This is a genomic window from Marinicella rhabdoformis (genome assembly GCF_009671245.1).
GTDB classification, from domain to species: Bacteria; Pseudomonadota; Gammaproteobacteria; order Xanthomonadales; family Marinicellaceae; genus Marinicella; species Marinicella rhabdoformis.
The window spans coordinates 1-115,343 of sequence record NZ_VTFS01000008.1; the positions used below are offsets into that span (position 1 = coordinate 1).

The window sequence follows — 115,343 nt, forward strand, 5'->3', positions numbered from 1 at the left end:
GGTTTCAATAATGATTCAATGGTGCCCTCTGGTAGTTTAGCAAAAGCTTCATCAGTGGGAGCAAATACTGTAAAAGGACCATCACCCTTTAATGTATCAACTAAGTCTGCTGCTTTTACTGCCGCGACCAAAGTATTAAATGAACCGGCTGCTACTGCAGTATCAACGATGTCTTTTTGTTTGGCTTTGCCGTAACCACCTGCCATTGCATTGGCGCCTAATAAAGTAATGAAAAGCACTGTAGATAATTTATAAATTTTGTAAATAGTGTTCATGATTTGTCTCGTTTTAAAAGTTAATATTAATTTGAAGTCATACGTCCTTGTTCTCGGATCGTGCTGCATATATTAATCAGTGGGATGTCGTTCCAATGTGAGCAAGTGAAGAAAATGTGTTCACACAATTTTCACAGTGCAGAATTAAGCTAAATACTTTGAATACAGAGAACAATAATGATTTTACAAATATTAATGGTGGCAAGTATGGTCAGTGCAAAGAATACAGATGCATATTCAAATAGTTATGAGTTTAAGAACTTAAATGAACAGTATTATGGTGTGGTCAATGACAGTGTGATGGGAGGTCGGTCCGTCAGTCAGTTACGGGTTGGACAAGATGCGGCTGTGTTTAATGGTGTAGTTTCTTTAAAAAATAATGGCGGTTTTGCTTCGGTTCGAATGATCTGGCCATTCAGTGACAAAGTATCTGGGCAGTTCATCAAACTTAAAGTTTTGGGTGATGGAAAGGTCTATCAGTTAAGACTCAGAACTGATCGAGGTTTTGATGGGGCAGCTTATGCTCAATCATTCAAAACAGTTGCAGGAAAAACACAAACATTTACCTTCTCTGTAAGTGAATTTGTTCCAACTTATCGCGGCAGGGTATTGAGAAATATGCCTGAATTGAACCTTCGAAACGTCACGCAATTTGGTATCATGATGACGGATAAACAGGTGGGTGACTTTGAACTGTCATTGCATAAAATTAAAATAGTTGCTGAAATCTAACCCAGCATTGTGTGGCAAATAAAAATAAGTCCCTGTGTTAAGGCCCTATAGCTGTATATTCTAAAGAAATCCCTTGCCATATTTGGGTTGGCGCATAAGATAAACACTTTTGCGATTTTAACCGGATTGTCATGAGTGATTTTGTTGCTGATTTGATCAAAAAAGTGAAGCCTTCTGCCACCATTGCTGTGAGTATGAAAGCGGCTGAATTAAAACGAGCAGGTAAGGATGTGATAGGTTTGGGGGCAGGGGAACCTGATTTTGACACACCTGAGCATATTAAAGCTGCAGCCATAAAAGCAATTGAAGCAGGTCAAACAAAATACACAGCCGTGGATGGTACGCCTGAATTAAAACAAGCCATCATCGGCAAGCTATCTCGTGAAAACAAAGTCGAATACAAAGCCAATGAAATTTTGGTTTCTTGCGGTGCCAAGCACAGCATTTTTAATTTGCTCAGTGCGGTATTGAATGTCGGTGATGAAGTGATCATTCCTACACCTTATTGGGTTTCTTACCCAGACATGACTTTATTGGCTGGTGGTGAGTCAGTGATTGTTGAAACCACAGCAGCAGCTGATTTCAAATTAACAGCAGAACAGTTGTCTGCTGCCATTACCCCAAAAACAAAATTGGTGATGTTAAATTCACCGAGTAACCCAACAGGACGTGCTTACTCCAAAGCAGAACTACAAGCCTTGGGTGATGTACTGGTAGCCAACCCACATGTCATGGTTGCAACGGATGACATCTACGAACACATTTACTGGGGTGACGAACCGTTGGTAAATTTGGTGGCCTTGTGTCCAGAATTAAGGTCGCGTTGTGTCATCATCAACGGTGTCTCTAAAGCGTATGCCATGACGGGTTGGAGAATTGGCTATGCGGCAGGACCTGCTGATATCATCACAGCAATGCGCAAAGTACAGTCACAAAGCACATCTAACCCTTGTTCTATATCGCAAGCAGCAGCAACAGCGGCTTATGATGGGCCACAAGACTGTTTGGACGTGATGAAAGCGGCTTTCAAAGAACGTCACGATTATTTAATTGAAGCATTGAATGGTTTACCTGGCATCTCATGTCAGCCAGGAAATGGTGCTTTTTATGCCTTTCCAGATGTGAGCGAGGCGGTGACAAAGATTGAAGGCGTCAATGATGATGTCGAACTGGCAACCTGGTTATTAGAAGAGGCTGGTGTGGCTGTGGTGCCGGGTACGCCTTTTGGTGCCCCGGGTTATGTGCGTTTGTCATTCGCAACTTCAATCGACGTATTAAAACAAGCCATAAATAAAATGGAATTGGCTTTAACACAGGCCATCAGGTAAAGGTATGCAATATAAAATAGTTGTTCATTATGCTGAGTTGGCATTAAAAGGCAAAAACAGAAACGAATTTGTTAAGCGTTTGCGCAAGAACATGCGCAAGAAACTGGCCTCTATTGGTCATGACTGGGAAGTGAAATCAATTCATGACCGCATATTTGTTGAAGTCGGTGAAGTGGAAGAAGCAGTCTCTCAACATGCATTAACAGAACTGGCGCGCGTGCCGGGCATTGCTTGGATGAGTTTGGTGCACTGGTTTGATGAACAAAAGTACCGTTTTTTACGCACTTCAACACCCGAATTACAGCCGATTCACGATTTAATCACCAAACTGGCCAATCAGCATCATGTTGAAGGCCATTCTTTTGCTGTTCGCGTGAAACGGAGTGATAAAAATTTCTGCATGTCTTCACAAGATTTTGAGCGTGCTTTGGCTACTACCATTTTCAAGACCAGTCCGTGGAAAACAGTTAACTTAAAACATGCAGATCAATTCTTTTTTGTCGATGTCAGTTCAAGAGGCACTGCAGTTCATTTGAATAAAGTAAGGGGAACAGGTGGCTTGCCGGTTTCTTCTACTGGTAGGGTGTTGACCTTGTTGTCGGGTGGTTTTGACTCTCCTGTTGCTGCATGGTTGATGGCTAACCGAGGTTGTAATGTAGACTTTATTCACTTTTCTGCATCTCATCACAACATCAATGATGTTGAGGAATATAAAATCGCACGCATCGTTAAACAGTTAAGTGAAGTGACCGGTCGATCTCGTGTATTTATTGTGCCTTATACGCATTTTGATATGGCTTTATTGGAGCAAGACTTAGACTATGATTTGATTTTGTTTCGACGTTTTATGGCCAGGGTTTCTGAGCGAATCATGGACAAAATTGAAGCCGGTGCTTTGGTTACTGGCGATAATTTAGGACAGGTGGCCTCACAAACATTGGAAAATATCAACTCGATGAACCGTGCGATTGATGCACCTATCTTGCGTCCATTGTTAACTTATAACAAAGAAGAGATTATTGCCAAATCGACCGAGCTTGATTTGTTTGATTTGTGTCGAGAACCTTACAAAGACTGCTGTGCATTGATCAGTAAAAGCCCAAGAACCAAGTCAAAACATGTGATATTGGACAAAATGGAGCGTGAACATTTGTCAAACTATGAAGAATTAATTCAAGATACTTTGGATGAAACGACCACTTTGGTATATAACTTTGGTCAACTGGTCTTCAAGAAAGATGCTGGAGACGAAGACAGTTACATTTAATCCCTTAAATTAATGAAAGAGACAGTCCAAATAAGAACCATAGAGCCACAAGATAATGACGCTGTTAAGACATTGGTATTAGATGTCCTGGCAGAGCATGGTCTGGTGGGTGAAGGCTACGCAGGTGTAGATCCTGAAATGGATGACATGTATGGCAATTATCAACCTGAAAACTGTAATTTCTTTGTTGTAGAGCTGGATGGTCAAGTGTGTGGTGCTGGAGGGTATGCACCTTTGGCGGGAGATGCAGACCAAGCAGAACTGAGAAAAATGTATTTCAAATCCGAACTTCGTGGTTTGGGTCTCGGACATGAATTGATTGAAAAATGCATAACAGAGGCGAAAAGTAGTGGCTATAAAGGTATGTATTTAGAAACCACGCCTGCCATGAAAGTAGCACAAGCTTTATACCAAAAACATGGTTTTGAATTCATTACTGAACGCATGGGTGATACAGGGCATGGAGGTTGTGGTGTGTTCATGTATCGGAGCTTTGTTTGAAGCAGGCTTTACTCAGCTGTTTATATTTATTCTTGTTGGCTTGTTCGGGTCATCAACCCGCCAGTCACTTAAAAACCTTTTCAATCCATACTCAAATTTCACATTTACCATATCCTGTCAGTAACCACGCTGTGGCACAAACGGCATACCAAGGTGAAGTTCAATTCTTTTTTTTCAACGGTTTAACCAATGACAAAACACATGCCGATGTGACCAACAAAGCATGGGTATGGCGTGAAAAACAATGGCAAGCATTGACCGTGCCTAACAGCCAGCCAGCCGTTCTGGCATCAGTGGCTGCCTCTGTAAACAATCAAGTCTATTTATTTGGTGGCTATACCGTTGCCGCTGATGGCAGTGAAAAGTCTTCACCTTTGGTTTGGCGAATAGATGGCGATACCCTTGAGTGGCGGGCCATGCCTGAAATGCCAACGCCTGTTGATGACAGTGTGGCTTTGGTCTTTCAGAATCGCTATATCTATTTAGTCAGTGGTTGGCATGACGTCGACAATGTCGATTTGGTGCAGGTTTTTGATACCCTAGAAAATACGTGGCAGCAAGCCACACCATTTCCTATACCGGCTGTTTTTGGACATGCCGCTGCCATTGTAGGTAACCAAATGTTAGTTTGCGACGGCGTTAAAGTCATTTGGGAAAGTGAATCAAAGAAAAGGTTTGAGGCTTCACCCGTTTGTGCATTAGGAGCCATTGATGAGAATGACATCACTCAAATCAACTGGCAAGACATAAATCACTATTCAGGCGTTGCACATTACCGCATGGCAGCCGCCAGCGACAATCACTTCGCGGTTTTTGTTGGCGGCAGTGACAACCCCTATAATTACAACGGAATTGGTTATGATGGCGTGCCATCGCAAGCTTCATCTGGTATCAGGGTTTTTGATTTTAATACGAAAACCTGGCAAAGCAATGACAATCAACTATCACCCAATATGGATCATCGTGGTTTATTAAAAGCCCATGATGAATTCATTATTTTAGGAGGCATGAAAACAGACCAAGAGCTGTCGCCTCACATCATCAAATTTAATATAAAAAGCCTTAATTGAAAAGGGCAAAAAAAGACGGGAACTATGAAAATATTAAACAGAACCAAACAGGCCATTTTGGCCACAACCTTGATCAGTTCATTAGCCATGGCTGAACACAGAAATAACGATGAGCCTGTGCTTCATGGTGATGGACCTTGGCCGATGTTGCTATCCTACGATGACAAAGCCGATGTTTTAGCCATTAAAGAGCAGCATGATTTTTGGAAAATTGATGAAAAAAACAAAACGGTGTTGATGCTTGTAAAAAACTTTAATGAACATGAAGCATTGACAAAAGCAGGCTTTAATTTAACTGTTCATCAAAAATTAGAAAAACATTTTGCGCAGATTGAAGGCAGAAGTTGGGATGAAAACATCAAAGCCATTACCAATTTTGCTTGTTATCGGACTGTTGAAGAAACTTATGCTGACATGACAGACATGGAAAGCAATCACCCCAATATTGTTGAACTGGTTAATATTGGTCCTACATGGCATAAAACCCAAGCAAACAGTGATTTTGCTGGACATGACTTGCAAATAGTTAAAATCACCAACAAAATAAATGGCATTAACAATAAGCCTATTCTTTATGCAATGGGGTCGATTCATGCGCGTGAATATCCGCCGGCTGAGCTCGTGACACGATTTGCGGATTTTCTATTGGCTCAATATGGAACGGATGCAGACGTCACATGGTTAGTTGATCATCACGAGATTCATTTATTGTTACAGGGTAATCCCGACGGCAGAATCATTGCTGAGAATGAGCTCCAATACCATCAGAGAAAAAATTACAATGAAAACCATTGCTATCAAGGTTCTCATCAAGGTGTGGACATGAATCGGAATTTCAATTTTTTATGGAATCAAGGTACAGGTTCGAGTGGCCAACAATGTGGTGAAAGTTTTCGAGGTTTAACTGCTTTAAGTGAACCTGAAACTTTAGCCATTGATAATTACATCAAGCAACTGTTTTCTGATGACAGGCCTAATGACATAACAACACCAGCTCCTGATAACAAAATGGGAGTCTATTTAGATATCCACAATGTAGCAGGGTTAACTTTATTCCCATGGGGCTATTCTGATTTTGCCAATCCAGCACCCAATCATGATCAACTCATGACATTGGCTCGTCGCATGTCATATTTTACAGGTTACCGACCTGAACAGTCTAATGACTCATTGGGAGGTGCTGACGGGGCATCAGATGACAATGCTTACGGTACTTTAGGTGTGGCGGCTTATACCATTGAATTGGATGATCATGGAGATGGTTTTTTCTACACAGGTTGCGATACTTTTAATGAAACCATTTGGCCTGATAATCTGCCCGCATTAATTTATGCGGCCAAAGCATCTCGCCAACCATATATAGATTCGTCTGGCCCAACGATTGAGAACTTGCCAACTATACCTGTAGAAGGAGCTTCTGGTCAAAACTTAACTGTTCAGGGTTTGGCCACTGATTTGAATTTTTATCAAAATAACGGCACAGAAAGCACACAAAACATCACTGCGGTACAAGCTTATATTGGCACACCTCCTTGGGAAAATGGTGCGACTGCTGTGGCTATGGCTGCGCAAGACGGGTCATTTAACAGCAAGAGTGAGAACTTTACCGGACAAATTCCATTAACAGGTGTGCCCTCTGGTAAACAATTGGTATGGATAACGGCCACAGATGCTTCAGGTACTACGGGTGTGCCGTCAGCCTTTTTTGTTGATGTGGTGAATTCAGGCGATTTAGGTACTCTGAGTGGGACCGTAACAGAACTTGGGTCGAATGATCCTATTGAGTTGGCACAGGTCGCTTATGATGGTATACAAACTTCGACCAATGCCAATGGTTTTTATGAAATTCAAGCCACTTTCAGAACCGCAGATTTGATGGTTTCAAAAGCAGGCTACGAAGCCATGACCTTTAATGGTGTCTCTGTTGTGGCACAGCAAACAACGACTCAAAATGTGCAATTAATGCCGAAATGTGGTGACATTTCGAATGACCTGAATGCCTATAGCAGTTTCAATGATGCTGCTGCTGAGGGTTGGACAGCTGCTGCTGCTCAAGGAACAAATGATTGGCGGATTGAGGGTAATGACGGCGTCAGTAACAGTCCTGCTTTTGTTGCTACTGATGTGGGAGTAACCACTGATAAGTATTTGATTTCTCCAGAGGTCGCATTGGATCAAAATGCCACTTTGAGCTTTATGCACAAACATGATTTTGAAAGTAATAATGTAGACTATGATGGTGGTGTATTAGAGATAAGTATAGATTATGGAGAGAATTGGTCAGATTTGGGCAACCATATGACTCAAAATGGTTACAACGGTACACTGAGTTCAGGTGGCAGCAACCCATTGGCTGGTCGAGCAGCTTTTGTTGATAATCTGGGCAGTTTTCAAGAAGTGGTGGTTGATTTGTCTGGTTTTAATGGTCAAACAGTGCAGTTCCGCTGGCGCTTAGGTGAAGATGTGAATACAGGTGCAGGTGATTGGGTGATTGATGACATTGAATTGCAGGGATATCAATCTTGTGTTGTCGATACTGACTTGATTTTTGAAGATGGATTTGAAGCACCTTAAACTTCTGTTTTTATTGTTGTCTATTTCAGCCTCAAGTTTTGTGCTTGGGGCTGATGTGCTTGGTATGCCAGAAATCGAAGATTTCAAAGTCTATCCAATTGAACCCAGGAGTGGTTTTGAACCTTCTGGCTTAACCATAAAAGACGGCCAATTGTTCACGGTATCAGATAAAAGTAACAAAATTTACCGCATAGAAATTAAAGGAGATGTGGCCATGATGACGCCGTACCTTTCATTTGATGCCATAAAGCTTGGTGCCTTAGTCTTTGATTTAGAAGGATTGACAGTTGTAGATGATGATTTTTTCGTTGTCAGTGAAGCGCATCATCGGTTAGTTAGGGTGCAACCTGACGGTCAAATTTCTTGGGTGCCAGATGGTCCAAGCTTTTTTCCTGAGGCTCATAAGACGGGTTTGTTTCAAGTGTTTAATGCCTCTTTAGAGGCTGTGACTTATATGGGAGCTGGACGTTTTCTGATGGCAGCTGAACGACAACCCAGAGGATTGATAGAAGTACAATTAGATCAAAAGCTGTCACAAGTGGTTTGGCAAAAGAACCATGTTTTAAATACAACAGATCACGCGTTAAGCAAGGACAGGATTCCTGATTTAACTGGATTGTTTCACTTTAAAGGTGAGGTTTATGCCCTCCACCGCAATGCAGAATTAATTCATCAATGGGTAAAAGATGAAAGTGGGAATTATACAGAATCCAAACAATGGTCTTATGAGCACATTGTCAATGCCCCAGACAATCAGTACCAAAACACACAATTTGGTCATGCTGAAGGGCTGGCTGTAGATGATGAATATTTTTACATTGTGCTTGATAACAACAGAGGCCCAAAAGCCAAGCTAAAAAATGATGCTCGGCCATTGTTGATTGTTATCAAGAGAAATGATTAATTAACCTCAATGTCGATGTCAGCATCAAGTGGTGCTGTTGCTTTGATCTGAAACCTTTGTGAAACCACTGTATTGTCGGTGAGTATAAAAGGCTTTGGGATTTGCGTAGTGGGACGTTCAGGAATATCAAATTGAGGGTTCGACAATAAGTCAAACTGGTGACTGATGACTTGCCAATCAAACACATCACCATCTGCTAAAGTGACGTGCATGTTTAATTCTTTTTGACCATCCATATGGTATTCAATTAACCGACTGCCTTGGCGTATTTTGACTGGTGTGCCATTGATGGTGTAGCGTCCATTGATGCTCATTTGTTTTATGGTGATGTCAGTGTTGCTGTAGATTTGAACCAAGCTGCTGTGTTCATGGCCTTGATAAATGATGTTTTGTTTGCTGGGATTGTTATTTAATTTATCATTAATCACCGATATTTTTGCATGTTTAAGTGATACCGGATCGTTCGCAGCTTGAAGCTTCCTTGCCGCCTGTTTATGCGTGTCGATAAACCAGTCTGTGGTTTCTTTGTCTGAGGTTTGAGTAAAGTGGTCTTGATTCCAAGCATTGTCATTTCGATCAAAACTATAAAACCAGCCTTGTTCTTCATCAACATCATACAAGTATGACAAACTTGTGGGTAATGGTTTGTCTTCAGAAATGGAGTCATTGCTGTTGATCCAAAGGAATAAAGTAATAGGTAAAAACAATAAAAACCAGCTGTACTTTTTGTTGTGGTTAGCGAATATCGGGGCAAACATGCTTAAACAAGAGGTTAGCAGCAGTGCAGCAATCCACGTGCTTTTCAAACCAAGAGCAACAGGTAACAGGGTCAACAACAGGGCCAATATTAACAATCCCACAGTGGCAAACAATACAGCAAAACTGACGCCTGTTTTTTCATTTACTTGGATCACTAGCATCATTGTAAATGAACATATGACTGGCAGTAACAAGTAACTGGCGCCAGGCAGCTTGAGGCTTAATAAGCTGAATGCAATCAACCAAACAACAGCGGCAGGTAATCCACTTTCTGATTTTAAAACTTTATGCCTGTTACCATAAATAATAAAAGGTGCAACCAGAGCAGCTAAAAGTATGGCAAGTACATAACCATACCCCAAATAGGGGTAGCCTTGTAAAATGTCACTGTGCTCAGGGTTGAGCCACTGATACAGTATGTATATCATGCCGTACGATAAACCAGCACTTAATAAACAGCTGAGCAGCCAAGAGGTACTGGCAGTTTTGATTTCTGATCCTATAAGGAGTCCTGATTTTTTGCCAAGAATGACAACCAAGAATAACATGAACCAAGCCAAAATAATCAGCCCCCAGCCCATAGCAGCAGGCCAATTAACTAACCCTAAAACGGGTAAGGTGAAGTAAACATTGTCATTGTTACTGTAAGTTTCGCTTAGGTTGGTATTGGCGACAACAGGAAGCAAGGCTGAGAGCTGTAAGCCTTGGTGCATCAACGAATTATAAGACAAGTGTCTGACATCATCATTGATGGTGTGGTAATTAAAATGGTTGTCAATAAAGGCAAAATTCAACCCATTGATGCCTTTTTCTTCTTTAAAAACGGTCAGGTCCGTGTCATTTGGGAGCATTTTATAGACTTCATAAATCAACGAGGAAGTGACCGGGAATTCAACATCGGCTTCATCATATGCATTAATTAAAGCCGTAGTACCAGATGCGCTTTCTGGCCACATGATAGCTGGGCCTGAACTGCCTCGGGCTTCAAAGTTTAAAATCAAACCAATAGAATCGATTAAATGGTGTTGTTGAGCAAAGGCATGGGCACCCAATAATCCTAACTCTTCACCGTCTGAAAACATCACAATGATGTCATTTTCTCGTTCTGGATTGTTTTTTAAAAAGTGCCTCATTGATTCTAAAATAACTGCCACACCACTGCCGGCATCAGCAGCCCCTTTTGAATAGACTTTGGCAGAATCATAATGAGACAATAACATCAGTTTTTTACGTTCTTTGTCAGCTGAGTTTTTGCCAGGAAATAGCGCAATGATGTTATTCACTGGTGCAGCTTTTCTGATTTTTGCATTATATGCTTGGGTTTTTTGCAGCGTCACTTGCCCGCCCAATTGACTCAACTGTTCAGATAAATAACGCCGGTTAGCTACGTTGCTTTGGCTACCCGTTGGGTGAGGTTTGTCTGATATTTTATTTAAATGATTTAATGCGTTTTCAAGCCAAAATCCTTGATACATGAGGTCCTTGGGTGTTTGGGATGGATAACTGGATTGGTAAGTGCCGAAAATTAAGACGGCAAACAACAATATAAAAACAATATTTCTGATCATAATTAATCATTTATCAAAGTAACTAAAACTTTAACATAAGCAGGCTCTGATTGACATATCGTCAGGTCTGTTATCAAGTTGTATTTGGTTATGATAGAATATTTATTCATCCATTTTTTCGTGAATTATGGACGGGCAGTTATTGATTGGTGTGGTACAACCGCATGCCTTTGCGGTGATGATTTTAACAGTGGTGGCACTGTTCATGTTTGCGCGCGAGCAAATTCCATTGCAAACTTCCAGTTTATTTGTGTTGGTTGCGCTGATTGCTGTCTTTCACCTTTTCCCATTCATACAAGAAGATGGGAGCCTATTAGAAGCAAAAATATTTTTCCAAGGCTTTGCCAATGAAGCTTTAATCGCTGTTTGTGCCCTTATGGTGGCAGGACAGGCAATGGTACGCACAGGTGCGATGGAACCTATTGGTCGGTTTCTGGCCAGAATTTGGAAGGTTTATCCATCAATTTCATTGTTGTTAACATTGGTAATTGGAGCCACATTGAGCGCCTTTGTCAACAACACACCCATTGTGGTTTTATTGTTACCGGTATTGATTAATGTTTCTGCGCGAACTGGAACGTCTTCTACAGGTACGCTCTTGCCTATGGGACTGGCCACCATTTTAGGCGGTATGGCCACAACCATTGGCACTTCAACAAATTTACTGGTCATCAGTGTGGCTGAGGAAATGGGGATGCCAACTTTTGGCATGTTTGACTTTGCATTGCCCGTTGTGATGGTTGGCATTGTCGCGGTTATATATTTGTGGTTGATTGCGCCTCACATGATTCCACCCAGGGAAGCTGTGTTGAAAAATATTTCAGTCAGGGCTTACGCTGCTGAGTTACTTGTAAAAGAAGGTGGTTTTGCAGCGGGTAAGCATTTAGCAGAATTAAGGCAACAAGTTCATGGTCAACTGAAAGTGCAGCGCATCATCAGGGGAGAGGCCTCCATTACTGCTTTACCCGATGTTGAGCTGAAGGCAGGCGATAAACTGTTCGTCTCTGATACGCCTTTTGCTTTGAGGGAGTTTGAAACGGCCTTGGATTTGGATTTGGTATCTAGTGAAGAGTCGAATATTCAAGGCCCTTCAGAATTGATGGTTGAATTGGTAATTACACCACAATCTGCTCTGGAGCGTATGCGCTTGGGGGATGTTCGTTTGAGCAGTAAGTATGGATTGAAATTATTAGCGGTTAATTCTCATGGAGAGGAGCGTTTGGCTCAAAGTAAAGGGTTGAGTGACCTGGTACTGGTGGCCGGTGATGTGTTGTTGGTTGAAGGCAGTATTCAGTCGATTAATTTGTTGAAAAGCAGTCGTGATGTTTTGGTCTTGGATGGTCGTGAAGAACTGCCTTATACAAAAAAAGCACCTTTGGCTTTGATGATAATGGTAGGGATTGTAGGGGTAGCAGCCATGGATTTGATACCTATATATTTGAGTTCGGTTATAGGTTGTTTTTTGTTATTGATCACCAACTGTTTGAAATGGAGGGATGTAACACAAGCACTCAGTATGCAGGTGGTGTTAATCATTGTGGCGTCATTGGCGCTTGGTACTGCATTGATGGCAACTGGAGCGGCTGACTTTTTAGCGGATCGGTTTGTTTTGATTACTCATGGCGCCTCTCCCGCTGTGATTTTGGGGAGTTTAATGTTTGTTATGGGAGTTTTTACGAACGTCATTTCAAACAATGCAGCTGCAGTCATAGGAACGCCCATCGCCATCAGCTTGGCCCAGAGGCTGGGTATGCCAGTAGAGCCGTTTATATTGGCTGTTTTGTTTGGTTCAAATTTAAGTTTTGCTACACCCATAGCCTATAAAACCAATTTATTGGTGATGAATGCCGGTGGCTATCAATTCAAAGATTTTATGAAAGTGGGAATTCCGTTGTTTGTGATTATTTGGATCATGTTAACCATTATTTTGTCGTGGGTTTATCAATTGTGGTGAGAATATTCGGACAAGCAATTTTTATAAAATTTTGTTAGACTAACCGCTACGTCAACCTACAAAATTATATGGAAGGACAATTGTTGGCCAACGCGGCCCAACCACATACCATCGGTGTGATGCTATTAACTTTGGTAGCACTGTTTCTATTTGCCCGTGACAGCATACCTTTACAAACTTCAAGTTTGTTTGTTTTGTGTGCCTTGATTCTGGGGTTTCATATCTTTCCATACACCCAAAGTGATGGCACGGTTTTTCCTATTAAAACATTCTTTCTTGGCTTTGGAAATGAAGCATTGATTGCTGTTTGCGCCTTGATGGTGGCAGGACAAGCTTTGGTTAGAACGGGTGCGATGGAGCCGATTGGTAGATTTTTGGCGAAGATTTGGAAAGTCAGCCCTTCAGGTTCATTACTCTTGACTTTAATAACGGGTGCCGTATTGAGTGCCTTTGTTAATAACACGCCTATTGTGGTGCTTTTATTACCTGTTTTAATCAGTGTGTCCTTGCGAACAGGTCAGCCAACCTCAGGATTGTTGCTGCCTATGGGATTGGCAACTTTATTGGGAGGTATGGCAACCACGATTGGTACATCTACCAACTTATTGGTGGTTAAAGTGGCTGAGGACTTAGGCGTGCCTGAGATAGGTATGTTTGACTTTTTCTTGCCTGTGGCGATCACAGCGTCAGTGGCTATTTTATATTTGTGGTTGATAGTGCCCAAAATTTTACCTGACAGGCAACCACCATTGGGTGATACTTCGCCGCGGGTATTCTCTGCAGAAATAAGAATCAATAAAGGCGGTTTTGCAGACCAAAAAACATTGGCAGATGTACGTGCAAAATTTGATGGAAAAATCAACATTCAAAGGATTGTTAGAGGAGAGGGTTTGTCAATTGCGACCTTGCCTGATGTGATTTTAAAGGCAGGTGACCGTTTGGTTGTGTCGGATACGGCTGATGAATTACGTGAATATGAGATTGAGTTAGGTGGTGCTTTATATTCAGGTGAAAAAGAAGTCGATGAATTACATCCTTTATCTGCAGGTGATCAGTCTATAGCTGAACTGGTTGTCACTTCTGGTTCTTTGTTGGATCGTGTGCGGGTGGGTGATGCCCGCTTGAACAGTAAATACAATTTAACCCTTTTGGCTGTCCATTCTCACGGTAAAGAAACCACAGCCAATACCAAAGGGATCGATGATTTGATTTTTAGACCCGGTGATGTGTTGCTGGTTCAGGGTACGGTAAAGGCCATTCAAGAAGTAAAGAAGGCTGGTTCTTTGTTGGTTTTGGACGGGGGTGAAGAATTACCCCATACCAAAAAAGCACCACTGGCTTTGGCTGTGATGGCAGGGGTTGTGGGTTTAGCTGCCTTTCGTATCATGCCGATTTCAATCAGTGCAGTTTTGGGTTGTTTTGTTTTGATCGCCACAGGCTGTTTGCGTTGGCGTGATGCCACACATGCCTTGAGTGCACAGGTGATTTTTATTATTGTCGCATCTTTGGCATTGGGTTCGGCTTTGATGGCTACTGGAGGGGCCGATTTCTTGGCCAATGTGTTCGTGGTTTCTACCCAAGGGTTGTCGCCAGGTGTGGTATTAGGTATTTTAATATTTTCAATGGGCATCATGACCAATGTGGTTTCAAATAATGCGGCTGCAGTGATTGGTACCCCGATTGCTGTCAGTATCGCGCAACGATTGGGTATGCCAGTAGAGCCCTTTGTTTTGGGTGTGTTGTTTGGTGCCAACCTCAGTTATGCGACTCCTATGGCATATCAAACAAATTTATTGGTGATGAATGCCGGTGGGTATAAGTTCATAGATTTTGTAAAAGTAGGTGTGCCGTTGATGATCATTACCTGGGCCATGTTAACGGGTATGTTAACCTGGGTGTATCATTTATACTGATATCAATGTGCAAATTTAGGATTAAGAATGGGTGAACAAAACATTTCTAGAGGGGGCAGTGACGAGTCTAAAAGAGCCTTTACACGAGCCGTCCTGAATGACCTGAGGGCATTAGAGCTGATGATGTCTGAAGGGTTGATAGAGCGTGGTGCCAGACGCATTGGCGCTGAACAAGAAATGTTTATTACAGACAATAATTATGGCCCCAATTGCACGGCATTAAAGTTGTTAGAAGACATTAAGGATGAGCGGTTCACCAATGAAATCGCTCTGTTTAATATAGAAGCCAATCTGACGCCAAGACGATTCGAAGGCAAATGCTTGCGTCAAATGGAAGAAGAAATAAAGGAAGTCATTTCAATCGCAAAAAAACATGCTGCTGATCATGATTCAAAAATCATACTGGCAGGAATTTTGCCAACCTTGCGTCAAATGGATCTGACCATGGATAATGTCACACCTGTTGATCGCTATTTTGAATTGAATGATAGACTGAAAGAGATTCGCGGTTCAGATTTTCGTATGGACATCAGGGGTATAGATGAACTTTCAGTGACGCATGATAACTTTATGCTTGAAGCCATGAATACCAGCTTTCAAGTACACTTTCAGGTCAGTGGTGAAGAGTTTGTTGATATGTATAATTTGTCACAGGCCGTGACAGCACCGATAATGGCTGTGGCAGTTAATTCTGGATTGATTCACCACAACAGACTATGGCATGAATCAAGAATAGCCGTATTTCAGACCTCAATTGATACCAGATCAACAACCCACCAAAAGCGTGGAACCTATCCACGTGTTCACTTTGGTGATTCATGGATCGACAGCATTGTTGATGTATTTCGTGATGACATTTCCCGGTTTTCAGTGATGCTGACTTCTGAGTTTGAAAATGACCCTGTTGAAATGGTGCGCCAAGGTGTGATTCCTAAGCTGAAGGCATTGATGTTACACAATGGTACTGTTTATCGTTGGAATAGACCCTGCTATGGTGTGAAAGACAATATTCCGCATTTGCGCATAGAAAACAGGGTGCTTCCATCGGGTCCGTCTGTAATAGATGAAGTGGCCAATGCTGCATTCTATTTTGGTTTAATGAGTGGGTTGAGTAGAAAGTCTTATGATGTTCGAGATCACATGCGTTTTTCTTCGGCCAGAAGTAATTTTCTTCAAGCCTGTCGAACCGGCTTGGAAAGTCATTTTGAATGGTTTGATGGTATTGCGCGACCAGCGTCAGAACTAATACTTACTGAATTGTTACCAGAAGCTGCAAATGGGTTAAAGGCATCAGGTATTGATGACGATGACATAGAGCGGTATTTGGGTACCATAGAGCAGCGAGTAGGGGCGAAGCAAACGGGTGCCAGTTGGGCGATTAAGTCTATTACTGAAATGGACAGCAATGTGCATGTAGATGAACAAGTGAGGTCTGTGGTGGCTGAGATGCATAAACAGCAAGAAAACGATACACCCATTGCTCAATGGCCTTTGGCGAAGACAGCAAAACACATAGATTGGCGTGCGTCTTTTGCAAAACTGGGACAGTTTATGACGACCAAATTATTGACGGTTCGCCCAGATGATTCTATGGATTTGGCAGCCAGTATAATGGATTGGAAGCACGTCAGACATGTACCAGTAGAAAATGATAAAGGCGAATTGGTGGGACTGGTATCACATCGTTCTATACTTAAAAAAGTGGTGGAAGGTAAACATAAAGATTCAACCGCTGTGCATGAAATCATGAATTCTAACCCCATCTTTGCCAAGCCTAAAACGGACACAGTTGAAGCCATTCGAATCATGCGAGAGAAAAAAGTGAGTTGCTTACCAATCGTAGATGAGGGAAAGTTGGTGGGTGTAGTGACAGAATATGATTTAGTAAAAATTGCCAGTCATTTGCTTGAAGATGTTTTGACTGATTTTACTACAGATAAATAAGAAATGATTGTTATTGTCATTAAGCTAACATAACTACTGTAAGCGCATCTTGATGATATTATTTTTTTAAAAGCATTAAAAAAAGCGCCCCCGTATGTGACGCTTTTAATAAATTTAAGACATAAGATGTTACTGTATAGAATCCTTCCATTCTTCTATTTCCTTTTCGGCTTGATCCTTGGCGTAACCATATTTTTCTTGTAGTTTTCCTGACAATTCGGTTTTTTTGCCTGAAATTTGATCAAGTTCATCCTCAGTCAACTTACCCCATTTCTGTTGTACTTGACCTTTTACTTGGTCCCATTTACCTTCAATAATATCCCAATTCATAATGTCTCCTGTTAGGTTATATAAAGTAAAAAACAAAATTGTTTTCTACGCTCTAAAATATAAGTTTCTGTTATTAAAGAAATAGTTGTAGAAATATGTCCTTAATAAAGCAAAATATATTTAACTTGTGGTCTATTATAAGAGTGTCGGGTAAAAGTGACGTGAAATAAATGTTAAGTATATTTAACATTTGATAACCCGGTCTTGATACGAGAAAGTATTTACATCAGAGTTGATAGCTGCTGTTTAACTGATTGGAAGGGGTGTTTTTCCAATGCGCCAAAATTGGGTAAGCGACGTACTTTGAGTCTCGTGAAGATGGGTGTGTGGATACCGCAGAGGAATTTTGTGGCATTGTGGAGAGAGTTGTGTTGTCCCATGGTTTTCTTTAAATCATGTATTAAAGATTCGCAATCTAAAGTTGCTAAGTTGCTTAGCTGTGTGTCGCTTTGAAAACTTGCAGGACCCCTGGTGCATACAGAGCAATGACCACATTGTTCAGGAGTGTTTTTATCACCAAAATATTCTGCCATTTGTTTGCTGATGCAGTGGTCTGATTCGAACAGGGAAATCATGTTGTGAATTCGTTTGATTTCTGTTGATTCTTTGTTCAAAAACAACTGGTGCATTTTTTGGCTTAGTGAAGGGAGGTTGATGTCATCATCAGTTACATCAAATCTCTCTACTGCCAGTTTGGCTTGTAATTCTAAGTGGCCTTGCTCATCTAACCATTCTAATGCGGTTAAGATTCGACTGCGTTCAACTTTTTTTCCATTGGATGTGTAATTGTCCAGCATGGCTTGGATGTCAACATAGGTCCAGGTCTTTTTAACCACACAGTTATCGAACAAGGATTGGATGAATTGCTTTCTTTCTCCTTGGAATAGGTTGATGATGCTTTTGGTGTTTGAGATGCTTTTAAATGCATATTCTTCGAAATAAGTGAATTTGGGTTGGATGATGCCTTCGAGTTCTAAATAGACCAATAAGGTTTTCAGGGGCAGGGGGCGGATATTTAACTCATTGGACAAACTGGTTAATTTGGTTTCCCAATAGTTGCCTCGACAGCCGGCAATTTGCTCAATCAGTTGTTGAATCGCTTCAAGTTCTGGTGTGTCTCCATAAACAAAGTTTTCTTGCACCTGAAGGCTGTCATTGTTAGCCAATATTTCACACAAGGCTGGTGCGCCATCACGGCCTGACCGTCCAATTTCTTGGGCATAGTTCTCTATTGATTTCGGTAAGTCATAATGTATCACGCACCTGATATTGCTTTTGTCAATCCCCATGCCGAAAGCAATGGTGGCGACGATGCAATTCACTTCACCGTTCATGAATTGGTTTTGAATCATTTCGCGTTCTTCGGCTTTCATGCCGGCATGGTAATGCTGCGCATTGATTTGGTTTTGGTTTAAATATTCAGCCACGGTTTCAGCAGTTTTTTGTAAAGTGACATAAATAATGGTTGGTGCTGTTGGATTGCTTTGAATGCGTTGTTGTAGGCATTCAAGCCTTTGATGACCCGATGTTGGGCTCATTTTCAGGTGTAAATTGCTTCTGTAAAATCCTGTGATAACAACATTTTGTGGTGCAATATTAAACTTTTCTTGCATGTCTTTAATCACCTGAGGTGTGGCAGTGGCCGTCAGCAATAAACACTGCGGTATGTTGAAGGCTTTTTGGTATTGCGGTAGTTTCAAATAATCGGGCCTGAAGTTATGTCCCCACTCAGAGATGCAGTGGGCTTCATCGACCACCATCAAGCTGATGTGCATTTGTTGTAGTTGTGCGCGAAAACGTTCGTTTTTGAACCGTTCCACTGAAATCATCAGAATCTTTAATTCGCCACTTTTGGCTTGTTGTAAAACTTGGTTGTATTCGGCGCGCTCTAATGAAGAGTCCAAACGTGCGGCTTTGATGTCATGTGACAATAAGAAATCGAGTTGGTCTTTCATTAATGACAACAAAGGAGATATCACTAAAGTCAAATGAGGTAAATGCAGGGCGGGCAATTGATAGCACAATGACTTGCCTGAGCCAGTAGGGAAAATGGCACTGGCAGAACAGCCGTTGAGTATTTTTTCTATGACCTCTTGCTGGCCTGCTTTGAAAGTGTCAAAGCCGAATTGTTGTTTAAGTAAATCTGTCAGTGGTTGCTGCATTTCCATTGTTGCTTCCTGTTTGTGTGTTGTGACTATTGTGCCAATTAACTGAACATAATTCAGCCCATATTTTCTGAAGCTTGTCTATTTTGTCGACAATTTATTTGATTCTGAGCAAGGAAAAATAAAGATGGCTTTGTTAAAATAATAGGTTAATTGATATAAAAAGGAGAATGCATGCATCAAGGTTCATGCCTTTGTGGTGCCGTAGAATTTACCATCAAAGGAGATTTAGGGGCAGGCTCGGCATGTCATTGTCACCAGTGCAGGCAATGGACCGGGCATTTCTTAGCCGATACAGAAGTGCAGTTTAAAGACCTGACAATCAAAGGTGAAAAGCACCTCAAGTGGTTTGACTCGTCAAATAAGGTGAGGCGTGGTTTTTGTGGTCAATGTGGCTCAAATTTATTTTTCGATCCTGTAGACAAAGACAAACACAGCTGGATTGGCGTTTCATTAGGGGCCATCACTACACCTACCAACGTCAAAATAGCGATGCATATTTTTGTATCTGAAAAAGGTGACTATTACGAAATCAATGATGGTGCGCCTCAGCATCAGAATTGAGTTTGATAGGCATTTCCAAAAGTAAGCGCATTAGGTGCGACAAGTTCAGTGGGCTTTTGGATACTGCATTCACTGTTATGAGTAGTTTGTCGTCATTGCGGCGAAGGCCGTAATCCAGAATTTAACTGTGATACATATTATTTAACAGATGCTTTTAATTGATGAATGCTATATTTGTGCTTTCTTTCAATATAGTTTTAGAACGCTTTGCGTTGTTTTTTCTTCATAAACTGGATACCGGCCTTCGCCGGTATGACGGGTTTTGATGGAAGTATTACGGGCTTGGTTTATATGTAGGCTGTGCTAATTGATGCGAAGCCCAGGAATTTGATATCCTGGGCTTCGTATGGTTAATTGGCAGTAAAACTTGGTTTAGTTGTTACTGATATTTTATAATCAACCACACTTAGAAGAGCCACAACTCTTACAAGTGAGGCAGCCTTCTTGGTAGATGAGTTCTGTAGATTGACAATTTTCACAAGTGCCTTTGGCGACTTTGGTGCCGTCAGCGATGTAGCGTTTTAATGCCCGTGTGACACCATTCTTCCATGTGTTAATAGACTCAGAATCCAACTGTAATGTATTGACCAATTCAACCACTTTTTCAATCGGCATACCATGTCTCAAAGTACTTGAAATCAATTTGGCATAGTTCCAAAACTCAGGATTGAATTTGTGAGACAAGCCTTCAACAGTGGTTTTATAACCACGTTTGTTGGTGAACTGGAAATCATAGCGCGAACTGCCATCTGGCATATGGCCTTTAATGATCAGGCCTTTTTCAATCGTTCGTGGCAAAAAGATGCCGTCTTCGTCGTCTGCCAAACCGGTAAAGATTTCATAAGGTTGGCCATCAATGGTACCAACAAAGGCAATCCACTTCTCTTTGTTGTTATGAAAACGGACCACTTCTGCTTCTAATATTTCTGGTCGTTTGGTTGGGAAAGGGACCAATTCCTCCGCTTTTTCTTCATTGGAAATCAAAACGCCAGAGCGTGAGCCGTCACGATAAACAGTAACGCCTTTACAGCCAACCTTCCAAGCTTCTAAATACAGCTTGTGAACCAGTTTTTCATCTACATCTTCTGGTAAATTGATGGTCACACTGATGCTGTGATCGACCCATTTTTGTACGGCGCCTTGCATCCTCACTTTACTTAACCAGTCGACGTCATTTGACGTGGCTTTATAATAAGGTGATTGTTTAACCAGCTTTTTAATCTCAGTATCGCTGTAGTTAACTGACGTGTCATGGCCATTGGCTTCCATCCATTGTTTAAAGCGGTGGTGGAAAACTGTGTACTCTTCCCATGAGTCACCGACTTCATCAACAAAGTCAATGCGCACGTTCTTGTCGTTCGGGTTCACTTTGCGGCGGCGTTTATAAACAGGCATGAACACCGGCTCAATGCCCGAGGAAGTTTGGGTCATCAGGCTGGTGGTCCCAGTAGGGGCAATCGTCAGCAATGCGATGTTGCGCCTGCCGTACTTGACCATGTCTTGATACAATGACTCATCAGCGGCTTTTAATCTTTGGATGAACGGGTTGTCTTTTTCGCGTTCGCTGTTGTACATGGCGAATGGGCCACGCTCTTTGGCCATGAATACCGAAGCACGGTAAGTTTCGATGGCAATCATTTTGTGAATTTCTTCAGAAAAGGCATTGCCTTCTTTGCTGCCGTAACGGATGTTCAAGGCGGCCAACATGTCACCTTCTGCCGTAATGCCTATGCCTGTACGGCGACCTTCTTCGGCTTTGGTTTTGATGTTCAGCCACAATTTTTTCTCTATGCGTTTGACCTCTTCGCTTTCAGGGTCTGCATCAATTTTTGCAATGATGGCATCAATTTTTTCTAACTCTAAGTCAATGATGTCATCCATCAACCGTTGTGCTTTACCCACATGGTCAATGAATAGCTCTTGGTTGAATTTCGCATGTTCAGTGAAAGGTTGATCAACGTATGAGAACAGGTTGATGGCCAATAGGCGGCACGAGTCATACGGGCACAAAGGAATTTCACCACAGGGGTTGGTTGAAACGGTTTCATAACCCAGGTCAGCATAACAGTCAGGCACAGATTCACGTGTGATGGTGTCCCAAAACAAGATGCCAGGTTCAGCTGATTGCCAAGCGTTGTGGACGATTTTATCCCACAATTTTGTGGCATCAATTTTGTTAGTGAATTGCGGCTGTTCACTGAAAACCGGGTATTTTTGTGTGTATTGTTTTTTGTCTTTTACTGCTTGCATGAATTCATCATCAATGCGGACAGAAACATTGGCACCGGTCACTTTGCCTTGTTCTAACTTGGCATCAATGAAATCCTCGGCATCAGGGTGGTTGATTGAAACAGAAAGCATCAAAGCACCGCGGCGGCCATCTTGAGCCACTTCGCGGGTAGAGTTTGAATAGCGTTCCATAAAAGGAACAATGCCTGTTGAAGTCAATGCGGAATTTTTAACCGCTGAACCGCGTGGCCTGATGTGTGATAAATCATGGCCCACGCCACCACGGCGTTTCATTAATTGTACCTGTTCTTGGTCAATTTTCATGATGCCACCGTAAGAATCAGAGCCGCCGTCATTACCAATCACAAAACAATTTGATAATGAGGCGATTTGGTGTGGGTTGCCAATACCCGTCATTGGTCCACCTTGAGGTACCAAGTATTTGAAGTTCTCAATCAATCCAACGATTTCTGACTCGCTCATCGGGTTGGGGTATTTTTGTTCAACACGTGCAATTTCAGATGCCAGTCTTTTGTGCATGTCATCTGGTGTCTGTTCGTATACAATGCCGTCCGAATCTTTCAAAGCGTATTTGTTGACCCATACCCGTGCGGCTAAGTCGTCACCCTTAAAGTAAGTTAACGCGGCTTCATAGGCTTCATCTTGAGTGAATGATGTGATGTTTTGTGATAAATTTGATGCTTGCATTTTTTATTCTTCAAAAATATATGTATTGAAAAGAGAAGATTTGTGTTGATTAAGCAATATTTGTTTGCACCTAAAATATAATTAATTATCCGGATAATTTAAAAAAATTTCCCGATACGAATGATTCTTATTTATATAGAATGGTTAAATAAAATCAATAATATCTTTGTATATCAATAACATAAGTGCTTTTTTGAGCTTTTGTGCTTTAATCTCATGCGGGTAAATATAGCATGATTATGTGATTACAAATAGCAATATTGTGGAAATTTGACACAAAATATTTAGTGAACAAATGTTCATAAATTCAATAAATAAAACGCGGTGTTGTAAATGCTTGTTTTAATGGAGGATTTTTTTAAAAAATCATGTCATTTGTTTTTACACAGTTGAAAACAGAGCTCAAACATTTCGTGAAAATCTTTTTTGAAAAATGTGTCATTGAAATTACAAAATAACCATTCAGATTTTTATTGGCCGAATAGTTAATTCTACCTACAGTCTGTTCATTTGATATTTGCTGTAAATTTAGTTCAAAATTAAACCAGATTTTGACTCATGTTCGAGTAACCATGCTTTGCGTTCGAGACCGCTGGCATAACCGGTCAGCGTTCCATTGCTACCAATGATGCGGTGGCAGGGTACTATAATCGTGTGTGGGTTTTTGCCATTGGCCGCGCCGACTGCGCGAATGGCTTTGGGGTTGTTGATGGCTTGGGCTATATTAAGGTATGAAGCCACGGTGCCAAATTTAACATCAAGCAAAGCGGTCCAAACTTGTTTCTGAAAGTCCGTACCATGTTGTTCCAGCGGCAAATCGAATTCAGTCCGTTCAGATGCGAAGTATTCTTTTAATTGTTGTTTGCAACTTTCAGTCAAAGCATTGCTTTTGATTTCATTACTTTCTTTATCTCTGAAGTGGGCACTGACGATGCCTGTGTCAGAAGCGTTGACTTCCATCAGCCCCAAGGGCGTGGTTAAATAATCTGTGAACATCACAATTGACTCCAAAGTTGAAAGGTGAGGTAGCTGCGCCAAGGTTTGGCTTGGTCGGGTGATAATTGATTTTTTTCGTTGGCCATGGCTTTTTGCACACCCAGATCGCCACCCAAGAAAATGTCCGGATCGCTGAGGCCGCGCATTTTGGCATAATCGACCGTCCAAGGGCCTATGCCTTTAAGTGCCAGCCAGTCATTTGGGTCGTCATTATTTTCTTCAGACATGACAAAGTGAGCCAAGTTTTTCAATGTTTGTTTCCTTGAGCCGGGCATTTTGAAAAAGTCCAGTGAGCTGTTAGCGATGGCTTTTGCTGTTGGAAATAATTTGTGTCCATTTTGCGATTCACCCAATTGATCAACCAGGGTGGTGACTAAATTCATTGCTGCTGTGACTGAAATTTGTTGACCTAAAATGGCACGAATGCCTGCTTCGAACAAGCTCCAAGTGCCGGGCAGCCTGAGTCCAGAATGTATCGTCAGCTGTGAGGCAAAATGTGTTGAAAGGTGGTTTTCTACAGCCAGGATGTCCACATCCAAATCCAACACGCGGCGGATGTTGTTGACTACATTTTTTAATTGCGACAAATCATCAATTTCGATATCAACATTAAAACGGTTTTTGTCAGCGATGTGGTGTGCTGTGAACTGGCCTTGTGCTTGATTGAATTCAAAGGTTCTGCCATAGCTGTTGGCATCAATCCATTCCAAACCCGCAATCACGCGATGTGATAAAAACTGTTGCATGCTTTGCCAATCATAGGGTGGACGATAGGCCAGTTTTAACTGCAAATTGTCAGTTTCGGCTTTTTGGTTTTTTCGGATTTGTGTCGGGTTGAGGTGCAATTGTTTTAACAGGCAATCATTAAAACGCCGCACGCTGTTGAAACCACTTGCCAAAGCGACCTCGGTGACAGGTAATTGGGTTTGGTGTAATAGCTGCTTGGCAAACAGGCATTGTTGATACAAAGCATATTTTTTCGGTGACACGCCCACATGTTGATTGAACACTTGGCGTAAATAGCGGTCGCTGATACCCAAATCATCTGCCAATTTAGCCAAAGATCCCGATTCCAAAGCACCTTGGTGAATCAAGCGCATGGCCCGTTCTACAGTCGCACCGACACCATTCCAAGCAGGCGAATGCGGTGCACTGTCAGGCCGACAACGCAAACAAGGCCTGAAACCCGCTTTAGCTGCCGCGATGGCTGTGGGGTAGTAATCGACATTGCTTTCTTTCGGAGGTGTGGCAGGGCAAATACATCGACAAAATATGCCCGTTGTTTTGACACCAGTGAAAAACTGGCCATCAAAACGCGCATCACGTGACAATCGGGCTAGTTGGCATGTTTTGGTGTCGAGCATACAGGTGATTCAGAATTAAAAACACCATTCTACCGCCTGTCAAAAGATAAGCCAGCCACTTTCGGAAGTTAATGTGAAATGTTTTTTAAATGGTATTGAGAATGCGCTGTTCTTTTAACTATTAGTCGTTTGAAGAATTAATAAACTGCTACAATACTTTTTTATCAAATTTAATCATTAATCATGACCAAAAAGACAGCATTAGATGAATCTCAAATCTCACAGCTCACTTATGTTGAATTACTTGAACACCTCAGGCTATCTCGAGTCAGGTCAGATGAGTACTTGGGTTTGGTTAAATTACTCCAAAAAGAACTGGCATTGAGGGAGCCCACTGTCAACTATCAATGCCCTCATTGTGGCCATGACAAATATGATGAAAGGCAAATGCGAAGTTCTGGAGGACGTTTAAGTTCAATATTTGAAGTTCAAACTAACAAATACCGGGTGATAGTGTGCCAACGTTGTCAGTTTTCTCAAATGTTTTACGGCAGTGTTTCGAACAGTCAACAAGTACTAGATTTTTTGATTGGTAGTTAAAGGGTATTTATTTTGGCCAGTCACTTCAAACAACTCGTAGAAAAACAGCTCATAACTGATGCACCGTCTTTTCTGAAAAACACCACCCAATATGAAGTGATCATGGGGTCGATGGCTTATGGTGTGAGTAATGACAGTTCAGATATGGATGTTTATGGTTTTGCGATTCCGCCCAAGCACGAAGTTTTTCCGCATGTCAGGGGTGAAGTGCCAGGGTTTGATCCTTATGACTTGGGCTTTCAGCAGTATCAAAAACACCACATCAATGACCCACAAGCCATGGGTGGATCGGGTAGGGTATATGATGTGACAATTTATTCAATCACTCGGTATTTCAGGTTATTGGCCGATAACAATCCGAACATCATTGACTCACTGTTTGTGCCTAGACATTGTGTATTACATGCGACGCCTGTTGCTGAAATGATTCGTGAGCAGCGCACTTTGTTCCTTCACAAAGGCTGTTGGAGCAAGTTCAAAGGCTATGCTTATGGACAGATTCATAAAATCAGAACCAAAAACCCGATTGGTAAACGCAAAGAAGTGGTAGAGAAATATGGTTATGACATCAAGTTTGCTTACCATGTCGTGAGGTTGTTAGGCGAAGTAGAGCAGTTGATGATCACTCAAGATTTGGATTTGACACGAGATGCTGAACGATTAAAGGCGATAAGGCGCGGTGATTGGTCAATTGAGCAATTAGAATCATTCTTCAGGTCAAAGGAACGTGAGTTAGAAGCTGTTTACCTTCAAAGGTGTAAATTGCCTGACAAGCCAAATGAAAAGGCGATACGTGAATTGTTGATGAATTGTTTAGAGCAGCATTATGGCACAATTAGCGACGTGGTTAATCAACAGGATAAAGCCACTTTGGCTATTAATAAAATACAAAAAATAATCGAGGATTTTGGCTCAAATGGAAAATGAAATAAAAATAAAAGACAGTGTGTTGGCAGAATTGAAGGCGATTGAAGCGGCACATGATGTGATTGTGATTCATGCGATTGAGAGTGGCAGCAGGAGTTGGGGTTTTCCCTCACCAGACAGTGATTATGACGTGCGGTTTATTTATGTTCACAAAAAGGACTGGTACTTACAAGTTCATCCAGAGCGTGACGTGATCGAGGTGCCCATCAGCGATGAGCTCGATATTGCTGGCTGGGATTTGAAAAAAGCGATGCAATTGGCGGCCAAAGGGAATGTGGTGGTTCATGAGTGGCTAAACACACCTATAGTTTATCAATCTCATGAAAATCTGTATGAAAAAATGATGAAAGTGATGGATTTAAGTTTTAAACCACAGGCGGCTTATTACCATTACAGATCTATGGCCAAGAGTGCATGGAAAGACATCAAAGGCCAAAATGAAGTGAAGTTAAAACGCTTCTTCTATTTTATGCGATCCTTGCTCAGTGCGAGATGGATATTACAAAAAAATACCATGCCATCAGTTGAGTTTGGTTATTTGATAGCCCACACCGGTTTTTCAGCAGACATGGCAGACAAGGTTAAAGATTTGGTCACCATCAAATCTGGATTGAATGAATCTGAGTGTACCGTCATTGATGCCGATTTATTGGCCTATGTTGAGACTTTGTTTGTTGCCTTGGAAGATAACTTTCCCCAAGGGGCCAAGCAAGTTGAAATCGATTGGAATCATGAGTTTAGACTATTTTTAAAATGCGGTTGATAACAAAAATTGAAAGCCTCAAGGCTCATTCAGCTGATACAATTACATATTTCAAATCATCATAGATATTATGTATTGTCAGATAAAATCTTGGATTGTCGCCCTCAGTTTGATTGTATCTACCAGTGCTTTTTCGCAGCCAGATGAAGAAATTGATACATCATCGCCTCATGACCTATTTTGGAATGGGTTTAGTGAAGGTTGTATTGGCAGGAACATAATTTCTGATGTGTTTTGGTTTGAATTTAATACTGAAATGTCATTAAACAGTTTTACACTTGGTTATATGCCTGACACTAATAATGGGCCTGCATTTCTGGCAAGGTTAGATACAGGAACCAGTAATAAGGGCTTTTTTAGTAGTAATGACAATCCACCCTCGGTATTTTTAGCTTATTCAATGGGTGTTTTCAGCTGTATTGTTAAAACTGACTTTAAAAAATGTCCAAAAGCACAAAAGGCTTATGATTTAATCTCAAATACTAAGATTTCATTGAAAGAAAATTTTAAAAATAAATTTGGTATTAAGGCCAGTCATTATACTAGATATAATTTGCAAGTCATGGATGGTGCTGCTCATTTTAATCAATGGGAGTTAACCTCTGGCAAGAGTGATATGGAGAAATCAATAATAGAAGCGCACAAATTACTATTTGAATGCGCGGAACCCGCTGCTAAGCAGTTATTTGAAAAGTTAGGTAAGGAATACAAGAAAGAGGTAATTTATAAAAGTCATTGAGGTTTAAGTGAAGTGGTTTAGGTTTCAAATTTGAGGTCGTAGCGACACGTTTAGGCTCACGGCCTACGGCGTTCCAATATTGCTTCTTGTGCTTCGCCAAACCGCATCATTTCCATTTCCTGGCCTCAGGATGACGGCTTGAGAGTTTTGTCATCTATGTTAAGTCCAAAATTATCGTTATACCGATTGGAGCCAGAGGCGAACAGACCCTGTCAAGGATGGCGGCGTTAGAGTCGAGTCGGGAACAGAGACCGAGGTATCTGGTTTCAATACTTATGTTTTTGGCATTAGAAAGCCAACTTTAAAAAACAATCTCCTTAATCCGTTCGATTTCATCGCGCAGGTCGGCGGCTTTTTCGAATTCCAGGTCGGCGGCGTGTTGTTTCATTTGTTTTTCTAGTTTGGTCAGTAACTTGCTGAGGTCTTTGGCTTTTTCTAGGTTGTATTTTGAGCTGCCTTCGGCGATTTTGACGATTTGTGTTTGGTCATCGCGTTCGTGGCTTTGTTGTAAGTCGTGAATTTTGGCTATGGTTGACGCGGGTGTGATGCCGTGTTTTTCGTTGTGTTTGATTTGCAGTTCGCGGCGACGCTCGGTTTCTTCGATGGCGGTTTTCATCGCGGGTGTGATTTTGTCACCATAAAGAATCGCCTTGCCGTTGAGGTTTCGACTGGCGCGGCCGATGGTTTGTATCAATGAGCTTTCTGAGCGCAGGAAGCCTGGTTTGTCGGCATCGAGTATCGCCACCAATGAAACTTCTGGCATGTCCAAGCCTTCTCGTAATAAGTTGATACCAACCAAAACGTCGAACACGCCTTTGCGCAAATCGCGGATGATTTCGACTCGTTCTACGGTTTCAATTTCTGAGTGTAAGTAACGTACACGTATGCCTTTGTCGGCCAAGTAATCGGTCAAGTCTTCGCTCATGCGTTTGGTCAGTGTGGTGACCAATACACGTTCTTGTTTGACCAGGCGTTTGTTAATTTCTGACATCAAGTCATCGACTTGCGTTGCCACTGGCCTGACTTCTAAAATCGGGTCGAGTAGGCCGGTTGGGCGCACAATTTGTTCGGCTACTTGGGCTTGGTTGGCTGCTTCGTATTTACTCGGAGTGGCGGAAACAAACACCATGCGTGGTGTGCGTTGTTCCCATTCTTCAAACTTTAATGGTCGGTTGTCCAATGCGCAGGGCAGGCGGAAGCCGAAGCGCACCAGATTTTCTTTGCGCGAGCGGTCGCCTTTGTACATGGCGCCAATCTGTGGCACCGTGACGTGCGATTCATCAATGATTAGCAACGCATCACTGGGCAAATAATCAAACAAACACGGTGGTGGTGAACCCACGGGCAAGCCAGTCAAATGGCGGGAATAATTCTCAATCCCTTGGCAATAACCCAGTTCGCGCATCATCTCTAAATCATAAGTGGTGCGTTGCTCCAATCTTTGTGCTTCGACCAAGCGGTTGTCATCGTAAAGCACTTTCAAGCGGTCTTTCAGTTCTTCCTTGATGTGTCCTATGGCATTCAATATGCGTTCGCGCGGTGTGGCGTAATGTGATGTTGGGAAAATGTTGATGTTCTGTTCACGGCTGATGATTTTGCCGGTCAAGGGGTCAAAAAAACTCAACTGTTCAATTTCATCATCGAATAGTTCGACGCGCACCGCGGCTTTGTTTGAATCAGCAGGGAATACATCAATCACTTCGCCTCGGACACGAAAGCTACCGCGCTCTAAAATGATGTCATTGCGGTCATATTGCAGCTCGGCCAAGCGGCGCAACAAGGTTCTTTGATCAATTTGATCACCGACATTGAGGTTGATCAGCATTTGTAAGTACGATTGTGGATCGCCCAAGCCATAAATCGCCGAAACGGTGGCGACAATGATGACGTCATCACGTTCCATCAGGGCTTTGGTGGCTGACAATCGCATTTGTTCGATGTATTCGTTGATCGAGGCGTCTTTTTCTATGAACAAATCGCTGGCAGGAATATAGGCTTCAGGTTGGTAGTAGTCGTAATAGGAAACAAAATACTCGACGGCGTTGTTTGGAAAAAATTCTTTGAATTCGGCATACAATTGCGCCGCCAAGGTTTTGTTGTGCGCCATGATCATGGTGGTTTTTTGCACCTTGTTGATCACGTGCGCCATGGTGAATGTTTTACCTGAACCGGTCACACCGAGCAGTGTTTGTGCTTTCAGTCCATCCTCAAAACCCTGGCTCAACTTTTTTATGGCTTGTGGTTGATCACCCGCTGGCTCAAAAGGGCTGTCGATGACGAAGGGTTTTTCTTTTTTTGTTATCTGAAGGTTAATCGTTTCCATGGTTGGGTATGATATATTATCTGCTTATTTGACGCATCCTTGAATAGGCCAAAATGTTGACTGAAATGGACCCACTGAAATGAAATTCTTAGACACAACCATTATTACGTTTTCTGAAACCCAAGTTTTGACATTGGGGCAGTTGCTTTTGGGCATTGTGTTATTGATATTGGCTTGGTTTGGTAGTGTCTTATTGTCCCGTTTATTGGCCAACCGAATTTTGACCAAAACACGACTCAAACAAGACAATGTGGCCATCATCCAGAAGATCTTGTTTTTTGCGTTTTTGATTTTCATCACCATGATGGTGCTGACCTATTTGAACATTCCATTGGCGGCTTTTGCCTTTGTTTCAGGTGCAGTGGCCATTGGTGTGGGTTTTGGTGCCAGAAACATCATTGAAAACTTCCTCAGTGGCTGGATTCTGATGTCAGAAAGGCCCATCCGCATTGGGGATGTGGTTGATATGGATGGAAACTTGGGCAGTATCATCGGCATTGGTCACCGTTCAACCATGATCAGGCGCAATGACGGTGCCAATATTGTGGTGCCCAACAGTCAAATTTTAGAGTCTAAGTTAATCAATTGGACATTGGTTGATCCCAACATCAGGACCAGTGTCAGGGTGGGCGTTGCTTACGGTACTGACCTCACTTTAGTTAAACAGTTGTTGGTAGAAGCGACCCAATCAATCAATGAAATCATAGAAGACCCAAAGCCATTGATTGTTTTTGAAGATTTTGGCGACAGTGCTTTGGTCTTCGACGTGTTTTATTGGGTTTCTATGTTGTGCGGTAAAGAAATGCGTCAAATACGCAGTGATTTGCGTTTCGCAATCAACCAAGCATTCAATGACCATGGCGTGGTGATTTCATTCCCGCAAAGGGATGTGCATTTACACATGGTCAATGATTCGGCCAGTTTAGATAATAATAACAAGGACATGGAGTTAAAATGACAGAAAAAACATCAACAATGACGTCGGTACAATTAACAGGTGATGGTGCAGCAATAGCTTGCGAGCATGATTTGACTTTAGCTCATTCATGGCACCACATCAATTACACCCAGCCGAAAGCCAAAAAGTGGCTGAAAACTCAGCCAGACATTTCACCCATGGCTTTTGAGCATTTGATTGCCACCGATACCCGTCCTAAAGCGATTGTTGATGGCGATGAAGTGATTTTAAGTTTACGTGGTATGAACTTTAATAAAGGCGCATCGCCTGAGGAAATGATTTCTATTCGGGTGTGGATAAAAGACGATTGCATGGTGACCAGTTGTAACCGAAGCAGTCGTTCTATTTCATATTTGAAGGAAGCTTTAAAAGACGGAAAAGGCGCAAAAAACACCAATGAATTGCTGCTTAACCTGATTGATCAATTGGCTGACTTTGCCGATCAATTTATTGATGATTTAGAAGATTTATTGGATTTTGAGGAAGACAATATCAGCGTCAATGATTTTGAAAGGTTCCACCCAAAAATGAATAAGTTAAGAAGGCAGATTGCTTTTGTGAAACGGTATTTATCACCACAACGTGAAGCGCTGGACAGGTTGTACAGGAATAAATCCGTTGCATTTACTGAGTCGTTTTATGAACAACTGTATTTGCAAATTGATAAGTTTATTTTTATCTTGGAAAATTTAGATTTAGTAAAAGAGCGTGCACTGTCGTTACAAGAGCAATATTTGGCTTTTATAGGGCACCAACAAAACAGCCGCTTATATGTTTTGGCCATCATTTCAGCCATCTTTTTACCTTTGACTTTCCTTTCAGGTTTGTTGGGTATGAATGTGGGCGGGTTGCCTGGTGTTGAAGCGCCTTATGCATTCTGGGCTGTTTCTGGCGCCTGTTTGATTTTAACTGTGCTGTTGTTGGTGTGGTTCAAACGAAAAAAATGGTTTTAATTCAGAATGATTAAAAATTAAGGCACTGTTTAGAGATGTTGTTGTCAAAGGGATTCAAATTGAACAAAGGGATAAAGCAAAATTAACATGAAAAGCGCACTGACATTAGGGACGGTTTTGTTGTGGTCATTGCTTTTTCCTGCCTTGTGCTGGGGCTGGGAAATCACAGGCGTGCCAAAAGAGATTCAGTCGAACATGGATAACGTCTTGATTGCAGAGCCTGAAGACTGTGCTGTAAATATAGAGAAATCATCTTTGTTCAGTGATTCCTTACTTGAACGACTTCATCAAGCGATTAAACCTTATGGCTACTTTGGTGCTGAAATCAATGTGTTAAATGCTGAAAACGCGACCACATGTAAAGACCTATTGATAGCAGTTGAGCTGAATCAAGCGACCCACATCAATGAATTGTCGATCGAGCTTGTTGGCCCAGGTAAAGATGATGTTTTGTTGAAAGAAATAGTCAGTAACGCGCCTTTGAAGCAGGGCAAAAAGCTGAAGACGTTTAAGTATGAGCAATTTAAAGCACAGTTGTTAAGTCAGTCTCATGCATTGGGTTATTTGGATGGACACTTCAAAAGTAACCACATACAAATAGATTCAGATCACCACAAAGCAAACATCAAGTTGGTATTTGTGACGGGCCCTTTGTATCACTTTTCTTCATTGCAATTTGAGCAAACTGAATTCTTTATGGATGAAACTTTTCTCAATCGAATGCTACAAATCAAGACAGGTGATAGGGTGTTGAATGAATCCATTGCCAAGCAAGTGAGTTTGTTGAACGACAGCCTGTACTTCAGTCAAGTCACAGCAAAGAAGGTCAATAAATCTACAGAACAGGCCACCGTTGATTTAATGATAGCGGTGTCTCCAGCCAAGCGAATCAAATACAGTGTGGGCTTGGGTTTCGCCACAGATACGGGGGCCAGGACGACACTGGAGTATCAAAACGATCGTGTGGGTTCGAAAGCCTATCAGTTCAAATCTCAGGCCAAAATTGCAGAAACCAATCAAGATTTGAGTATGCGGTTTAAAATACCTAGCAGAGGAAGACCGCTCAAGAAATGGTATGCCATTGATGCCGGTTATTTGTTTGAGGATATTGAGGACAAAGAGCAATCAACGCAAAAGTTAAGTGTCAGTCAAAGCCGCATTTATACTGAACAATGGCAAAATACCAACTTCATTGATGTGACGTATGGCAAATTTGGCTTCAAAGGAGAGGAAAAGGAATCTGCATTGTTGGTGGTGCCTGGTGTTTCATGGACTTGGCGACAAGCTGATGATTGGGTCAATGCACGCAATGGCTTAAGTGTACAAATGACGTTGCAAGGCGCTTCTGACAGTGTTTTGTCTGATGTGTCTTTTGTTCAAGCTGATATCAAAAGCAAATGGATTCATCCTTTGGGAGACAACAACAGGATGATTTATCGTGGCCAAGTGGGCGCCACATCAATCGATGATTTATCACAACTGCCATTCAGCTACCGTTTCTACGCAGGCGGAGACAGAAGTATTCGTGGTTTTGATTATGAGAGTTTGTCGCCAATGGGCGTTGAAAATGACTTGATAGGTGGTAAACATGTGGTGGCATTGAGTGCTGAATTTGAACACAAATGGAATGCATCTTGGGGGTGGGCGGTTTTTACTGATGCCGGAAATGCTTTTACTGATGAACTGAACTGGGAACAAAGTGTTGGGTTTGGTGTTCGCTGGTTTTCACCCTTGGGGCCTGTTCGTTTGGATTTAGCGCATCCGTTAAATAACGAAGCGGCTTCAAACGTGAAAGTTCATTTCACCATAGGGCCAGATTTTTGATGAACATATTGCCAAGTAAATTGTTTTTCAAAAGAACTGCATGGTTTTTGTTGCTGTTGGTGGTGCTGTTTGTTGTTGCTTATCAAGGCATCCTGAGAACAGATACTGGCAGTCGCTGGGCATTGGGGTTTGTGACAGGGCAATGGTTGCCTGAATTGAGTTACCAAGATATGACCGGTAATTTGAGTCAGGGTATCACGCTGAAAAAAGTTCGCTATGAAGACAGCAGTGCATCGGTCACAGTGGCTGAATTAAAAACGGGTGAATTGTCACTTTCTTATTGGCAGCCAGCCTTGGTGTTATCACAACTGAAAGTCAAAGACACTTCACTTCGCATCAAAGAAACAACAGCCGTTGAAAGCACCAAGCCAATGCAGTGGCAGGGTTTTGCATTACCGTTCGATGTGGATGTGAATGGTATCAATGTGTCAGGATTTACCCTAGACCAAGAAGCGCCTTTTCATGTGGCGTCATTATCCACCGCACTCAAAGTACGTGATGATGTTTGGACTATTAATAAATTAAATATAGCGGCTGAAGGATTAAAGTTTCTGGCGGATGCAAAGATTCAATCCAATGAACAGTTAAATATGACGCTCAGTGGTGACTTGTCGTGGCAGACAGAAAACATCGAATGGCAAGCAAATTTAGGTATCAATGGTGATAAAAATCAACTGCTAGGAAACTTAACTCAATACTACAAAGATGATGTATTAGATGGGCATTTGCAAAGTCAATTCAAGCTGGAAGACCTTTTTGGGGCTTTGAAATTCGAAGTCATTACGGTTTCGGAAAATTTAAAATTGACTGCGGCTGAAGATCAGTTGTTACTCAACTTGTCAGAGTTGATGGTCAAAGGCAACGTTGATGCCTACCAAATTTCAGGTCAAGCCGAAATTCAATCTGAGCAATTCAATCAAGTAAGTACCACATGGCAAGCCGAAGGTGATTTGAATGGTTTGAATATTGAAAGTTTAAACCTCGGAGGTGATGCCGGTGACATGTCATTAAAGGGTACAGTGGATTGGGCGGATGGCTTTGCTTTGGTCAGTAAGGTGCAATCGGTGGGTTTGAATCCTGCTTGGATAAACAAAGATTGGCCAGGGCAATTGGATGCGTATGCTTCGGTCAACCTGAAGTGGCATGATGCCAATGAATGGGACGTTAAAGTTCCTCAACTTGAAATCAATGGCCAATTAAAAAATGCACCTTTGTCATTGATAATGGCTGGACATTCTGGAGTCAGTGGCACCCAAACACAACAATCGGAAGGGTCTGTCCAAGGCAGTTGGGGTAACAATGCGTTCAATCTGATTGGCCGTCACGAAGGTGTAAATTCAAAATGGCAACTTAATTCAGATTTGAATTTGAAGCAAATGACGTTGATAGAACCGAAGTTAGCTGGTGAGCTTACAGGGACAGTGGTTTTAGACGGTGTAGGGCAAACAGCACACATCGAGGCACGATTAAAGGGAAAAAGTTTAACTTATGATCAACATCAAGTTGAAACCTTTGGGATTGATGTGGCCGCTGATTTAGGTGCAACATCAGATGGGAAGCTGTCAGTTAATACGAACATGCAAGATGTGTTGATAGCGGGTGAAACAATCAATAGCCTGACAGTCAATGTTGATGGTTTGGTCAAAGACCATCAAATGGCTGTAAAAATTGAAGCCAGTGATGTGCGTTCTGAGGCGTTAATCACAGGGAATTATGACCATACAAATAAGCAATACACCGGCACATTAAACCAGCATGAAGTTTCATTGAATGACTTTGATGTTCAGTGGGGTTTAGTTAATGTGGTTGCGTTTGAATTGAGCCCAGTGGGTTGGCATTTGGATCAATCTTGCTGGCAACAGCAAACCACAGTTGACGTGGCTGATACAAGTGAGTTGTGTGTTGATGTCAAATCTTCAAAAAACGGTCAAATAGCAGGTCAGTTGGCGCTGTCACAAGTGGATTTGAGCAAGTGGTCATTTTTGTTGCCACAAGGTTTTTCAGGATCAGGGCAGCTAGAAGGTGACATGTCTTTTGAGCTTATGGGAAGTGATGTCAATGTTGATGCGCAGTTAGAAATGACGGCAGGGTCTTTGCTTGTTGAATCTTTGAATGGAGCGACTTTAGATGGCAAAACTCAAAAGTTAAAGTTCAGCAAAGGGGTTTTATCTGCGCAACAAATCAACGACCAATCAAAGGTTCAGTTTGATTTGGCTTTAGACGACGGCTCATTTTTAAATTTAAATGCGCTGTTGAAAGTCAACCAAGCTGACAGTGCAACCACTCAATTGAAGCCGATGCAGCGGATATATTTAGAAGGTGATTTCGATGGTTATTTGGCAGACAACGACATGATATCTGGTTTTTTTGATGAGATTAAGCAAGTAGAAGGTCAGTTGAATGTGTCTGGTCAAGTCAAAGGTCCTTTGAACCAACCACAAGTTTTTGCGCAAATTTCACTTGAAGAGGGTGATATCGATTTAAAATCTGTTGATGTGCCTTTGAGTCAGGTTAAAGCAGAAATACAAAGCATATCTAAATCAAATTTTCATTACTTGGTTTCAGCTCAAGCAGGTAATGGACAATTAACTGTAGCAGGTGATTTATTGTTTATTGAAAACCAACCTTGGCAATTGACATCTGAGGTCAGAGGTAAGAACTTTCTTGTTGCAGAAGGAGAACAAATTAACCTCTCTATATCGCCCCAACTCAACATAAAATATGCTGACGCACTGACAGAAGTGTCGGGCGAACTTCGCATACCTCAAGCCAGTATCAACGTTCAAGAAATGCCAGTCACAGTGACCACATTGTCCAGTGATGTTGTCTATGTTGGTGATCAAAGTGGCCAACAAGACGGGGGTGGTTCAAATTTATTAATCGATATAAAGGCCATAATTGAAGAAAAAGTGAAGCTCGAAGTACTGGGCTTGACCGCAGATTTGTCGGGGGCGCTGCAATTAAAAAATGGTGAACAAAAACAAGACATCAAAGCATTCGGTCAATTAAATATCACAGATGGTGTTTACGAAATTTATGGTCAAAAATTGAACATAACACAAGGTTTGTTGATATTTGATGGGCCTATTGATAATCCGATTTTACAAGTCAGAGCAGAAAGAAAGGCACAAGATGAACAAATTGTGGGCATTAAACTCAGTGGTGATGTGAATAATTACAAGACCACACTTTTTGCCAATCCACCATTAAATGATGCTGAAACCTTGTCTTATATTGTTACAGGTAAGGGCCTCAATAATTTAGAAGGTTCGGGCGATTCAGATAAAATAGCTGAAGCCGTATTGATGATGGGTTTAAGGCAAAACAGCGAATTAATCAGCGGTTTAAAAAATGGACTGGGTATCGATGTGTTGAGTGTGACCAACCAATCAGAAACTGGTGCCACAGTGGAAGCAGGCAAAAACTTGGGTGATAAAGTGTTTGTGGGTTACAACCAAGGCATCTTTAAACACATAGGCTATTGGTTGTTGCGTTATCAAATCAATGACAAACTCAGTCTGGAGACCAAGCAAGGCGAAGAACAATCAGTCGATTTGGTTTATCGGCGCGAAAAGAAATAGATAAGTAATCTGTGATGCATTTGAAGCAGGCAAACTTGAGAAATATCACATTTTATTGAATTTTGTCTATTTTCAAACTTCGTTTGAACCCGCTTCGCTATGGATTACCCGGTCAAGCCGGGTAATGACGGTGTTTATTATTGGAAAAACTCCCAAAAGCACCACGGGTATAAGTAAGAAATAGATACGCAAGAAATAAACGCGAAAGGCATGGCTTATTAAAAAAAATGAGTCTTGTGTTTTTACTCAAGGCAGATACCGCTAAAATAGCGCCCAATTGATTCAATGACCAACATGAAAGACTTAAACAATCAGGCAAGACACATCGTAAATATAGCTGGCATTCCTGTCGGTGGTGAACATGTCGTGGTGCAATCCATGACGAATACCGATACCGCTGATGCCAAAGGTACGGCACAACAGATTTATCAATTGCATGAAGCCGGTTCACAAATGGTTCGTATCACGGTCAACAACGAAGAATCGGCTGCTGCTGTGCCAGAGATTATTGACCGGCTTCGTGCCGCACGTTGTGACGTACCGGTGATTGGAGATTTTCACTACAACGGTCATCGTTTGTTACAAGACTATCCAGAATGTGCTGAAAAATTGGCCAAATACCGCATCAATCCGGGTAATGTGGGCTTCGGTCGCAAGCGTGACAGCCAGTTTGAAGAAATCATACAAGTGGCCAAAGACCTGAATAAGCCGGTCAGAATAGGTGGTAACTGGGGCAGTTTAGATCAAAAACTGATGGCCAAAATGATGGACGAAAACGCCAAAAGTACCAATCCTTTGTCATCAGGTGCTTTGATAGAAAAAGCCTTGATTGATTCAGTGCTACAAAGTGCAACACAAGCGGAAAGCTTTGGCCTGCCAGCTGATCGCATCATCGTTTCATGTAAAGTCAGCAGCGTTCAATCATTGATTCGAATCTATCAAAACCTTTACCAACAATGCCGCTATGCGTTGCATTTGGGATTAACCGAAGCAGGCATGGGCAACAAAGGCATTGTGGCTTCAACCGCTGCTTTGAGTGTGCTGTTACAACAAGGCATAGGCGACACTATCCGTGTTTCCTTAACACCAGAACCGAACCAAGCCCGCACCGAAGAAGTGAAAATTGCCCAACAAATCTTGCAGAGTCTGGAACTGCAATCATTCAAACCTGAAGTCACCGCTTGTCCCGGTTGTGGTCGAACAACAAGTGTCTTCTTCCAAGAACTGGCCCAACAAGTCACCAACCACATGGACAACAAAATGCCCGGCTGGCGTGTCACACACCCCGGAGTGAAAGACATGAATGTTGCCGTCATGGGTTGTATAGTTAATGGCCCCGGTGAATCAAAACATGCCGACATCGGTATCTCATTGCCCGGTACAGGCGAAGCACCTTCGGCCCCCATCTTCATCAAAGGCCAAAAAGCCCAAACCCTGAAAGGGGAAAAAATCGCCGAACAGTTTTTACAGATTTTGGATGATTTTGTTGAAGAAGAATATGCTGTTAAATGATAAAGCTTCAAGGGATTGTTAAAGAATGGAATGATGACAAGGGTTTCGGGTTCATTAAATCGGAATCAGGTGATGGTGATTTGTTTTTTCATATATCATCGTTTAAGTCAAAGGGCAGGCCAGAAATCAATCAGCAGGTCAAATTCAATCATGGGAAAGACGGTCAAGGCAGAGCGAGGGCTGTTGATGTCAGGTTGGTCGATGAGGAAGTTCCATTGGGTTCTGCGATGAAAGCTTTTTTGATCAGCCTTGTGTTTTTGGTTGTAATTTATATTCTGGGTGTTTTCAACTATTTGCCGATGCTGTTATGTTGGGTTTATGTACTGGTGAGTTTCGTTACGTTTTTCTTTTATGGTTGGGATAAATTGGCGGCAAAAAAATCATGGCAAAGGACACCTGAATTCACTTTACATTGGCTCTCTTTGTTGTGTGGTTGGCCTGGTGCGATGTATGCGCAGCAGTTGTTCAGGCACAAATCCTACAAACCTTCTTTTCGCCGAGGATTTTATATAACGGTGTTTGTAAACTTGATTGGTTTGGTTTATTTGCTATCTCCTTATGGCCAATGGCTGGTTGATCAATTGAAGCACGTCAATGTTTTGGATCATTTTTAGTGAATATTGGATTAAAAGTTGGCATGTTTTTTATGGTGTTGAGTTACAGCGTTTGTGCGTTGGCAGAATCCAGTGAGTGTTACGGCACAACTTCTAATGGCAGGATCGAAAATGCTGTGCCATTGCCCGAGAAAGGTGGGAATTTCATTTCATATACTACTGATTTGGAATTAAGCGGTCGTACTTTTGTTCATGATGCGGTGAAGGAGATTGTGGTTCAATCTTATAAAACACTGGATGAGTCCCACCCTGAAAAAGTCTTTAAATATGCCGAAACTGGATCGAAAAATGGCGGTCTATTTTGGCCACATAAAACGCACCAAAATGGTTTGTCTGTTGACTTTATGGTGCCGGTACTTAATAAGAAAGGTCAGTCGGTTCATTTGAAAACCGATGCTGCAAATCGTTTCGGTTATGACATTGAATTCGATGAGGCGGGTGTTTGGGGCAATCTACAAATAGATTTCGAAGCTTTGGCGGCGCATTTGGTGGCTTTAGACCAACAAACGAAAAACCAAGGGTATGGTTTATGGCGTGTGATTTTTGACCCTGAATTACAGCCTTTGTTACTCAAAACCAAGCAGGGTGACTACATTCGTGAAAATATAAAATTATCTAGCAAACGATCGTGGGTCAGGCATGATGAACATTATCATGTGGATTTTGATATACCATGCAAGCCTTTAGCAAAATAAAAAAAGGGCTTCTGATTCAGAAGCCCTTTGTATTTTAGATCGTTATTTGTCGAATTAATTGTGTTCAATCAAAGACTCACAAAATTCAACTGTGCTTCCTGATAATCTGATTAAAGGAATGCTGCCAGTGAGACCACTGTCAGATAGTTCATAGTCAACCGTTGCTGTGCGACAGCCATCAAACTTAATGTTCAAAGAACCGGCTTCACTGTTTTCAACCATAACATCTTGATTAAAAATGCCGCCTTCGCTCAAGGCCAGTGTCAAAGAAGCTTCTGTGCCATCATAAGTGCCTTGGGCAGTTAACCATCGGTGGTTAGGTGAACCTACAACTGCCATTTCATTACCGTCTGCAAAGGTGGTGTCATAAGTAAACCAGGCAACAAATATGGTTTCTAACTCAGGAAAGACTTCTATAAAAAAGCCTTGGCCAGGTGTTTCATAGTTATACCAAGCGCCATTTAATCCTGGGTTTAAAGTAGTGAAGTCAGGCTCAGTAGGTAAGACGGTGCTTTCGCCGTTACCGTACGTGGCATAGAAACCCAAATCTTGGTTGGTGATGTCACCCGTTGCAAATACTGTGATGATGTCACCGTCATTTAAAAACACGGGTGCCAAGTCAATCAATCGCGTGCTGCCATCGGGTGTAGAAACATTCAAATCATACATACCAGTAGGCAACTCTAAATAACCAGAATTTTGTCCAAACTCAACAGAAGACAAGCCAGCAACTATGAAGCCATCATCTGTGCGAATAGAAACTGCGGTATCCGCTAAATCCATGGCAAAGGGCGCGCTGTGAACGATGCGTACTTTAGCAAAGCCGGCAGATGGCATGCTGTTGTCATCCATTAATGGTAAAAGGCTTAAAGGTTGGTTGCTTCCATCACCAATAGCGACCACGGTGTAATCTGTTTCAGAGGCTAAATCTACTGTTGCCATGATGGCGGGATCATCAGCGCCTGGAGGAGCGAAAACTTCTAACATGGTGCTGCCTGGTGCCATGCCATTATCAGTTAAAGTCAGGTAACCAGAAGACTGTAAAAATTCAACGCCATTCAACACTTCTGAACTATTGACATCAACTGAAACGGCTGTGTCAGCCTTATTCATAGCAAAAGGTGCCAAATGGGCCACATTGACTCGTGTTGGTGCCGTTGTTTCTAGAGCCAATGAGGCTGAAGTGCCGTCACCAAATACGGCATAGGCACCAACGGGTTGATTCACACCATCACCTGTAGCAAATACGTTCACCACTGCACCGGCTGGTAAATCAATCGGCGCGATGTCAATCAATCTTGTCGATCCATCTGCTGTTGATACATTGAGGTCATAATTGCCCGCTGGAATTTCAAAAAAGCCAGAATCTTGGCCAAACAAAACGCTGTTTAAGCCATTCACTACTGTGCCATCGTCTAACCTGATAGAAGCTGCTGTGGCATTGATGTCTGATGCAAACGGTGCCGCGTGAATCACACGAATCATGACATTGCCATCAGCTGGCATGGATTGACTGTCTTCTAAGGCCAGCAAAGACAAAGGTTGATTAACACCGTCGCCAATGGCCGTCACTGAATAGAAAGTGTCAGCAGCTAGGTCAACAGTTGCTGTGATTGCAGGGCTGTCAGCACCCAGTGGGGCAAAAACATCCAGTTTGGTTGCTCCCGGCGCCATACCAGCTGATGCCAGTTCCAGATAACCTGAAGACTGTAGGAAAGTCACACCATTAAGTACTTCTGTATCGTTGACATTGATTGATACAGCGGTCCCGTCTATGCTGTCTGCAAAAGGTGCTAAATGATTGACATTAACTTGTGTCGCCAATGCCAGAGAATTAAGGCTTAACAAGCCAGCCATTCCGATAAATTTGTTCATTACTCAATTCCTTGTTTCAAGAGCTGTTTATTTTATTTATGGCATGTGAGTGGCTTGTGAAGGAGTGTATAGAATACTTTCACAAGAATTTCACACTTAAATAATTTAAAAAGCTTGGTATGTTCTGGCTATAATCTGACAGTTGCTTTTTAGTCGTGCTGGAATGGCACCATATAATTGAGTCAAACTAAAATGTTTTTAATTAATTAGGGGATGTTGTGAGGGTAATTTTAGGGTTGGTCGTTGGTTATGTGGTTTTTTTCTATATGGATTTTGGTTATGTTAGACAAGAAAAGTGTAGTAACCTGGAAGAGTTTGCGACTAAGAAGGCAGATTTGATTTATGATTTGGCAATGCACCAAACCAAAGGCAATGAGGTGGACAAGGTTCGGTTGGAACGCATGTATAAAAGTGACAGAAGGATCAGTTATGCTATGTCACCGTATGCGCAAGCATCTGATTACCAAAGTGCCTGTGATGCCATAGATGAAATCAACAAACAAATAACGCAGTAGTTCCAATCTAACCATATCAATTTGATGGAATAATGACCATAGCCCTATAACAGAGTGGTCTGCTTTCTGTTAAAATTTTTGCCCTTTATAAAGTGGGCACAAAGATGAAACTGAACTTATCACCTATTGCAATGGCTGCAGCCATCGCATTATTGACGGCATGTGGGTCAGGCGTTAAACCTGATACAGCGTCAAATACAACTCCAGAAATCACATTAGACATACCCTATCAGTCTTTTGCTTTGGACAATGGCTTAGAAGTGATACTTCATGAAGACCATTCTGATCCGATTGTGGCGATTGCTACGATTGTCCATGTCGGTTCGGCACGTGAAAAAGCAGGGCGTACAGGTTTTGCTCATTTCTTTGAGCACATGTCTTTCAATAATTCTGAAAATGTACCCATGGGTGCCAACAGAAAAATGATTCCAGAATTAGGTGGTACAAGAAACGGTGGTACTTGGTCAGATGGCACCATGTATTATGAGGTGGTGCCGAAAGATGCTTTTGAAAAATTGATGTGGATCGATTCTGATCGTTTTGGTTACATGATCAATACGGTAAAAGAAGCGACTTTAGAGCGTGAAAAGCAGGTTGTAAAAAACGAGAAGCGTCAACGTGTGGACAACCGCGCATACGGACACACCTCACATGTGATTAAAAAGGCTTTGTACCCAACATCTCACCCTTATAACTGGACGGTGATTGGTGATTTAGAAGATTTGCAAAACGCGACATTAGATGATGTGCGTGAATTTTATGACACATACTACACACCTGCCAATGCCACTTTGGTGATTGCCGGTGATATCGATGTTGCTGAAACAAAAGCTTCGGTTGAGCGTTGGTTTGGAGAAATTAAAAAAGGTGAGGGTGTTGCTGACTTAGAACCTATGGGTGTTTCTTTGAGCAAATCCAAGTCCTTTTACCACGAAGACAATTTTGCCAAGTTACCTGAGTTGCGTTTAACTTTTCCTACTGTTGAGGAATACCACCCTGACAGTTATGCCTTGGATGCTTTGGGCGAAGTCCTGTCCAGTGGCAAACAAGCGCCGATGTTTACCACCATTGTTGAAGACAAAAAATTGTCATCGTCAATCGCTGCCTATAACCGTTCTGAAGAATTAACGGGTACATTCACTTTGCGAGTGCGTGCCAATGCCGGTGTCGATTTGGATGATGCCATGGCCGCTTTGGATGAATCGCTGGCAAAATTTGAAACAGAAGGCGTCAGAGAGACCACCTTAACGAAAATCAAAGTACGCCAGGAAACTGGGTTTTACAGTCAAGTATCCAGTATTTTGAACAAGGCATTTCAGTTAGGGATTTACAACGAATTTGCTGGCGACCCTGAGTATTACAAACAAGACATAGCCAACATCAAAGCAGTGACCAAGGAAGATGTGATGCGTGTTTATAACCAATACATCAAAAACCAGCCAGCCATCATCACCAGCTTCGTGCCTAAGGGCCAAGCTGAACTGGCACTAGAGAATGCAACAGTTGCCGATGTGGTTGAAGAGCAAATTGTTCAAGGCAAAGAAAAGCAATTCACCGAAGACTTAAATGCTGAATTTGCCAAAACACCAAGCAAACACGATCGATCAGAGCCGCCATTGAGTGAATTGCCAGTGATGAAATCTCCAGTGATTTGGCGAGATTCATTGTCTAATGGCATGCAATTGGCGGGCATCGAGCAGAATGAACTGCCCTTGGTGAACTTTACTTTGCGTATTCCGGGCGGTCAATTGTTGGACCAAGCGGGTAAAGGCGGTACGGCCAATTTAGTCGCTGCGATGTTGTCAGAAGGCACGGCGAATAAGACGCCAGCTGAGTTAGAAGATGCCATTGGCTTATTGGGTTCTGGCATCAATGTATCGACTTCAAAAACTGCCATCACAATTTCAGGTACGACATTGCGCAGAAACTTCGAAGCGACAGTGGATTTAGTCACAGAGATGTTAACCCAGCCGCGATTTGATGCCGCAGATTTTGAGCGTGTGAAGACTCGCACTTTAGAAAGCATCAAGGCCTCATACGGTAACCCCAATGCAGTGGCTCAAAAAGTGTTCATGAAAAAGTTGTATGGTGATGCGCATGTGGCAGGGCGCCCCACGGTAGGAACTTTGGATTCGGTTGAAAGTATCACTTTAGGTGATGTTAAAACTTGGTTTAAGAACAATGTGACTGCTCAAAACAGCCAGTTCAATTTTGCAGGTGATGTCAATGCAATGGCGGCCAAAATGGCGCTCAAGTCATTGAATGATTCATTAAGCAGTCACAAGGTGGTGCTGCCTGTCATGCCCAAAACCAGTAACCCTGAAAAACCGCACGTGTATTTTATCGACATTCCAGATGCCAAACAGTCTGCTTTGTTCGTGGGTAAAAATATTCCAGATGGTAAGCATAAAGACATCAATGCCATAGAGATTGTAAACAACCGTTTAGGTTCAGGTTCGAGCGCACGCTTGACTCAAATGCTCAGAATCACAAAAGGCTATACCTATGGGGCTTACTCTTATATCAGTGCCGGTGATTATGATGGTGCATTTATTGCCGCCACGCAGGTGCGCAGTAACGTGACTCTAGAGTCACTACAAATATTACAAGATTTGATTGGTAATTATGCGGAGACTTTTGCAGCGACGGATTTGGCAACAACACAAAACCTGTTGAAGAAGGGTAATACACGTCGCTTTGAAACTTTGAATCAATTATTGTCAACAGTTAATGATGTGACACGTTTTGATAAAAGCGCACAGTTTTTAGAGCAAGAACAACAGGAGCTGGCTGGTATGACTTTGGATCAAGCGCATACTTTAATTGACAAGTACATCAATGAACAGCAAATGATTTATGTGATTGCTGGTGATGCCAAGACTCAGTTGTCTCGAATTAAAGACTTGGGTTATGGTGAGCCTATCGTTTTAGATAAGGATGGACAACTTATTGAATAACACACTGATGTGTCGTGTTAAAAAAACCCTCCCAGTGAGGGTTTTTTATGTGATCAATGGAAGATTAAAAAACATCAAAATTAATTTATGTGATTTAATTTTTAGTAAAAAAATATTAATAGAATAGGGTGACAAAAATGTCAGTCTCAATCTGGTAGGGCATTTTGAAACCATATTTAAATGTAAATTAATATAAATTTAGTTGGAAGTAGTCTAAAAAAAGTTCATTTTTTTCTGCATGTGTAATAGATTGTATTAGCGTTTGTAGTTTGCTACCCTAGGTCAAATATTATGATTGGCTTTTATTGTCTAATTCTGGAGAAGAGATGAAGTTTCAAAAATCTGTGTTAACAACTGCCATTTCCATGGCAATCACATTTTCAGCAGGTGCAAAAGAAATACCTGATCAATTAATCATTAAGTACAAAGAAAGTGTTAATGCAGACACTGCCAGGTCTGCAAATCATTTAAATAATTTGAGTTATGTGGCAGGAACATCTTTATCTCATCGTCGTTTTATGTATGACGATTCGCAAGTGGTGATTTTAGAGAAAAACTTCAATGATTCTGAAGTTAAAGAATTTATCGAAAGAATCAGTCAAGATCCAACTGTATTATATGTTGAAGAAGACAAACTAATGCAACCCACTTTCACACCTAACGATCCACTTTATAATGGTAACCAGTGGCATTATTATGAGGCTATTGGAGGTATCAACGCCGAAGCGGCTTGGGATATTACCCGTGGTGCTGGTGTTAATATTGCGGTCCTTGATACCGGTATTACCAACCATTCAGATTTGAACGGAAATATTGTTGGTGGTTATGACATGATATCAAATACTTTCGTTGCCAATGACGGTGGTGGTAGAGATGCTGACCCATCAGATCCTGGTGACTGGGTCACAGCCAACGAATGTGGTAATAATCCGGCACAAGATTCTTCTTGGCATGGTACGCATGTGGCAGGAACCATCGGCGCGTTGACTGATAATGGTGTGGGTGTGGCAGGTGTTTCTCACCTATCAAATGTTATTCCTGTGCGTGTATTAGGTAAGTGTGGTGGTTTAACTTCAGATATTGCTGATGCCATCGTTTGGGCTTCCGGTGGTGCAGTGGGTGGTGTACCTGCCAATCCCAATCCAGCACAAGTAATTAATATGAGTTTAGGGGGGTCTGGTGCTTGTAGCAATGCATCACAAAATGCGATTAATGCCGCAGTAAACAATGGAACTGTAGTGGTTGTGGCATCAGGGAACGATAATGATAATGTGCAAGATTACAACCCAGGAAACTGTAATAATGTGATTTCAGTGGCGGCCAATGACAGAAATGGGGATCGAGCTTATTATTCTAACTTTGGTAATTTAATCGATATTACCGCGCCTGGGGGAGATGTCAATGTGGCGCAAGGTGGTGTTGGCTCAACACTCAATGATGGTGCGCAAGGCCCTGGAGCTGAAACGTATGTTTTTTATCAGGGAACTTCTATGGCAGCCCCACATGTTGCTGGTGTTGCTGGTTTGATGTACAGTGTTAACCCTAATTTAACTCCTGCACAAGTCGAATCGGCTATAAAAAATACAGCAAGGGCATTTCCTAATGGCTCTGACTGTAATGTCAATGACTGTGGTGAAGGTATTGTTGATGCAGAGGCTGCTGTCATAGCAGTTAATCAAGGTAACAATCCAGTGCTATCAACTGGAAATGACACGATTTCAGTTTGTGCCAGTCAAGGAAATACGGCTTTTGCCTTAACATTAACAGACTTTGGTAACAGCACTGACATGTCTGTTTCAGGTTGTCCAGCTGGAGCCAGTTGCAATTATTCTGTGAATCCCGTTAATAGCCCAACAAACAGCACCAATTTAAATATTTCAGGTTTGGCTGGTGTTACACCTAATTCATATGGATTAACTGCAACAGGAACCGATTCAGTGGATGGAAACATCACAGATGATTTGAATTTGACCTTGAGTGTATTGGCAGTCGCTGGATCTCCTGGTTTGACACAGCCAAGCAATGCGGCAACTGATGTTTCAACTCTACCTACGTTCAATTGGTCGGCAGGCAGCCAAGCCAGCAGTTATCAAATAGAAATTTCTACCGATGTAGGGTTCAGTAATATTGTGGAATCTACCACTGGTATCAATGGAACGTCGTACACAGCCAATAACAGCTTGAATAGCAACACAACTTATTTTTGGAGAGTCACTGCTGAAAATGCTTGTGGAACAGGTGATTCCACTGTATTTTCATTCACAACTGGAAATGAAGTGTGTCAGATATATACATCTTCTAATGTACCATTGCCTATTCCGGCAACAGGAACTTCTGGGCCAATGTCTGATGTGATACAAGTTAATGATACTGGTTTAATTACTGATGTTAATGTTGTTAATTTAATTGGAACACATTCTTGGATTGAAGATTTGACATTTGATATCCAGTCACCTGCTGCTACTCAAGTTGAACTTGTGTCACAAGTTTGTGGCTCAAACGATGATTTTGATGTTAACTTTGATGACAATGGCGGTGCTACATTGCCATGTCCTTATACTGACGGTGGTACATATCAACCTTCGGGATCTTTGAGTACATTGGTTGGTGAAGATTTGAATGGTAATTGGACCTTAAACATCAATGATGCAGCGGGTGGAGACAATGGTGATTTGACAAGTTGGGGATTAGAAATTTGTTACACTCCAGCAGTTACGAATACTCCACCAGTTGCGGTTGATGACATTGTAAGCACAGATGAGGATGTAATGGTGTCAGTTAATGTGTTGACTGGTGATTCAGATGCTGATGTAGGTGACACTCTATCAGTGACTTCTTGTGGTACTGCCACAAGTGGTTCAGTTTCACAAAACGTCAATGCTTGTGAATACACGCCGAACCTTAATTTCAATGGTTCTGACAGCTTTGTATATACAATAACTGACGGCACAGACACAGATACGGCGACTGTAAACATCACAGTTGATGCGGTTAATGATGCACCAACGGCTGACGCACAAACTGTGAATACAACCGAAGACAATGCAGTAGGCATCACTTTAACAGGTAGTGATCCAGACAGTGATCCATTGACCTATTCGGTAAGCGCACCAAGCAACGGCAGCTTAAGCGGTACAGCACCTAACTTAACTTACACGCCTGATGCTGATTTCAATGGCGGTGACAGTTTTACTTTCACAGTCAATGACGGTACAGTTGATTCAGCAGCCGCTACAGTGACCATTAATGTCAGCGCAGTTAATGATGCTCCAACGGCAAATGCACAGTCAGTTTCCACCGATGAAGACGTAGCCGTGGGCATCACCTTAACAGGTAGTGATCCAGACAGTGATCCATTGACCTATTCGGTAAGCGCACCAAGCAACGGCAGCTTAAGCGGTACAGCACCTAACTTAACTTACACGCCAGATGCCAACTTCAATGGTAATGACAGTTTCACGTTCACTGTCAATGATGGCACGGCAAATTCTGGTGCGGCGACTGTAAGCATCACAGTTGATTCGGTTAATGACGTGCCAACAGCGAATTCACAAAGTACTTCTACTACAGAAGACAATGCAGTAGGCATCACTTTAACAGGTAGTGATCCAGACAGTGATCCATTGACCTATTCGGTAAGCGCACCAAGCAACGGCAGCTTAAGCGGTACAGCACCTAACTTAACTTACACGCCTGATGCTGATTTCAATGGCGGTGACAGTTTTACTTTCACAGTCAATGACGGTACAGTTGATTCAGCAGCCGCTACAGTGACCATTAATGTCAGCGCAGTTAATGATGCTCCAACGGCAAATGCACAGCCAGTTTCCACCGATGAAGACGTAGCCGTGGGCATCACCTTAACGGGCAGTGATCCAGACAGTGATCCACTGACCTATTCGGTAAGCGCACCAAGCAACGGCAGCTTAAGTGGTACAGCACCTAACTTAACTTACACACCAGATGCCAACTTCAATGGCGGTGACAGCTTCACTTTCACAGTCAATGACGGTACTGTTGATTCAAGTGCGGCCACTGTGAGCATCACCGTTGATTCAGTTAATGACGCGCCAACAGCGAACTCACAAAGTACTTCTACTACGGAAGACAATGCAGTAGGTATCACTTTAACGGGCAGTGATCCAGACAGTGATCCATTGACCTATTCGGTAAGCGCACCAAGCAACGGCAGCTTAAGTGGTACAGCCCCTAACTTAACTTACACACCAGATGCTGATTTCAATGGCGGTGACAGTTTCACTTTCACTGTCAATGACGGTACAGTTGATTCTGTAGCCGCTACAGTGACCATTAATGTCAGCGCAGTTAATGATGCACCAACGGCAAATGCACAAACTGTGAACACAACCGAAGACAATGCAGTAGGCATCACTTTAACAGGCAGTGATCCAGACAGTGATCCATTGACCTATTCGGTTGGCAGTCCAGCGAACGGCAGTTTAAGCGGAACTGCGCCTAACTTAACTTACACGCCTGATGCTGATTTCAATGGCGGTGACAGTTTCACTTTTACTGTTAATGATGGCGCGACAAATTCAAGTGCGGCGACTGTAAGCATCACAGTTGATTCGGTAAATGACCAGCCCAGCATGACAACCAGTGAGCAAGTTTATGCTTCATCGTCTGCTTTTGGCAATCAACTCACAGCTCCAATCGCATGTTATTTTGATATGGGGCCTGATGATGAAGATGTTTCACAAAATGTTAGAGATATGTTGGTAACAGTTCCACCTAATAATATCATCAGCAATATTGATGTGGATGATGCAGGTCAATTGATCTACAGCATCATCGGTAACCCTGGTGTGGTTGAAGTGGAGGTTGCCATGCAAGATGATGGTGGTGATTCAGATGGTGGTATAGACACAACTGTTCAGCATACTTTTTATATCAATGTTCAAGATTATATTTTCCGAGATGACTTTGATAAGCAGGCTTGTGATTTGTAAGTTAGTTTTTTAATTTTAAGCAATGAAAGCCCGGCACATGTCGGGCTTTTTATTTGTCTGTGTATGTCTTAAGATGTGAATATTACTAAGAGGAAGGGTTTATGACACGTTTATGTTTGATTTTGATTTTATTGTCTTCACATGCTTGGGGCGATGAGTCTCAGGGTTGTAGAGGAGGGGCTGGTAATACAAAAGTGATTGTTACATCAAGTGCTGACAGTGGGCAAGGCACATTACGGGAAGCTGTGAACCAGGGTTTTTGTGGAGAAGCAGTAATCAGTTTTCAAAATGCCATGACCATTACGCTTGAATCAACTATCAATATCACTCAAGCAGTTGAAATAAATGGCGATGGGCTTGAAGTCATCATTGCAGGAAATGGGCATCAAATATTTAATGTGGTAAACAGTAATGACGCTTTGAACATAAGTCAATTGAAGTTGATTGGTGGCGCAGTGTCAGATGAAGGTGCTGCAATTAAAAACCTAGGCAGATTAACTGTTTCGCAATGCGAGTTTTTAGATAACCAAGGTGCGCTTGATTCAGTGATTCATAACCAACACATTGCGGAGATTACAGATTCTGTTTTTGCACACCATTCTGTAGATCTTGGTGTCATAGTTAATACATCCAATGGGCAAGTAACAGCTGAAAACGTCACTTTTTACAATAATGGACGCACTCAGTCAATAGCCTCCGCGATCCATAACGATGGTCTATTTCAAGGGTCGCATTTGACCATATCTCAGCACTTCGGTGGCGCAGCCATTTTAAACATGGGTGTATTAACTTTACAAAATAGTTTGGTTTCTGGGTTAGGGACAAATACTTTGGCATGCGACAATGACAAAGGCAATGTCACAATTGATCATTCATTGATTGAATCAGGCAACTGTGGTGGTGATGTGTTTGGTAATCCGGGCTTGTTGCCTTTGGCATATAACGGTGGTGTGACTCAGACTGTTGGCCTGTCATATGACAGTGCGGCGATTGATTCAGCTAATGATTCTACTTGTGCCAATGATGATCAAAGAGGCGTAGACAGACCGCAATATGGTCATTGCGATGTGGGTGCGTTTGAATTTGATAGTGCGCCTGTTTTATATGTAGATGCATCAGCGACTTCCAATATAGAAGGTGTTTGTGACGTAGGTGCATGTTGGCAAGAAGCTTATCAACACCTCAATGATGCACTGGCTGTCAGTGGTAATCATGACATTTGGGTGGCCCAAGGCGTTTATTATCCAGATTTAGGCAGTGGTGTGACAAATGATGATCCTGATGCCAGTTTTTTGCTCAATTCAGGTCATCAAGTTTTTGGCGGTTTTTCGGGAAATGAAACATTATTGGAGCAGAGGAATCCCGACATTTATTTAACTGTGCTCAGTGGAGATATCGATCAAAATGACGTCGACTCTGATGCCGATGGTGTGATTCAGTCGCCAAGTGATGTCATGGGTAATAACAGTTACAACATCATGGAACTGGAATCTGATGGTGGGAAGATAGATGGCGTGACATTCACTGCAGGTCATTCACGTTTGCCTGTAGGGAGTGTTCAAACTGATAATCGAGGCAATGGTCTGCCGCAAGAAAATGGTGGTGCCATATATGCAAACTATCAATCAGTAACACTTGATAATGTTAATTTTATTGGTAACCAATCTGAACGAATTGGTGGTGCAATCTTTGACTGTGATGGTTGCGAAATCAATAACAGTTTGTTTATAAATAACCATGCGATTGATGTTGGTGGTGCAATAACTTGCTTTGACTGTGTGATAACTGATTCAAGATTTGAAAATAATGTTTCAGACAGTCAAGGTGGTGGTATGAGGGGTTATGGTGAGTTGATTGATAATATTTTTTCTGAGAATTTGTCAGGTTCCAATGGCGGCGCATTGATGGCTACTGGTGGAGATGTTTACATTAATCGAAACGTATTTATAAACAATTCCAGTGATTCAAGTGGTGGTGCCATGAGGTCACATGCCAATACAGAGATAAGAAACAGTGCCTTTGTAGGAAATCAGGCTGTAGGTGATGGTGGTGCTGTATGGCTTACAGGAAACGGGAATTCAAGTGAATTGATTGGTAGCACATTTTCAGGGAATGGCTCAATATCAGGTGGAGCAATTACAATTTCTTCCCATGATTTAGATATAAAAAATACAGTGATTTGGAATAACCAAGACCAATCAATAGCAGGAAGTTCTTCTCATTCAATTTTAAATGATAATCAAGGCAGTGATTTGTATATCATCCACTCAGACATTGAAAACTCAGGTGCTCAGGTTCAATGGGATCCATTGCTGGGTACTGATGGTGGCAATAACAGGGACCTCGATCCAAAATTCATTCAGGCATACGACTGGCAAAATCAAATGGTAGCAGTGGACTTAAGCTTACCTGCTGATTCCCCATTAATTGATCGTGGTGGCAGTGGTTTATTGCAAGGGCCTAAAGATCAGTTTGATTTATTGGGTAAGGTAAGAGAAGTGGGTGACCAAGTTGATATGGGGGCATATGAATCTAATGATTTAATATTTAGAGACGGATTTGATTAAAATATTTAGAAAATAATTTTTTTAAGGCGCTTTATGCGTCTTTTTTTTTGCTCAAGGTTTAATTAACCGTTTACATACGCTCATGCTAATGATTATAATTCGCATTAAGATTAAAGGGTGTTAAATGACAAAGCAATCAAAAAAAAGAAGCAGTTGGAAAAAGCTATTACACACATGGCACTGGGTAAGCTCGGCTGTGTCTTTGATTTGTTTGTTACTTTTTTCATTGACAGGAATCACGCTCAATCACGCTGACTGGTTTGAATCGAAAACAACAGTTGAAACTGGCGATTTAAATTTGCCAAAGGCTGTTGTGCAAACGATAAAATCAAATTTCTCCGACGGTGAAGTTAAAGCTTTACCGCACACCCTCATACAATGGTTGGAAAATCAAAAGCCAAATGAATTCAACTACTCCAAAGGTTCTTTTGAGTGGGATGAATATGAAGTTTATTTTAAGCAACCCATGCCTGGCGGTGATAAATGGTTTGTTGTTGATATTGAAGGTGCTGTCCTCAGCTATTCTGTCAGTCACAGGGGAGCTATAGCCTGGCTCAATGATTTACACAAAGGTCGTCATACTGGCTTGGTTTGGAAATGGTTTATCAATGTGTTCGCTGTTGCCATTTTTATATTTTCGCTTACCGGTTTGTGGTTGTTACAAATTCATTCCAAAAGAAGACCCAGCACATGGTATATCACCGCATCAGGACTGTTAATTCCTGCGTTGTTGGTTTATTTTATTTAAAGAAGGATTATTACGTATGAAAAAATTATGTTTCTTATTAATGTTGTCGTTGGCATTCAATGCTTCTGCAAAATCAGCATTTGAGTTGGCGATAGAGATTCCAGTTTTTGACGTTTCAGAGTATCACGCACCCTATGTGGCTACTTGGATTGAAACCGAAAACAGAGAAACCGTTTTGGCCACCAGTTTGTGGTATGACGATCAAACCAAGTGGCTCAAAGACATAAGACAGTGGTGGCGTAAAACAGGACGCAGACAACAAGCGCCTTACGACGGTGTCACAGGAGCCACAAGACGACCAGGGATGCACACCTTGCGTTTTAAGAACGACGAAATCAATGACAAATTAACACCAGGTCGCTATGTCCTTTTAATTGAAGCCGCTAGAGAAGTAGGTGGTCGAGAAGTATTGAAGCTTCCCTTTGAATGGCCGTCACAACAAGCTTTCAGTGTCAGTGCCCAAGGTCAGTCTGAAATGGGCAAAGTTACCTTAACCATCAATCCGGAGAAATAATAATGAAAAAGATCATCTTAGCCAGTTTGTTAATTGGCGGCATTTCACAACAAGTTCAGGCGCATAAACGGTGGGTGTTACCATCAATTTTTAATGTATCTGAACCCCAGTGGGTGGCAGTGGATGCCACTGTGTCAAACAACATATTTTATCCAGACAGACCTTGGTCATTAGACAATATAAGGGTAAATACGCCTGAAGGTAAAGCAGGTGTTATTGAAAATAAATACACAGGCCACCGAAGAAGCACTTTTGATGTTCACTTAGGTCAGCCAGGTACTTATGAAATCATTTCGCAAGGTACGGGCTACTTTGCCAGTTACGATAAAGTGAATCCTAAGAAAGGTGAGCGTCCACAAGAAAGAAAACGTGGACAAAATTTAGCTGAGCTAAAAACTCAGTTGCCTGAAAATGCAAAAAATTTAACTATAAGTCAATCAGATTCCAAAATGGTGTCATATGTTACTGTGGGAGCCCCTAGTTTTGGCGTGTTCAAGTTAACGAACAAAGGCATAGAGATGCAGCCTGAAACTCACCCAAATGACTTGTACCAAGGAGAGCAGGCTTCATTTGTTTTTTTGGTCGATGGTCAGGCAATTGAAGGGCTTGAAGTGTTGATGGTCTGGGAAGGCACGCGCTATCGCAATTCTGAAAACGAAACCACTTTCAAAACAGATGTTCAAGGCAAGGTTAAGTTACCTTTGTCTCAATCAGGTCGCTTTTTATTGGAAATTTCACACAAAGAAGACGTCAATTTCGATAATGGTATTTCAGTTAAATATGCCAGTTATTTGGCTACTTTTGAAGTTTTGCCTCAATAATTTATTATTTTCATTTTCAGCCTTATAGGGCTTTGTTCTTTAGACCCGCAGCTTATTTTTGTTGCGGGTTTTTTTATTTTAAATAATTTTATATTCAGTGTTGTGAATAGGAATCATTCTCATTATAATTCGCAATAACTTAAACAAAGAGCAGGTAGATGGAAATAAATTTAAAAGTAGTTGCGCTCTCAAGCCTTGTTGTTGGCGGCGTGGCAATTGCAGAAGATGACGTTGCGGATATGGATGCCATGGTGGTGACCGCCGCTGGGTATGAACAAAAACTGGTGGATGCGCCTGCCAGTGTGACCGTTGTCAGCAGAGAAGAATTACAAGCGACACCATTTGGTAGCTTAGCAGATGCCCTGCGAAACATTGAAGGCATCGATGTGGGCAGCGGCCAAGACAAAAATGGCAACATCAGCATCACCATGCGTGGTTTGCCTTCACAGTACACTTTGATATTGATTGATGGGCGGAGACAAAGTGATGTGGGTAATATTGGCCCGAATAACTTTGGCAATGCCCAATTTATGTACATGCCACCGCTGGAAGCCATTGAACGGATTGAAGTGGTGCGTGGACCCATGTCTACTTTGTATGGTGCTGATGCCATGGGTGGCGTGATTAATATCATCACCCGCAAAAACTTAGATGAATTGTTGGGTAGTGTAACCTTAAGTTCGAATATTCAGTTGGATGATCAGTATGGCAATGACAACAAAGTGGATTTTTTCTTAACCGGGCCAACTGGCGTTGAAAACTTGAGTTTTTCAGTCCGTGGCGGTTATTTTGATCGCGAAAACAGTGCACCTACATACAGTGAAAATTTGCTGTTACCTGACGGATCTATTTGGACAGACGAAGGCAGTTTTGGTGACAGGAAAGTGGTGGCAGCTGAAAATGTCAACACAGGGTTTAGTTTGAACTATCAAGTCAATGAACAACACAGTCTGGCTTTTGAATATGACGTGGCTAAACAAAGGTATGACAACACCAGGGGCCAAACTGGTACTTTAGACAGTCCAGTGAGTTTGTGGCGTTTACGAGGTGGGGTGGTTAACCCGCGAGTCGGTTATGCCCGTTATCAGAAGTTCGACAGAGAACAAATGGTTTTAGCACATGTGGCTACTCTAGATAAAGGGACATGGACTACAAACTTAACCAGAAGCACCAGTGAGAATCACGGCAGGTCATTGCCATTGACCGTTGAAGAAAGGTTGCATGTACAGTCAATTTGGGATCAGGCTGTGATAGACCAAGGCATGGCTTTACCAGAACTTACAGATGAAATTTATCAACTGTTAGAACAAACATTTCTTCCACGTGAAAAGCGGCCTTTAAAAATTGATAACTTTATTTTAAACAGCAGCTATGAATCGAGTTTTAAAAACCATTATTACATTCTGGGCATGCAATACTTTAATGCAGATATGGAAGATGGTGCTTTTGGATTTTACGGTGATGGATACCAAGCCGGAACCACTCAAAAACACAGACAATGGGCTGTTTTTGCTGAAGACAGCATAGATTTATCTTCCAGCACAACAGCTACCATTGGTCTCAGGTATGATGACCACAATGTTTTTGGTGGACAAGTCAGTCCACGTGTCTATTTGAACTACAATCCAGGTAATAACTGGGTATTCAAAGGCGGGATCAGTACTGGTTATAAAACACCGCAGCCTGAACAATTGTTCTCTGGGATTGTTGGTTTTGGAGGACAAGGTACCATCCCATTTGTGGGTACACCAGATTTACAGCCAGAAACCAGCATTAATTATGAAATGGCTGCCTATTTTGATGGTGATGGCAGGTTCAAAGGCAATGCGACTTTGTTCTTTAATGACTTCAAAGACAAAATTATCACCCAAGATAATTTGCCCAATTGTGAACTGGTGAGCACAGTTGATGACTGTGTGGATGTGGGGCCAGGCTGGGCCGAGTTGGGCATGACCAGTTTCAGGCAAGCGGCCAATGTCGATAAATCACAAACCTTTGGAATAGAGTTGGCAGCACGATTTGACTTCACTGACAACTGGTACCTCAATGGTAATTATACCTATACAGACAGTGAAGTGCTCAGCGGTAGAGATGAAGGATTGCCATTGGTGAATACACCTGAGCATATGATTAATGCCACTTTAAATTGGACCATGTCAGATCGGAGTCGTTTGTCTTTGGTTTCTGAAATCAGGAGTAAACGTTTTCGGGGAACTGCTGACGTTCAAGGACCTCAAGGGCCGGTTACAGAAGAATTGTTTTATAAATCTTATGAATTGTGGCATTTGGCTTATGGTTATAATTACAGTGACGGTTTATCTTTCAATGCACGAATAAATAACCTGTTAGATGATGACTTATCCAGCAGAAGTTGTTTGTTAATTGATACGCAAGATGACTATGATTGTGTCAGTGATTACAACACCTCCCAAAAAGCACGCAGTGTATGGCTGTCCGTCAGTTATCAGTTTTAAATTGACTGTGTATAGAAAAAGCCAATCTGTTACAGGTTGGCTTTTTTTATGCCAATGAATTGCAGGTAGGTTGTGTGACTTGGGTTTGGTATTGTAATGGCCATGCAGTATAATGCTTGCTTTGAAATTTGACCTCGGGACACGCATGAAAGATTCACGCATGACAGATTCATGGGATGGGTTGGAAACCCTGATTTACACAAAGACAGCCACTACTGCCACCGTGTCGTTCAATCGACCTGATAAACTCAATGCATTCAATGATCAAATGCATGATGAGTTGTTTGTGGTTTTGAATGACATTGTCAACACCAAAGATTTACGCTGTGTCTTACTGACGGGCGAGGGCAGGGGCTTTTGTGCAGGACAAGATTTAGGCACAAGAGAGCCGGGTGAATCTTTTGATTTGGGTGACAAATTAGAAAATGGTTACAATAAAAATTTGCGCATTCTGAAAACCATCCAAGCACCGATAGTTTGTGCTGTTAATGGTGTGGCCGCAGGAGCCGGTGCTAACATTGCTTTGAATTGTGATGTTGTTGTGGCGAAACAATCGGCCAAGTTTATACAAGCTTTTTCTTCCATTGGTTTGATTCCAGATTGTAACGGCACATGGATTTTGCCTAAATTGGTCGGTTTGGCACGGGCCAAAGCCATCACCATGTTGGGCACTCCTGTGAAAGCGGATCAAGCAGAAGCATGGGGGATGATTTACCAAAGTATAGCCGATGAAAACTTTGATGCCGAAGTGGCCACATTGGTCGCTACTTTAGAACAACGTCCAACACGCGCTTTGTCGTTCATAAAAAACATTATGGATGAATCATACGGTAATGATTATGGTGTGCACTTGGATAGAGAGCGCGATGTGCAACGCGTTTGTGGCTTGAGCCATGACTTTGGTGAAGGTGTATCTGCTTTTATGGAAAAGCGCAAACCTGAATTCAAAGGCCACTAATGCAAGCTCAAGCTATAGACCAGATTAATAAAGTCGCTGTTATTGGTGCAGGCACCATGGGCATTGGCATTTGTGAAGTGGCTGCGGTGCATGAACAAGACGTTTTGTTGTTTGATGTCAACCAAACGGCGGCTGAAAAAGCAATCGAGAACATGTCGGCTCGCATGGACAAGCGGGTGGCCAGAGGTAAGATAACAGCAGAATTCAAAGCCGAAGTGATGGGTCGAATCAGTGTTGCCAGCGAATTGGCTGACTTGGCTGAATCTGACCTTGTTGTTGAAGCCATCATTGAAAATTTGAAAATAAAACAAGATTTATTTCAGCAGCTTGAAGCTGTTTGTTCAATTGAATGCTTGTTGGCTTCCAATACGTCATCCATTTCTATCACGGCCATAGCTGCGGGTATGAAAACGCCTGAACGTTTGTTTGGTCTGCACTTTTTTAATCCTGCACCTGTGATGAAATTGGTCGAAGTGATTTCTGGCTTATTGACAGATAAAACGCATTTACAAACGGGCAAAGCGCTGTGTGAGTTTTGGGGCAAAATTCCAGTCATCGCCAGTTCATCACCTGGTTTTATTGTCAATCGAGTGGCACGATCATTTTATGGCGAGCCACTGAAAATGTTCCAAGAGCAATTGGCCAGTGTTGAAGTCATGGATGCTGTGATGACACAAGCGGCTGGTTTTCGTATGGGTCCATTCACTTTAATGGATTTGATTGGTATCGACATCAATTACAGTGTCAGCCAAACGGTTTACCAAGCCATGTACAACGACCCCAGATTCAGGCCGTCATTGATCCAGTCAGAAATGGTCAATGCGGGGACTTTAGGCCGAAAGTCGGGTCGCGGTTTTTATGATTATGCCGAAGATGCCGAGTCTACAGCGGTCATGTTTGAACCCAAAGAACAAGCCCCTGATGTGTTGGTACTACCTGAAGAACTGGGTGTTTTGTCCACATTATTTGTGGATGTAGGTAAGTTGAACAGCGAGTTACTTTCAGGTGATGTCTTACAAGTAGATAGTTGTGAAATTCAAGTGACTGAAGGCATGCAAGCCTCACAAGTGGCAGAATATAATCAAGCCAGTTCTGATGCCAAGGACGGTAAAGGAATGTCAGTGGCATTGATCGATTTGTCGTTTGATTATGCCAAAGCCACGGTAATCAATTTAAGTTTCAGTGACAACTGTCCAGAAGTGACTAAAAGAAAAGTCATTGGCTTGTTTCAAGCCTTGGGCAAAGATGTGTTGGTCACAGATGACCAGCCGGGTATGATTGCCATGCGGACCATCGCGATGCTGATCAATGAAGCTGCTGATGCCGTTTTCAATGGTGTCTGTTCAGCCGAGGATGTTGATTTGGCGATGCGTTATGGGGTGAATTATCCTAAAGGTTTGTTGGCTTTTGCAGAAATCATGGGGTGGCAATTTATCGACAATGCTTTGACTTATTTACAAATGTGGTTCGGCGATGACCGATACCGTGTATCACCCTACATACAAAACAAAGCGCAGCAAGAAAGAAGAGAAGTATTATGAGAGAGGTATTTATTTGTGATGGTGTGAGAACGCCGATTGGTCGATACGGTGGTTCTTTGTCAACCATCAGACCGGATGACATGTTGGCCCATGTGATCAGCAGTTTGTTACACAGAAATGCAGGACTGCAGCATGATGACATTGATGACGTGATAGCCGGATGTGCTAATCAATCAGGTGAAGACAACAGAAATATTGCCAAAATGTCTGCTTTGTTAGCAGGATTGCCGACCAATGTCGCTGGCATGACCATTAACCGCTTGTGTGCATCAGGCTTAGATGCCGTGGCAACAGCGGCACGAACGATTGCGTTCGGTGATGCTGAATTGATCATTGCTGGAGGTGTAGAGTCTATGTCTCGTGCGCCTTTTGTTATGCCTAAGGCAACGTCAGGATTTTCGCGCAATGCAGAAATTTTTGATACCACCATGGGGTGGCGATTTATTAACAAAAAGCTACAAAAACGATACGGTACAGAGTCTATGCCTGAAACGGGTGAAAATGTGGCTGAGAAATTCAAAGTATCTCGTGAAGATCAAGATTTATTTGCTTACCGTTCTCAAGTGAAAACAGCCCAGGCACAAGCCGAAGGTGTTTTTGCTGAAGAAATTGTGCCGGTTAACATCCCGCAGCGTAAAAAAGATGATCTGGTTTTTGATCAAGATGAGCATCCAAGGGCTGGGACCCAGCTAGAAAAATTAGCACAATTACCGACACCGTTCAGAACAGACGGAACAGTCACTGCAGGCAATGCCTCAGGCATCAATGACGGCGCATGTGCCTTGATTGTCGCTTCAAAAGAAGCAGTAGAAAAACACGGCTTAACACCATTGGCCAAGTTTGTCGGTGCCAATGTGGCAGGCGTTGATCCTGATGTGATGGGGATTGGTCCTGTACCCGCGACACAACAATTATTAGAACGTTACAAAGTGTCGGTTGATGATTTGGATGTGATTGAATTGAATGAAGCTTTTGCTTCACAAGCGTTGGCTGTGACTCGCATGTTAGGCATAGCTGATGATGATCCGCGGGTTAACCCAAATGGTGGTGCCATTTCGTTAGGGCATCCGCTGGGCATGTCTGGTGCACGTTTGGTTTTGACTTCTATCAAACAATTACAGCGCCAGAATGGTAAAATGGCTTTGTGCACCATGTGTATCGGCGTGGGGCAGGGCATGGCACTATTACTGGAGAGGGTATAATGTATTCACAAGGTTTAACTGATGCCGAAGGCGTCGAAGAATCACAAGAGTTGTTGGACGAGTTTCAGCGTAAAATTGATGCGGAACAAAAAATAGAACCGCGTGACTGGATGCCAGCCGCGTATCGAAAAACATTGATTCGTCAAATGTCTCAACACGCACACTCTGAATTGGTGGGTCAATTACCTGAAGGCAATTGGATCACACGCGCACCGACATTGAACCGAAAAATGATTTTGCTGGCCAAAGTGCAGGATGAGGCCGGACATGGTTTGTATATCTATTCAGCCACAGAAACTTTGGGTGTTGATCGTGATCAATTGACCGAAGAGCTTTTGACTGGAAAAGCCAAGTATTCAAGTATTTTTAATTACCCAACGCCATGCTGGGCAGACATGGGTGCGATTGGTTGGTTGGTCGATGGTGCAGCCATCATGAATCAAGTGCCATTGTGTCGCGCTTCATACGGTCCGTATGCACGTTCCATGGTGCGCATCTGTAAGGAAGAAAGTTTCCACCAACGCCAAGGTTATGAAATCATGACGGTTTTGGCGCGTGGTACAAAAGAACAAAAAGCGATGGCCCAAAGGGCATTGAATCGTGTTTGGTGGCCTTCTTTGATGATGTTCGGCCCAAGCGACAAAGATTCAACCCATTCTGCACAATCGATGAAGTGGAAAATCAAACGATTTTCAAATGATGATTTGCGCCAAAAATTCATCGACGCCACGGTGCCACAAGCTGAGCATTTGGGTTTGACTATTCCCGATCCTGATTTGAAATGGAATGAGGAAAAGCAATGTTACGATCACGGTGAAATCAATTTCAAAGAATTATTTGATGTCATCAAAGGCAATGGCCCTTGTAACAGAGAGCGTATGGCCGCTCGCATCAAAGCCGAACAAGAAGGGGCTTGGGTTCGTGATGCCGCAGAAGTTTACCAAGCAAAAATTGAAGCACAAAATACTGACGAGGAAGCAGCCTGATGTCTACCAAATTATATGAAGTTTTTATTCGCGCCAAAGCCGGTCTAAACCACCGTCATGTGGGCTCTTTACATGCCTCTGATGAAAAAATGGCGTTGTTGAATGCCCGTGATGTTTACACGCGCCGCAAAGAAGGCGTCAGTATTTGGGTGGTTGAGGCTAAAAACATTGCATCCTCAAATCCAGAGCAAGAACATGAATGGTTTGATCCAGCGGAAGATAAAGTTTATCGTCATCCAACCTTTTATCCTTTGGACAAAGAAGTGGAAAACATGTGATGGACGGCAAAAACATAAACAATCATTTATACAGTTACTTGATCCGTTTGGCGGACACCTCTTTGACCATGGGTCAACGTTTGGCTGAGTGGTGTGGTCATGGCCCTTATTTAGAGGAAGACGTGGCCTTGACCAATGTGTCACTGGATACCATTGGTCATGCCAATTTGTTTTATCAATTGGCAGCTGATGTGAAAGGCGATGGCAAAACAGTTGATGACCTCGCGTTTTTGCGTGATGTACATGAATACAGAAACCCGATTCTGACCGAATTACCAAGGGGTGACTTCGGCTACACAATGATGAAACAGTATTTTATCGATGTATTCAATTTGTTGTTGTACAAAGAATTGGCTCACAGCACTTACCAACCATTGGCGGATGTGGCTAAAAAAGCTTTAATCGAAGTGCAATACCATCATGAGCGCAGCCATGAATGGTTGTTGCGATTGAGTTTAAGCACCGAGGAGGCCAAAGCTAAGATGCAGTCGGCATTGGATCAACTGTGGTTCTATACGCCAGAATTGTTTGAAATAAATGAAGCAATAGATGAATTAATTCAGCAAAACGTTGCCGCCGACCTGGCCGAAGTGAAAAGTATCTGGCAAATGATGGTTGAATCACATTTGTCACAATGTGAGTTAAAACTGCCTGAATCTGGTTGGGTTGCCACCGGTGGTCTTGAAGGTGAGCATTCAGAACATTTGGGTTATATGTTGGCGGAAATGCAGTTTTTACAACGTGCATACCCTGGATGTGAATGGTAATGTCTGCCATAGATGACGCTGAAGCAGCTGATAATGGCCGCGTTTCTGTGAGAGAAATTGAAGCTTGGTTAGAGGCGGTTAAGGATCCTGAAATTCCAGTCATCAGTATCAAGGCACTTGGCATTTATCAAGATGTTGTATGGCAGGGTGATTCTTTGCATGTCAATATCATACCCACATATTCAGGTTGTCCGGCGATGCATGCGATCAAACAAGACATTGTGACCTTGTTAAAACAAAAAGGCATCGATGATGTACAAGTGCACGTCAATAATTCACCGATCTGGAGTACCGATATGATCAGTGAAGCAGGGCGTGAACAAATGCGCGCCTTTGGTATTGCGCCACCCAAAACAGCGACACAACAGGACATTGCTTGCCCTTTGTGTCAATCAAAAAACACCCTGCTCATCAGTCAGTTCGGCTCAACTTCATGTAAAGCGTTGTACCGATGTAAAGACTGTTTAGAGCCTTTCGATTATTTTAAATGTTATGCACCAATTTCATGATTTAACCATTACAGCGATTCAACAAGAACCCAATGCGGTTGTTTGGACCTTAGAAATACCAGAAAAGCTGTTTGATCAGTTTGAATATTTGCCGGGACAACACCTGACATTTAAATACATGCATGAGGGAGAGGAATTAAGGCGCAGTTATTCAATTTGCTCTTCATCGTTAAATCCTGCTGAAATGAAGGTGTTGATCAAGGGTGTGGATGGTGGTCGTTTTTCTCAAGCGGCACAATCTGTGTTCAATGTAGGTGATACGGTATCTGTGATGCCACCATCTGGACATTTTGCCATTTCACCTGAAGAAGAAAAGACTTATGTGGCTTTTGCTGCTGGTTCTGGAATCACGCCTGTGATGGGTATGGTTCATGCCGTGCTGGAACAAACGGAATCATCTCAATTTGTTTTGTTTTATGGCAATTCAACTTCTGGAGATATTTTGTTACAACAAGAAATATCCCACTTGAAAGACCATTACCAAGAACGTTTTAGCGTCCATTATTTCTTGTCGCGTCAAAAAGTAGATGTGCCGTTCAATCATGGTCGCCTTGACCAAGGTAAAGTGGCCTATATCAAAGATCACTTTTTGAACCAATTAACTGTTGATGGTTATTATGTTTGTGGCCCCGGTGAAATGATAGATTCAGTTTGCCGCTCACTGGAATTGCTGGGTGTGCCTCAAGAGCAAATCCACAACGAGCGATTCTTATCTGATGGGCAAGAAATATCAGCTTCTGAGAAAATCATCAAAGAAGATGCCGGTATCACCGTGACTGTTGATGGTGCCAATCACCAATTCGACATCAAAGCTGGTGAATCTGCTACCTTATTAGAGTCGGCAGAACAGGCTGGCGTGGACTTGCCTTATTCCTGTAAAGCGGGCGTTTGTGCCACCTGTCGATGTAAGTTGATTGAAGGTGAAGTTGAAATGATCAACAACTATTCTTTAGAAGAATGGGAAACCAAAGACGGCTATATATTGAGCTGTCAATCAGTAGCCCGTTCCAGTAAAATCCACATCTCTTTCGACGAGTGATCGTATAATAAACCAAGCGAGCCATAAAACGAGCCAATAAGTGAGAATGTAACATGTCTAAAATATCTAACTATTCAGAAATCGGAAAGCTGAACACGGTCATCATTCATGAGCCGGGCCCAGAAATGGAAAACATGACGCCAGAAACAGCGGAAGAGGTCTTATATGATGACATTTTGACATTGGATTTGGCGCTCAAAGAGCACAGGCAGTTGTCTGGTGTTTTGAATAAAGTGGCTGACAATGTGCTTGAGTTTTCAGGACTGTTAACTGATGTCCTGAAAGATGAGAGGGTTAAATTAGACGTACTCCAAGACGTTTGCGGCTTGTATGGGCACAATGAATTGGTAGATGACTTGATGTCATTACCCGCTGATGTTTTGTCACGTCAGTTTTTTGAAGGTACTTTGTTAGACAAAAATACTTTAGAGCGTTACCTGAGCCCTTCACGTCATGCCATTCCACCATTACCCAATGCGTTTTTTACACGTGACGCGGTGATGTGTGTGTATGACAAAGCGGTGATTGGGTCTATGGCGCATCGCGTTAGGTTAACTGAAGCGTTGTTGCTCAAAGCCATGTTCAACAACCATGAAAAACTGTCTGGACAAGGATTTCATTTTGATGGTACAAAGAGAAAATCTGAAGAAGTGACCATCGAAGGTGGTGATTTGTTGGTGATACGCGATGATTTATTGGTGATTGGTTTTTCTGAAAGAACTTCTGCCAGAGCGATTGACCGTATTGTGACTACGATGTCTCAAGACATGGAGAAACTCGACGTGGTCGTGGTTGATTTGCCTAAAATCCGTGCAACCATTCACTTGGACATGATATTCACCATGTTGGATACCGACACGGTGATGAATTTTGCCCCATTGATTACTGGTGCGGGTAAATGTAAAGCATTTCACATGCATTGCAGCAAAGGAAAAATCACAAAAATTGATGAATACTCAGGTTTGCCTAAAGCCTTGCGCCAATTTGGTTTGGATTTAAATTACGTCAGTTGCGGCGGCGACAATGCCTTCGCACAAGAAAGAGAGCAGTGGACCAGTGGTGCCAATTTCTTTACTTTTGCGCCCGGTCACATCATCGGCTATAAGCACAACCACAACACCATGGAAGCACTGAACCAAGCCGGCTTCGAAATCATCGATGCCAAAGACATCATCGCCGGCAATGTGATGCCACAAGCCGGCAAAAAAGCCGCCGTAGCCATGGACGGTTCTGAATTGTCACGCGGTGGCGGCGGTTGTCGTTGTATGACCATGCCGATTCACCGAGAAGCGGTTAATTGGTGATTTACAGAAATAAATAAAACGTATTTTATAGTGACTGAAGCTCCAGAAGAGTTGGCTTTTTTAGAAAAAGGCTTTTTCCCATTTAACATAGAGTTAAATGATGGTGGAATAATATCTTATAAGAAGCCTTATTCAAGTGGCCGACAGTTAAATATAATAATAGAAGTATCAGGAATGCAATCAAATGTGACTGTTGAAATTAAAGATGGTCAGTCTATTTTGGCTTCTATTTCAAACGATGAAGTTGATTCTATTGCTTTTCAAACCTGGGGTGATGAGCAGGTGATTAGAATTTATTTAAGTGATTCTAACCAGGATTTTCTTGTGTACCATAATCCTGAACCAAGGATCTTTTTTGGTGAGTTGCCTTGATTATCATTGTTGAAATAATTAAAAAATGAATGAAAAGATAAAAGTAGAGTTAGAGCTCACTATGGACGAACCAAACTCAATTGATTTTAATGATACATTCGAAGGGTTGAATGACAATGAATGGTATAAATTTGAAGTTAATGGTTATGGGGGGGGTAAAACTTCAAGCAAATAAAGAAGGTTTCGAGCATTTGGCACGATATTTTTTGAAACTTGCTCGTACAGGAAAAAATGACCAATTTCACTCTCATCATTCATTGGAGTACGGAAATGAAAGCTTTGGTGAGCCAGAGTTGACGGTAATATTGCAATCTGTAGAACCTAAAGACTGATGTTTAGAAAGCTTCCTAAAACATGGTTTTGTTACGAGTATTGATTTTTTTGATCATAAGCTTGCAAACGTTTTATCAATATACCAAAACAACAAATCACCTATCCAACAACCGCAATTTCTAAGCTGAGTTTAACAAGTAAAGCTGTTATAATGGCATGCTTTTTTAATTGACTGAATTGATGGCTGAAAATCAAACAGATAAATGGTTAGTCACAGGTGGTGCGGGCTTTATTGGTGGTAACTTCGTTTTGCGCCAAGTATTGAAAAACAAGCGTGCGGTTGTGAATTTAGACAAACTCAGTTATGCCGGCAATTTAGACACTTTGGCTGAGGTGATGGATCATCCAAACCATAAATTTGTCCAAGGCGACATTGGCGATGCTGATTTGGTTAAAAAACTACTCAATGATGAACAACCGGATGTGGTGGTTCATTTTGCCGCTGAATCGCATGTCGATCGTTCGATAGAAGGGCCGGGTGAATTCATTCAAACCAATATCGTCGGTACTTTTCAGTTATTACAGCAGGTCTTGGCCTACTATCAGTCTTTGACTGGTGAGAAGAAAGCGCAGTTTCGTTTTCTTCATGTTTCTACCGATGAAGTGTATGGTTCTTTGGGTGAGACGGGTTTGTTCACTGAAACCACCGCTTATCAGCCTAATTCTCCTTATTCTGCTTCAAAAGCAGCATCTGATCATTTGGTTCGTGCTTACCACCACACCTATGGATTGCCTGTACTAACCACCAATTGTTCGAATAACTACGGCCCGTTTCAATTTCCAGAAAAGTTAATTCCCTTGATGATAGATAAAGCTTTGAATGGCGAGGCTTTGCCCATTTATGGTGACGGTAAAAATGTCCGTGATTGGTTGTATGTTGAAGACCATTGTCGCGCCATTGAAACCGTGATTGCCAAAGGACGATTGGGTGAAGTGTATAATGTGGGTGGTAATGAAGAGCGCCAAAACATTGAAATCGTTGATATTTTGTGTGACTTGTTGGATCAGTTAAAGCCACTTGATATTGACAGGAAGTCACTGAAAACTTTTGTCAAAGACCGACCGGGTCATGACCAACGTTATGCCATTGATGCCTCAAAATTAGCCAATGAACTGGGCTGGACGCCACAAGAAACTTTTGAAACCGGTATCAATAAAACCATTCAGTGGTATCTTAACAACCAAGCTTGGTGTGATCGTGTTAAAGACGGCAGTTACCAGGGACAAAGACTGGGTCAGTCTTCATAAAAATGGAAACAATCATGAAACAAAGAAAAGGCATTATTTTGGCAGGTGGTTCAGGTACTCGCTTGTATCCTTTGACACATTCAGTGAGTAAACAGTTATTGCCTGTTTACGACAAACCGATGATTTATTACCCATTAAGTACTTTGATGGAAGCCGGTATTCGTGATGTGTTGATTATCAACACACCGCATGAACAGGCTTTGTTTCAACAGTTGTTAGGTGACGGTTCTCAATGGGGTATGAATTTACAGTATGCGGTTCAGCCTGACCCAGGTGGTTTGGCGCAAGCTTATTTGATCGGCGAATCATTTGTTGATGGCCATGATTCATGTTTGATTCTGGGAGACAATATTTTTCACGGCGCGGGCATGCGCCATTTAATGGCCAATGCCAGTGACCGCACTGAAGGTGCAACAGTCTTTGGCTACCGAGTCCATGATCCAGAGCGCTATGGTGTGGCGGCATTTGATGAAGCAGGTAATGTGATTGATTTAGAAGAAAAACCTGAAAATCCACGTTCCAATTATGCCGTTACGGGCTTGTATTTTTACGATGGCCAAGCTGTGGATATTGCCAAGTCATTGAAACCTTCGCATCGCGGTGAATTGGAAATCACCGATTTGAATAAAGTCTATTTAGAACAGCAGGCTTTGAAAGTGGAATTAATGGGCCGGGGTTATGCTTGGCTAGATACAGGAACGCACGATTCATTGGCTGAAGCGACTAATTTTATTTCGACGATTGAAAAGCGTCAGGGCATGAAAATCGCCTGTCCTGAGGAGATTGCTTATAACCACCGTTGGATTGATGCCGAACAGGTGTTGAAGTTGGCACAACCCATTCTTAAAAATGGTTATGGCCAGTATCTGGCTTCACTGGTACAGGGCAGTTAATGAAAGTCACAGAATCTAAACTTCAAGGTGTAAAAACCATAGAGCCTCAAGTATTTGGTGACGCTCGAGGTTACTTTATGGAGTCTTGGCAGCAAGACCGATATAAAGAAGCAGGAATTAAAGAAACTTTTATTCAGAGTAATGTGTCAAAGTCGTCTCGTGGTGTTTTGCGTGGGCTGCATTTTCAAAACCCAAACCCACAAGGCAAGTTGGTTTATGTACTGTCAGGTGAGGTGTATGATGTGGCAGTAGATATCCGCGTTGGTTCACCTACATTTGGACAACATGAGGGCATAGTTTTGAGTGAAAACAATCACAAGCAATTTTATGTGCCTGAAGGCTTTGCTCATGGTTTTTGTGTGCTGTCTGAAACAGCCACATTTGCTTACATGTGTACTAATTACTACGACCCAAGTGCTGAAGCTTCATTGTTATGGAATGATGATGACTTGGCTATTGACTGGCCAATTGATTCACCCAGTTTGTCAGATAAAGATAACAAGGCCCTGAAATTAAAAGATTTTAATAGAAGTAAATTGCCAATTTATAAATGAAGATATTACTCACAGGTGCGGATGGACAAGTAGGCTATGAATTGTGGCGAGCATTGCAATTCAACCGTGAAGTGATTCCTACGACTTCAGACGGTCGAGACGTGGATGGTATGACCACCATCAAGCTGGATTTAAGTGATTCTGCTGATTTAGAAAAGAAATTAGAAAACATCAATGCCGACGTAATTTGTAATGCGGCGGCTTACACACAAGTCGATCAAGCAGAAACTGATAAAGAATTGGCTTTTACCGTTAATTCAGTTGCCGCTGAAATTATGGCCAAATATGCCAAAGCAGAACGCGCATTAATGGTCCATTATTCAACAGATTATGTGTTTTCAGGAGAAGGAAAGATTCCCTGGAGAGAAGCTGATAACACCGGTCCGAAAGGTGTATATGGTGAAAGTAAATTAGCAGGTGAGCAAGCAATTATTGCTTCAGGTTGTGAGCACATGATGTTCAGAACAGCTTGGGTATTCGCAGAAAGAAAACAAAATTTTTTACAAACCATGTTGCGATTAGCCAAAACGAAAGACGAACTGTCTGTCGTTAATGACCAAACCGGATGTCCTACTTGGGCTAATACCATTGCTTTGGGAACCATGTTAGCTTTGAATCAACCCGAAACAGGCATATATCATTTAACCAGTAATGGCTCTACCACTTGGGCAGGGTTTGCCCGTAGGATTTTTTCACATGCGCAACGGTTAGGGCTTTTAGAAAATAAACCAGAAGTAAAGGGTATCACTACCGAAGAATACCCAACAGCGGCCACTCGGCCCAAAAATTCAGTATTGGATTGTCAAAAATTTGAAGGGACATTTAACGTGAAATTACCCCATTGGCAAACCGCTTTACAACTATGTATGCAAAGGATGAAACCATGAAAATTATTCCAGTGATTCTATCAGGTGGTGCAGGCACCCGCTTGTGGCCTGTTTCTAGAAAAGCTTACCCAAAACCATTTATGCAATTGGCCGATGGTAATACTTTGGCGGGCTTGACATTTGATCGCGCACTGGACATAGCCAGTGATGGCGCGGTTATGACGGTCACTTCTCGAGATTATTACTTTTTATGTAAAGATATTTATAAAAAGCACAAAGGTTGTGATTTAGATAAACAAACATTTTTACTCGAACCCATGGGGCGTAACACAGCACCAGCCATCGCTTTGGCTGCTTTGCAAGTCAAGAAACAATATGGTGGTGATGCGATTATGGTTGTTATGCCTTCAGATCATTTGATCAAAGACAAAGCAGCTTTTAAGCAAGCAGTACACCAAGCTGCAGAACTGGCTTCGCAAGGTTATTTGACGACTTTTGGCATTTTTCCAACCCAGCCAGAAACGGGATATGGTTACATCAAAGCAGGTGAGGGGATTGCAAACAGTAGCGCCGCAGTAGTAGAAAAATTTGTTGAAAAACCCAGTTTGACAGTAGCCAAAAGTTACCTGGCTTCGGGTGAGTACAGCTGGAATTCAGGGATGTTTTGTTTTACCGCTGATGCATTGATTGCGGCCATGGATAACACAGCCCAAGAAGTGATGGAAAAATCACAAGATTGTTTTAATAAAACGGACACTACAGGTCAACAAATTGAATTTGATGCACAATTGTTTGGCGGATTGCCTGATATTTCAATCGATTATGCAGTTATGGAGCATGCAGACAAGCGAGCTGTGGTCGATTCTCGATTTGATTGGAATGACATTGGTTCTTGGAATGCGATGTCTACATTGTCTGAAAGTGACGAACACGGCAACAGGGTAGAAGGCAAAGCAATTACCATTGATTCAAACAATTGTTACATACGTTCTGGTGATCGTTTGGTGGCGACAGTGGGTGTGGATGACTTGATGGTTGTGGACACACAGGATGCCGTTTTGATTGCACACAAAGACAAGTCACAAGGCGTGAAAGATGTGGTGCAGTTTTTAAAATCTAAAGGACACGAAGCAGCGGTATTTCATAAAACGGTACATCGACCTTGGGGTAGTTTTACCATTTTAGAAGATGAAGACGATTGTAAAGTTAAGCGCTTGGTGGTTAAACCAGGACAGGTATTGTCATTACAATTACATCACCGCAGAAGCGAACACTGGACAGTGGTTTCAGGTACGGCTAAAGTCAGGGTAGGGGATGACGAATTTTTATTGGAAGAAAATAAATCGGTTTATATTCCTGTTGAAACCTTGCATCGCTTAGAGAATCCAACCGATACTGACATTGCTTTGATTGAAGTGCAATGCGGTGATTACTTTGGTGAAGATGACATCGAACGTTTTGAAGATATTTACGGACGAATGGATGATAAACAAAACGCAAGATAATTCAGAGTCACTAGACACTAAACGCTTGGCATCTATGTTAACGGTGGCAAAGCGGGCGGCTAAGGCGGCAGAACAGGTGATTAAAAAATATTACTTGGCTGAAGAACAAGGCTTGGAAATCAAATCGGATGCCACACCAGTGACGCTTGCAGATAAGGAGTGTGAGCGGGTGATACGTTCAGTCATAGAGCAGTCATTTCCAGAGCATGGTATTTTTGGAGAAGAATTGGGCCGCAGTGACAATGAAGATTCAGACTTTTTGTGGTTGATAGACCCGATAGATGGTACCAAAAGTTTTGTTAGGGGTTATGGCTTCTTTTCAACTCAAATAGCATTGATGTATCAAGGTGAGTTGGTTTTAGGTGTGTCTAATGCACCTATATATGGAGAAATGGCCTGGGCATATCAAGGAGGCGGGGCTTTTTTGAACAACAAACCCATCAAAGTAAACAATAGTTTCGAAGCCCATTCAGCTTGTATATCATCTGGTAATATACACACCTTAGTTAAAGATAAATGGCAACAGTTTGGTCAACTTTTGTTAAAATTCGGCAAAACACGTGGTTATGGTGACTTTTGCCATTATCATTTATTGGCATCAGGGAAAATAGATTTGGTTGTGGAATCGGATGTCAATATTTTAGACATAGCGGCTTTGACAGTGATTGTCAGGGAGGCAGGGGGTGTCATGACAGATATTAATGGGCATGACATCAATTTGGACACAAGGAACATTCTGGCCGGTGGCCAAAAAGCATACGCATTAGGACTAGAAACTTTACATGAATGAATTATTAAGAAGTGTTGAGGGCATTGCTGTAACTGCAGGAAATGCCATCATGGAAATATATAAATCAGGTGATTTTGGTGTGGATCATAAATCTGATGACTCCCCTTTAACCAAAGCAGATTTGGCCGCACATGAAGTGATTGTGGCTGGGTTGAAAACACTTACGCCAGATGTACCGGTGCTGTCAGAGGAATCTGCTGAAATTCCATTTGATGAAAGAAAAGCTTGGAAAAAGTACTGGTTGGTCGACCCATTGGATGGGACCAAAGAGTTTATCAAGCAAAACGGTGAATTTACGGTTAATATTGCATTGATTGAAAATGGTAAGTCGGTCCTGTCAGTGGTGTATGTCCCAGTGCAAGAAATCAGTTACTCTGCAGCAGTGGGTGTGGGTGTGTTTAAACGTGTGGACGGTAAAAAGCATTCTATTTCTGTGATGAAAAATTCACGTTTTAAGCCCACGATCGTTGGCAGCCGTTCTCATGTCAGTGATGAAATGAAGGCTTATCTTGATCGTGTTGGTCAACATGAAATCGTCAGCATGGGCAGCTCTTTGAAATTTTGTTTGGTGGCAGAAGGAAAAGCTGATTTGTACCCAAGACTGGGTTTGACTTCAGAGTGGGACACCGCAGCTGCTCAATGCATTGTTGAGCAAGCAGGTGGTCATGTGGTTACTTTAGATGGTGAGCCTTTGCTTTATAACACCAAAGATTCTTTATTAAACCCACATTTTATGGTGTACGGAGACACCAGTAAAAAGTGGGCTGAAATTTAATCCATTTCATACAATAATTATTATTGGCGTGACTTCAAGTTTTTGATGTCGCGCCTTTGTTTTTTGGTGGGGCGAGAATCTGGTTTGGGTGTGGATTGATATTCCATACGGCTGATGGCGATTGAAGCCTCACGTTCTTTGATGCTTTCCTCAGTTTCTTGATATAAAGTCACAGCAATTTTAGCGCCAACACGCTTCTCTGCAAGCCCTAACACCTTAACCTCCCAGGTAAAATCGAGCTTTTTTATGGTCAGCATGTCATCAACAGCCACATTTCTTGAAGGCTTGCATTTTTGCCCGTTGATGCGAACCTTGCCTTGTTCAACATGTTTTTTAGCGATTGAACGCGTTTTGTAAAATCGAGCGGCCCACAACCACTTGTCTATTCTAATCATTTTTGCTTAGATTCATCACAAACGATTTTTAATAGTATATGATAATACTTTTTAAATAAAGTGGTTTAATAGTATGAAAAAAATTGTTTTTTTAATGTTAATTTTAAATTGTGGGTTGGTTTTTTCTGAGTCTCCAAATATTGAAAGAAAAGTTTGGAAAGAAGTAGAAAAAACATCAAAAGTTGTAATTAAAAATATGATTGGAGATGTTCGAGTAAGAAGCACAAAAATAGAAGATGAATTTGAAATTATCGCTGTAGAGCAGCACAACGAAAAAGAAGGAGTGTTGGTTGTAGAAACCGACACAAAAGATGGTGTGTTTTATATCAGTGTGGCCAGAAAAAACAAAGAAAAAAAAGAAGTGGCTCTAAGAATGGATGATCAAGCGAGGATTGACTTAACAGTATTTGTTCCTAAGGGCAATGACATTGATGTTGAAACATTTGATGGTCTCATAGAGGCTAAAGGATTAATAGACCCATTAACTGCTACAACACAAGAAGGAAATATTAAGATGTTGAAAAATAAAAACAGTTTAAATGTTTTCAGTTATTCAGGTGATGTTGAAGCTAACGTCTTTCCCAACTCAACTAAAAATGACCAGTCTTTTAAAACAGGGACTGGCCAGGTATCTGTTATTGTTGGAGATAAGCAGAATCTCGACTTCACGATCACAACATCTGGTCGAATAACCACTGATTTTGGATTAACTATCAATAAAGATTTTACAAAAGAACCAAATAAAGTGGCATATGGGAAAGTAAACGAAGGAGGCTCTAAAATTGAAATGGAAAGTATCAGAGGAAATGTTACATTTTTGAGTTATCAAGAAAAAGCGCAATAATAAATTGCAGTTCTAAGAATTTTATTTAGAATGAATAGTTAGATATTAACAAAAGTTAATATCTCTTTTACTTTTAATGAAGATATCCATAAAAAAATATAACTTTAATTACAAACTAAAAAGTAAAAACATCTTTAAAACTATTAAAAAGAGGAAAAATAATGAAAATATGTAAACCCTTGGTGTTAGCAACCAGTTTGATGGTTGCTGCAACACCAATGGCTGGTGCAGCAGAAACCAAAGAGGCCAAAACATGGTCAGAATCAGTCAACGTTAAAACGATAGGCGGCCCTGTTACACCAGTTAAAATTAATGTAGATTTGAGGGATTTGCCAGCACCTGAAAGGTGGTATAAAGGTAAGCCAATCAAGGAAGTACCTAGAAGGTATTACCCTGCTTATAAACCCGCAGAAGGTCAAGAGCGTTTTTACAGCCAAGATCCTTTGGTCGATATGCAGTCAAATGCAGCGACTCAGAACCATCGTGCTTTTGGAACACCAGTTATTAACCAGGATGGTTTGGATTTTTCTTCAGTCAATCCGCCGGATCCTGTATTAGATGTTGGTAAAACATACGCCATTCAATCAATCAATGGCAGTGGCGGTACTGAAGTTTCAGTATTGCTTAAGTCGGATGGTACAGAGGTGGCAAACTTTATCATGGACAGTTTGGCACCTAACGGTGACCCTTGTGCTGGAGGTGATGGTGATCCTATCATTTTGTACGATCAAGTAGCTGAAAGGTGGTTTTTACAAGAGTTTGACACAGGCACCAATGCCTTATGTTTTTATATTTCTCAAACTGATGACCCGGTATCTGGCGGTTGGAACTTTTACTCGTTCCAAGATGTGGCATTCCCAGACTACCCTCATTTCGGTATTTGGCCAGATGCTTATTATGGAACAGCCAACCAAAACTCATCGGTTTATGCTTTTGACCGTGTGAATATGCTTGCTGGTAACACGGCAAGGGCAGCTTTGGTTTATAACTTGTCTAGCTTAGACGGTTATGGTTTCCAATTGGCTACACCTGCTGACTGGGATGGTTTAGAACTGCCACCAGCTGGTGCACCAGGGATTATCATGAGACACATTGATGATGAGGCACACTCTAACCAAGAGTGTGACGCACAAGGTGATCCTGATACAGATTGTCTACAAATGTATGAGTTTACAGTAGATTTTGATACCCCAGCTAATGCCAGTTTGACTTTAGCTGATACCATCAATATCACTGACTTTAACTCATACTTATTGGATTACACGACTTTTGCTACAGTGCCACAACCTGGTAGTGGCAGCAGATTAGATGCCATACGTGAAGTGATTTTGAACAGATTACAGTACAGAAATTTTGGCACCCATGAAGTGTTGGTTGGATTAATTCCAACCAATATTGACCCTGCAACAAGTGGAAGCACTGTTCAAGCTGGGTTGCGTTGGTTTGAATTAAGAAGAACCGGTGGCTTAAATGGTAGTTGGACTGTATTCCAAGAAGGTACATATGCGGACTCATCAGCAGTCACTGAAAATCGTTTAGTAGGGTCTATTTCTATGGATTTGTCAGGTAATATGGCGATGGCATACACCAAAACTGATACAGATTCAAATAATCCATTGTCAGCATCTATCGCCTATACAGGTCGATTGAGTTCAGATCCATTGAATGTTATGACTCAAAATGAAGTCATTCTTAATCCTGGCTCTGGTGCTAATACATCTGGACGCTGGGGAGATTATGCGGCCATGGGTGTTGACCCTATTGATGAATGTACATTCTGGTTTACTGGAGAGTATCAAGTGGGCACTCAGTGGGCAACAAGAATTGGTGCCTTTGCTTTTGAGCAATGTGGTTGTGAGTTGACTTTAGATGTTTTAGTTGCTGATGCAAATGCTGTGTCCGACAATACCATTCAGGTTTCTTGGAATGACTCATCTGAAGCGACAATTTCTGAATATCGTGTTTTCAGATCGACCACACCAGGTGGGTCTTATGAATTAATTGCAACTGTTAATGATACCAGTCCAGGTAATGGAAGTGGTGCGGCTTATACATATGATGACACTACAGTTTCAGGTGGAACAACTTATTATTATATCGTCAGATCATCTGATGGTGGATCTTGTAGTTCTGATCCTTCAAATGAAGTGAGCGCTACAGCTACGGGTGTTTGTACTTTAGAACCACAGTTTTCAGGTGTTTCATCAGCGACAAATGCTTCAGAGATGATGTGTCAAATAGATGTGGCTTGGAATGCTGCAACCTCTCAATGCCAAAATGGTTCAATAGAATATGATGTATTTAGAAGTGACACATCAGGCTTTACACCTGGTCCTGGTAATTTAATCGCCACAGGTCTTACTGGCACTTCATTGAGCGATAACAGTATGGATTTGATGGACCGTACCAATGCATACTATATTGTAAGGGCATTGGATGTCAGTAATGGCATGTCTGAAAATAATACCACTGAAGCTATGGGAAGCCCGACTGGTCCTGTTCAAGCTGGAAATAACATTGATGACAATGTTGACTCTTATGCGGATATAGCAGCAGCAATCGCTGCTGGATGGTCTACAGCAGCTATCGCAGGATCAGATGACTGGAGTGTGGTTTCAGGTGATGACAACACAACTGGATCAGCTTCATCATTTGTTTCTACTGATATAGGATCGGTTTCAGATAAGTACTTAGCTACTGAAGAGTTTGTTCCAGCAAACGATACATCATTAAGTTTTTATCATAAGTATGAGTTTGAATCTGGCTTTGATGGTGCGGTTCTAGAAATTACGGTTGATGGAGGTGCGAACTGGAGTGACTTGTCTTCACAGTTTACTCAAGGATCATATGATCAAGCATTGAGTACCTCTTGGGGGCATCCATTTGGAGGAAGACAAGCTTGGACTGGCGACCAAACAACATTTACCCAAGTGACAGTAGATTTGTCATCATTCGCGGGTAACTCTGTTAAAGTTAGGTGGAGATTAGGAACCGATGTATCTATTGGTGCTGGTGATTGGTTGATAGATGATATCAGTGTTAACAACATTGGTGTCGCAGGTGTTTGTGGCATTGATGATGATCTGATATTCATGAATGGTTTTGAGCAAGTGGCTCCATAAACCCATATTGATTAAGTTTGACCTAGGCCAGTAAGTGAAAGCTTACTGGCCTTTTTATTAATTCTTAAACAAGCCCAGGTTTTGTTATAGTCTATAAACTTTTTTCAATCGACAATGAAATCAAATGTTTTTGGTTCAATACATTCAGGAAAACAGCAAATAAACCTCAATGATTTGTGCGTCATAGTGTGTAAAGTTATAAGTCCTTTTTAGGTGGAATGATCAAATTCCCTACCAACAATCCGATAGAAATTGCCACTGCAATCAAAACAGCTTCAAATGCGGCCTGGACGCCAGTAATTGTGTCATTGGTGTAAAGTGCTGACAATGAATTAAAGCCCATTGAGCCAGGCACCAATAGAATAATGCCAGGTATGTGCATCAAAGAGGCGGGATTGTTACTGAGTCTTGCATAAATATTACCCATCATAGACACCATCATCACAGCAACTAAAGACTTGAATGGTTGCTCAACCCATAAGCCAACCAATTGTGAACCTGAATAAGCCATGGTAATGGATAAGAAAATCCAAAAAGTGTCTTTAACACGAGAGTTGAATAGCACACCAAAAGCCAGCGCAGTGATGACCAGTGCCAAATAGCTGAACCATTCTGGAACGCCATCAAATTTATTGGCCGCTACATCACCATAAAAATGTTGTGCCAATAAAAATCCCAATGCCAAACCAAAGGATAGCAAGAACAAAGTCGTTACAGCACCTGCCATGCGGCTGCTGCCAGAAACCAAATGACCAGTAGAAAGCTCCCTTATCGCCACAGTAATACCTAATCCGGGCACCAAGATAATGAGACCGGCTAACGATACAAGGAAATGGTCAATAGAATGCAAATAGACACTGGCTGTAACAGATAAAAAACCTACTGTCATGGCACACAAAGGTGCGGTTAATTGAGAAAGGTGTTCATGCTTGGCACCAAATAAACTGATAACACCAGTAAACAATCCCATAACAAAAGCAACGGAAACATCCTGCCAGCTGCCCGCGAATAATGTGGTAAAGCCACCTGATACAATGGCAAATGAAAGTATGGTTAACCATGTAGGGTATTCAGAAGGGTGGTCATTGATGTAATGGATTTTTTTCAAGGCCTCATCAATATCCAACTCATCATTTTCAAGCGCATTAAAGACTTCGTTGATGCGTTGTAATGTGCTCAAATTAATATCACCCGGCCTACACTTGACCATGTATGACCTTTGGTTGTCGCCTTCGCCAATGCTGGCTAATACAGCTGTTGGCATAGCAAAAAAACAACCATCAAGCTGAAACTTATCCAACATCACCTGCATATATGATTCTAAACGGTGTGAAGGTGCGCCGGCTTCTGAAATGGCTTTGCTGATTTTAATCAGTATGCTGGCTTGCTTTCTACGGGTTTCGCGGCTTTTTGCCATAGCTGTAATTAAACAATCTAAAAAACAGCAATGATAACCCGATTACGGTATATATCAAAGGTTCATTGAGGTCAGATTTAACCAACCAAATGAAATGTAAACAGGCCAAAAGTATCACCAAGTAAATGACTCGATGCAAACGTTTCCAGCTTTTTCCGAGCCGCCTGACCATGCGCTTGTTTGAAGTGATGGCCATGGGAAGCATAAGTAACCATGCTGCCATTCCCACGGTGATATAAGGCCTTTTGATGATGTCTTCAAAGAATTGAGACCAATTGAATTGAATATCCAGCCAAAGGTAAGTGGTTAAATGTAATGTGGCATAGAAAAATGTAAACAAGCCAAGCATGCGTCTCAACCGAATAAAAACGGCTAGTTTAGTCATTACTTTCAATGGTGTCATCAGTAAAGTAAGCAACAACAATCGCAAGGCCCAAATGCCAGTGCGGTGTAATATTTCCTCGATTGGATCTGCCGTTAGGTTGTTTTGGAAGCCGTCCCAAACAATAATGGCGAGCGGCAATAAACACAGCACAAATAAAACTGCTTTTAACCAAAACAGTTTTCTCATTAAAAAGTCTTTCATTAAAAGTTTTTCCTTAAATCCATGCCTTGGTACATTGATGCGACATATTCGGCATAACCGTTATATATTTGAGTGTCTATGCGATTTCTGAAAAAAGAAAATTCGCCTGTGATGCGGCGTTCTGTCGCTTGAGACCATCGAGGGTGGTCAACTTCAGGATTGACATTGGCATAGAAACCATATTCATTAGGTGCAATGGCCTGCCATGAATTGACCGGCTGTTTGTCAACAAAGGCAATTTTCTTGATGGATTTAATGCCTTTGAATCCGTACTTCCAAGGCGTGACTAACCTGATAGGTGCACCATTTTGATTGGGCATGTTTTTGCCAAAAAGCCCAACTGCCATCAGGGTCAATTCATTCATGGCTTCATCCATGCGAAGGCCTTCTCGGTAAGGCCAAGGTATGGCTCGACCGTTTTGGCCTGGCATTTGTTTGGGGTCATATAGCGTTTCAAAATACACATACTTGGCATTCGAAGTGGGTTCTAAATATTTGATTAAATCAGCCAGCTTAAATCCCAACCATGGAATGACCATAGACCAAGCCTCAACACAGCGCATGCGATAGATGCGTTCTTCAATGGTAAAGTTTTTAATTAACTTCTCTAAGTCAAATGTGCCTGTTTTGTTGCAATGTCCAGACACTTCAATAGACCAATCATCGGTGTTGAAGTTTTTGGCATTTTCAGCGGGGTCATCTTTACCCAAGCCGAATTCATAGAAGTTGTTGTAGGTGGTGACGTCTTTTTCTAAAGTGGTTTTTTCAATGCTGAATTTGTCATTGCGTTTGTGCGCTGGCAAAGTTAAGGCCATGGCAGATGGGGCTAATAAACTGCCAGCACCAATCAGTCCCGCTTTGAGTAATTGTCTTCTTTGTCTGTATACTGATTCATCAGTAACTTGAAAATCTTTATGTGTGTTTTTAAATTTCATAGGAAAGTATAAGCAAGCAATAGATTAATATAATACAATCCTAGACCCTTATTGGTCTGTATTTATCACAAAAAAATGACGGTTTATAATTTCTCGGCAGGTCCTGCCACATTACCCCTTGAAGTCAAACGCACCATTGAACAAGAATTGTATAATTGGAATGGTACAGGATGCTCCGTGATGGAAATGTCGCATCGGAGCAAAGAATTTACTGATATGGCGGATGAAAATGAAGCCTTGGCCCGCGAATTACTCAATATCTCTGATGATTATGCAGTGATGTTAATCCCCGGTGGTGCCAGGTTGCAGTACTCAATGATTCCCATGAATCTTTCTAGCCCAAAAGGGCAGGCCATATACGCCATCAATGGACACTGGGGCAAACAAGCGATAAAAGAAGGTGGCCGCTTTTGCCAAGCCACAAGCACTGCGCCTATCTCAGATGATGTTTATGCCAGTATTCCAGAATTTGACGCTTCAAAGCTGAATGCCGATGCAGATTATTTTCACTTTACCAGCAATGAAACTTTAGAAGGTGTTCAATGGCACAGCATGCCAGAAACCAATGGCGTGCCGATTGTTTGTGACATGACCTCAGATTTGTTGACACGTGAGGTTGATGTCAATGATTACGACATGATTTATGCCAGCGCACAGAAAAACATGGGTATAGCAGGTATCACATTTGTCATCATGAAACGCAGTATGATAGGGCATTCTGAAAATTTATTGCCCACCATGATGAATTACAAAACCTATGCAGACACCCGTTCATTCTATAACACACCACCGACATTCCCGTGGTATGTCATGTTACAGGTGTTGCGTTGGACTCAAGCGCAAGGTGGCGTTAAGACGATTCAAGCCATGAATCAAAGCAAGTCTAATAAATTGTATCAATACATCGACAGCAGCGACTTTTATATGAACAAGGTGGCCAAAAACTGTCGTTCTGAAGTGAATGTACCGTTTTGGTTGAAAGATGACGCTTTAAATGCCCAATTTTTGCAACAAAGCAGTGAATCAGGCTTAAAAGCTTTAAAAGGTCACATGGCAGTAGGCGGTATGCGTGCCAGCATATACAATGCCATGCCTGAAAATGGCATCGATGCACTGATTGCCTTTATGAAACAATTTGAAAAGCAAAACAGTTAAAGGAAAAGCTGAAATTAAAGAGAGATGACAATGGATGATAAGAAAAAAAGCAAATTAAGCCTAAGAAAAGGCGGTGATAAGCCAACAGAAGGCATTTGGGCAAAAAAACAAGCAGACTCAAAATCCAAAGGCCAGTCAACTGAAACTAAACAACAAAAAACATCAGAAGAACCTAAAAAAGAAGTACTGGTTCAAATTGGTGAAACACATACCTTAACGGTAAAGGCCTTGATGTCATTTGGTGCAAAAATGGACGGTAGGAATTTGGGTGATGTTTATTTACCCAAAAAACACATGCCTGAATCATTACTTGAAGGCAGTGAACTGTCGGTGTTTTTATATCAAGACTCAGATGACCAAATCATTGCAACCACTCAGTTGCCTTTGGTTGAGTTGGGTCAATGTGCTTATTTGAAAGTGGTTGACGTAACAAAAATTGGCGCTTTTGTCGATTGGGGCATGCCCAAAGATTTGTTGATACCTTTTGCAGAGCAACGCAATGAACTGCGCAATGGTCAACATATTGTGGTGTATGTTTACCAAAACAAAGCATCAGGCAAACTGGCCGCTTCCACCAAGTTAAGCAAATACTTAGAAGAAGTGAATACAAGCTTCAAAGAACGTGATGAAGTTCATGTGCTGGTTTGTGATCACAGTGACCTGGGTTATAAAGTGGTGATTAATAACACCCACTTGGGTTTGATTCACCGTTCAGATGTGTTTCAACAATTTCGTGTGGGCCATCAAGCCAAAGCCTACATCAAAGAAATACGCCCTGATGGCAAAATAAACGTCACAACTCACATACCCAATAAAGCCCAATTGGGTGACTTGGCAGACCAAATATTGGCAGATTTACAAGCCAATGGGGGCATTTCTACATTAACCGACAAAAGTGATCCCGACCTGATAAAAGCCAAATGGAAAGTCAGCAAAGGCAGTTACAAAAAAGCCATCGGTAAATTATACAAAGCACGTAAAATCACTATCACACCACGTTCTATCACATTGAATAATGAGTAAATGATACGCATATGACCGAACCTGATTTAAGACCGATGGTGGCGCCTTGTCGAACTGTTCCTGTATTTTCAGCATTTACATGGTTGAAAAAGGGTTGGTCTGATTTTAAACAGGTGCCAAAAATCAGTTTAACCTATGGTTTGGTGATGATGGTTATCAGTTTGTTGATTACCGGTTTGGCCTATCAAGCGCATTCGATAGTATTAGCGATTGCGCTGACTTCGGGGTTCTTTTTCTTGGGTCCTATTTTGGCGATTGGATTATATACTTTGAGCCGACAAATCAGTAACAACAGGCCGCCTCGGTTTATGAGGGGGATTCAAGAAAGTAAGAAGAACATCGGCAATACCATGGTTTTATCCCTGTTCTTTTTGATTGTATTTTTGGTCTGGGCAAGGGCTGCCAGTATGTTGCATATTTTCTTTCCATCTATCACTTCGATGCAAATAGAAGACTGGTATATGTTCATTGGTGTAGGCACTTTAGTGGGCGGTATTTTTGCTGCGATTATTTTTTGTGCAGGTGCGTTTTCTATCCCCATGCTGTTAGACCGCAATGTGGATACTGTGACCACAGTCATCACATCCATTAATGCGGTATTGAAAAATAAGCTGGCGATGCTGGTTTGGGCTATGAGCATCATTGTGTTAATCGTCATTGGCATTTTGACCTTTTATATTGGTTTTATTGTGGCTTTGCCTGTTGTAGGCCACGCCACATGGCATGCTTATAAAGACACCATTGATGCCGATGCTTGGGATTTAGGCCCTGGATTGGCTTCATCAGCTGACGAGTCTGCTGCATCAAAGCAGTAATTTAATTTATAATGTTTGGCATGCAAAAATTGAATGTCAAAACACAAGGCCAATGACTGTCAAAAAAACAGCCTTGATGCTGCCCGGCGGTGGCGCACGTGGGGCTTACCAAGTGGGCGTGATACAAGCCATCTTAGAATTCATGCCCAAAGCATTTCATTTCCCCATCATTAATGGCACATCAGCAGGTGCCATCAACGCGGTGGTCATGGCTTCCCATGCGAAGAATCAAAAATACGGCGCTGCTCGATTGCGACATTTTTGGACTTCCATACATTGCCATGATATATACCGAACTGATGGCATCTATATTGCTAAAACGATGGCACGCGTGTTGGGCTCTGTGTTGTTTGGCCGATTTGGGTTTAAAGCGCCCAATTCACTGTTGGATAACACACCTTTGGCAAAGCTTTTACAACGAGAGTTACAGCTTTTTCAAATAGATGAAGCGATCAGTGAAGGTGATTTACAAGGTTTGTCAGTCACAGCATCTTCCTACGATACGGCAATTGCCAAATGTTTTTATCAAGCGGCAAAGACAGTAAATCCTTGGCAAAGAAGTCGCCGAATAGGCGTGCCGGAAGCCATTACCGTTGAGCACATCATGGCATCAACAGCATTGCCATTTCTTTTCCCGGCACAACTGATCGGTAATGAATATTATGGTGACGGTGGTTTGCGCATGACCGCGCCTTTATCACCAGCGATACATTTGGGTGCGGAACAAATTTTGGTCATTGGTACTCGTGATGAAAGTCCCATTGAAGTACCCAAACAGCCAGGGTCATATCCCAGTATGGGCGAGCTGGGAGGTTATATGTTAGACACCATTTTTATGGATACCTTAATGGCTGATTTGTCGCGATTAAACCGCATCAATCGCACTCTGGAAATAATGGCAGATGAAGAAAGGCAAAAAACACAGTTAAAACCAATTAACACGTTGGTCATCAAACCCAGCGTAGATGTCAGGGACATCACTAAGGCACATGCCGATGCCATTCCACGGCCGGTTAAAACTTTGCTGAAAATGATTGGTGGTTGGGGTAAAGATTGGCGCATGCCGAGTTACTTGTTATTTGAACCCAGTTACACCACAGCTTTAATCAAACTGGGTTACCAAGATGCGATGAATCAAGCAGCAGAAATTGAGTCTTTTTTAAATCAATAAAAAACCCCACTTATGCCAGTGAACAAGTGGGGTTTTTATAAAAACTAATGGGCTTAAACTTCGTCTGATCCTTCTGCTAAATCATCAAACAAATAGGTGCTGAGGTACCTTTCGCCTGTATCAGGAATCATGGACAAAATGACCGAACCTTCAGGTGCTGTTTTTGCTGTTTCTAAAGCCGCTGAGAAAGTGGCTCCTGCAGAAATGCCACAAAAAATGCCTTCTTTACGAGCCAAGTTTAAACTGGCTTCCTTGGCTTGGTGTTCATCGATTGGAATCAGGTGGTCATAAATTTCTTTGTTCATGACATCGCCAACAAAATCAGGTGTCCAGCCTTGAATTTTATGTGGGTTCCACTCCTTACCTGCTAACAAACTGGCTTCTACAGGTTCTGTCGCGACGATTTGGATGCCAGGTCTGGCTAATTTCAAAACTTCCCCAACCCCAGTAATGGTGCCTCCTGTGCCGTAACCACTGACAAAATAATCAAGTCGTTTGTCAGCAAAGTCGCGTAAAATTTCAGGTCCAGTTGTTGATCGGTGATAAGCAGGGTTTGCTTCATTTTCAAATTGTCGGGCCAAAAACCAGCCACGATCTTTTGCTAATTCTTCAGCTTTAGCCACCATACCTGTGCCTCTTGCAGCCGCTGGCGTTAACACCACTTTGGCGCCCAAGGCACGCATTAATTTGCGGCGTTCTATAGAAAACGTCTCACTCATAACGGCGACAAATGGATAGCCTTTGGATGCACTCACCATGGCCAAAGCAATGCCTGTATTGCCAGATGTTGCTTCAACCACGGTTTGCCCAGGTTGAAGTAAGCCGCGTGCTTCTGCATCTTGTATGATGGCATGTGCCAAACGGTCTTTGACAGACGAGAGCGGGTTAAAAGACTCCACCTTAACGTACATTTCTACATGGTCTGGCGCCAAGTTGTTGATGCGTACGACAGGTGTGTTGCCGATGGTTTCTAAAATGTTGTTATAAATCATGCTGTTTAATTTCCATATGTTTGGTGTCTTGTTTGGCTGTTTTGCTTTCGGTGCAAAACCGCTACATAAGACGGTATTATAGTTATGCGCTTAACTTCAGTTTAGTTATTGCTTCGTTTTTATTGTACCAATTAAATTGTTCTGCGTATTGTGCCACTTCACCTATCACTATTAATGCGGGTGACTGTACATCATGTTCTTGTATTAATTCGCTTAAATGTGACAGTTGACCTGTGACAACACGTTGATTTTCTGCTGTGCCATTTTCAATTATGGCGATGGGTTCTTCTGGATTTTTACCGTGTGTGATTAATCTTTCTTGTAGCACAGGTGATTTGATCAAGCCCATATAAACCACCAGCGTTTGTTTGTCTTTGGCATAAAACTGCCAGTCAATGGTGTCCTGCGATGACTGACAATGACCCGTTAAAAAGGTCACACTTTGTGCATGATCACGGTGAGTCAATGGAATGCCGCTGTATGCTGCACAGCCAATAGCGGCCGTAATTCCAGGCACAATTTCAAAATCAATACCGTGTTCATTTAAGGTTTGTATTTCTTCTCCACCTCGGCCAAAAACAAATGGATCACCGCCTTTTAGACGACACACCCTCAAGCCTTTATTGGCCCATTCTACTAACAGCTGATTGATGTTAGCTTGTTTTGTTTTGTGGTTTCCTGCTGACTTACCCACGTCAATCATCTGTGCATCTTTGCGTATCAGGTCTATGATAGGCTGTGGAATCAATTGGTCATGCAACACCACATCAGCTTTTTGCATCACCTGCAATGCTTTGATGGTCAGCAATTCTGGGTTACCAGGGCCTGCACCCACCAAATAGACTTTCCCTTTTGTGGTTTGGTTGTGGCGAATGAGTTGATTAACAGCTTGGGTGCTGTTTTCTTCAAACTGCGTTTCATCTAAAATCAATTGATTGTCATGGTCGAAATACTGCTCCCAGAATGCGCGTCTTGCTTGAGACTGTTTTATTTTTTTCTTAATCAGTGGGCGCAATGATTTGGCTTGTTTAACAATTTTCTGTAATCCAAATGGTAACAATTTTTCAATTTTCTGTTTCAACAACCGTGCCAGTACAGGTGATGAGCCTTCGGTACTGATGGCTATCAGCAAAGGAGACCGATCCACAATGGCTGGTGTCAAATAATTACACAAATCTGGTTCATCCACTGTGTTTAATAATATGTTGTGCTGTTCGGCAAACTCATAGGCTTGCTTAGAAACAATCGGATTTCCTGTCGCCGATACCATCAATTGTGGCTTTTTTCCTAAATTGCTTATATCAATATCTTCTAAGTCCATCTGATGTGTTGACAGCTTTCCTGCAGCTTCCCAGGTGCTGATGGCGTCATTAAAGTCTTTTGCAAAGCAATGTATACGTGCTTTAACCTTGATTAAGGCACTGATTTTCCTAGTGGCCACTTCACCTGCACCAAAAACCCATACGGTTTTATTTTTTAGTTTGATGTTGATTGGTAAATAGTTCATGTGTATGCTTCGGTAATAAGAAGTGCCCATTAACCCATAAAAATTTGACCTGACAAAATAATCAAAACTGATTAGCTTATAACAATTAGTTATTAGAAGTATAGACGTCTATATTGCTATTTGCAAAGCGAGCCGTTACGATGCGACTTTAGTTTTGAAAATTTAGATATCAGAAATAAAGGTTTTTTATGAAATTACAACAATTAAGGTTTTTCGTGGCGATTTGCCAGTCTGGGTTAAATGTAACCTCAGCAGCCAAGTCGCTATACACCTCTCAGCCAGGTGTCAGTAGACAGGTTCGCCTTTTAGAAGACGAGCTTGGTTTGAGTTTGTTTGTGAGACAAGGAAAGGCCTTGGTTTCTTTAACGCAAGCGGGTAAAGAAATTTTACAAAGGGCGCGCTTGATTTTAAAAGAAGTTGAAAACATCAAGGCATTCAGTCATGAGTTGAATCACGTGGATCAAGGACAGCTCAACATTGCCACCACTCACACGCAAGCACGCTATGTCTTGCCTGCCGTGATTCAAAAGTTTCATCAACTATATCCTTCAGTGAAGGTGAACTTGTTACAAGGGACTTCTCAACAAAATTTAAGTTCCTTGAGGAATGGGGAAGTGGACTTTGTCATCACTTCAGGCTCAACACAAGCGACCAGTGACTTGGTGAAACTGGATTTATTCAAGTGGCAGCGTAAAATTGTGGTGCCCAAAGAGCACCCATTGGCGACAAAATCTGAAATTTCTTTAAAAGAACTGTCAAAACATCCGTTGATTGTTTATTTGTTTAATGACCAAGAAAGTTCTTCATTGGTTCAAGCATTTAATCAAGCAGGATTGGATTATAAAATTGTATTCACCGCCAGAGATTCTGATGTCATCAAAGCCTATGTGAGACAGGGTTTGGGTGTCGGTTTGATTGCTGGTATGGCGTTGGATGAAAAATTAGATGCTGACTTGCATGGTATAGAAACAGAAAGCATATTGCCTTTGTGTTCTACTTGGTTGGCATTCAACCCCAGTTTGTTTTTACGTGGTTTCATGCATGAATTCATTCAATTGTTTGCGCCACATGTTAAGCGTGAACAAATTCAATCTGCCATTGACAATAAGTTGATGCTGATTGACCCACAAAAACCATCACAACCGATTGATTCTGCTTGGCATGTCTGAGCCCGTCATTCACATATTAGCAGATGAAAACATGCCGGCATTGTCGGCATGTTTTGGTTCTGTGGCACAAATCAAAACAACAGCGGGTAGGGATATCAGTCATAAAGACCTGCAAAATGTGGACGCTTTGTTGGTTCGCTCAGTCACTCAAGTCAATGCCGATTTGTTGTGCGCGTCTGATGTTCAGTTTGTCGGTTCAGCCACGATTGGCACGGATCATATTGACCAGGCGTTCCTCGACTCACGAAACATTGAGTTTGTTCATGCGCCTGGGTCAAATGCACAATCGGTAGTTGAATATGTCATCACAGCAGTGGCATTGTGGTGTCAAAAACATAACAAATCACCTAAAAACCTCAAGTTCGGTATCATCGGCAAGGGGCAAATTGGCTCACGGTTGTTTGATTTTTTAAATGATTTGGGTGTGACGGTTGTGTGTTGTGACCCGCCTTTGGAACACGCTGGAATACAAAGTCCTTGGCATGGTATGGAAGCCATACAGCAATGTGATGTGATCTCCTGTCATGTGCCTTTGACTGCTGAAGGGGCGTATGCGACCAAGCATTTAATTGATGAGGATTTCATGTCGGGCATGAAATCTGGCGCTTTATTAATTAACAGCTCAAGAGGGCCCGTGGTTGATAATGCATCGCTGTTGAATCATTTGAAAGCGCATCATTTTGAAGCGGTATTGGATGTATGGGAAACGGAGCCTGTGATTGAATTGCCCTTGATGGATGCGGTTTTTCTCGCCACTCCTCACATTGCAGGCTATGCCTATGAAGCCAAAATTCGAGGCACATTCATGTTATATCAAGCATTCTGCCAGCATTTTAAGCTCAAAGAAAGTGTCGTTTTTGATGACCTGCTGCCGGCTGGAAAAATTTCTACACACTTTAAAAGTGTTGAGGATTGGTTGTCTCAAGCACCTGTATTATATGATTTAAAAGCAGATGACAGTCGTATGAGACAAGAGGTTAAGAAAAATGCATATGTATTTGATAATTTGAGGAAAAATTACCCGAAAAGGCGTGAGTTTTTACGATTGTAAAACCCTTGTTCACTTTTGATGTACAAACAAGGGTTTTTTTATGTTGTTGCTTTATTTGAGCTTTATTTGGCCTGTAAGCGAATCGCGCCGTCTAATCGAATCACAGAGCCATTAAGGTATGTGTTTTCAATGATGTGTTGTGCCGTGCGGGCAAATTCATTGGGTGCACCCAAGCGAGAAGGAAAAGGTACCGCTGCACCCAAAGCCGCCTTCACATCATCAGGCATACCAGCAACCATTGGTGTCATGAACACGCCAGGTGCAATCGTCATCACACGCACGCCGATGCGGGTGAATTCACGCGACATGGGCAATGTCATGCCCACTATGCCTGCTTTTGAAGCAGAGTAGGCCGCTTGACCTATTTGCCCTTCATAAGCAGCAATAGAAGCGGTGTTGATGATGACGCCAGTTTGACCGTCTTCGTCTTTTTCATTGTGTTGCATCACATTGGCAGCGGCTTTTGATACATTGAAGCTACCGATCAAATTGACTTGAATGGCACTGTTGAAATGGCTCAAATCCATAGGCTTTTCACGACCGAGCACGCGACCAGCAGCTAAAATGCCAGCGCAATTTATGGCAACATTCAATCCACCAGCAAAATCTTTTGCGGCATCACATGCCTGTTCGATTTCAGATTCGGATGTCACATTGGCTTGAATGAATTGTGCATGGTCTGCACCCAATTGTTCAACGGCTGCAGCACCTGCTTCTTGGTTGATGTCAATCAAAGTGACTTTACCACCGTTTTCAACAATGTGTTGTGCACAGGCGAAGCCCAGTCCAGATGCGCCACCGGTGATGATGGCTTTGGTGTTGTTTAAATTCATGATGTTTCTCTCAATAATTGTTCTGATTGATGTTCTCTTTTAAGCGGTCGCATCAGGTAGCATAAGCAGTCCAGTTTAATGGCACGTTCACTTTGTGTGATCATGGCGGGCATGACCGCATGCTTGAGGACCACTTGTTGATCGGTGTTTATTTCAAAATATTGTTCAGTGATGTCGTGACCCAGTTGATCAGTGACGATAAATGGCATGACAGGGGCTTGCTGTTCATGTATTTGCTGTTCAGTGCTTTGGTACAATTGACCAAAGCTAACACCTGGTTTTAACATGTGAAAGTTATGTGCATCCAAATCATTTGGAATCACAAATTGGGCATTGTTCTTGTGTTGGCCTACGGCAAAAGGATGGCCTGGCTTGACTTTAACTGTAGCGAATATATTCATCACATCCTGATGCTCAGCGATGCCCGGTACTTCATGCAAGTTAGGTAAATGAATCAGGTTTTCTAAGAAAGTAACAGTTTGTTCAATGCCATCTGCTGTGCCTGACTGCCCGCATTCAATGGTGACAGCAGGGCAAAAGTCAGCAAATGCGCCTGATTGGATGCCATCAGGACTGGTGAAATGAATCATGGTGTCTGAGAATAAAGAAGCCAAATTAACAAAATCGCCATTCAATGAGTTGATGCCTGAGTAATGTGGATTCCTGCCTGAATTGTTATGAATGTCTACACTGGCGAATGGGTTCATGGCTTTTGCCATTGCTGTAACCTCGGCCATGATTTTTGCTGTTTGATCTTGTCGGTTATGCCGACCAGGCCAACAACGATTGAAATCGACTTGCCCATCTAATTGCCTTAAATTTTGTGCGGCTGCCTCTATGTTACCGAAGTAAATACATAAACTGCGTGGTAACTTGTCCAAATGATTGTTTAAAAACACCTTCAATGCATCCCAGCCAGTGGTTTCATCGCCGTGTTGTAAAATTGAAATAAACAAAGGACGCTGGATTTTTCCTTGGAGTTTTACGATGGTGTGGGTATCTACACATTGATGCAGTTGATTGGCATCCAAATTGAGGATGTTTTCAGGTAATTGATTGAGGATTTTTATCATTTGTGGGAACTTTGTCATGCAATCGTAATCTCAGGCAGCGCATAAGGTACAACTTATGGGCAGAAATTGAAAGTGTCTGTGGACATTTTTTGTTGATTTTTTATTCTGCATTGTCCACAATTTACGACCGAATTTTGCTTCCAGAAACTTTGAATTAATGATTAATTTAAAGTTTATTAGCTGTGAGGTGTTAAGTTGTATAAATTTTTGAGGAAACTGAAATGATTGAATGTTTGAATTTATCAAAACAATTTGGCCATTTTACAGCGGTTGATGATTTGTCATTCACTGCTGAAAAAGGTCAGGTTTTGGGATTTTTAGGCCCCAATGGTGCAGGCAAATCCACCACAATGAAAATGATTACAGGATTTTTAGAACCCACGTCTGGTGGGATTAAAGTGTGCGGAGAAGATGTCCTTCAAAATCCACAAATTTGTAAACAAAAAATAGGCTATTTGCCAGAAGGCGCCCCCAGCTATGGAGAAATGGAAGTGGGTGACTTTTTGTATTTTATTGCCAGTATGCGAGGCATCGCAAAAGCACAACAAAAAGCAGCGGTTGAATCCGTGATTGAGCGTGTTAATTTAACCAATGTCTATTACCAGCGAATTGAAACTTTATCTAAAGGTTTTAAGCGTCGTGTTGGATTGGCACAGGCCATCATCCACAACCCAGAAGTGTTGATTCTTGATGAGCCTACTGACGGACTCGATCCAAACCAAAAGCATTTGGTGCGAGAACTCATTATCAACATGTCTAAAGAAAAAACCATCATCTTATCCACTCACATTTTAGAAGAAGTGCATGCAGTATGTGATCGAGCCATCATCATTGCCGATGGTCGTTTGGTCGCTGATAACACACCGAATGAAATGGAGAAGATGTCCCGCTACAACCATGCAGTCAGTTTTGTGTCAAACTTAGACACCAATCTTTTAAACAAAATCAAAGCCTTAGACTGTGTTCGTGATGTTTCTTATGATGCCAGATTAAAAGAGACGACAGTCTTTCCAAGTCAGGGTTTATTTATTTTTGATGAAATCAGTGATTTCTTAAAGGCACAATCTGTCAAAGTGGACAGCTTAAAAATGGAGTCAGGTCGTTTGGATGAAGTGTTCAGAAACATCACCCAAGACAGCAAAGAAAAGGAGGTGGCCAAATGAATCACATCAATGCCATAGTCAAACGTGAATTAAGCAGCTATTTCGCCACGCCGATTGCTTATGTATTCATCGTTATCTTTCTAATCATGAGTGGTGTATTTGCTTTTTACTTGGGCAATTTATACGAGCGTGGGCAGGCTGACTTGATGCCCTTCTTTAACTTTCACCCTTGGTTGTACCTGTTTTTGGTACCTGCTGTGGCGATGAGGCTGTGGTCAGAAGAGCGCAACAGTGGCAACATCGAATTGTTGATGACCTTGCCAGTTAAAAAAATGGACTGGGTGTTAGGTAAGTTTTTAGCCGCTTGGTTGTTTGTCGCTGTGGCTTTGGTACTGACCTTTCCACTGGTGATATCTGTAAATTATCTGGGTGATCCTGACAATGGTTTGATTGTTGCCAGTTACTTAGGCAGCTTGTTATTGGCCGGTGGCTTTTTGGCGATTGGGTCTTGTATTTCAGCGGCAACAAAAAACCAAGTGATTGCGTTTATTTTAACTGTGGTTATTTGCTTTTTATTCCTACTGGCGGGTTTCCCTATGGTGTTGAATTTTTTCAAGGCCTTTGCCCCTCAGTTTATCGTCGATGCAATCGCTTCGACGAGTTTTTTGACACACTTTGATTCCATTACCAAAGGTGTTTTGGACTTGGGTGATGTGTGTTATTTCGGCATCATGATTGCAGTGTGGTTGTATGCCACATCTATTGTTATCGACATCAAAAAAGGAAACTGATATGAGTCTTCAAAATCACAAATCAAAAAACAAAACAAAACTGCTGATACTGGCAGTGATTTTCATTCTCAGTTCTGTCATTATTAACCAAAGTGGCTTGTTTTCTCGTTTGCGAGTTGACTTGACTGAAAATGACTTGTTCACCTTAAACCAAGGTACAAAAAACATCTTGAAAACCATTGATGAGCAGGTGCATTTGAGGTTGTTTTTCTCTGATCAAGCAACAGAAAACATCCCAATGATTCGCACTTATTACCAACGTGTGGCTGACTTTTTGGAAGAGTTGGAACGCTACGGAAACGGTAAATTAAAGGTGTCAATCATTGACCCTGTGTCTTTTTCTGAGGAAGAAGACCAAGCTTCTCAGTATGGATTACAAGCTTTGCCTGTAGGTGAGGGCGGTGAAAATGTATTCTTTGGCATCGCAGCGACCAATGCATTGGATCAGGTTGAAGTGCTGCCTTTCTTACAGCCCAGTCGTGAAGCTTTTTTAGAATATGATTTGGCACAATTGATTCACAATTTAAACCATGCAGAGAAAAAGCGCATTGGTGTGATGAGTGACTTGCCCATGTTGGGCGATGGTGCGCCAGTCAACCCAATGCAACAACAAGCACCAGCCCAAGGCCAAATCGTGTTTGAACAACTGAAAGAAACCTATGATGTTCAAAAGGTGGCCACTGATGCGACTCGCTTTGATGACATAGATTTGCTGATGGTGGTACATCCTAAAAACCTTTCGGATGCCACTTTGTTTGCGATTGATCAGTTTGTTATGAATGGCGGTCGTTTGATGGTGTTTGTGGATCCAATGGCACAATCAGAAAATGTGCCCGCAGACCCTCAAAACCCATTGGCGCAACTACAAGCTGACCGCTCATCAAATTTGGCCAAGCTGTTGTCTCAATGGGGCATAGGTTTCGATCCAACAAAAATTGTCGTCGATGCCAAGCAGTCTGTACAGATTCAATCGCCACAAGGCCAACCCATCAGGCATTTGGCGATCAATTCATGGGACAAAGAAAGCTATAATCACGAAGACATCGTGATGAGTGAATTGTCTGTTTTGAACACCGCCTTGGCAGGGAGTCTGACAGGAGATGAAGAGCGATTATTGCCTTTACTGAGCAGCTCCAAGGAATCTATGTTAACGGACGCACAACCGATGGTGATGTTGTATAACCCCACCAGTCTTTTGAATGATTTCGAAGCCGATGAGTCAACGCACATCATCGCCGGTCGTTTACAAGGGGAGATTGAGACTGCTTTCCCAGAAGGTTTTGATGGACAAACTGCGGTTTTGACACAGGCGCAACCTCAAGTGGTTGTTGTGGCTGATGTGGACTTGTTGTTTGATCGACTTTGGGTGCGGGCACAGAACTTCTTTGGTCGCCAAGTGTTCAGTAATTTTGCTGACAACGGTGCCTTTATCACCAATGTCATGGATAACATGACAGGTTCTGTTGACTTGATTCAGATTCGTGCGCGCGGTACTTCGACCAGACCTTTTGATAAAGTACAAACGATTCAGCGCGAAAGCGAACAGCAATACCGTGAAACAGAAAATCAATTGCTGCAACGTTTGCGTGAAACGGAACAAAAGTTAAACGAATTACAACGCAGTAAAGGCCAAGAAAATCAGTTGATTCTAAGTGCCGAACAACAAAAAGAAATCAAACGCTTTAAGCAAGAAAAACTAACGGTACGTAAAAACTTGCGAGAAGTGAAACGCAACTTAAATAAAGACATTGAAGCTTTGGGCAGCCGCCTCAAATTCGTCAACATTGCACTGATACCGATACTGTTGACTGTGGTTGTGGTGTTTATGGGCTGGAGGCGTTCAAAACGCAAGGAGAGACGCTATGTTAAATAACATGAAAACGATGTTGGGCTTGGTCTTGGTATTGGCTGGGTTGGTTTACTACTTGGTTAATAAAGACAGCAGCAATGGTGCCACAGGTGAGGGTGCTTGGTTGTTACCTCAGTTACAAGGTGATGTGACAGGTGAACTGACGGCATTAAAAATCAGCAAAGGTGAAGAACACTTGGTGATGATTAAAAAAGGTCAGCAATGGTATGTAGAAGGTGGCTTTTATGCCGACACAGCACCCATGATGCAACTGTTGCAAGCCTTGCGTGCGGCAGAAAAAATAGAAGCCAAAACCAGTAACCCAGAAAATTTTAAACAGCTGGGGTTAGGTGATGATGATTTAAAAGTCACGCTGATGGCGGGAGAGAAGGTCTTGGCTGCGGTTCATTTGGGTAAGAAAGCCACAGCTCCAGGTGCCAGTTTTGCACGCTTAGGTGGTAAAGACCAAACCTGGTTGGTGACAGCCATTGATCAAGTGGCTTTTATGTCTGATGACTGGACTTTGAAAACATTGATTGATGAAAGTGCAGAGCAGGTGGTTCAAGTACGCATTGATAATGGTTCGGCAGCGGTGATAGAAATCAATCGCGACCCAATCAGTGGTACTTGGTCATTGGCGAGTCTACCAGAAGACAAGCAAGTCAAGGTGGATGCACCACTGTTGTCAATGGCCAGTGGTTTGGCCAGTTTCACGATTGAAACAGCAATGCCTGTTGATTTAGCTGATAAGGCATTAAAAATTTCAGCAGATTATCAATTGACCACAGGCGAGTCGATTGCAGTTAAAGTGTATCAACACGCGGCAGATTATTTCGTCACCATGAACTTAGATAAATACAAAAACTGGATGTTTAAAATACCCAGTTACAAGTTTGATGCTTTGAATAAGTCGATGTCAGATTTTATCGAGGATAAAGTGGAATCCACTGCAACAGTGGAAACACCAGATACTCAATCATGATGCCCAATAAGTCGAGCATATATGTCATCATCGCCGCCGTCTATGGACTGACGGCGGTGATTCTGGGTGCCTTAGGCAGTCACGCTTTGGGATTAGAAGCGGGCACCAAAAACATGGCCCTGTTCCAACATGCATTGTTTTACATGATGATGCACGCGCTGCTGTTGTTTTGGCTTTCAAGTCAACTGAATGAAAGCTTCTGGCTGCGTTCAGCGGCTTTGGCAGTCACCCTGGGTGTGTTGTTGTTTTGTGGTGGTTTGTTGCTGCTGATATTTTGGGGTAAAACATCCTTGTCTTGGCTGACACCGGTTGGCGGTTCTTTGATTATTTTGGCTTGGTTGAATATCGTCATCCATGGTTTTCAAAAGTGGCGCAAGTCATAAGCTTTTATTGAATTCTGGCTGACTATGTTGTATAGATTGACCACTGTACTGAGGCAGGTTTGTTGGTTACGAGCTACAGGCAGCTATTGCGTCCTGCTCAAGCTGCACACTTCCCTTAAGATGACTACTTTGGGGTATTCCTATAGGCTTCATGACAATTCTCCAATAAGAATATCATTTTTAGGCTTTTAACGAAACTAATCAGGACGGTGATTGTAGGGAATTGATTACAATGTGTAATTAGAGGTGCATGTCCCTTCTTTTTTGAAACTACCACAGTTACAGCGTAGAACATACTTCCTATGATGCTTTTGGTAAATGGAGAGGAGTCTATTATCCCGGATCAACTGGGTTTAATCATCATCCCTTTGGTGGTGTCACTAACAAGGGTTTCACGGGGCAAGACCCTATTGCAGAGCTGGGTTTGGTTGACTTCAAAGCGAGGTTATATGATCCGAACTTGGGTATGATGCTACAAGCTGATACCATGATTCCTGATGGCCCAGCAATTGATTCAACGAATCGATATGCCTATGTCTATAATAACCCATTGAGCTATACTGACCCCAGCGGTCATCTGCCCTGGGATGTATTTGCTGCGCATGCATCTAGTGCATATAAAACACTTTTTTTGGCCCAAGAGCAACGATTGGCTTTAAAAACATTTTCAACCAACAACAGTCAAGAAAATTCTTTTTTTGCAGGTTCGGGGAACTCAAATAAACCATCACCTGGGATTTCAAATGCGGCGTATGGGAATGGGGATGTGGGTAAGAACGTAAATAGTGACTCGAATAATTCATGCCCAGCAGTTAAAAAACACTTGTCAAAGATCAAGTTCAGAAGATAGCAAGTGGAGGAATGAACAGAAAAATGTTCAAGATAAAGCTAAAAGAGAGGTTAAAGCAACTAAAGCTATGGATAAAGGGGCGATAGAAACAAAATCAGACTTTTTTAATGAAGACGGTAGTGCCAAAAATATTGAAAATGGATATGCTATTGGTGTTAATGGTGAGAAAATTGTTACTTGCATGATTTGTGCAGATAAACGAGGGGCTCAATTTCTTACTCCTGAAGGAGAGTATGGCGCTGATATACATGGTCATACTCCTGGTGCTGGTCAAGAATTACCAGGACCTGTGGATTTTCCCGAAACTAAGCCTAAATACTATTGGGCGCCATCTGGAGCATTAAGAGTTGTGGAAATTGTTTCAATAGACTCTGGTAAGAATCGCGAGTTTTCTATGCAGGTACGCACAGTATATGGAGGAACAACTAAAATGAATAGAGCGGTTAAAAGATGGAAAAGTGGAATGAGCAAAAAGGCTATTTTAAGAATTGAAGAAAAAGGTGGTTTATGAATAAATTTATTAAATTGGCTAATGTGTGTATTTTTTTACTTTTTAGTGGATCATGTTTGGCGGTACCATTAGTTAAATTAATTATTTCACCGTGTGATTTCAATGAAAAAAAGGTTGTTACTTCTGGGTATTTAGGCATGATTACTCCTTTTGAACCAGGTAGTGGTAGATTGTTTCTGACAATCGACGACTTTAAGTTTAATAACTTAGAGCAATCAATTATGATAAAAATTCCCGATGAAATCGCCTTAAAAAAAGAGCTATATCATAAAAAATATATCATTGTTTCAGGAGAATATAATTGCTCACTTAGTTCTCATGGAAATTTAGGTTCAGGAGGAATAGAAAGTGTTTCAAGTATTCGATTGGCAAATAAAAACCCTTATTTTAACCCTAATGATTTTTCTGAAGGTTTAATTAAAAAAATTCATAGCCAAAAACTTACTGAATTTGGAAGAATGGCAATTGATAAAATACTGAATGAAGACTCAATTGATAAAAAGTTAGAGTTTCTCTTTAAAAAATCAAAAATCAGACAAACAAATTTTAAAAGGCTCGAATGGATTATTAATGATTATCTAAAAAATAGAGATTTGTCTAAATATTCACAATGTACTATTTACGAATATGTTGTTCAGGAGGTCGAAGAAGTGAGTGAAGGTTTTATTTGTTATTCAAAAAGTGACTGTAATTCTTTAGACATCACTGATGCAATAAATCTTCCGAACTGGTCAAGTGAATCTAATGACTTCTGTCTTGAGTATGAGAGAGATGATAAAAATACTAAACTACAATCTATTCAGTTTTATTAGGCTGTGGTGATTTAAAAGCCATAGTAATGAACTAATCAAGAAGAGGCATCCCAGGAGAGGTTGAAGTTGGTTTTTCAGCCTCTTTTTTGTTTTAAAATTGATTGTTTTATCAGGTTCTGAGGTTAAATTGAAGTAAGGTTGTCTGTGACACAACAGCTACCTCATTTCTCTTGCAAACCCAAATTAACATTGTATTGGTAAAGTGAAGTTTGCTACTAAAATAGAGGAATGAACAAATATTATTATGTAGTGGTCAAGTAATTTTGGCCACGGTTTTAGATTCAAGCCAGTACTTTCGTTCCGACTCATTAGGTGTCAGACCATCATTATGTGTATGAGGCCTGACGTTGCAATAGTATCCAACGATGTAGTTGATTACTGATTGTTTTGCTGCCACCAAAGAAGCATAGCCTACTGATGACATCCATTCTGTTTTATAACTCCTGAAGAACCGTTCCATTGGACTGTTATCCCAACAATTACCACGCCTGCTCATACTCTGAGTTATTTGGAAACGCCACAACAATTGTCGGTATTTGATGCTGGTGTAATGGCAACCTTGATCAGAATGAAACATAACGCTTTGAGGGGCTCCTCGTTGCTCATAGGCCATCGTGAGTGCAGCTGCTGTCAAATCAGTGTTGGGCGAATAGCTCATAGCCCATCCAATTATCTTGCGTGAGAACAAATCCATCACCACAGCCAAGTAAGCCCAGCGAGAGCCAGCCCAAACATAAGTCACATCGCCACACCAAACTTGGTTAGGCTCCGATACATTGAATTGTCGGTTCAGAAGGTTTGGTATGCATATATGTTCTCGGTTTGCTTTTTTATAATTGTGCTTGGGTAACTGACTACTGTGTAAATTCAATGCTTTCATCAAGCCTGAAACCCTGTAACGGCTTAATGGAATCCCTCTGGTGGTTGCAATCGTTGAAATGGTTCTGGCACCAGCTGATCCATTACTTTCTTTGTGAATCGATTTAACTGTTGCCAATTCTTTAATCCTTTGTGAATTCACTTTTTTAGGCCTATTGAACCAATACTTGAAGGTACTGCGATGTATCGAAAATACATCGCATAAATCCTTAACTGAATAGCTCCCTTTAAGTCTTTTAATCAGTCTGAGTCGTTCAGCGCGTCTGACATCAAGAGAGCGGTAGCCTTTTTTAGAATTTCTTTCTCCAGTTCAATGCGTTTGATTCTTTTTTCAAGTTCGCGAATCTTCTGCTGATCAGCCGTGATGGGGCTCGCAATTGGGGTGATACCTTTTTGTTCATCCTTTAGTTGTTTGACCCATTTGCCCATAGTCGATAAACCAACATTCATTGCCTCACTGGCTTGTTTAACTGTGTAACCTTGCTCGGTTACTAAGCTGGCCGCTTCTAACTTAAATTCAGCACTGAATGTGCGCCTTGTTCGTTTGTTCATTAATCACCTTCTTGTCCGAAGTAATATCATATATCACCTCTAAGTTGGTGGCCAATTTCACTGTACCACTACAGTTCGATGAAAAGCTTTGTATGAAAATAGACAACGCATACAAGGCTGAAGTAACTGAGCGCAGGAGAATTGAAAAATTGGAGCAAGCAATCAAAGAGGACAATCCTTTGCGTTTGGGTTTCAATGAATATAAAAAAGAACTTTTTAGACGGTTGGGTGATAAACAAATAAGCATTAAGTCGATTCGCATGTCACTCAGTGCTGTGACTGACTTAATTAAACCCATTGGCATGGGCGATGAGTTTGAACAGCAACACATTGATCAACACTTGATTAGAAAGCCTGGTCAGAAGGCCAACCTAACTGGCTTTATAAATTTCATTAATAATTGCAATAAGCTTGATTTGAAATTGAGGGTGGATGAGAAAAAGGCCAATGCTTATCGAAAAGGCAAATTGCAAAAGAAGCTCGTTGACTTGATGAGTGAAGATGATGATCGGGCAGTGGAAAGGAAATGGCTGTTATATGGACTTCAGTATTTTCATAGTTTACCTATGAGAATCGCAGGTAGCTCACTTAAAAATGGAGTAATTGATGATGTTGAAGAAGGTATTTTTGTTAATTGGAATGATAAGAAATATTTTATACCTAACAGGGAAGGCTTGTCAGAAACTGACATTTAATGATTAAGTGGAATTTTAAAGGATCATTCGCAGAATTAATTAACAGGTGCTTAAAACAACGCTATATATAGCTATAAACAAAATTATTATGTTTGAGTGAAATCAAATAATATTGACCCAAGTCAAGTTGTTCGATAATCAAATGCTTAAATTATTGAACTTTATTGAAGGTTATGTATCATATAGCCTGTATGAATCAATTAATTAACAAGTCAAACGCAAAAATACAAGGCTTAGCTTTGGCGATTGTATTGCTGTTCTCTATCGGGCAGTCAATGGCTTTTTATAATTCATGCGAAATGGATTCATCAGACCACAGTGTTCATCAAAATGTTGAACATGTGTCAATGGCTGTTGATTCAGACCCCGGCTCTATGATGGTCGTTTCTGACTCATCAATGCAGAACATGGATGATGATTGTTGCCAAAACAATTGCATGTGTCCTCAAAGTGCATGTTCATCAGCTAACTTAATCTCGTATGCACCCAGCAAATTACTATTTTACAGTGATTCACACTCTGAACTAATGGCTAAAAATAGCATTACTTTAGACTATTTCTCAAACTCCCTATACCGTCCTCCAATCTCCTGCTAATACAGGATACTTGCGTCTAAATTAAGTCGGAATATCCCTTGGAATGTTTTAGTCAGGGGTAATAACCCCTATTGTCAAAATCCGTTAACTTCCAACTGAGGTGGTTGACATCAATTAACTAACTATTGGTCAGTTAATTAAGTACCCATAGGGGGTAACATGTTAAAAAATAAAGTATATCTGTTGGTATTGATATCAACTGTTCTTATCATTTCGGGCTGCCAAGCTTCCAGTGGAGCTTCAGATTCTGAAAGTGAAGCTCAAGGCATAGAGCTTAGGGTTTTTAAGTCTCCTACTTGTGGCTGTTGTGGAAAATGGATTGACCACATGAATGAAAGTGGTTTCAATGCAATTCATAAAAACACCCAATCACTGTCATTTATCAAAAATAACTACGATGTGCCTAAAAATCATCGATCTTGTCATACCGCTGTATCTAAAGATGGGTATGTCTTTGAGGGTCATATCCCCGCCAAATATATTGATCAATTTCTTAAAGAAAAACCTGAAAAGCAACTAGGTTTAGTCGTACCAGGAATGCCAGTTGGAAGTCCAGGTATGGAATATCAGGATAAGTTTAGTCCCTACACAATAATGGCTTTTGATAAAGAGGGTAATTTAACTCCCTTTGCAGAGGTTTCATCATATATGGAGCAGTTTTGATGACAACTTCAAAACGCTTGTCACTACCAACCTTAGCAATCTTGCTTGGCATGCAAATTTCTACTGCTGCCGTACCTAAGTATGAGAAGGCAAGATTATTCATAAATCCACTTAGTTTCCCGCTAAACAAGCCTAGTACAAGTGGTTCAAAGGAGTATAGCTACTTTAGAAAGGCTCTCAGCGGTCTAAATAAGTCCTTTACAAACTTAATTTCCTTAAGGAGCAATTCAATGGATAGCAAAGTTAATAAAAGCCGCCGAAACCTACTGTTAAGCACTGGTGCTGTAGGTGTGATAGGTGCAGGCTTCGTATCTGTGCCTTTTCTTAAATCATGGCTGCCATCAGAGCGCGCCAAGGCATTTGCGGGGCCAGTGAAGGCCAATATCTCCAAGCTGGAGAAAGGTCAAATGTTAAGTGTACTATGGCGTGGCCAGCCTATATTTATTGTCAACAGAACAGATAAGCAAACACAAGTTCTGGATTCTTTGAATGGACGATTAAAAGATCCCTTATCAAGGTCCAGTATACAACCAAAATCTATTGAAGGTTTATACCGGTCAAAGAAAGACAGTTTATTGGTGGTTATTGGTATTTGCACTCATTTGGGCTGTGTTCCTAAGTATTACCCGGATTTAGTCCCGCAACAGTTTGACAAAGAATGGAAAGGCGGTTTTTTCTGTCCTTGTCACAGTTCAATGTTTGATATTTCAGGTCGAGTTTTTAAGGGCTCACCAGCAGGCCGAAACCTAGATATACCAGCTCATGTGTATTTGGATGATCACACAATTGAAATTGGAATAAATGAGGAGCAAGCATAATGAAAAAGATCAAGAATTTAAATGATGCTAGGAACTTTTCAGTTCGATTTTGGAGTTCATTAAATTTAATTACCTTTGTTGTACTCGCGCTTACAATTAACACAGCTGGTGCCAGTGACTTTGAATCTAATAGACCTCTTACCATGAATCATGCAATTGATTTAGGGCTGAAAAACGACCCATGGTTAAAAGGCAATGAGCATTCACAGTTTGAGGTTGAGTCAATGGCTATTTCAGCTGGACAGCTTCCAGATCCAAAGATCTCTTTGGGAGTGGCAAATATTGGCGCTGACAATTTTGATTTCGGGCAAGAGCCAATGACCCAATTTAAAGTTGGGTTTTCACAAATGATACCCAGAGGAAAAAGTCTGTCTTTGAGACAAGAAAAGCTTAACACCTTGGCCAAACAGTTTCCCCATCAAAGAGAAAATAGAAAAGCCCAACTGGCCTTACAGATTGGTAAGTTGTGGCTTAGTGCTTATCAGGAACAAGAAAGTATTCGATTGATTGAAAAGGACAGGTCCCTATTTGAGCACCTTGTAGATGTGGCTGAGGCAAGCTATTCATCAGGTAGGGGTAAAACTCGACAGCACGATATAGTTCGGGCTCAGCTTGAGCTAACACGTTTAGAAGACAGGTTAACCATGCTCAGCCAAAATTTAGAGGCCAACCTTAAACAATTGAGTGAGTTCATAAGTGGGTACTATCTTGATCAATACACTCAATACTCAGGTGATTACTGGACAGGTGATATCAAATTAGCTGGCAATCTGCCTGAAATTAAACTGATGTATCAAGGTAAATTGGACTTAAGTTCGCAAATACCTACAGAAATATTATTAGAAATGTTTGTGAGTCACCCAGCAGTGGATGCCTTAAACATGAGAATCAAAGCAGAGGAAGTGAATGTAGAACTGGCTGAGCAAAAGTATAAGCCAGCATGGGGCTTAAACGCCAGCTACGGATATAGAGATGATGCTGATAACAACATGTCCAGAGCTGATCTGTTTTCAGTGGGAATCTCATTTGATTTACCTATTTTTACAAAAAATCGTCAGGATCAAGATCTAAAAGCGGCAGTCTCTTCTTTAGATTCAATTGAGACACAAAAGTGGCAGTTACTCAGAAAATTGATGTCTTCATTTGAAACTCACAAAGCACAATTAATTCGTCTCAATCAAAGAAAAGAGCTGTATGCCAATCAATTATTACCCCAAATGAATGAACAGGCAGAGGCATCTTTAACAGCTTATACAAATGATGATGGTGATTTTGCCGAAGTTGTCAGGGCAAGGATTGCTGAACTAAATGCTCAAATTGATGCTTTGAAAATCAATGTAAGTATTCAAAAAACAATTATCGAATTAAATTATTTATTTATGGATGATGCTGGCGCAATTGCTGCTTCAGTTCCGGAGAAAACTAATGACCAATAATACCAAGCAAACCAAAGGAATAATCATAGGATTAATTATCGGTATCCTACTCACCTTTTTATTCAATATGTTCTTTATGGAAGGATCCATTGATGGAGACTCATCCAATCAATCTGGCAGCAAGAATGATCCACTTTATTGGGTTGCACCTATGGACCCTAACTACAGGAGAGATAAACCCGGCAAATCTCCAATGGGAATGGACTTGATTCCTTATTACGGTGATGACGGTGATTCCAGCGAATCAGGTGTTGGCACTATTAAAATTTCGCCAGATGTTGTTAATAATCTAGGTGTCAGAACTGTTCAGGTTAAAAGGCAATCCATTCATACAGAGATCAAGACTGTTGGTTATGTTCAATATGATGAAGATTCGCTTGTTCATGTACACCCAAGAGTCGAAGGGTGGATTGAGAAATTACATATCAAAGCAGGAGGTGATCCCGTCGAAGAAGGTGCGCCACTGTATGAAATTTACTCTCCAGAATTGGTCAATGCACAAGAAGAGTATTTACTGGCCTTGGGTCGCAAAAATGTAAGGTTGATTGAAGCGGCCAAGATGCGACTCGAATCACTGCAGCTTTCTAAGCGCCATATAGATCAGTTAAAAAGCACCAGAAAAATAGCACAAAGAGTTACTTTCTATGCCCCTCAAAGTGGCGTTGTTGATAACCTGAATATCAGAGAGGGTAACTTTGTTAAACCTGGAAATACAATCATGTCAATAGGATCATTGGATGAGGTATGGGTTGAGGCTGAGGTTTTTGAAAGACAAGCTAATTTACTCAAACTGAACCAAAAAGTTACCATGACACTTGACTTCATTCCTGGAAAGAAGTGGATAGGACAAGTTGATTATATCTATCCAACCTTGGATGCTAAAACAAGAACATTAAGAGTAAGACTAAGGTTTGAAAACCCTGATGGGGTTTTTAAGCCTAACATGTTTGCTCAAGTTAATATCCATTCATATAGCATGGATGATGCAGTTCTAATTCCAACCGAAGCTGTCATCAGGACAGGCAATTCAAACAGAGTTGTACTGGCATTGGGAGAGGGTCGGTTCAAATCCATCAATGTTGGTATCGGTCGATATTATGAGGAATATGCTGAAATCACCGAAGGTTTGACTGTTGGAGACGAAGTTGTCGCATCTGCTCAATTCTTATTGGATTCAGAGTCGAGTAAAACATCAGATTTCAAAAGAATGGAAACCAGTCTTGATAGACCACAAAGCGTTTGGGTTGAAGCCCTGATTAATAGCGTGATGCTAGATCATAAAATGATTAATGTAACTCATCAGCCAATTGACCAATGGGATTGGCCTGAAATGACTATGGACTTTATTACTACTTCAGATGTTGATTTGGGCGAGTTAACTGAAGGTGGCACTGCTCATATTCAAATTGAAGAAATAAAGGAGGGTCAATATAGGGTTACAGGTATTCATGTCCCTTCCGGGAATGATGATGGCGAAATTGATCATTCAGGCCATGATATGAATGGTTCACAAATGGACGATTCAGAGATGGATCACTCACAAATGGATCACTCACAGATGGACGATTCAGAGATGGATCACTCACAGATGGATCACTCACAGATGGATCACTCACAGATGGATCACTCACAGATGGATCACTCACAAATGGATCACTCACAAATGGACGATTCTCAGATGAATCATAGCAATCATCAAATGAAGGGGTCAAAACAAGAAAAGGATGATAAGGACTCTGATGGCGAAGACAACGGGGACAAGCAATGATTGAAGCAGTAATCAAGTGGTCAGTTGGCAACAGGTTTTTTGTGTTGTTGGCGACATTTATGCTTGTAGGCTTTGGATTGTTCTCTTTAAAGAATACACCTGTAGATGCTTTGCCAGATTTATCTGACGTTCAAGTAATCATAAAAACAACCTATCCAGGCCAAGCACCACAAGTGGTCGAAGATCAAGTTACATATCCTTTGACTACGGCCATGTTGTCTGTTCCAGGAGCCGTAACAGTTAGAGGCTATTCATTTTTCGGAGACTCATATGTTTATGTAATTTTTGATGAAAAAACTGATCTCTACTGGGCTCGTTCAAGGGTGTTGGAATATTTAAGTCAAGTTGCACCATCATTGCCGGCAAACGCAAGGCCACAATTGGGCCCGGATGCTACAGGAGTTGGTTGGGTCTATTTATATGCTTTAGTAGACAGGACAGGTAAAAATGATATTGGCCAGCTTAGAAGCCTACAAGATTGGTTTTTGAAGTATGAATTGCAAACAGTTGCTGGCGTGTCTGAAGTGGCAGCATTAGGAGGTATGGTCAAACAATATCAAGTCAAAGTGTACCCGGATAAGTTGCGTGCATTAAACATTCCACTCTCGCACATACAAATGGCAATACAGAGGGGTAACCAAGAAATAGGAGCATCGGTTGTAGAAATGTCCGAAGCTGAATACATGGTTAGGGCAACTGGTTATATAGAGAATGAAGATGATTTAAGAAACATCCCGCTTGGTACGAATGTAAATGGCACTCCTTTGCTATTAAAAGATGTGGCAGATATCGGGCTGGGCCCACAAATGCGAAGGGGAATTGCTGAACTCAATGGTGAAGGCGAAACAGTAGGTGGCATTATTATCATGAGATATGGTGAGAATGCTCAGAAAACGATTGATGGAGTTAAAGCCAAACTGGAAGAGTTGAAGCTTGGATTGCCAGAGGGCGTTGAAGTTGTTCCTGTTTATGACCGCAGTGCTCTGATTGAAAGAGCTGTAGATAACCTTTGGATTAAGTTACTTGAAGAGTTTGCTGTTGTGGCACTGGTTTGCATGATCTTTTTGTTTCATGTCCGCTCATCTTTGGTTGCTATTTTATCCTTACCTGTTGGCATTCTAACCGCATTTATCATCATGTACTACCAAGGTTTGAATGCCAACATCATGTCTTTGGGAGGCATTGCGATTGCAATTGGTGCGATGATTGATGGCGCCATTGTGATGATTGAAAACATGCACAAACACATGGAAAGGACAAAAGTGACTGCTGAGAACCGGTGGAAAATTGTGGCTGAATCTGCCAGTGAAGTTGGCCCGGCTCTGTTTTTCAGTTTGCTTATCATTACAGTCAGTTTTGTACCCGTTTTCACTCTTGAGGCGCAAGAGGGACGAATGTTCTCCCCACTGGCTTTTACAAAAACTTATGCCATGGCTGCATCAGCTGCATTGGCAATCACATTGGTACCTGTTTTGATGGGGTATTTCATCAGGGGCAAGGTACTTCCTGAGCATAAAAATCCAGTCAATAGACTACTAACAGCAATATACCTTCCTCTTTTAAAACAAGTATTACGGTTCCCAAAATTGACACTTGTTTTTGCGTTGTTGGTGCTATTGGCTGGCTTTTGGCCAGTAAACAAGATAGGTAGTGAGTTTATCCCTCCCTTGGATGAAGGTGACTTGATGTATATGCCTACAACGTATCCGGGTATCTCTATCGGTAAGGCTCGAGAGCTATTACAGCAAACAGATAAATTAATTAAAACTGTTCCTGAAGTGGAGACTGTTTTTGGCAAGGTTGGCCGAGCTGAAACGGCAACTGACCCAGCACCATTAACAATGATTGAGACATTTATTCAGTTAAAGCCACGGGATCAGTGGCGTGAAGGTGTTGATACCGAAAGCCTTAAAAAGGAACTTGATGCGTTAGTCAAACTACCAGGTGTTACTAATGCCTGGGTAATGCCGATTAAAACCAGAATTGATATGTTAGCAACGGGTATTAAAACGCCTGTGGGTATAAAAATATCAGGTCCCGAGCTTAATGAAATCCAAGGAATTGGTAAACAAATTGAGGAGATACTAAAAGACGTACCAGGCACAGCATCTGTGTATTCGGAACGTGTTGCAGGTGGACGATACATTAAGGTTGATATTGATCGTGAGAAGGCGGCAAGATTTAATCTAAATATTGCCGATGTTCAGCAGGTTATAGCCTCAGCCATTGGTGGCATGAATGTTACCCAAACGGTTGAAGGCCTTGAAAGATATCCAGTAAATATCAGATACCCTCAAGACTACAGAAACTCACCTGAAAAGCTATCACTGTTGCCCATCGTTACACCAAGCAATCAAAGAATTGCACTTGGTGATGTTGCTAATATTATTGTTGAAGATGGTCCTCCTGGTATCAAGAGCGAAAATGCCAGATTGAACGGGTGGTCATTTGTCGACATTGAGGGAGTTGATGTAGGTACATATGTTGTCGAAGCTCAACAAGTTGTAAAAAATCAACTTGATTTGCCTGCAGGTTACTCAATCAGTTGGTCTGGGCAATATGAGTACATGCTGCGCGCCAAAGAAAAGCTGACATATGTTATTCCTTTGACTTTAGGGATCATCATTATTCTTCTATTCATTAACTTTAGAAACTTCACAGAAGTTGCCATCATCATGGGCACGCTTCCTTTGGCGATGGTTGGCAGTGTGTGGTTAATGTATTTGGAAGGTTTTAACTTTTCTGTGGCAGTAGGTGTTGGCTTCATCGCTTTGGCTGGTGTCGCTGTAGAAATAGGTGTGATTATGCTGGTCTATCTCAACCAGGCTTATCAAAGCATGATTCATGACTGTAATAAAGACCAAACCAAACCAACTATTGAGGCACTGAAAAAAGCTGTGACTCAAGGCGCTGGGATGCGTGTTAGACCCGTCATGATGACTGCTGCAGCCATTATTGTTGGCTTATTACCCATTTTATATGGAACAGGTACTGGCTCTGAGGTTATGAGTAGGATTGCAGCTCCCATGGTTGGAGGAATGATCAGTGCTTTGATTTTAACCTTGTTGGTATTACCTGTTGTTTATTATCTGTGGCGCTCTCGTGCCATTAAAAATCAATCTTTAACTGAGGAAAAATTATGAAAATTAAAAGTTTATTTGTTTTAACACTGTTGTTATTCAGTGGTGTTTTGTTGGCACACTCCAATATAAAAAGCTCTAGCCCATCAGATGGTGAAATGCTCAATGAAAGTCCAGAGATAATTTCACTGGCGTTTCTAAATCCGGTGAAATTAATCAAATTAAAGCTAGTTGGTTCAGACCAAAAGGAGGTTAAAACGGATTTCAAACCATCCATGAGTGATCGTTCAGAATACAGAATTTCCCCAGAAAAATTGCCTGATGGCGAATACACAGTTTTCTGGACAATTATGGGTGTAGATGGTCACAAGATGAAAGACGAGTTTAAGTTTAAAGTGATGAATATGTCGAAAGATGAACATCATGATGGACATGATCACTGATTGAGGCATTGACTGTAATGGAACCAACTACTTGGAATATATTTGCCCTGATTTTTAAATTAATCATTTACTTGGGCTTTGCTAATGCCATAGCTTTGCCAGTTATTACAAACTGGGCTGGCTTTAATAGCAGCGTTCTCAAGAAAACTAAATTATTGTTGTTTAAATCAACATTGTTGGTTCTATTTGCGGTAGTTGGTTATTTCTTTATTCAAGTTGGAATCATGTCTGAGTCCGGTATCAAAGGTATGTTCGATTCCTTCATGATTCAGCTTGTATGGAATTCATCCATTGGAATAACAACCCTCTATCGCCTCTTAGCAGTTGGATGTATTTTAATTATTGCAAACTCTAGGAGAGACTATAAGGTCTCATTTATATACGGGCTCAGTTTAATTTTTATCGGACTTTCGTTTTGTTCATCTGGGCATGTTTCAGAACTTTCATACTTACCAAGATTCTCTATTGCAATTCACGTTTTAATTGCGCTTTGGTGGATGGGCTCACTTTACCCTTTGCTTTTATCTTGTAAGCATTCAACCACTAAAAACCTATCAGAACTTATGCATAAATTTGGGCAAATAGCTGTGTTTTTAGTTGGCATATTAATTATTGCGGGAGTTTATTTAGCATTCGAGTTAACCGATAGCCTCCAAGAGCTCACCACAACCAGATATGGACAGTTGTTATCTGTCAAGATCATTCTGGTTTTTCACATTCTTTTACTTGCAGCTTTTCATAAATTCATTGTTGTTCCCAGTCTTTTGAAGAACAAAGAATCAAGGAGTTCTTTAGTTGCATCAATAAAGGCAGAGTTTGGTATAGGAGTTGGGATACTGGTTGTAACAGGCATTTTAACCACATTATTAGGACCTGGTCATCATGGGTGACAGGCCATTTTTTAGGAAATTTATATTATGAAATCAAAAATATTTACCTCAGTACTATCAGTTTACTTAACCTTTTTTTCACTAAGTGCGTTAAGTCACAGCAACAAAAATGATGAGCCTATTAATCCTTTGTTTACGGGTTTAGGTACAAAAGCTGCCAAAGTAGTCACCCAGTTTCATGAGGCTTTAAAGGCAGGCGATGTCAAGTTAGTCAATTCTTTGCTCAGTAAAGATGTTTTGATCTATGAGTCCGGGAACGCAGAGAGATCTTCTCTTGAATATGTCTCAGGTCATCTACTCTCGGACATAAAGTACTTATCCAGTGTTCAATCTGAACTCATCGAGCATCAAGTCAAAGTCAATGGCAATATTGCCATCTCAACCTCTCGCTCAAAAGTCTCTAAGGCAGGTGCTGGTAAGGCAAGTGAGCGTATTTCAATGGAAACCATCGCAGTTTCAAAAATTGACGGTAAATGGCTTATTACACACATTCACTGGTCTTAAAAACAGGAGAAAATCATGTCAAATAAAATTATCACACTAACACTTCTTTTCATCAGCACATTACTTTATGCAAGTGAAGATGACCAAAAAATCAAATCAATTATCAATGAGATTAAATCTGGTTGGGAGAATGGAGACGGTACCCCATTCAGGAATAATTTTCTAGATTTTGAAGGAGCAAGATACATCGAATCAGGTGGCCAAAATGAAGGTTTATCAGATCTGGTTGAGCACCACGTAGAACCAGAAAAGGATGCGTTGAAATTTTTATCATTGAACTTCTCAGACATTGAAATTAATTATGAAGGTGATTTCGCTTGGGCTATTGCCAATACCAGAGTCAAAGGTGAGGTATCTAAGTCAGGGAGGATAATAAATAAAAAAGGTTTTCAAACCTTTCTATTCAGGAAGGTGGCAGATGATTGGAAGGTGGTTCATACACATTCATCTTCTAAAGATGTGAAATCTGAGAGTCATGATGATCATAAACATTAACAGCTAGAGGCTGAGGTGTTGACCTATGTGTTGCACATAGGAGTATTCTTCAAAAAAGCAATGTTAGGAGATTGAAATGAAAGTTAGCGAAGTAGCAAATTTATTAAACACAACAGCAGAAACCGTTCGCCATTACACCCGTATTGGGTACTTAAAACCTGCTGTAAACAAGTTCAATGGATATAAAAGTTACAGCAAAAAAGAGCAGCATAGACTGTCATTCATTTTAAGTGCCAGGCAGCTAGGATTCACTGTAAAGGATATTGGAAAAATACTATCAAAATCTGATTCTGGCAACACGCCATGCCCGATTGTTCGAGAAATAATCGAAACAAGAATACACGAATCCAATTTGCTTTTTGAGAAGGCATTAGCGCTTAAGACGAGGATGGAGTCTGCAGTAAAGAAATGGAATTTAGAACCAGATGTTGCCCCAACAGGGCTAATGATATGTCACTTAATCGAGAATTTTGATGAGTAAAGAAAAGTTAAACAAAACTAAGGAGAAGAATATGAAAGATCCAGTATGTGGAATGCAAGTTACTGAGCATTCAGATTTTCATTTCAACTATGAAAGTGAGGATTTTTATTTCTGCAGCGAACGTTGTTTAGATAAGTTCTCGAAAGACCCTGAAAACTATACCAAAAGTAGTTGTTGTGGTCATTGTGATGAGCCTGAAGATTCAAGTCCAAAAGAAGGTGGTAATCCTGATGCTGTATATACCTGTCCAATGCATCCCGAGGTGGAACAAGTAGGACCTGGTAGTTGCCCAAAATGTGGTATGGCTCTTGAACCCAAAGACATATCCTTAAACTTAAACGAAACTAAATACACATGTCCAATGCATCCGGAAATCATCCAAGATGAACCTGGGAATTGCCCTATTTGTGGTATGACTCTGGAGCCTACGGTTGTTCAAATTGATGAAAAAAATCATGAATTGGAAGATATGTCCCGCCGTTTCAAATACAGCGCTATTTTATCGGTACCGGTTTTCATATTGGCAATGATTACAGATGTTTTTCCCCAGTGGTTACCAGATGCCATATCAATGAGAATGTCTCAATGGATACAGTTTGTGTTGGCAACGCCCGTTGTTCTATGGGGAGGGTGGCCTTTTTATGTCAGAGGTGTTCAATCTGTTATTAACAAAAACCTCAATATGTTTACCCTGATAGGTTTGGGTGTCTCCGTTGCCTGGGCTTACAGTGTTGTTGCTATGTTGTTGCCAGGCATATTCCCTAAAGCCATGTTGCATGAAGGAACCATCATGGTTTATTTTGAGGCTGCTGCTGTTATTACTGCTTTGGTGTTGTTAGGACAAGTTCTGGAGCTAAGAGCGCGTTCTCAAACCAATGCTGCCATCAAATTATTGCTGGGTCTTGCCCCTAATACTGCCAGAATTATTAAAGATGACGGTGAAGAAGTAGATATTCCACTTGAACAAGTACAAGTTGGTGACAAGTTGCGAATCAGGCCAGGTGAAAAAATTCCAGTTGATGGAACCGTCTTGTCAGGAACATCATCAGTAGATGAATCAATGGTTACAGGAGAGCCCATACCTGTTAGTAAAAAAGAAGGCGATCACCTTATTGGCGCTACAGTAAATTCATTGAGCTCACTTGTTATGAGTGCTGAAAAAATTGGTTCAGATACTTTGCTCTCACAAATAGTCAAAATGGTTGCTGATGCCCAACGCTCCAAAGCACCCATTCAAAAAATGGCAGACACAGTATCTGGTTACTTTGTTCCCGTAGTCGTTGTGATTGCCATAATAGCATTCATTGTATGGAACACCGTTGGTCCAGAACCGCGATTGGCCTATGCATTGGTTAATTTTGTTGCAGTACTTATCATTGCCTGTCCTTGTGCCTTGGGGCTTGCCACACCAATTTCAATTATGGTTGGAACAGGAAGAGGTGCACTTGAGGGGGTCCTTATCAAGAATGCTGAGTCTTTAGAGATTATGGAAAAGGTTAACACCCTGGTGGTTGATAAAACCGGTACCTTAACCATGGGCAAACCTAAATTGATTAATGTCATTCCAGCTGAAGGATTTGATGAAAAAGAACTTCTTCAATGGGTTGCATCGATTGAAAAACAAAGCGAACACCCATTGGCTGAGGCCATAGTGGAAGGGGCTAAAGAGCAGGATGTTTCGTTAGTTGATGTTGAAAACTTTACCTCTGTTACAGGGAAAGGCGTCACAGCTGAATTAAATGATAAAAGCCTTGCTTTAGGCAACAGCAAAATGATGCAGCAGGCAGGTACTGAAATAGGAGAGTTCTTTGGGCAGGCTGATCAGTTAAGAAGCGAAGGCCAGACAGTTATGCTGTTTTCTGTTAATCAAAAACCAGCAGCTATGGTCGTGGTCGCTGATCCTATCAAAGAATCAACGCCTCAAGCGATTGAGCAATTACACAAACAAGGTATCGAAGTTGTGATGTTGACTGGTGATAACGCCACCACCGCCCAAGCGGTAGCTTCAAAACTATCAATAGATCGAGTAGAAGCAGATGTATTACCAGAGCAAAAGGCTCAAATTGTTAAACAACTGCAGTCTCAAGGCAAAGTTGTAGCTATGGCTGGTGATGGCATCAACGATGCGCCTGCCCTGGCTCAGTCACAAGTTGGCATAGCTATGGGTACGGGTACTGATGTGGCTATGGAAAGTGCCGGTGTAACCTTGGTCAAAGGAGATTTAAGGGGCATTGTAAAAGCGATTGCACTGAGTCGTTCAACCATGAAAAACATCAGACAAAACCTTTTCTTTGCATTCATTTACAACGCATTGGGCGTGCCGGTAGCTGCCGGTGTGCTCTATCCGTTTTTCGGCATTTTACTCTCTCCAATCATTGCTGCTGCAGCCATGAGCTTTAGCTCTGTCTCAGTGATTTTGAATGCATTGAGGCTGAAAAAACAAAAGTTTTAATTTTTAACAACAGAGGACTAACTATGGCTGGCTTATTTTCATTACTAATATTTGCTTTGTTTTTTTACTTAATGATGCGTTTTGGTTGCGGGGCTCATATTGCACATGGGAATCATAATCCCGATGAGCACGATCATGAAGCGACCGAGAAGAAAGTATTCATTGACCCAATTTGTGGAACAAAAGTTGAAGATGACGAAGGTTATGGAATGTTACACGAAGGTAGGTTGTTCAGGTTTTGCAAAAAAGAACATTTGGATGAATTTGATCAAAACCCGGGTAAATATATCAATCAAAATCATTCAGGAGAACTATCATGAATCACA

At 41.6% G+C, this 115,343-nt stretch carries 96 protein-coding genes and 1 pseudogene (1 of these 97 running past the window's edge); 79 read left to right on the top strand and 18 right to left on the bottom strand.

Going from position 1 to position 115,343, the window contains the following annotated elements:
• On the bottom strand, positions 1 to 206 hold a 206-nt coding region (locus tag FET73_RS15420), incomplete at its 3' end, for a fasciclin domain-containing protein (protein ID WP_179952321.1).
• 246 nt (positions 207 to 452) lie between these two features.
• On the opposite strand from FET73_RS15420, the gene FET73_RS14070 reads away from it, so the two are divergent.
• The 7 genes from FET73_RS14070 (at position 453) to FET73_RS14100 (ending at position 8,651) form a co-directional block, all read left to right on the top strand.
• On the top strand, positions 453 to 1,007 hold the full coding sequence (locus FET73_RS14070) for a CIA30 family protein (protein ID WP_154224613.1): 555 nt from the start codon (positions 453 to 455) through the stop codon (positions 1,005 to 1,007).
• Between the two features lie 131 nt (positions 1,008 to 1,138).
• Positions 1,139 to 2,335 carry a pyridoxal phosphate-dependent aminotransferase gene (locus tag FET73_RS14075; RefSeq protein ID WP_154224614.1) on the top strand — a complete coding sequence of 399 codons (1,197 nt, stop codon included), beginning with the start codon at positions 1,139 to 1,141 and terminating at the stop codon, positions 2,333 to 2,335.
• Positions 2,336 to 2,339: 4 nt separating this feature from the next.
• On the top strand, positions 2,340 to 3,602 hold the full coding sequence (gene thiI / locus FET73_RS14080; protein ID WP_154224615.1) for a tRNA uracil 4-sulfurtransferase ThiI: 1,263 nt from the start codon (positions 2,340 to 2,342) through the stop codon (positions 3,600 to 3,602).
• A gap of 12 nt (positions 3,603 to 3,614) precedes the next feature.
• Entirely contained in the window at positions 3,615 to 4,103 is a 489-nt protein-coding gene (locus tag FET73_RS14085) for a GNAT family N-acetyltransferase (RefSeq protein WP_154224616.1), read from the top strand.
• Complete coding sequence (locus tag FET73_RS14090) at positions 4,100 to 5,173, top strand: Kelch repeat-containing protein (protein ID WP_179952310.1); 1,074 nt, start codon at positions 4,100 to 4,102, stop codon at positions 5,171 to 5,173. Before FET73_RS14085 ends, FET73_RS14090 begins: the two co-directional genes overlap by 4 nt.
• Positions 5,174 to 5,197: 24 nt before the next feature.
• Positions 5,198 to 7,747, top strand: a complete 2,550-nt coding sequence (locus tag FET73_RS14095; RefSeq protein WP_154224618.1) for a M14 family zinc carboxypeptidase — start codon at positions 5,198 to 5,200, stop codon at positions 7,745 to 7,747.
• Complete coding sequence (locus FET73_RS14100; RefSeq protein ID WP_154224619.1) at positions 7,728 to 8,651, top strand: esterase-like activity of phytase family protein; 924 nt, start codon at positions 7,728 to 7,730, stop codon at positions 8,649 to 8,651. The genes FET73_RS14095 and FET73_RS14100 overlap by 20 nt, the downstream gene beginning before the upstream one ends.
• Here the strand turns inward: FET73_RS14100 and FET73_RS14105 are convergent.
• Complete coding sequence (locus FET73_RS14105; protein WP_154224620.1) at positions 8,648 to 10,978, bottom strand: M28 family peptidase; 2,331 nt, start codon at positions 10,976 to 10,978, stop codon at positions 8,648 to 8,650. The two genes, FET73_RS14100 and FET73_RS14105, sit on opposite strands and share 4 nt — an antisense overlap.
• Positions 10,979 to 11,105: 127 nt before the next feature.
• Between FET73_RS14105 and FET73_RS14110 the strand changes: the two genes are divergently transcribed.
• From FET73_RS14110 to FET73_RS14120, 3 genes are all read left to right on the top strand, one after another.
• Positions 11,106 to 12,932, top strand: a complete 1,827-nt coding sequence (locus tag FET73_RS14110) for an SLC13 family permease (RefSeq protein WP_154224621.1) — start codon at positions 11,106 to 11,108, stop codon at positions 12,930 to 12,932.
• A 68-nt stretch (positions 12,933 to 13,000) separates the two neighbouring features.
• Positions 13,001 to 14,845: an SLC13 family permease gene (locus tag FET73_RS14115; RefSeq protein ID WP_154224622.1), complete on the top strand. Its 1,845-nt coding sequence runs from the start codon at positions 13,001 to 13,003 to the stop codon at positions 14,843 to 14,845.
• A 27-nt stretch (positions 14,846 to 14,872) separates the two neighbouring features.
• Entirely contained in the window at positions 14,873 to 16,789 is a 1,917-nt protein-coding gene (locus FET73_RS14120; RefSeq protein WP_154224623.1) for a CBS domain-containing protein, read from the top strand.
• A 129-nt stretch (positions 16,790 to 16,918) separates the two neighbouring features.
• Here the strand turns inward: FET73_RS14120 and FET73_RS14125 are convergent, their stop codons facing one another.
• Both FET73_RS14125 and FET73_RS14130 read right to left on the bottom strand, forming a co-directional pair.
• Positions 16,919 to 17,119, bottom strand: coding sequence for a CsbD family protein (locus FET73_RS14125; protein ID WP_154224624.1), 201 nt, complete (start codon positions 17,117 to 17,119; stop codon positions 16,919 to 16,921).
• A 221-nt stretch (positions 17,120 to 17,340) separates the two neighbouring features.
• Positions 17,341 to 19,287, bottom strand: a complete 1,947-nt coding sequence (locus FET73_RS14130; protein ID WP_154224625.1) for a RecQ family ATP-dependent DNA helicase — start codon at positions 19,285 to 19,287, stop codon at positions 17,341 to 17,343.
• Between the two features lie 171 nt (positions 19,288 to 19,458).
• Between FET73_RS14130 and FET73_RS14135 the strand changes: the two genes are divergently transcribed.
• Positions 19,459 to 19,848: a GFA family protein gene (locus tag FET73_RS14135; RefSeq protein WP_154224626.1), complete on the top strand. Its 390-nt coding sequence runs from the start codon at positions 19,459 to 19,461 to the stop codon at positions 19,846 to 19,848.
• Positions 19,849 to 20,244: 396 nt separating this feature from the next.
• Here FET73_RS14135 and FET73_RS14140 read toward each other — a convergent pair whose 3' ends face one another.
• The 3 genes from FET73_RS14140 to FET73_RS14150 all read right to left on the bottom strand — a co-directional run bounded on the left by FET73_RS14140 (position 20,245) and on the right by FET73_RS14150 (position 25,145).
• Positions 20,245 to 22,785, bottom strand: a complete 2,541-nt coding sequence (locus FET73_RS14140) for an adenosylcobalamin-dependent ribonucleoside-diphosphate reductase (protein WP_154224627.1) — start codon at positions 22,783 to 22,785, stop codon at positions 20,245 to 20,247.
• A 528-nt stretch (positions 22,786 to 23,313) separates the two neighbouring features.
• Positions 23,314 to 23,781 carry a methylated-DNA--[protein]-cysteine S-methyltransferase gene (locus tag FET73_RS14145; protein WP_154224729.1) on the bottom strand — a complete coding sequence of 156 codons (468 nt, stop codon included), beginning with the start codon at positions 23,779 to 23,781 and terminating at the stop codon, positions 23,314 to 23,316.
• The gene (locus tag FET73_RS14150; protein WP_154224628.1) at positions 23,781 to 25,145 is read right to left on the bottom strand and encodes a DNA-3-methyladenine glycosylase 2 family protein; all 1,365 of its coding nucleotides are present in this window, start codon (positions 25,143 to 25,145) and stop codon (positions 23,781 to 23,783) included. The genes FET73_RS14145 and FET73_RS14150 overlap by 1 nt, the downstream gene beginning before the upstream one ends.
• Positions 25,146 to 25,328: 183 nt before the next feature.
• Between FET73_RS14150 and FET73_RS14155 the strand changes: the two genes are divergently transcribed.
• From FET73_RS14155 to FET73_RS14170, 4 genes are all read left to right on the top strand, one after another.
• Positions 25,329 to 25,685, top strand: coding sequence for a zinc ribbon domain-containing protein (locus FET73_RS14155; protein ID WP_154224629.1), 357 nt, complete (start codon positions 25,329 to 25,331; stop codon positions 25,683 to 25,685).
• A gap of 12 nt (positions 25,686 to 25,697) precedes the next feature.
• A complete protein-coding gene (locus tag FET73_RS14160) occupies positions 25,698 to 26,612 on the top strand; it encodes a nucleotidyltransferase domain-containing protein (protein WP_218944355.1) in 915 nt (304 codons plus the stop codon).
• Positions 26,602 to 27,375: a nucleotidyltransferase domain-containing protein gene (locus tag FET73_RS14165; RefSeq protein ID WP_154224630.1), complete on the top strand. Its 774-nt coding sequence runs from the start codon at positions 26,602 to 26,604 to the stop codon at positions 27,373 to 27,375. Before FET73_RS14160 ends, FET73_RS14165 begins: the two co-directional genes overlap by 11 nt.
• 70 nt (positions 27,376 to 27,445) lie before the next feature.
• Complete coding sequence (locus tag FET73_RS14170; protein WP_154224631.1) at positions 27,446 to 28,114, top strand: hypothetical protein; 669 nt, start codon at positions 27,446 to 27,448, stop codon at positions 28,112 to 28,114.
• Between the two features lie 301 nt (positions 28,115 to 28,415).
• Here FET73_RS14170 and uvrB read toward each other — a convergent pair whose 3' ends face one another.
• Entirely contained in the window at positions 28,416 to 30,437 is a 2,022-nt protein-coding gene (uvrB, locus tag FET73_RS14175; protein WP_154224632.1) for an excinuclease ABC subunit UvrB, read from the bottom strand.
• Between the two features lie 79 nt (positions 30,438 to 30,516).
• Here uvrB and FET73_RS14180 point away from each other — a divergent pair, with 79 nt between their 5' ends.
• The 7 genes from FET73_RS14180 (at position 30,517) to FET73_RS14210 (ending at position 40,574) form a co-directional block, all read left to right on the top strand.
• A complete protein-coding gene (locus tag FET73_RS14180) occupies positions 30,517 to 31,395 on the top strand; it encodes a mechanosensitive ion channel family protein (RefSeq protein WP_154224633.1) in 879 nt (292 codons plus the stop codon).
• Positions 31,392 to 32,348, top strand: a complete 957-nt coding sequence (locus FET73_RS14185; RefSeq protein ID WP_154224634.1) for a zinc transporter ZntB — start codon at positions 31,392 to 31,394, stop codon at positions 32,346 to 32,348. Before FET73_RS14180 ends, FET73_RS14185 begins: the two co-directional genes overlap by 4 nt.
• An 87-nt stretch (positions 32,349 to 32,435) precedes the next feature.
• Entirely contained in the window at positions 32,436 to 34,172 is a 1,737-nt protein-coding gene (locus tag FET73_RS14190; protein ID WP_154224635.1) for an autotransporter assembly complex protein TamA, read from the top strand.
• The gene (locus FET73_RS14195) at positions 34,172 to 37,753 is read left to right on the top strand and encodes a translocation/assembly module TamB domain-containing protein (protein WP_154224636.1); all 3,582 of its coding nucleotides are present in this window, start codon (positions 34,172 to 34,174) and stop codon (positions 37,751 to 37,753) included. The genes FET73_RS14190 and FET73_RS14195 overlap by 1 nt, the downstream gene beginning before the upstream one ends.
• A 294-nt stretch (positions 37,754 to 38,047) precedes the next feature.
• Positions 38,048 to 39,265, top strand: a complete 1,218-nt coding sequence (gene ispG, locus FET73_RS14200) for a flavodoxin-dependent (E)-4-hydroxy-3-methylbut-2-enyl-diphosphate synthase (protein ID WP_218944356.1) — start codon at positions 38,048 to 38,050, stop codon at positions 39,263 to 39,265.
• A complete protein-coding gene (locus FET73_RS15320; RefSeq protein ID WP_154224638.1) occupies positions 39,262 to 39,879 on the top strand; it encodes a DUF1294 domain-containing protein in 618 nt (205 codons plus the stop codon). The genes ispG and FET73_RS15320 overlap by 4 nt, the downstream gene beginning before the upstream one ends.
• Complete coding sequence (locus FET73_RS14210; RefSeq protein WP_343032293.1) at positions 39,879 to 40,574, top strand: penicillin-insensitive murein endopeptidase; 696 nt, start codon at positions 39,879 to 39,881, stop codon at positions 40,572 to 40,574. The genes FET73_RS15320 and FET73_RS14210 overlap by 1 nt, the downstream gene beginning before the upstream one ends.
• 54 nt (positions 40,575 to 40,628) lie before the next feature.
• Here FET73_RS14210 and FET73_RS14215 read toward each other — a convergent pair whose 3' ends face one another.
• Positions 40,629 to 42,449 (bottom strand): DUF4397 domain-containing protein, encoded by a 1,821-nt coding sequence (locus FET73_RS14215; RefSeq protein WP_154224639.1) that lies wholly within the window; start codon positions 42,447 to 42,449, stop codon positions 40,629 to 40,631.
• A gap of 218 nt (positions 42,450 to 42,667) precedes the next feature.
• On the opposite strand from FET73_RS14215, the gene FET73_RS14220 reads away from it, so the two are divergent.
• The 26 genes from FET73_RS14220 (at position 42,668) to cysQ (ending at position 73,896) form a co-directional block, all read left to right on the top strand.
• Positions 42,668 to 42,964: a hypothetical protein gene (locus tag FET73_RS14220; protein ID WP_154224640.1), complete on the top strand. Its 297-nt coding sequence runs from the start codon at positions 42,668 to 42,670 to the stop codon at positions 42,962 to 42,964.
• A gap of 104 nt (positions 42,965 to 43,068) precedes the next feature.
• On the top strand, positions 43,069 to 45,921 hold the full coding sequence (locus FET73_RS14225) for a M16 family metallopeptidase (protein ID WP_154224641.1): 2,853 nt from the start codon (positions 43,069 to 43,071) through the stop codon (positions 45,919 to 45,921).
• A 326-nt stretch (positions 45,922 to 46,247) separates the two neighbouring features.
• Positions 46,248 to 50,891, top strand: coding sequence for an Ig-like domain-containing protein (locus FET73_RS15110; RefSeq protein WP_179952311.1), 4,644 nt, complete (start codon positions 46,248 to 46,250; stop codon positions 50,889 to 50,891).
• 101 nt (positions 50,892 to 50,992) lie between these two features.
• Positions 50,993 to 53,458: a right-handed parallel beta-helix repeat-containing protein gene (locus FET73_RS14265; RefSeq protein ID WP_154224642.1), complete on the top strand. Its 2,466-nt coding sequence runs from the start codon at positions 50,993 to 50,995 to the stop codon at positions 53,456 to 53,458.
• Positions 53,459 to 53,582: 124 nt separating this feature from the next.
• Positions 53,583 to 54,206: a PepSY-associated TM helix domain-containing protein gene (locus tag FET73_RS14270; RefSeq protein WP_154224643.1), complete on the top strand. Its 624-nt coding sequence runs from the start codon at positions 53,583 to 53,585 to the stop codon at positions 54,204 to 54,206.
• A gap of 16 nt (positions 54,207 to 54,222) precedes the next feature.
• Positions 54,223 to 54,720, top strand: a complete 498-nt coding sequence (locus tag FET73_RS14275; protein ID WP_154224644.1) for a DUF2271 domain-containing protein — start codon at positions 54,223 to 54,225, stop codon at positions 54,718 to 54,720.
• A 2-nt stretch (positions 54,721 to 54,722) separates the two neighbouring features.
• On the top strand, positions 54,723 to 55,541 hold the full coding sequence (locus FET73_RS14280) for a DUF4198 domain-containing protein (RefSeq protein WP_154224645.1): 819 nt from the start codon (positions 54,723 to 54,725) through the stop codon (positions 55,539 to 55,541).
• A gap of 158 nt (positions 55,542 to 55,699) precedes the next feature.
• Positions 55,700 to 58,015, top strand: a complete 2,316-nt coding sequence (locus FET73_RS14285; protein WP_154224646.1) for a TonB-dependent receptor domain-containing protein — start codon at positions 55,700 to 55,702, stop codon at positions 58,013 to 58,015.
• Between the two features lie 112 nt (positions 58,016 to 58,127).
• Entirely contained in the window at positions 58,128 to 58,973 is an 846-nt protein-coding gene (locus FET73_RS14290) for an enoyl-CoA hydratase-related protein (RefSeq protein WP_343032294.1), read from the top strand.
• Entirely contained in the window at positions 58,973 to 60,514 is a 1,542-nt protein-coding gene (locus FET73_RS14295; protein WP_154224647.1) for a 3-hydroxyacyl-CoA dehydrogenase, read from the top strand. The genes FET73_RS14290 and FET73_RS14295 overlap by 1 nt, the downstream gene beginning before the upstream one ends.
• Complete coding sequence (pcaF, locus tag FET73_RS14300; protein WP_154224648.1) at positions 60,511 to 61,716, top strand: 3-oxoadipyl-CoA thiolase; 1,206 nt, start codon at positions 60,511 to 60,513, stop codon at positions 61,714 to 61,716. Before FET73_RS14295 ends, pcaF begins: the two co-directional genes overlap by 4 nt.
• Positions 61,716 to 62,702, top strand: a complete 987-nt coding sequence (gene paaA / locus FET73_RS14305; RefSeq protein WP_154224649.1) for a 1,2-phenylacetyl-CoA epoxidase subunit PaaA — start codon at positions 61,716 to 61,718, stop codon at positions 62,700 to 62,702. Before pcaF ends, paaA begins: the two co-directional genes overlap by 1 nt.
• Positions 62,702 to 62,980, top strand: a complete 279-nt coding sequence (gene paaB, locus FET73_RS14310; RefSeq protein ID WP_154224650.1) for a 1,2-phenylacetyl-CoA epoxidase subunit PaaB — start codon at positions 62,702 to 62,704, stop codon at positions 62,978 to 62,980. The genes paaA and paaB overlap by 1 nt, the downstream gene beginning before the upstream one ends.
• A complete protein-coding gene (gene paaC / locus FET73_RS14315) occupies positions 62,980 to 63,747 on the top strand; it encodes a 1,2-phenylacetyl-CoA epoxidase subunit PaaC (RefSeq protein WP_154224651.1) in 768 nt (255 codons plus the stop codon). Before paaB ends, paaC begins: the two co-directional genes overlap by 1 nt.
• A complete protein-coding gene (gene paaD, locus FET73_RS14320) occupies positions 63,747 to 64,256 on the top strand; it encodes a 1,2-phenylacetyl-CoA epoxidase subunit PaaD (RefSeq protein WP_154224652.1) in 510 nt (169 codons plus the stop codon). The genes paaC and paaD overlap by 1 nt, the downstream gene beginning before the upstream one ends.
• Complete coding sequence (locus tag FET73_RS14325) at positions 64,240 to 65,295, top strand: 2Fe-2S iron-sulfur cluster-binding protein (protein WP_154224653.1); 1,056 nt, start codon at positions 64,240 to 64,242, stop codon at positions 65,293 to 65,295. Before paaD ends, FET73_RS14325 begins: the two co-directional genes overlap by 17 nt.
• Positions 65,296 to 65,348: 53 nt before the next feature.
• Positions 65,349 to 66,599: an arginine deiminase gene (locus tag FET73_RS14330; RefSeq protein WP_154224654.1), complete on the top strand. Its 1,251-nt coding sequence runs from the start codon at positions 65,349 to 65,351 to the stop codon at positions 66,597 to 66,599.
• Between the two features lie 30 nt (positions 66,600 to 66,629).
• Positions 66,630 to 66,971, top strand: a complete 342-nt coding sequence (locus FET73_RS14335; RefSeq protein WP_154224655.1) for a hypothetical protein — start codon at positions 66,630 to 66,632, stop codon at positions 66,969 to 66,971.
• Positions 66,972 to 67,087: 116 nt separating this feature from the next.
• Positions 67,088 to 67,303, top strand: coding sequence for a hypothetical protein (locus tag FET73_RS14340; RefSeq protein ID WP_218944357.1), 216 nt, complete (start codon positions 67,088 to 67,090; stop codon positions 67,301 to 67,303).
• 181 nt (positions 67,304 to 67,484) lie between these two features.
• Positions 67,485 to 68,552, top strand: coding sequence for a dTDP-glucose 4,6-dehydratase (gene rfbB / locus FET73_RS14345; RefSeq protein ID WP_154224656.1), 1,068 nt, complete (start codon positions 67,485 to 67,487; stop codon positions 68,550 to 68,552).
• Positions 68,553 to 68,566: 14 nt separating this feature from the next.
• Positions 68,567 to 69,445 carry a glucose-1-phosphate thymidylyltransferase RfbA gene (gene rfbA, locus FET73_RS14350; protein ID WP_154224657.1) on the top strand — a complete coding sequence of 293 codons (879 nt, stop codon included), beginning with the start codon at positions 68,567 to 68,569 and terminating at the stop codon, positions 69,443 to 69,445.
• Positions 69,445 to 69,999: a dTDP-4-dehydrorhamnose 3,5-epimerase gene (gene rfbC, locus FET73_RS14355; protein WP_154224658.1), complete on the top strand. Its 555-nt coding sequence runs from the start codon at positions 69,445 to 69,447 to the stop codon at positions 69,997 to 69,999. The genes rfbA and rfbC overlap by 1 nt, the downstream gene beginning before the upstream one ends.
• Positions 69,996 to 70,886, top strand: a complete 891-nt coding sequence (gene rfbD, locus FET73_RS14360) for a dTDP-4-dehydrorhamnose reductase (RefSeq protein ID WP_154224659.1) — start codon at positions 69,996 to 69,998, stop codon at positions 70,884 to 70,886. Before rfbC ends, rfbD begins: the two co-directional genes overlap by 4 nt.
• Positions 70,883 to 72,331, top strand: a complete 1,449-nt coding sequence (locus FET73_RS14365; protein ID WP_154224660.1) for a mannose-1-phosphate guanylyltransferase/mannose-6-phosphate isomerase — start codon at positions 70,883 to 70,885, stop codon at positions 72,329 to 72,331. Before rfbD ends, FET73_RS14365 begins: the two co-directional genes overlap by 4 nt.
• Positions 72,309 to 73,121, top strand: coding sequence for an inositol monophosphatase family protein (locus FET73_RS14370; RefSeq protein ID WP_218944358.1), 813 nt, complete (start codon positions 72,309 to 72,311; stop codon positions 73,119 to 73,121). The genes FET73_RS14365 and FET73_RS14370 overlap by 23 nt, the downstream gene beginning before the upstream one ends.
• Positions 73,114 to 73,896 (top strand): 3'(2'),5'-bisphosphate nucleotidase CysQ, encoded by a 783-nt coding sequence (gene cysQ / locus FET73_RS14375; protein WP_154224661.1) that lies wholly within the window; start codon positions 73,114 to 73,116, stop codon positions 73,894 to 73,896. The genes FET73_RS14370 and cysQ overlap by 8 nt, the downstream gene beginning before the upstream one ends.
• Positions 73,897 to 73,916: 20 nt before the next feature.
• Here cysQ and FET73_RS14380 read toward each other — a convergent pair whose 3' ends face one another.
• Positions 73,917 to 74,291 carry an RNA-binding S4 domain-containing protein gene (locus FET73_RS14380; RefSeq protein ID WP_154224662.1) on the bottom strand — a complete coding sequence of 125 codons (375 nt, stop codon included), beginning with the start codon at positions 74,289 to 74,291 and terminating at the stop codon, positions 73,917 to 73,919.
• A gap of 73 nt (positions 74,292 to 74,364) precedes the next feature.
• On the opposite strand from FET73_RS14380, the gene FET73_RS14385 reads away from it, so the two are divergent.
• On the top strand, positions 74,365 to 75,135 hold the full coding sequence (locus tag FET73_RS14385) for a DUF4097 family beta strand repeat-containing protein (protein WP_154224663.1): 771 nt from the start codon (positions 74,365 to 74,367) through the stop codon (positions 75,133 to 75,135).
• 161 nt (positions 75,136 to 75,296) lie between these two features.
• The gene (locus tag FET73_RS14390; RefSeq protein WP_154224664.1) at positions 75,297 to 78,257 is read left to right on the top strand and encodes a fibronectin type III domain-containing protein; all 2,961 of its coding nucleotides are present in this window, start codon (positions 75,297 to 75,299) and stop codon (positions 78,255 to 78,257) included.
• Between the two features lie 196 nt (positions 78,258 to 78,453).
• On the opposite strand, the gene FET73_RS14395 is transcribed toward FET73_RS14390, so the two are convergent.
• From FET73_RS14395 to msrP, 3 genes are read right to left on the bottom strand one after another with little or no spacing between them, the layout of a single operon-like run.
• A complete protein-coding gene (locus FET73_RS14395) occupies positions 78,454 to 79,674 on the bottom strand; it encodes a threonine/serine exporter family protein (RefSeq protein ID WP_154224665.1) in 1,221 nt (406 codons plus the stop codon).
• Positions 79,649 to 80,260, bottom strand: coding sequence for a protein-methionine-sulfoxide reductase heme-binding subunit MsrQ (gene msrQ / locus FET73_RS14400; protein ID WP_154224666.1), 612 nt, complete (start codon positions 80,258 to 80,260; stop codon positions 79,649 to 79,651). Before msrQ ends, FET73_RS14395 begins: the two co-directional genes overlap by 26 nt.
• The gene (gene msrP / locus FET73_RS14405; protein WP_154224667.1) at positions 80,260 to 81,195 is read right to left on the bottom strand and encodes a protein-methionine-sulfoxide reductase catalytic subunit MsrP; all 936 of its coding nucleotides are present in this window, start codon (positions 81,193 to 81,195) and stop codon (positions 80,260 to 80,262) included. The genes msrQ and msrP overlap by 1 nt, the downstream gene beginning before the upstream one ends.
• Positions 81,196 to 81,270: 75 nt before the next feature.
• On the opposite strand from msrP, the gene serC reads away from it, so the two are divergent.
• Genes serC through FET73_RS14425 form a run of 4 tightly spaced genes read left to right on the top strand, consistent with a single transcriptional unit; the run spans position 81,271 to position 85,359 of the window.
• Positions 81,271 to 82,350 (top strand): 3-phosphoserine/phosphohydroxythreonine transaminase, encoded by a 1,080-nt coding sequence (serC, locus tag FET73_RS14410; RefSeq protein ID WP_154224668.1) that lies wholly within the window; start codon positions 81,271 to 81,273, stop codon positions 82,348 to 82,350.
• A gap of 30 nt (positions 82,351 to 82,380) precedes the next feature.
• Entirely contained in the window at positions 82,381 to 83,373 is a 993-nt protein-coding gene (locus tag FET73_RS14415) for a CvfB family protein (protein WP_179952312.1), read from the top strand.
• Between the two features lie 11 nt (positions 83,374 to 83,384).
• Positions 83,385 to 84,188, top strand: coding sequence for a DUF2189 domain-containing protein (locus FET73_RS14420; RefSeq protein ID WP_154224670.1), 804 nt, complete (start codon positions 83,385 to 83,387; stop codon positions 84,186 to 84,188).
• Positions 84,189 to 84,240: 52 nt separating this feature from the next.
• On the top strand, positions 84,241 to 85,359 hold the full coding sequence (locus FET73_RS14425; RefSeq protein WP_154224671.1) for a patatin-like phospholipase family protein: 1,119 nt from the start codon (positions 84,241 to 84,243) through the stop codon (positions 85,357 to 85,359).
• 53 nt (positions 85,360 to 85,412) lie between these two features.
• Here the strand turns inward: FET73_RS14425 and cysK are convergent, their stop codons facing one another.
• A complete protein-coding gene (cysK, locus tag FET73_RS14430; RefSeq protein ID WP_154224672.1) occupies positions 85,413 to 86,351 on the bottom strand; it encodes a cysteine synthase A in 939 nt (312 codons plus the stop codon).
• A gap of 82 nt (positions 86,352 to 86,433) precedes the next feature.
• On the bottom strand, positions 86,434 to 87,858 hold the full coding sequence (cysG, locus tag FET73_RS14435) for a siroheme synthase CysG (protein WP_179952313.1): 1,425 nt from the start codon (positions 87,856 to 87,858) through the stop codon (positions 86,434 to 86,436).
• A 188-nt stretch (positions 87,859 to 88,046) separates the two neighbouring features.
• On the opposite strand from cysG, the gene FET73_RS14440 reads away from it, so the two are divergent.
• Together FET73_RS14440 and FET73_RS14445 are read left to right on the top strand one after the other, a co-directional pair.
• Positions 88,047 to 89,027, top strand: coding sequence for a LysR substrate-binding domain-containing protein (locus FET73_RS14440; RefSeq protein WP_154224674.1), 981 nt, complete (start codon positions 88,047 to 88,049; stop codon positions 89,025 to 89,027).
• Complete coding sequence (locus tag FET73_RS14445; protein WP_154224675.1) at positions 89,020 to 90,078, top strand: 4-phosphoerythronate dehydrogenase; 1,059 nt, start codon at positions 89,020 to 89,022, stop codon at positions 90,076 to 90,078. Before FET73_RS14440 ends, FET73_RS14445 begins: the two co-directional genes overlap by 8 nt.
• Positions 90,079 to 90,140: 62 nt before the next feature.
• On the opposite strand, the gene FET73_RS14450 is transcribed toward FET73_RS14445, so the two are convergent.
• Positions 90,141 to 90,911, bottom strand: a complete 771-nt coding sequence (locus FET73_RS14450) for an SDR family NAD(P)-dependent oxidoreductase (RefSeq protein WP_154224676.1) — start codon at positions 90,909 to 90,911, stop codon at positions 90,141 to 90,143.
• Positions 90,908 to 92,002 carry a M14 family metallopeptidase gene (locus FET73_RS14455; RefSeq protein WP_154224677.1) on the bottom strand — a complete coding sequence of 365 codons (1,095 nt, stop codon included), beginning with the start codon at positions 92,000 to 92,002 and terminating at the stop codon, positions 90,908 to 90,910. The genes FET73_RS14450 and FET73_RS14455 overlap by 4 nt, the downstream gene beginning before the upstream one ends.
• Before the next feature lie 203 nt (positions 92,003 to 92,205).
• On the opposite strand from FET73_RS14455, the gene FET73_RS14460 reads away from it, so the two are divergent.
• The 8 genes and pseudogenes from FET73_RS14460 (at position 92,206) to FET73_RS14495 (ending at position 99,265) form a co-directional block, all read left to right on the top strand.
• Positions 92,206 to 93,147 (top strand): ABC transporter ATP-binding protein, encoded by a 942-nt coding sequence (locus FET73_RS14460; RefSeq protein WP_154224678.1) that lies wholly within the window; start codon positions 92,206 to 92,208, stop codon positions 93,145 to 93,147.
• Positions 93,144 to 93,878: an ABC transporter permease subunit gene (locus tag FET73_RS14465; protein ID WP_154224679.1), complete on the top strand. Its 735-nt coding sequence runs from the start codon at positions 93,144 to 93,146 to the stop codon at positions 93,876 to 93,878. Before FET73_RS14460 ends, FET73_RS14465 begins: the two co-directional genes overlap by 4 nt.
• 1 nt (position 93,879) lies before the next feature.
• Positions 93,880 to 95,751: a GldG family protein gene (locus FET73_RS14470; RefSeq protein ID WP_179952314.1), complete on the top strand. Its 1,872-nt coding sequence runs from the start codon at positions 93,880 to 93,882 to the stop codon at positions 95,749 to 95,751.
• Positions 95,741 to 96,709 (top strand): DUF4340 domain-containing protein, encoded by a 969-nt coding sequence (locus tag FET73_RS14475; protein WP_154224681.1) that lies wholly within the window; start codon positions 95,741 to 95,743, stop codon positions 96,707 to 96,709. The genes FET73_RS14470 and FET73_RS14475 overlap by 11 nt, the downstream gene beginning before the upstream one ends.
• On the top strand, positions 96,709 to 97,092 hold the full coding sequence (locus FET73_RS14480) for a DUF423 domain-containing protein (protein WP_179952315.1): 384 nt from the start codon (positions 96,709 to 96,711) through the stop codon (positions 97,090 to 97,092). Before FET73_RS14475 ends, FET73_RS14480 begins: the two co-directional genes overlap by 1 nt.
• Before the next feature lie 385 nt (positions 97,093 to 97,477).
• Positions 97,478 to 97,942 (top strand): annotated as a pseudogene (locus FET73_RS14485) (RHS repeat domain-containing protein); the annotation flags it as partial.
• The gene (locus FET73_RS14490; RefSeq protein WP_154224684.1) at positions 97,878 to 98,453 is read left to right on the top strand and encodes a hypothetical protein; all 576 of its coding nucleotides are present in this window, start codon (positions 97,878 to 97,880) and stop codon (positions 98,451 to 98,453) included. The pseudogene FET73_RS14485 and the gene FET73_RS14490, both read left to right, overlap by 65 nt.
• Positions 98,450 to 99,265, top strand: a complete 816-nt coding sequence (locus FET73_RS14495) for a hypothetical protein (RefSeq protein ID WP_154224685.1) — start codon at positions 98,450 to 98,452, stop codon at positions 99,263 to 99,265. Before FET73_RS14490 ends, FET73_RS14495 begins: the two co-directional genes overlap by 4 nt.
• 253 nt (positions 99,266 to 99,518) lie before the next feature.
• On the opposite strand, the gene FET73_RS14500 is transcribed toward FET73_RS14495, so the two are convergent.
• Positions 99,519 to 100,696 (bottom strand): IS3 family transposase gene (locus FET73_RS14500; RefSeq protein WP_425481550.1). Its coding sequence is split into 2 segments (ribosomal slippage): positions 99,519 to 100,438 and positions 100,438 to 100,696, totalling 1,179 coding nucleotides; the frame shifts between segments, so codons are not numbered across the junction.
• A gap of 179 nt (positions 100,697 to 100,875) precedes the next feature.
• On the opposite strand from FET73_RS14500, the gene FET73_RS14505 reads away from it, so the two are divergent.
• The 15 genes from FET73_RS14505 to FET73_RS14570 all read left to right on the top strand — a co-directional run.
• Positions 100,876 to 101,391, top strand: coding sequence for a hypothetical protein (locus tag FET73_RS14505; RefSeq protein WP_179952316.1), 516 nt, complete (start codon positions 100,876 to 100,878; stop codon positions 101,389 to 101,391).
• Positions 101,392 to 101,582: 191 nt separating this feature from the next.
• Positions 101,583 to 101,987 (top strand): hypothetical protein, encoded by a 405-nt coding sequence (locus FET73_RS15115; RefSeq protein WP_179952317.1) that lies wholly within the window; start codon positions 101,583 to 101,585, stop codon positions 101,985 to 101,987.
• Positions 101,988 to 102,146: 159 nt separating this feature from the next.
• Positions 102,147 to 102,650 carry a DUF411 domain-containing protein gene (locus tag FET73_RS14510; protein WP_154224687.1) on the top strand — a complete coding sequence of 168 codons (504 nt, stop codon included), beginning with the start codon at positions 102,147 to 102,149 and terminating at the stop codon, positions 102,648 to 102,650.
• Between the two features lie 230 nt (positions 102,651 to 102,880).
• Positions 102,881 to 103,468 carry a ubiquinol-cytochrome c reductase iron-sulfur subunit gene (gene petA / locus FET73_RS14515; RefSeq protein ID WP_154224734.1) on the top strand — a complete coding sequence of 196 codons (588 nt, stop codon included), beginning with the start codon at positions 102,881 to 102,883 and terminating at the stop codon, positions 103,466 to 103,468.
• The gene (locus tag FET73_RS14520) at positions 103,468 to 104,904 is read left to right on the top strand and encodes a TolC family protein (protein ID WP_154224688.1); all 1,437 of its coding nucleotides are present in this window, start codon (positions 103,468 to 103,470) and stop codon (positions 104,902 to 104,904) included. Before petA ends, FET73_RS14520 begins: the two co-directional genes overlap by 1 nt.
• Entirely contained in the window at positions 104,894 to 106,672 is a 1,779-nt protein-coding gene (locus tag FET73_RS14525) for an efflux RND transporter periplasmic adaptor subunit (RefSeq protein ID WP_154224689.1), read from the top strand. Before FET73_RS14520 ends, FET73_RS14525 begins: the two co-directional genes overlap by 11 nt.
• Positions 106,669 to 109,815 carry an efflux RND transporter permease subunit gene (locus tag FET73_RS14530; protein ID WP_154224690.1) on the top strand — a complete coding sequence of 1,049 codons (3,147 nt, stop codon included), beginning with the start codon at positions 106,669 to 106,671 and terminating at the stop codon, positions 109,813 to 109,815. The genes FET73_RS14525 and FET73_RS14530 overlap by 4 nt, the downstream gene beginning before the upstream one ends.
• Complete coding sequence (locus tag FET73_RS14535) at positions 109,812 to 110,195, top strand: copper resistance CopC family protein (RefSeq protein ID WP_154224691.1); 384 nt, start codon at positions 109,812 to 109,814, stop codon at positions 110,193 to 110,195. The genes FET73_RS14530 and FET73_RS14535 overlap by 4 nt, the downstream gene beginning before the upstream one ends.
• A 17-nt stretch (positions 110,196 to 110,212) precedes the next feature.
• Positions 110,213 to 111,085, top strand: coding sequence for a copper resistance D family protein (locus FET73_RS14540; RefSeq protein WP_154224692.1), 873 nt, complete (start codon positions 110,213 to 110,215; stop codon positions 111,083 to 111,085).
• Between the two features lie 27 nt (positions 111,086 to 111,112).
• On the top strand, positions 111,113 to 111,589 hold the full coding sequence (locus FET73_RS14545; RefSeq protein ID WP_218944359.1) for a YybH family protein: 477 nt from the start codon (positions 111,113 to 111,115) through the stop codon (positions 111,587 to 111,589).
• 15 nt (positions 111,590 to 111,604) lie between these two features.
• Entirely contained in the window at positions 111,605 to 112,084 is a 480-nt protein-coding gene (locus tag FET73_RS14550; protein ID WP_154224693.1) for a YybH family protein, read from the top strand.
• A gap of 76 nt (positions 112,085 to 112,160) precedes the next feature.
• Entirely contained in the window at positions 112,161 to 112,565 is a 405-nt protein-coding gene (locus FET73_RS14555; RefSeq protein WP_154224694.1) for a MerR family transcriptional regulator, read from the top strand.
• Between the two features lie 31 nt (positions 112,566 to 112,596).
• Complete coding sequence (locus FET73_RS14560) at positions 112,597 to 115,017, top strand: heavy metal translocating P-type ATPase (RefSeq protein ID WP_218944360.1); 2,421 nt, start codon at positions 112,597 to 112,599, stop codon at positions 115,015 to 115,017.
• Between the two features lie 23 nt (positions 115,018 to 115,040).
• Positions 115,041 to 115,337: a YHS domain-containing protein gene (locus FET73_RS14565; protein ID WP_154224696.1), complete on the top strand. Its 297-nt coding sequence runs from the start codon at positions 115,041 to 115,043 to the stop codon at positions 115,335 to 115,337.
• Positions 115,334 to 115,343: the 5' portion of a DUF5676 family membrane protein gene (locus FET73_RS14570; protein WP_154224697.1), read on the top strand. 260 nt of this gene lie beyond the right edge of the window; 10 of the gene's 270 nt are visible here — the first part of the coding sequence; it begins with the start codon at positions 115,334 to 115,336; the stop codon falls past the right edge of the window. The genes FET73_RS14565 and FET73_RS14570 overlap by 4 nt, the downstream gene beginning before the upstream one ends.

Bases quoted from the DNA above. Each gene is read 5' to 3' on its own strand.
- FET73_RS14560 (WP_218944360.1), top strand. From the start codon at position 112,597: ATGAAAGATCCAGTATGTGGAATGCAAGTTACTGAGCATTCAGATTTT.
- FET73_RS14070 (WP_154224613.1), top strand. From the start codon at position 453: ATGATTTTACAAATATTAATGGTGGCAAGTATGGTCAGTGCAAAGAAT.
- petA (WP_154224734.1), top strand. From the start codon at position 102,881: ATGGATAGCAAAGTTAATAAAAGCCGCCGAAACCTACTGTTAAGCACT.
- FET73_RS14540 (WP_154224692.1), top strand. From the start codon at position 110,213: ATGGAACCAACTACTTGGAATATATTTGCCCTGATTTTTAAATTAATC.
- rfbB (WP_154224656.1), top strand. From the start codon at position 67,485: ATGGCTGAAAATCAAACAGATAAATGGTTAGTCACAGGTGGTGCGGGC.
- rfbA (WP_154224657.1), top strand. From the start codon at position 68,567: ATGAAACAAAGAAAAGGCATTATTTTGGCAGGTGGTTCAGGTACTCGC.
- FET73_RS14370 (WP_218944358.1), top strand. From the start codon at position 72,309: ATGATAAACAAAACGCAAGATAATTCAGAGTCACTAGACACTAAACGC.
- FET73_RS14115 (WP_154224622.1), top strand. From the start codon at position 13,001: ATGGAAGGACAATTGTTGGCCAACGCGGCCCAACCACATACCATCGGT.
- rfbD (WP_154224659.1), top strand. From the start codon at position 69,996: ATGAAGATATTACTCACAGGTGCGGATGGACAAGTAGGCTATGAATTG.
- FET73_RS14110 (WP_154224621.1), top strand. From the start codon at position 11,106: ATGGACGGGCAGTTATTGATTGGTGTGGTACAACCGCATGCCTTTGCG.
- rfbC (WP_154224658.1), top strand. From the start codon at position 69,445: ATGAAAGTCACAGAATCTAAACTTCAAGGTGTAAAAACCATAGAGCCT.
- FET73_RS14215 (WP_154224639.1), bottom strand. From the start codon at position 42,449: ATGAACAAATTTATCGGAATGGCTGGCTTGTTAAGCCTTAATTCTCTG.
- FET73_RS14265 (WP_154224642.1), top strand. From the start codon at position 50,993: ATGACACGTTTATGTTTGATTTTGATTTTATTGTCTTCACATGCTTGG.
- cysQ (WP_154224661.1), top strand. From the start codon at position 73,114: ATGAATGAATTATTAAGAAGTGTTGAGGGCATTGCTGTAACTGCAGGA.
- uvrB (WP_154224632.1), bottom strand. From the start codon at position 30,437: ATGGAAACGATTAACCTTCAGATAACAAAAAAAGAAAAACCCTTCGTC.
- FET73_RS14190 (WP_154224635.1), top strand. From the start codon at position 32,436: ATGAAAAGCGCACTGACATTAGGGACGGTTTTGTTGTGGTCATTGCTT.
- FET73_RS14460 (WP_154224678.1), top strand. From the start codon at position 92,206: ATGATTGAATGTTTGAATTTATCAAAACAATTTGGCCATTTTACAGCG.
- paaC (WP_154224651.1), top strand. From the start codon at position 62,980: ATGGACGGCAAAAACATAAACAATCATTTATACAGTTACTTGATCCGT.
- FET73_RS14285 (WP_154224646.1), top strand. From the start codon at position 55,700: ATGGAAATAAATTTAAAAGTAGTTGCGCTCTCAAGCCTTGTTGTTGGC.
- FET73_RS15115 (WP_179952317.1), top strand. From the start codon at position 101,583: ATGAATCAATTAATTAACAAGTCAAACGCAAAAATACAAGGCTTAGCT.
- FET73_RS14480 (WP_179952315.1), top strand. From the start codon at position 96,709: ATGCCCAATAAGTCGAGCATATATGTCATCATCGCCGCCGTCTATGGA.
- FET73_RS14100 (WP_154224619.1), top strand. From the start codon at position 7,728: ATGGATTTGAAGCACCTTAAACTTCTGTTTTTATTGTTGTCTATTTCA.
- FET73_RS14530 (WP_154224690.1), top strand. From the start codon at position 106,669: ATGATTGAAGCAGTAATCAAGTGGTCAGTTGGCAACAGGTTTTTTGTG.
- FET73_RS14440 (WP_154224674.1), top strand. From the start codon at position 88,047: ATGAAATTACAACAATTAAGGTTTTTCGTGGCGATTTGCCAGTCTGGG.
- FET73_RS14135 (WP_154224626.1), top strand. From the start codon at position 19,459: ATGCATCAAGGTTCATGCCTTTGTGGTGCCGTAGAATTTACCATCAAA.
- FET73_RS14385 (WP_154224663.1), top strand. From the start codon at position 74,365: ATGAAAAAAATTGTTTTTTTAATGTTAATTTTAAATTGTGGGTTGGTT.
- FET73_RS14125 (WP_154224624.1), bottom strand. From the start codon at position 17,119: ATGAATTGGGATATTATTGAAGGTAAATGGGACCAAGTAAAAGGTCAA.
- cysK (WP_154224672.1), bottom strand. From the start codon at position 86,351: ATGATTTATAACAACATTTTAGAAACCATCGGCAACACACCTGTCGTA.
- FET73_RS14180 (WP_154224633.1), top strand. From the start codon at position 30,517: ATGAAATTCTTAGACACAACCATTATTACGTTTTCTGAAACCCAAGTT.
- ispG (WP_218944356.1), top strand. From the start codon at position 38,048: ATGAAAGACTTAAACAATCAGGCAAGACACATCGTAAATATAGCTGGC.
- FET73_RS14380 (WP_154224662.1), bottom strand. From the start codon at position 74,291: ATGATTAGAATAGACAAGTGGTTGTGGGCCGCTCGATTTTACAAAACG.
- FET73_RS14565 (WP_154224696.1), top strand. From the start codon at position 115,041: ATGGCTGGCTTATTTTCATTACTAATATTTGCTTTGTTTTTTTACTTA.
- FET73_RS14415 (WP_179952312.1), top strand. From the start codon at position 82,381: ATGGATGATAAGAAAAAAAGCAAATTAAGCCTAAGAAAAGGCGGTGAT.
- FET73_RS14495 (WP_154224685.1), top strand. From the start codon at position 98,450: ATGAATAAATTTATTAAATTGGCTAATGTGTGTATTTTTTTACTTTTT.
- FET73_RS14280 (WP_154224645.1), top strand. From the start codon at position 54,723: ATGAAAAAGATCATCTTAGCCAGTTTGTTAATTGGCGGCATTTCACAA.
- pcaF (WP_154224648.1), top strand. From the start codon at position 60,511: ATGAGAGAGGTATTTATTTGTGATGGTGTGAGAACGCCGATTGGTCGA.
- FET73_RS14340 (WP_218944357.1), top strand. From the start codon at position 67,088: ATGAATGGTATAAATTTGAAGTTAATGGTTATGGGGGGGGTAAAACTT.
- cysG (WP_179952313.1), bottom strand. From the start codon at position 87,858: ATGAACTATTTACCAATCAACATCAAACTAAAAAATAAAACCGTATGG.
- FET73_RS14085 (WP_154224616.1), top strand. From the start codon at position 3,615: ATGAAAGAGACAGTCCAAATAAGAACCATAGAGCCACAAGATAATGAC.
- FET73_RS14185 (WP_154224634.1), top strand. From the start codon at position 31,392: ATGACAGAAAAAACATCAACAATGACGTCGGTACAATTAACAGGTGAT.
- thiI (WP_154224615.1), top strand. From the start codon at position 2,340: ATGCAATATAAAATAGTTGTTCATTATGCTGAGTTGGCATTAAAAGGC.
- FET73_RS14150 (WP_154224628.1), bottom strand. From the start codon at position 25,145: ATGCTCGACACCAAAACATGCCAACTAGCCCGATTGTCACGTGATGCG.
- FET73_RS14225 (WP_154224641.1), top strand. From the start codon at position 43,069: ATGAAACTGAACTTATCACCTATTGCAATGGCTGCAGCCATCGCATTA.
- FET73_RS14420 (WP_154224670.1), top strand. From the start codon at position 83,385: ATGACCGAACCTGATTTAAGACCGATGGTGGCGCCTTGTCGAACTGTT.
- paaB (WP_154224650.1), top strand. From the start codon at position 62,702: ATGTCTACCAAATTATATGAAGTTTTTATTCGCGCCAAAGCCGGTCTA.
- FET73_RS14390 (WP_154224664.1), top strand. From the start codon at position 75,297: ATGAAAATATGTAAACCCTTGGTGTTAGCAACCAGTTTGATGGTTGCT.
- FET73_RS14450 (WP_154224676.1), bottom strand. From the start codon at position 90,911: ATGAATTTAAACAACACCAAAGCCATCATCACCGGTGGCGCATCTGGA.
- FET73_RS14455 (WP_154224677.1), bottom strand. From the start codon at position 92,002: ATGACAAAGTTCCCACAAATGATAAAAATCCTCAATCAATTACCTGAA.
- FET73_RS14465 (WP_154224679.1), top strand. From the start codon at position 93,144: ATGAATCACATCAATGCCATAGTCAAACGTGAATTAAGCAGCTATTTC.
- FET73_RS14140 (WP_154224627.1), bottom strand. From the start codon at position 22,785: ATGCAAGCATCAAATTTATCACAAAACATCACATCATTCACTCAAGAT.
- FET73_RS14155 (WP_154224629.1), top strand. From the start codon at position 25,329: ATGACCAAAAAGACAGCATTAGATGAATCTCAAATCTCACAGCTCACT.
- FET73_RS14550 (WP_154224693.1), top strand. From the start codon at position 111,605: ATGTCAAATAAAATTATCACACTAACACTTCTTTTCATCAGCACATTA.
- FET73_RS14330 (WP_154224654.1), top strand. From the start codon at position 65,349: ATGTCTAAAATATCTAACTATTCAGAAATCGGAAAGCTGAACACGGTC.
- paaD (WP_154224652.1), top strand. From the start codon at position 63,747: ATGTCTGCCATAGATGACGCTGAAGCAGCTGATAATGGCCGCGTTTCT.
- msrQ (WP_154224666.1), bottom strand. From the start codon at position 80,260: ATGAAAGACTTTTTAATGAGAAAACTGTTTTGGTTAAAAGCAGTTTTA.
- FET73_RS14545 (WP_218944359.1), top strand. From the start codon at position 111,113: ATGAAATCAAAAATATTTACCTCAGTACTATCAGTTTACTTAACCTTT.
- FET73_RS14395 (WP_154224665.1), bottom strand. From the start codon at position 79,674: ATGGCAAAAAGCCGCGAAACCCGTAGAAAGCAAGCCAGCATACTGATT.
- FET73_RS14195 (WP_154224636.1), top strand. From the start codon at position 34,172: ATGAACATATTGCCAAGTAAATTGTTTTTCAAAAGAACTGCATGGTTT.
- FET73_RS14325 (WP_154224653.1), top strand. From the start codon at position 64,240: ATGCACCAATTTCATGATTTAACCATTACAGCGATTCAACAAGAACCC.
- FET73_RS14525 (WP_154224689.1), top strand. From the start codon at position 104,894: ATGACCAATAATACCAAGCAAACCAAAGGAATAATCATAGGATTAATT.
- FET73_RS14095 (WP_154224618.1), top strand. From the start codon at position 5,198: ATGAAAATATTAAACAGAACCAAACAGGCCATTTTGGCCACAACCTTG.
- FET73_RS14275 (WP_154224644.1), top strand. From the start codon at position 54,223: ATGAAAAAATTATGTTTCTTATTAATGTTGTCGTTGGCATTCAATGCT.
- FET73_RS14425 (WP_154224671.1), top strand. From the start codon at position 84,241: ATGACTGTCAAAAAAACAGCCTTGATGCTGCCCGGCGGTGGCGCACGT.
- FET73_RS14145 (WP_154224729.1), bottom strand. From the start codon at position 23,781: ATGTTCACAGATTATTTAACCACGCCCTTGGGGCTGATGGAAGTCAAC.
- FET73_RS14170 (WP_154224631.1), top strand. From the start codon at position 27,446: ATGTATTGTCAGATAAAATCTTGGATTGTCGCCCTCAGTTTGATTGTA.
- FET73_RS14105 (WP_154224620.1), bottom strand. From the start codon at position 10,978: ATGATCAGAAATATTGTTTTTATATTGTTGTTTGCCGTCTTAATTTTC.
- FET73_RS14295 (WP_154224647.1), top strand. From the start codon at position 58,973: ATGCAAGCTCAAGCTATAGACCAGATTAATAAAGTCGCTGTTATTGGT.
- FET73_RS14470 (WP_179952314.1), top strand. From the start codon at position 93,880: ATGAGTCTTCAAAATCACAAATCAAAAAACAAAACAAAACTGCTGATA.
- FET73_RS14270 (WP_154224643.1), top strand. From the start codon at position 53,583: ATGACAAAGCAATCAAAAAAAAGAAGCAGTTGGAAAAAGCTATTACAC.
- FET73_RS14475 (WP_154224681.1), top strand. From the start codon at position 95,741: ATGTTAAATAACATGAAAACGATGTTGGGCTTGGTCTTGGTATTGGCT.
- FET73_RS14520 (WP_154224688.1), top strand. From the start codon at position 103,468: ATGAAAAAGATCAAGAATTTAAATGATGCTAGGAACTTTTCAGTTCGA.
- FET73_RS15110 (WP_179952311.1), top strand. From the start codon at position 46,248: ATGAAGTTTCAAAAATCTGTGTTAACAACTGCCATTTCCATGGCAATC.
- FET73_RS15320 (WP_154224638.1), top strand. From the start codon at position 39,262: ATGATAAAGCTTCAAGGGATTGTTAAAGAATGGAATGATGACAAGGGT.
- FET73_RS14130 (WP_154224625.1), bottom strand. From the start codon at position 19,287: ATGGAAATGCAGCAACCACTGACAGATTTACTTAAACAACAATTCGGC.
- FET73_RS14075 (WP_154224614.1), top strand. From the start codon at position 1,139: ATGAGTGATTTTGTTGCTGATTTGATCAAAAAAGTGAAGCCTTCTGCC.
- paaA (WP_154224649.1), top strand. From the start codon at position 61,716: ATGTATTCACAAGGTTTAACTGATGCCGAAGGCGTCGAAGAATCACAA.
- FET73_RS14535 (WP_154224691.1), top strand. From the start codon at position 109,812: ATGAAAATTAAAAGTTTATTTGTTTTAACACTGTTGTTATTCAGTGGT.
- FET73_RS14120 (WP_154224623.1), top strand. From the start codon at position 14,873: ATGGGTGAACAAAACATTTCTAGAGGGGGCAGTGACGAGTCTAAAAGA.
- FET73_RS14555 (WP_154224694.1), top strand. From the start codon at position 112,161: ATGAAAGTTAGCGAAGTAGCAAATTTATTAAACACAACAGCAGAAACC.
- FET73_RS14365 (WP_154224660.1), top strand. From the start codon at position 70,883: ATGAAAATTATTCCAGTGATTCTATCAGGTGGTGCAGGCACCCGCTTG.
- FET73_RS14165 (WP_154224630.1), top strand. From the start codon at position 26,602: ATGGAAAATGAAATAAAAATAAAAGACAGTGTGTTGGCAGAATTGAAG.
- FET73_RS14445 (WP_154224675.1), top strand. From the start codon at position 89,020: ATGTCTGAGCCCGTCATTCACATATTAGCAGATGAAAACATGCCGGCA.
- FET73_RS14290 (WP_343032294.1), top strand. From the start codon at position 58,128: ATGCTTGCTTTGAAATTTGACCTCGGGACACGCATGAAAGATTCACGC.
- serC (WP_154224668.1), top strand. From the start codon at position 81,271: ATGACGGTTTATAATTTCTCGGCAGGTCCTGCCACATTACCCCTTGAA.
- FET73_RS14510 (WP_154224687.1), top strand. From the start codon at position 102,147: ATGTTAAAAAATAAAGTATATCTGTTGGTATTGATATCAACTGTTCTT.
- msrP (WP_154224667.1), bottom strand. From the start codon at position 81,195: ATGAAATTTAAAAACACACATAAAGATTTTCAAGTTACTGATGAATCA.